A 114,017-nucleotide genomic window follows, 5' to 3' on the forward strand; every position below is an offset into this window, starting at 1 on the left:
GCGGATAACTGCAAGCGCTGAAACATCGCCGTCTCAGGCGTCAGTGCACTGAAATTTATTTACATAATCCCTATTATAAAATTATTTCGATAGTCTGCAGTCCGTGGTGTTCCTCAAGCTCGATTTCGGCAACACACAAAAGATGTCATCCAAAAGCTGACAACAGGCAAGCCTGAAGCTTGCTTCTGTCAGGATCCGGGTCACCGGTGGTTCCGCGACAATTACGACGGTGTATCGGCGCACTGACTCATGGCCGGCGTTCGGTACTGGGAACATGTGTACGCTGCGCCGTTTCCTGCTGTACTTTACAGGCAACGTTATCCTGCCTACGTAGGAGGTTCTTCTGTATCAGGGCGCTGTCCAAATGATCGACCGTTTTCAGGGTAATATCAATTCTGACATGCTGCGACGACTGCTGCGTGAGAACCTGAAATTTCAGGCGCTCAACTACGGTATCGCAATGGCCGCAATGATTGTCATCGCGATCACAACCGCACTTACGGCCTGGATCATGAAGGACATAATCGACTCTCTTGTCCAGTCCGGGGATCGTGGCAGAGTTCTGGCGGTTGCAGCCGGTGTCGCGACGATCTTCACTCTGAAAGGTGCTGCAACCTACACACAAGTGGTTTTCCTCAGCCGCGCCGGCAACCGGATTGTCGCCAACCAGCAACGCAATCTCTACGACCGGCTGCTCGAGCACGGCGTGTCATTTTTCAATTCGCTGGATTCATCAAACATTCTGATGCGGGTAACGAGCTCCGCTCAGGCAGCACGGGCTGTCATTGATACCCTGATCATGGGCTTTGTGCGTGATCTGCTGACACTGATCGGGCTGATCATCGTGATGGTATACCAGCAGCCTACCCTTTCGCTTTTCTCTTTGATCTTCGGCCCGGTGGCCATCCTTGGCGTTCGCCTCATCCTGAAACGGGTTCGTGGCATCGTCGAAGCAAACATGATGTCGTCCGCAGAAATCATAAAGGTCATCCAGGAGACATCCTCCGGCATTCGCGTCGTAAAAGCTTTTGCCCTTGAAAAACATATGGCCGAAAGAATGAATTCAGCGATCTCCAAAGTGGAGGACCGCTCGAATGCAATGGCCCGATTGAACGGGGCCACAAGCCCTCTGATGGAGACACTGTCGGGTTTTGCTATCGCCGGCATTGTTGCGCTCAGCGCAGTGGGCGTTTTCGGAAGCAATGCTACATCACCTGGCGAGCTGATGTCCTTTATTACCGCCTTGCTGATGGCCTACGAACCCGCAAAACGTCTTGCCCGCATGCGTGTGAGCATCGAGGCGGGGCTTGTCGGCGTAAGCTTCATGTATCAGATCCTCGATACTCCGATCTCCGTAAGAGAATCCCCGAACGCGCGGCCTTTGCCGGACGGGGCTGGCCAGATAGAATTCAGGGCTGTCGATTTCCGTTACACCGACAAAGAACCGCTGCTGCGCGGCCTGACCGTCACTTTCGAGGCAGGGAAAACAACTGCACTGGTGGGCCCTTCAGGAGGCGGTAAATCCACAATAATCAATCTCATCCTCAGGCTGTATGATCCCGAAAAAGGAGCCATTGAGATAGACGGGCTGGATATCCGCGAGACGACTTTCGGGTCCCTGCGCGATAAGATCGGCTTTGTAGGACAGGAGACTTTCCTGTTCGATGGCACACTCAGACAGAATATCGCCCTGGGTCGCGAAGACGCATCTGATGAAGAGATATATGCGGCGGCCAAAGCGGCAAATGCCCATGATTTTATTCAGAAAATGCCTGAAAAATATGATACTGACGTCGGTGAAAACGGCGGAAACCTGTCTGGCGGCCAACGGCAGCGGATCGCAATCGCGCGGGCTATTCTGCGAGACAGCCCTGTTCTGATCATGGATGAGGCAACAAGCGCGCTGGACTCAGAATCCGAACACCTTGTGACCGAGGCCCTGCAGACCCTGTCCAAAGGTCGCACTACCATCGTGATCGCACACAGGCTTTCAACGATCCTGAGCGCCGACAAAATCGTGGTTATTAAAGACGGAGAAGCGATTGAACAGGGTACTCAGGGCGAATTGCTGTCTCAGAATGGCGTGTTCCGGTCGCTGTACGACCGTCAGTTCAGCACTGCAGCGCCGCATGAATGAATGTCAAGATTCACAGTAACAGATAGTCATACGCGCTGGTGCAGGACAAATGTTCCTGCAACAGAAGACCAGCGATCTGTGCCAACGCCCCTGCGATGAGCCGGACTGGATTGCAAAACACTCCGGCGGACAGCGCGACATTGAATACAGCAACACTCAAAAACGGCTTCCAGACAGATTGGAAACCATTCCTCGCTTTCGCAGGAATGGAACACGTGGAGGTTATCGAAAATGGCAGTGTTTCTCGTGCGGTTGGTCCAGCAGGCCCTGCCCCTTTTGTCACCCAGAGCCCGGCTATTTGCAGGTGGTGCTTTCACAAAGCCTTTGGTACCGATGGGGAACCATCTCAACGATAGCGCGAGGAGCCCGAAGTGAGTGGATTCGAAGACAGACTGAAGCAAATGCATGATCTTTATGCAACCAGAACGGTCTGGGATGTGCCCGAGGATTATTTCAGCTGGGGTCGGGACAAACGTCACTTGCTCGACGATAGTGAGGCTCTTGCTGAAGAGCCTGTCCACAACGAAAAAAAACCGATGATAAAGCGTCTGGCCCGGACAGTACGATACGCTCTGAGGAAACTGAGAGGCAGTAACATTCAAGACAGGGATCCTCAGGGCTTTGAGGATTTGCTGCGTATCCGATACGCCAGTTTTGCTAGCACATACGATCTGATGAGCAATGAAGCCTCGAAAACGCTTTTCGCTGAGCTGATCTATATGAAGATTGTTGGCCCGGAGAATATGCGTCTGAGCACCTTTACCAACGAATTCGTAGAGACTTATGAAAAAGCATCTGACAGTATTCTGAATGCGACCGGGGAACGGCTGATCTATGGCTGGAAACTGAAAAAAGTCAAATTCGACTCTCCGTCGATCGAGCTTTTTACCGCACCAACGGTAGTAAACAATCATCTTGCAGGTCGGTTATACGAATATAATCACGGTGATGTTCACATCAGTGTTTGCCCGGGTGATATTGTAATAGACGGGGGCGTAGGCTGGGGCGACACCACCACATATCTGGCCGCCAAGGCCAGTGATGGAAAAGCCGGAAAGGTATTTGCCTTCGACATTCTGGAAGATGGCCTGACGGTCTTGAAAGAGCAGGTCGCTCTGAATCCTGGCGTAAATGTTGAACCTGTCTTTCTTGCACTGACCGACGTTAATGATGAACTTCTGAGCGTCGCCAATCCTGGTCCGGGCGCCTATTTGTCTGATCAGAAAGGTGCAACAACCGTCAAAACATGCAGGATTGACACTTTCGTTTCGAACCGGAACCTGGAAACTGTCAATTTCATCAAAATGGATATCGAAGGAGCCGAAATCCCTGCACTGACAGGTGCGTCAGATACAATTCGCAATTTCAAACCGAAACTGGCAATCAGCGCGTACCACAAGTGGGATGACTTGCTGGCAATTCCCACACTGATTCACTCAATTCGTAATGACTACGAATTCTATCTGGACTGCACGACCGGGTTTGGAGGAGAAATCGTTCTGTATTGCAGGTAAAGCAGTTTCCAGGCCACCATGGCCCCGATACTTCGTGATTGCGCAGTTAAACCGATGCAGAAAGCTGCGGCAGAAAATCGAGCTGATCTACATCCAGAACCGGGATCTCACAGTTCTTCCGGACATCATGACGCTCGGCGAATTCGTTGTCGATAAAAATCGATCGCTTACCGATGTATGAAGACTTTAGTTGGGTCTTCTTTACTGGAATGATTTTTCGGAAGTAGGTTGGATCAACACCAATAGACGCCAACGTATCGGCGATGGGCTTTGTGTGTCGGGTAATGAGAGTCAAAGATACGCCGGCACTGTACAGCTTCCGCAGCGCACTAATCCCGTCAACAAGCGGCCCGCCAAGCCAGGTCAGTGTTTCATCCAGATCAAAATAGGCATGGTCAAAATCAAACCCATACCTGGGAAAATCGTCTTGCCGACACCAGGTGACATCCCTCGGCGACACAAAATAGTGCGTAACAACCTTTCGACGCAGAAAATTCTGCACGATAATCAAAGGTATGTTTATGCCTACCGCCCGCAGCATCGTCCAGCTGTCACTGTTATGACAGGCCAGAAGGGACACATCGGGTTTCCCGCCCGATCCGTCATCAGTTATGGACAATGAAAAAATGCTGTTTTCTGAACCGACGAACCGCAAAGCTCCAAATTCCGCGCTTTGAATATCGGAATGCAACTCTGGCGAAAACAGATTCAGAGACGTTCGGCTGCCATCGATACCAGCCCACATGCCTCCCAGAAACCGGGGTACGCCTTCATAGTCCAGCATCAATACAACATCGGCGCGCCACGCTTCGCCCGACCCTGCAAGGTGTGTACTGATACAGCGGGCAACGATGGCGCCCAGGGATCCGGATTGATCGACTGGCACAGCTGGGTTTTTACGACTGGCAGTCTGCAAAGGCTGTCGGTTTTTAAGGTCCCACACACACTCACTCAGATATCCACCCAGATTTACCGGATCATCAAAGTGTTCGATTACTACCTCTCCGCCGAGGCAAAAGATGACGAGTACCGGTTCATCCGCGGGAAAGGTCGCATCCGTAAGACTGTCGAGGCAACACCAACTCATGTGGACATGACCAGATGTATCGAATGGTGCCCTCTCCGACGCTATCAGGAATGTGCAATGCGTCGAGAACCGCAGGCTGCGGCAGATATTGACGAACTGCCGGGTGACGTCACCGATCAGGATACACGGCGGATACTGCTGTCTCATCTGAACCCGAAATATCCAAGTGACGAAAGGTCGTACCCTGTACCTAGATACGCCTGAAGCTTCCTGTTGTCCTCATCGAACGCCTCAAGAATCTCGTTTTTTTGTTCAGAATTCAGGTTCGGTATGAAAGTCTTTTCATCCTTGGCAAAATAACCCTCAGCCGACTTCTTTTTCTTGTTGAAATGACTGCCCTCCAGGTTCTGTCGCACCCCTTCCAGGTCTGCCCCCAGTAAATCCGCCATCGCCTTACTTGCAGCGCTAAGATCACTCCGCCACTCTTCGAAAAGGAATACTCTGGGTACGCCAGCCCCAAAGACGTTTTCAAGAATCTGAATGTAGGTATAGAAGCGATAAATTTCGAAGCCACTGGGGTCAATGTTGCCTGCCTCATCAAACAGCAGGTCCACGTTTTTATATTTTTTCAGATTATATTCTTCGACGTATTGCGAAAAAATCAGATCAGCCTGATTTCGGATCACAATCAAAGGAATGAACTCGATACCCTCTCCATATACCGCCTCAATCTGCTCTTTCACTGCACGCGGAAAGTTGGACGGATCCTCAATATCATCACCGTAATTATTGCGTCTGAGCTTGTAGGGTGCAGTAAAGCTCTCATCACTCAGGATGTTGAGCATGCCTTCTTTGAACTCGAGAGAGTGTGGCAGTATATCCTGACGGTTGAACAATCTGCTGCTCGGTCTCAGGTCCAGGTGCTCAGCCGGGTCGTTAAGGCGCCAGGTTTTGAGATTGACCAGCCCCTGCTCGTGCAACGGCTGAAACAATCCGAACTGCAGCGTGGACGACATGGCTTTCGGAAAGCCAAAGTGAAGTAGGACTCGCATCTGTTTCCCTTACGTTTTACACCACTCACCGAGTGCCCCGGGTCCGATCCACATAAGTGTGTCAATCACCGACAAATCCGGTACAAATTCAAACCCGGGCGTCTCATACAAAAGTTCACAGGGCTCGTAAAATTCAAGTTCGATACCTGCACGGCGATAGACTTCAGGATCAAACAAAGAGCGTCCGCCCGGAGCGTTGGAGTAAATACGGGCCCCTATCTCTTTGCTGATGTGGCAGGCCCATTCACCCGGAGCCATTGCATCAGGCAACTCCACGGGCATTTGCGACAGAACGTCAATCCTCGTATCGATATTCAGAAGTACACACAGAGATGACAGACAGAAAGTGTTCAGATCCGCTATCGTTTCATGATCATCCGCAATACAGGTCTGAACAAATTCAATCGTTACTCTGTAGTAAGGAGCGGAGTGCTCATAGATTCTGAGGGCATCCAAAAGATCTGCGCGCCAGCCGACCGACCCTAACCCGGCATCCTTGATACTGCCACGGGATGCGCCTTTGGCGACTGGCACATTGATGTAGCTCCAGCCCGACTGCTTGTTCAGGATTCTGTTTCGGGTGACGTAGGACTTACGCGAGAACTTCGGAGTGTCGAAAACTATCCATCTGTCGCATTGCGCAATATGGCGGAGTTGCTGCGCATAAGGAAAAAAGTAGGGCTGCATAATCCCAAGCCTTCCAGCACCCTCGGGCCAAAGCTTGCTCACAGAGACATCTCAGTTACCATCCCCATTTGCGGACACAGTCGCCGTCTTCCAGCGCCTGCTTAAGGCGCCTCAGCATGCCGTCCAGCAAAACAGGTTCGTACCCAAGTTTCTCTTTCTGTTCGTCGACGTTGTAGATAGCGCACTTGTAAGTTCTTTTATCCGGAAAATATTCATAGACGACGTTGTTCGGGTCCGGCGAAAATACAGTGCCGATGCTGCGTACAAAATTTTCCGTAGTCACAGCTTCGCCGGTGCCAACATTGAACGTTCCACCATTTAGATCGCTCTCGTAACACAGCTCAATCAGGGACATCAGATTATCAATGTGAACGTAATCCCGGACCATATCCTTGTCGCCCCAGATCTGCAGTGGTCGCCCTGCCATCGCTTCACGAATAATCTGAAGAAATGGCATCATGGCCGGTTTGCCGTGGCTCAGATAAAAGGGCGTTTCCGGGATCAGAAAAATCATGGGCAGTCGCAGATTGAAGACCCTTACACCGAAGGCATTTCCATAATAATCACCGATCATCTTGGCACTGGTCTTCGTGATCGCATACATAACGTGATCGCCGCTGTAGTTGATCGCTGGCGGAAGATCGTTTTCCAGAAATCTGTCATTGCGCCAGTACTCTTCGTAGTCGCGATGAGAGGTCGTGTAGACATACGCCGGAATCTGGTTCGTTCTGACAAATTCCAGAACATTGAAAACACCTGAGATGTTCACATCAACATAGGACTGCAAGGTCGCGTCAAGATCGGTCTTTTCTGACGTTGGCAGGATGCTGGGCTGAACACCGGCAAAATTGATCACCAGATCAACATCGCGCGGCAGCAGTTCATACAGCGTTTTGTCTCTGATGTCGCCGCGGACAAATGTCATCTTCGGATGTGACAGAGAAAAATCTGAACGACCAACCCCAAAAACAGTCCAGCCGTTGTCCAGAAACCGTTTTGCGCAGTACCGCCCACAGTTTCCGGTCGCTCCGAAAATAAGTACTCTCATAGTCTGATCAGTCCTTCTAACCGGGTTCCGGCATACAGGTCACGACCCCACAAGGCAACGCGTTCCTTACAAGCCAAAGTTGTTTCCGCTGCGAGGTTGAGCAGAATGCTGCGCACCCCCGAATGACCCATTTCACACAATGCTTCAGGCATTCCGGCATGACTTGACCGTTCCAAACACATAGCATACCGATGGACGAAACGGCATGCGTGGGAACACCTTTGCGTTGAAAACTGACGCCGCGCCCGCCGTCCCGATGAGGGGTTTCACGGAAAAAGCAGAGAGCAGTTGACCTGATGCCACAAGCGAAAAGCCTGACTTGTATCGTCAACAACTACAATCGCTGCCATTTCATTCCAAAATGTCTCGAAAGCATACTCGCGCAGAAAGTCGACTTCCCGGTCGATATCGTAGTTGTCGACGATTTTTCGACTGACCGATCGAAGGAAACTGTCGCGGAGATAAAACGTGCGCATCCCGACGCCAGCATTCACTTTCTTTCCACCACGGCCAATACCGGCCTGGGAAAAAGGGCGATCATCGAACTTGATGCGGCTCTGAAGCCTTTCATGCAAGCACGCTATTACTACAGGATCGACTCAGACGACTATATTACCGACCCGACCAAGTTTGCAAAACAGGTCGCCGCCCTGGAGGCGCATCCGGAGTGCGTAGCAGCCTGTCATCGATACAACATTCTGGAAGATGCCACAGGTCGGGAGCATGTCGAGAAAGGTTTGCCGGCTGGCATTTATTCAACGTCAGATCTGATCGACCTGTGGGGCTCTGTTGTGCTCTATTCTCATGCTTCAACTTACCTCTACCGCAACATTCATCAGGCCGTGATGCCACCGCTCTTTCGAGACCAGTCGTGGGCCGTGGGAGATGTGATATATAACTGGATAATGCTGCGGGACGGCAAAATCTTCGTTTCCGAAGACGTTATGTCCACGTACCGAGTGCATTCTGGTGGCGTCTGGAATTCTCTGACTGAGCAGGAAAAAAACCGTGCCAACAGTGCACTGAACTACAAAGTTTTCCGGGCGTTCACGCCAGCCAACAAACTTCGGTTTGCCACAAGGAAGCTCAGAAGGCGGTCTCTCCGCATATGGAACAGGATTTCCACGTCAGGAACGAAGGTCAGCTGATGGTGCATTTACTACGGTGCCCCCGGGTATCGCTGCCCAATATAACCAAATATCTTGAAACGGCTGACGCCGCTCAGACATATTCAAATTTTGGACCCTGCAGTCGGCTTTTACAGAAACGACTGGCAGAACAGCTATCTGTGCCGGTTGAATCGACATGCCTGGGATCAAATGCAACAGCCCTCTTGTCGGCGGCCTGCGAAGTGGTTTCCAGCGAAAACGGCCCGCGGTGCCGTGGGTTTTTCCCGGTATTTTCCTTTTTTGCGACGTTTTCAGTCGCAAAAATGCTGGATCGGGAATGCCTGTGGTATGATCTCGACGAAGCTCTTTTGCCTGTGATAGACGACTGTCCTGCCCCTCAGGATTTAGTTTACCTGACCGCAACATTCGGTACGAGCAGCCTCGAAAGGCTGTTTGATTTTGCAGCCAGCGTTCCATGCCCTGTCATTATTGACGCAGCGGCCTGCCTTCCCGCCCTGCTCTACAACAGGCAAAAGCTGAGCAACATACCGCCCAATGTGATCGTAGTGTTTTCGCTGCATGCAACGAAGTTACTGAGCGCAGGCGAAGGTGGATTCTGCGTTTTCGGGAACAACATCCCGGATCACATAGAGAAACTCACGAACTTTGGAATTGATACCAAAAGGTCGCAAAAATGGGAGCGATCGTTCAATGCGAAAATGTCCGAGTTCAACGCTGCCGTCGGCCTCAGCAGTCTTGATGACTTCGAGACCAATGTGCAGACAATTATGCAGGCAAAAGAACAGGCCAGCAGTGTGGCGCAAGGCTATGGTCTGAACCTCTATCATGACTTCAGGACCCCTACTCTGACGCTGAATCTGCGCGTCAACGACGCTGCCGGCCTTATATCTGAAATGGTTGAAAACGGTTTTGAACTGCGCCAGTGGTGGTCACTCTCTCCGGAGGCCGACAGGACGATTCACCCGAATTCGTTTGCGCTTCATTCCGGTCTTCTGGGCCTTCCGTTCGACTGGACCTGCGTGAATACGTATTTTGAGCCTATGTGCGAAATGCTGACATCAACACCCAGGGCACGCCAGATGTTGAGCTGGTCTGATTGTTGACTGGCGACCCGAACACAGCTGCATTTTCGATTTCATCATGTCGATGGTCACGAAATCTGTGACAACTCCACCCGGAAATACCCACCTTTGCAAACACTCTGCAAGGCTGACGATCGCCAGGCTTTGCGACAGCTTCCGGGCTCTCTCCAGAAGCGCGATCCCCCGGCGGTTTTTGACAGCCATTCAGTGCACCCCATGACGTCCGGTGCCCAGAACTGAACCTCACAGAATGTGGTAGCCACTTTCTCTCAGATGTACCGGGGGGCTGACCGGGTCGAATATGCGCATAAAAACCTGAACCCGTTCGTTGTCTCCTGTCTGGAAACCTTGAATTATTTCTGAAAAGTGGGTCATCTGAACGACGGTTCACTCTGAACCGCTCTTACTGTTCATTCTGGCTCCGCTCAATGATGTGGCAGTATCCGGGTGACTTATCTGCTAGGGTTGATTGCATGGTTCTGGAGTCAGAAGCATACGAGCGAATGACTAAATCAAAGACGGGAATAAACACTTTGCCACTACCTGAGCTTTTCCAATGACAGCAACCGGTCTGGACAGAATTGACGGCTCGCGCCTGTCCTTGCGTTTGGCTATGCCCTCTGACGCCACTTACATTCACTCGTTACGCGTTAACCCCAGATACAACACTTTTCTTTCCACAGTGTCCGGCACTGCAGAAGATCAGCGTGCGTGGATTGAGCGTTATAAGACCCGCGAAGCTCTGGGCACTGAGTACTACTATGTGATTGAGCGGTGCTCTGACGCAACTCCTTGTGGGTTAGTACGCCTCTACAACATTGAAAATAAACAGTTTACCTGGGGCAGCTGGATCCTGGACGAGAACAAGCCGGCAAAAGCTGCACTTGAGAGTGCGGTGCTGATTTACAGGATAGGTTTTGAGCACCTTGGGCTAAGTATTTCCAGATTTGACGTCCGCGCCGACAATCAACGAACTTTGGCGTTTCATGATCGTTTCGGAGCCAGAAAAACCGGAAGCAACGAACAGGATGTTTTCTTTGAGTACAGCAAAACACAATTCATGCGTGATCGTGCGAAACATGAAAAAGCATACATGTCAGGTTGACCAGACCTGTTCGAACGGCGATTAAAGGATTAAATATCTGATTCTGCAGGAGAAAACTCACCCTGTAAGTGCGTCTACGTGCGCGACAAAAGAGTCCACGGGAAGTGTGTAAGCCGTTTTTGCGGTATCACGCGTGCCAGAAATCTTGTCACTGGAATCAACTGGCAAATACGTAAGCTGGCTTCCAGATGCACATGTCAGGTTCGAGAAAAAACTGCCCCCCATGTATTCCCTGTGTACCCAGATCAGACCTTTTGTCCCGGGGCGCATGAAAAGCGAGCCCGCCCAGGCCGCGCCTGAGGGTCCGACCACAATATCGGCATCATGCAGTATCTGAACCTGCTCGCGAAAACTGAGCTTTTCAAGATAGACAATGTGAAAGTCTTTTTTCCTGGCAGCGGCAATGATGTCATCCTGATTATACTGACGTACATCGGAAGGACGCGCGAGAAAGACACGCCTTGGCCCGTCCTGTCGCGCTGTTACTGCCAGTTTTTCCAGTACCGCGGAGCGAAAAGACTTCATCACTTCCAGGTTCTGGCTGTAATCTGATGGCTCCGGCCAATGCCCGCGTTGCATGTTGAACGGGCCGAAGACGGGTGGTGGACAAAAAAGCAATTCTCCGATCCGGTATTGATGAGTTTTTCGCAGCGCCACAACTTCCCTGTTTCCTCGGAAGAGATCCAGAGTTTCGCGAAATGTCGCGTTACCGAAGGCTTCTTCAGGCACCAGTAGCGGCCAGTCTGCATACTCGGCACCAAGATCCCCGGCCACCATGATCATTGGCAAAATTTCAATCAGCCAGTGATACCAGTTATATGACGCCTCAGCGAAACCGCAGATCCCTCTGACAATCTGTTCTTGTGGTCGGTTTTCGAAAACAAGACGGCCATCGGCATCAAAGGCACAACTTCGCCCGTTTTCCCAGGAAACACGGTGTTTGTTTTTAAATGCCAGTGAAGGCATCAACCCATACCCGTCCTGGCATAAGACAGAACTGTCAGAACGCACCACTACATCGGAAAAGATCAATGGGCTGATCGGGGGCAGTTCTTCACGGATGATCTTTTGCTCAGCCCCGAGTTCCTGTGGCGCCGTAACCTGCGAAACAGAGACGCCCGTAATCGCCGGCAGTTGCACCGACGCGCCGTTTTGATAAGGAGCAGCATCGACGGTCGTATAGCCCAAGAGCCTCAATGCTCCGGACGCGCTGTTTTTCAGCAAACCTTCCCTGAATGTCAGACGGATCAGCCTTTTCATCAGGCTTCGGCGAAAATTCATGCGTATCCTTCTGAGATAATAACCCAAGCCCTGTCCGCGTTGGTCGCGCATTCTGTTGGTATATTTAGCATCATAAATCCAGCCATAATACTGACGATCGGAAAGCGGGCCGACAGCCACTTTTCGTCAAATCTGACCGCTCCGGAGCTCAAAACGTTCTGACAGAGGCTAGCACAATGGCCGTCGTTTTTCTTCCCGGCAGGGTCATGCGCAATTCCGGCTTCTTCCCTTAAAATGGTTTTTTCATCCACCGCATTGTCAGTGCCTGCCAGCAAACGCACAACGCTTTCACCGGACTCACAAGTTACCGGAAGGGAAATATCAGAGTACATAAAGTTGGCTGGAGTCCTGGCAGTCGTCCCCAGATAACGTCCCGCTTACGGGCCAACAACCATCAAGTTGGCGAACTTGGGCGATGGTTTTCACAATAGGCTGAGCATCACGGACCTGGCTTTCGCTATCGGGTAACACGGTGTTTTTTGCCGTGGGGACTATAAAAACTGGTGCACAGGGTGCTGCAACTTCGCAAAAAACCGGTTCCGGAGATTCTGTTTCACCGCTTCGGGTTTTTCTGCGTCAAACGGCCGAACAGCCGGCATTCAAACCTGACCTGAACGTGACAGGCGCGAAGGGATTATGCGATCTTGAATTCAGTACAGGTTCCAGTTCAGCTCGTTCAGCAAGCATTTCCTTTCATACACTCACCCGGGGTCGCGGACGGTTGTGGACGCCAAGCGGCGTCTGACTGTTGTCTGCGCTTCGTTCAGAGCTTCTTCAGAAGCGGGTGTGGTCAGTCTTCTCAGTATTTCAAGCGTTTTCCTGGATGTATCGGGGTCAAGCCAAAGTGGAGATTTCTTGAGAAATGGAAACCCACAGTCAAAGATGTTAAATTCTGCGGTGGCATAGCTGACACCCTTGCGGGCGGCGGCGGTCAAAATGAAACTTATAACGTCGTCCCTGGGCAGATCGGGCAGAATTACGTCGACGCGCTGCTGAACCTCTCGCATTCTGCGGTCATCCATAATGATCAGCATGCTGGCAATGCGGCGCAACCGGATGTCGTCCAGCTGGGTCAGCTTCTGCTTCATTCGCCCGACATCAAATGTGGCACCATGCGAAAACCCGTTTTTCAGCGCCCACTGGGTCAGACCGATCTCTCCACGACGCACGGTCCGCTTTTTGCTGTTGCTCAAAGGAAAACGCTTCCAGAAATTCAGGAAACCCGGATGGCCGAGCATTTTGTTCGAAAAACTCAGCGCAAAAGAACAATAGTGGAAATTCGGGTGATCCACGCGATAGTCAAACTCGATATCCGCAAATGCCTCAGGCTCTGGTCTGGGCAAACCATAGTTGGATGCGGCAGCCGCGAAATCCACACCCAGAGCTTCGACATCCTCCAGCCAGTCGGTGGTATCCTGAATAGGAAACCACGTAGAGTCGTTCAGCAAAATGAGTTGCTCAAGCGCAGGAATGTCAGCACCAAGCGACAGAACGCCTTCACGATAACCCCCAAAATCATATCCGAAATTCGGGCGCTCGATATAATGATGACACAGGTTCAGAATGCGCTTCTTGTCATCTGAGGACAGAGGGACGTTGGAAACCACCGTTGTGGCGACGCCCTTTTCAGTCAGATAACGCAGGCTCCGCTCATGGGACGCAAGTACACCTTCCGATGGAAAAATCAGATATACGGCCCGACGCGGGCTCGCCGGTTGCGCGCCGGGTTCCTGCCGGACGCTTCCTGACAAAACCACATCATAGTATCGGGCGCCAAAGAACCATGTGAGCAGCCCTTCCGGAAAATTGATCACACTACGCATCAAACGCTTGAATTCACGCCTGATTTTCCACGATGATATCATTTCGCGCCTTTACCTGTACATCTGGGGACGACGACGTATCCCTGAATCATCGGATAATTTCAATGCACATACCACGGTCGGCACAACGTGGCCCCGCTCAACCAAACCACGCGGGAACCAGCGAAACTGCCGCATGCGCGCGTTGCCTGAATGTAAGATAGTTCATTGACGCAAACGCCAGTAAAGCGTTCCTGTCCCTGCGCCGGCGCGCCGCCTTTATCGATGCATTTGCAAATCTCCGGGTGATTTGGGGTGCGTGTTCGGCGCCAAACAATTCCGCAGTCTTCTGCCGTGCCCATTCCCAGTCTTGCAGACTATCCATCCCCATCGTATCCCATCTGAAAGCGCGCCATCTGTCAGCCGGGACATACTTTGCGACCACTTCTGCGACCAGTGTGAACTGCCGGCGTGTGACCCTGTGCACGTTGGCACCATGTAAGCGGTACAGCCACAGAGCATCAGGATCAAAACAGAACCGCATGCCCGTCGAAACCATTTCCCCGAAAACACGCATAAAGAATGCATAGTCATCGGCAATCAAGTCGGTATCAAACCCACCCATGCGTTCTGTAACAGTCCGGCGCACAACCATTCCCTGCAGGTTCAGTCGCGACACCTGAACATAGAGGTGTTGTTCCAGTAACTGGCGCGCGTCTCCTGCGTTCAGAAGCTGCAGCAGGTCGGGTCGGTAAATGTTCTGCATCCGCATTGTGGGGTCAGCGGCAAAGGGAACAGCCCGCGCGAGCATAAGTGCAATCCGGGGATCACCTTCCAACGCCCGAACTGTTTTCTCCAATGGAAAAGCCGGACCCAGCATATCGTCCCCGGACATAAACAGGATGTACTCCCCTTCTGAGGACTCCAGAAGCGTTTGCAGATTGCCAGAAATGTGACCACCGCTGTTATCCTGTTCGATCAGATGAATTTCCTTTGGAGCAGTCCTTGCAAATTCCCGCGCCCTGGCGGCTGTTGCATCTGTTGATCCATCATCGAGTACCCAGATTTTCAGCGCTGCATAGTTCAGTGCGACCAGACTCTCCAGGCAGGGTTGGATAAAGTCTTCCTGGTTATAAGTCAGAACCAGTACTGCGACAGACGGCACATCCGTTTCGTCATTCAATGCCGCCAGTGACGTCTGTTTTGCCATGCGGTTGTTCTACCTTCTCAGGATGGAGCACTCAGCGCATCAAGAAGGCTCCGGGCTTCCGCAAAAACCCAGGCCGGAAACCTTAATGCACTGCAGAAAACTAACTCTTGCGCAACATGCTGTCATCCGAAAAACCGTCGGTTATTCCGCGTCCAAACCACTTTGAAAGCATGCCAAAGCAACTGCAGAGGGCGAGAAAAAAACCTTCTTAAAGCTTCGAAATCTTCCAGGGCCAACATCGTCATCCTGCCACGTCTTTTGAAACCCATGCGCCCCTCAGTCTCTTCCTGTCCGGCCAAAACAGCTCTTTTCTGCGCCGTGCAACGTGGGCGCGCCTCCAGCGGACAAATCCCGGACCATTCCAAAGAACAACAGGACATCCATCATTGGTGACGTTTAACTTTCCGGCGAAACGGCGCTGACCTCAGCAGCCGTCACTCTGAGACCGGTGTCGGCACCTGACGGCTTTACCCGGCTGGTCCATGATCACCGTCAACAAAAACTGAATATCTGGAAAGATGGCGAATGACCAAAGCGAGAGAATTCGACGCAATAACAGGCATCTAATCACCTTGTACTTTCCAAGAAAGAAAAGATCACAGTTTTGCCGAACCGACTGTGTCACAAAGACATTTCCGGGTACGAGGGCCAGTCTGGTGCAAAGATTCAGATTCTGGCGGCAATCCGGTTTACGGCATCAATGACAACGTCCTGATCCGCGTGTGTCAGTTGCGGGCCGATCGGCAGGCTCAACATGTCCCCGGCCATATTCTCCGAAAGAGGAAAATCGCCTTTGCTGAACCCCTGATCCGCGTAGGCTTGCTGCAAATGAGGCGGCACAGGATAGTGGATTGCGGTACCGACGCCGAGTTCCGTAAGCTCTGACTGCAGCTGATCCCGCTTGGGGTGGCGGATAACGAACAGATGCCAGACCGGGTCCGCCCAGTTGGGCACATAAGGCAGGCCAACACCTGTCAGACCATCAAGATAACGTCTGGCCAGGACGCGGCGACGTGCATTCCACTTTTTCAGGTGGTCCAGTTTCACACTCAGCACTGCAGCCTGAACAGGATCCAGACGACTGTTCGGACCCTGGACTTCGTTAATGTATTTTTCACGCGAACCATAGTTGCGCAAAACGCGCAGACGATCAGCAACGTCGTCGCGGTTCGTTGTAACGCCGCCACCGTCACCCATGGCACCAAGGTTCTTGCCCGGATAAAAACTCCAGCACACCGCATCACTGTGAGCGCCGATCTGCCGGTTCCGGTATACGGCACCGTGGGCCTGTGCAGCGTCTTCGACAATGGCCAGCCCGTGTTTCTGACCCATTGCGAGAATCGGATCAATGTCAGCCGGCTGACCGTAAAGATGCACCGCAATAATGGCCCGCGTCCGTGTCGTGACTGCCGCACCGATAAGTGCCGGGTCAATGTTACAGGTCCGCGGATCGGGCTCAACAGGAACGGGCGCCGCACCCACAGCCGACACAGCAAGCCAGGTAGCGATGAATGTATTGGCAGGCACAATCACTTCATCACCTGGCCCGATATTCAGTGCGCGCAGGCTCAGTACAAGGGCATCCAGGCCATTCGCGACAGTCACGCAGTGCTTCGCCTCGCAGAATTCCGCGTACCGCTTTTCAAACTCTTCGACCTCCGGCCCCAGGATGTACCACCCGCTTTCCACAACTCGTGAAACAGCCGCATCAATGTCTGGTTTGAGTTCCAGATATCCTTCTTTCAGATCCAGAAAGGGAACCGGTGGCATAGGATGGATTCTCCAAAAGATTCAGGTTTCGCAGGCAGGCGATGCATCCCTGTTTACACCGGTTTATCCTGACTTTGACAGGCCCTGGAAACAACTTGCTGCCTTGTGACGACGGCGGCATTCAAATATGGTTTTGTCAGCTAACTGAGTGACCTTGACATGCCCCTTTCTGACTGTCGCCAAATCGACCTGCCCAGGATTACAGATCAACGCGGCAACCTTACTTTTGTTGAAGCGGGCAACCATATCCCGTTTGATATAAAGCGGGTCTACTACCTGTATGACGTCCCGGGCGGTTCCGATCGCGGAGAACACGCACACCGGAACCTGCATCAGTTCGTCATCTGCATGTCCGGCAGCTTTGATCTGCTTCTCAAAGACGGGACGAACGAACGCAGATTTCATCTGAACAGATCTTACTATGGCATCTATGTCTGCCCGATGATGTGGCGGTATCTCGACAATTTCTCATCGGGCGCGGTCTGCATGGTACTGGCCTCAGAGAAATATGACGAGAGCGACTATATACGAGACTGGGATGAGTACCTCGCCGCAGTGTGATCTACAGAACTGAGACTTCTTCCCTTCAAGCTGACATCAGTAGTCTGATCTGGAATTGACCCATGCCGTCATTAACCGGCGCAGAGTCGTCTTGCTCCAGCCTTTCAGACAATGCTCTGGTTAACCGCGCACATCCTCCGCGAGGGCACCGAATATCGTGCCCGCATGATCGCGCAGATAAATCCGCAACCAGGGGGTGTAGCGTTCGGGTCGCTGCTGTGCATCCTGGATCAGGTCGGGGAAACGGACCCATTCCACGGCCATAACTTCTTCGGGGCTGGGCTTGATAACCAGACTCTCGTCGGCCTCTGCAACGTAGACATCGACCACTTCATGCTCCGTCAGCCCGCCCCCCACTTCCGCGCGATACTCCAGATGATGCCGGTGCTCCGGCGCAAGACCTGTGATGCCCAGTTCGTCGTCCAGTCGCCGGTTCGCACAGTCGAGCGGCGCCTCATCCCATTGCGGGTGTGTGCAGCAGGTGTTCGTCCACAACCCCGGCGTATGATATTTGCACATGGCGCGCTGCTGCATCAGCACCGCATCGCCCTTCAGCACGAAAACCGAAACGGCCTTGTGGCGCAGCCCTTTGACGTGCGCTTCCAGCTTTTCAACAGGCGTCAGCGTGCCGTTCACCCAGGCCGGGATCATGATCGTCATACGCGCGTCGTTGCCACAAGCCCGGTCAGATGCGCAAGGTTCTTGATCCCGATTTTCAGATGCGCCATGGGCCGGGCGCGCACCAGCTTCTTGTTCATGTACGCCTCGAATGTCAGCCGCTGCACGTCGATGTCGTGACACAGCGATACAAAGCGTTCGCGTCTCTCATCACTGCGGTAATAGGCGTTCTGCATCGACCCAAGCACACGGAAAACCATTTTGTGCTCGCGCATGAACAACTGCCGTGCAAGCCGCAGGTCCTTTACCCGGCCCGAGGCCAGGGTCGCAGCACAGGCTGTGGCCGCCACACGTCCACCGACCATTGCGTAATAGATCCCTTCGCCCGAAGACGGCGCAACCACGCCCGCCGCATCCCCGGCCAGCAGGACATCTTTCCCGTTGTCCCAGCGGTCCAGCGGTCGCAGCGGAATGGGCGCGCCCTCTTTGCGGATTGTCTCGCAGTCTGTAAGACCGGAGGCTTCGCGCAGAGCGGCCGTCGCCTGCTTGAGGTTAACCGACGACAGCTCTGTGCCCATGCCGACACTGGCGCTGTCACCATGCGGGAAAACCCAGCCGTAGAAATCCGGTGAAATAGATCCGTCATAGATCACGTCACAGCGCTTCGGGTCATAGATTTCGGACTTTGGCGGTGCTTTGATGATCTCGTGATAGGCAAAAACCAGCGGTACCTTGTCCGCGTCCTTTACTTCGGCCAGACCTACACGGGATTTGGCACCATCCGCACCGATTACCAGTTTGCAGGGCAGCTCACGCTCTTCCTGCGTGGCCTTGTCGCGATAGACCACCACCGGCGTTCCCTCCGGGCGTTTGATGCGCACAAAGGTACCGGTGAAATAATCGGCGCCGGCCTCTGCGGCGCGGGCGCGCAGAAACGGGTCAAAATCCTTGCGGTCCACCATTCCCACGAAACCGTTTTCGATGGGGATATCCACCATCCGCCCGGTGGGCGAGATCATGCGTGCGGTATTCACTTTGGCCAGCAACTGGTCATCGGTGATACCAAAATCCTGCATCAGCCGCGGAGGTATGGCCCCACCACAGGGTTTGATCCGGCCCTCTCTGTCAAGCAGCGCAACCCGATGACCGGAATTCACAAGGTCCAGTGCTGCGGTCGCCCCGGACGGGCCGCCACCTACGACGACTACATCATACTGCATATCATTCTCCCGGCATCATTGCGGCGCGACCCTCAGTGGTGGCGCCCGGTGAGGTCAGCCGCAACGCAAGAGCGGCGGCAATCAGAAAGACGAGGCCCTCAAAGGTAAAGACCACGCCGTAAGCGGTTGCATCATTGCTGGTGACGTGGCGCATCGTGTCGACCATGGCCGTGCCGATGAAGGACCCTGCCCCGAAGGCGATGGCCTGAGCTGCGCCGAACAGACCCATGCGCAGGCCTTCGCGGCCATCATTGCCTTCACGCGACAACCGCATCATTGCGCCAATGGCCGCCACGGCAAATGCACCGTTGGCCAGACCCAGCAGGAAAATATTGGGCCCCAACGGCCAGTCCGGCGCGCGTCCTCCGCCCCAGGCCAGGCCTGTCAGCGCGACACCTGACAGGACACAGCCGCCGACAACCCAGATGCGGATCGGCACATGCACCCAGCGACTGAGCAGTGTTCCGGAGAGCAGCACGAGCAGCATACCCGACAGGGCACCGGCGTGGTGCATGCCACCAAGCTGTGTGCTCTGACCGACGGTCAGGCCAAAGACATGGCCTGCATAGGGCTCGAGGATCAGGTCCTGCAGGTTGTAGGCCAGCATGGAGGCGAAGACGAAAAGCGTGAAATTGCGCATGCGGGGGGTCGCCCAGAACTCCCGCGCTACTTCGGCAAACGCGGCCCGGTCCCGGGCGGGTGCTGTTGCTCCCTGCCCTTCCTGGCCCCAGACCCCGACGAATGTCAGCATCAGCGCCACCGCTGATACGCCTGTCGTCACTGCCACCAGCCGGCTGTGGCTGTAGGGATCCAGCAGGATACCCGCTGTAATGCCGGTCGCCGCAAGGCCGAAAATCATCATGATCCAGACGAGGCTGCCAGCCGGCGCCTGACGTTTCTCGTCAACACGCGCTGCCAGCAGGGCCAGCAGGTTGGTTCCGGCAGAGCCGATGCCAAGACCGATCAGCAGAAAGGACGGCACCGCAGCCGCAATCCCCAGCCAGGCCGACCGCTCCATCAGACCAACCGACAGAGCCGCACAGATCGCGCCAAGCGCCAGCAACACGACACCGCACAGAATCCATGGCGTACGGCGACCACCCTGATCCGCGCCATGCCCGAACCGGGGGCGCAGGAACTGAGTGCCGTAATAAAGAGAGACCAGGAGGCCCGGCAGAATGGCCGGCAGCGCCAGCTCTACCACCATAACCCGGTTCATTGTCGCGGTGGTCAGAACCACGACCGATCCCAGTGCCATCTGCACCAGGCCAAGACGCGCAATTCCTGCCCATCCAAGCGGCGTCATGTCAGCCCCCGTATGGCAACGGCGGTGATCATCATGCCGATGATATAAAGAAGCACGCCTGTTCCGTTATACCAGGGTGCTTTGCCTTTCGGGTCGCGGAACATCACCGTCATCGCCCAGAACTGCACCAGCAGCACCAGCGCAACGCCGATGGCATAGAGCGGACGCCCCCAGGCGAACAACAGGGCCACCACGACCAGTTGCGGGGCTGCCATCACCGCACAGGCGACACGCGCCGCGCGGTCAGGTCCCAGCGTAACAGGCAGTGAATTGACACCTGTCTGGCGGTCGCCCTCAAGTGCCTTGAAATCGTTGAGTGTCATGATCCCGTGCGCGCCGATGCCGTAGAGCAGTGCCACCACGACAACCGGCAAAGCAGGTGCACCGGCACTCAGCACAGCTGCACCGGTAAACCATGGCAGTGTTTCATAGCTGAGCCCAACAAGGCCCGGCCCCCACCAGCCAGACCTTTTCAGGCGCACCGGTTCGGCAGAATAGGCCCACGCGGCAAGCACACCCAGAACGGTTGCGCCAAAGCCCCAGGGGCCCAGCTGCCAGCCGACAAACAGCGACAGCACAGACATGGCAAGTGCAATCCAAAGACCCCAGCGTCCGGGTATCCGGCCTGACGGGATCGGACGGTCGGGTTCGTTGATGGCGTCCACGTGCCGGTCGCACCAGTCGTTCGCGGCCTGGCTCATCCCGCAGACAACCGGACCGGCCAGAAGCACGCCCAGAAAGACCAGACCCCACTGCCCTGACGGCGACACACCTGATGAAACAACACCGCACAGATACGCCCACATAGGCGGGAACCACGTGATCGGTTTGATCAGACGCAGTGCTGCGGCGGGTTCAGGAAAACGGCGCGACTGTATGACCTGACTGACAGACATGTGTCAACTATGACTGACACATTGAGTCGGTGCAAGAGCGGTAAACCGGCAGCTTCAGCTGTTTTTGGCGAGCAGGCCGTACTTGCGCAGCTTTACATAGAGGCTCTGGCGCGACAGGCCCAGCATCTCGGCCGCGGCAACGCGGTTGTTGTTGGTCAGCTCCACCGCGGTCTCGATGCACATCTTCTCAACAACATCCGTGGTTTCGGCCACAATATCCTTGAGCGAGGCGGACCCGACCAGGTCCATGACCTTGCGCGCGGGTTCGGGCGGCATCTGACCCGGTGCAGCACCACTGCTGCCGCTGCGCGAGGCTTCGGTCCGGCTGACATCACGGATGATACAGCCCACAACCGGGTTTTCGGGGTCATCAAGCTGTGTTGCCGAAATTTCGACCGCAACACGCGCGCCGAGGTCATTTACCAGACGTGTCGCATAGAAACGCATCTGCCCGGACCGCTGTGGCTGGTCCGTCAGTACGCCAAGATCGATCTGTCCACGCCCGAGGAAATCCGCAAAGCTGCGCCCGATCACATCCGACATGTGCGGCGCACCGACCAGATCGAGGAAACTCTCGTTCACAGACAGCAGCACACCCTTGGGCGACATAAAGAGCATCGCGTCAACACCCGTGCGGAACAGCGAAATCATCTGCTCCGCCCCCGCCTCGGCCGGTTTCGCTGCATCGCCGCCGGTGCTCATGCGGCACATCAGTATCCTCTGTCCCGCTGCCCGGAACACAACCGGCTGCAGCACAACCTGCTGACTGGTGCGTGTCGCCTTCAGCGTCACCTGCCCGCCCTCGTCCGCAAGGGTGGCATTCATCAGCGCCTCGGTCAGCTCGACACTGGACCGGTCTGCAAAATGCTGTGCAAACGCACTGCCCCGCAGCGCGTCGGTACTCAGCCCCAGCACAGCCGCGGCTGCGTCATTGGCATCTTCTATCCGCCCGGTCAGAACAGAAACAAAAGCCACCGCCTGCGACGTGTTGGACATCAGAACCCGGTAGCGGGCGTCAAATTCACGGCGGGCCTCATAACCCTGCTCCAGCGCGATCTGCGCCTGGACCAGCTGTTGCTGGGTCTCAGCAATCGGCCGCAGGTCCCGGCCAAGAAGCAGTACGGCGTTCTCGTGACCAAACCGGTGGAATGTATAGCGCACCGGATACTGCCAGACGGCATTGTCGCTGTGGTTCAGTTCCAGCGGTTTCGAGGGGACTTCACCGTCCAGATAAATATTGTGCGCCTGCTCAAACTTCGGAACGGAATCCACCGTGAGAAACTTCACGATCGGCCGCCCCTCCCAGTGTTTGAGATTGCCAAAGGACTCGCTGTGAGAATTCAGAACCACCGACAGGATGATGCCTTCGGCAGAAACGACAAGCGCAATATCAGAGGCCGCACCAATGATGCTGCTCAGGAATTCCGGTTCTATGAGTGGGACTGCGCCGCTGCTCCAGAAGGTCTTGCCACCCGAAGTCATAAACGCAGTGAGGCAGCAGGTTTAGCTGTGCAATGGGAGACAGCCTCTGCTACGCGCCTTGTCACAATGTCCACGCCCGTCTTTTCTCTCAGTTCTCTGTTGTCGCCGTTCACTGCGCCACCCATGGCAATGACGACGTCATCTCCAACAGCGCTCCTGATGGTCTGCACCGTACGGCGCACACTTTCAAGTGTTTCGGTTCTGGCACATGTAATCAAAATCAGGTCGGGTGGATCCTGCATCAGCCGGAATGTCAGGGATCCCGCATCCTCATCATAGGAACTGCTGACCTCACAGCCCATCCGGTGCAGCTGTGCGTCAAGCACGCTGGCCCCCAGAAAATGCTGCTCGCCCGGCGGCACCAGAACGAGCACATGCAATCGTCCCTGGTCTGTCTTGTGATCGAAATGCATCGTCCGCGATGCTTCCCCGACAAGGGCCTGCAGCCGCAGTGTCGCAACAGTCACCTGGGCAAATGAAATCTCGTCCGCAGACCAGGCATAGCCCATCTCACGCGCCACACAGGGTACATAATTGTCTATAATGTCGTCTTTGGTAACCCGGTGGCCGCGCAGCTCTTCCAGCAGATCGTCAGCGCGGTACATACCGGGGTTCAGCACCGCACGGGTCAGATGATCCAGGACAAAGCGGCGCAGGCCGTCTACGGACACAGCCTGCCTGTCACTCAGCACCGATATTACCCGCGTCGCGAGCGCGTCGACATGAACCGGTCGGTTGCGCAGGGCGCCACGCGGGTCAGTATGATCTTCCGTCGACATGGCTTTTCCCAGTGTATTCCGGGCATCCTCTTCCCGGACTCGCTTTGCGCGTCAAGCGTCTGCCCTTCACCCCGAAATGTCAAATCAAATTGACATATTTGCGGAGAAACGGGCAGATTCCCCGACGCGATATCTTTCCTTTCCTTATATTTTGGCCAAATTCGTTAATTTCAGCTTAAAAAACTGTCATGAAAGCCTGTCATGCGCGAATCCGACCTGTGTAAGTTATAGTTGACACTTTTCTTCAAAAGTCGCACCTTTCCGGGTAACCGCCGGCAGAAAAGGTCACCACCGGATGCACACGGACAAGTCACGACACAGCGTCCCGCCGGGCCTCTATTCGCCCGAGGAACGCGCGCGCCGTGATGCAACGGTCTGGACCACAATCCAGGGCATTCTGGCACCCCTGCAGTTCGTCATCTTTCTTGTCTCTCTTGTCCTTGTTCTCCGCTATCTTTCCACCGGCGAGGGCTATGCCGCGGCAACTGTCTCGATCCTGCTTAAAACACTGGCGCTCTACGTCATAATGGTCACCGGCGCGATCTGGGAAAAAATCGTTTTTGGTCAGTACCTTTTCGCACCTGCCTTCTTCTGGGAAGATGTGTTTTCCTTTGCCGTCATCGCGCTGCACACGCTCTATCTCTGGGGTCTGTTTTCGGGCGCAATGGATGCGCAGACACAGATGACCGTGGCTCTTGCGGCCTATGCGGCATACGTGGTCAACGCCGTCCAGTTTCTGCTCAAGCTGCGGGCCGCCCGTCTGCAGGCCTCTGCCCTCTCTGAGGGCCGCCCGGAGGTGACCGCATGAACGACCTGCCCCGCATCAGCGCAACCGGTGGATGCCGCGACGAGCCGATTCTCAAGCAGCGCGGGCAACGCGAGGTTTTCTGCGGACTGACGGGAATCATCTGGCTGCACCGCAAAATGCAGGATGCATTCTTTCTCGTGATCGGCAGCCGCACCTGCGCGCACCTTCTGCAGTCCGCCGCCGGCGTGATGATTTTCGCCGAACCACGTTTCGGTACGGCAATCCTCGAGGAGACCGATCTCGCCGGCCTTGCAGATGCACAGGCCGAGCTCGACAAGGTCGTCGACCAGCTTCTGGCCCGGCGGACTGACATCCGGCAGCTGTTTCTGGTGGGCTCCTGCCCGTCGGAGGTCATCAAGCTGGATCTGTCCCGCGCTGCCGAGCGTATGACCGAGAAATACGCACCGTCGGTCCGGGTGCTGAACTTTTCCGGCTCCGGCATCGAAACTACTTTTACACAGGGCGAAGACGCCTGCCTTGCCTCGATGGTGCCGGTTCTGCCGAAAACAGATGAACGGCAACTGCTGCTTGTGGGCGCGCTGCCCGACGTGGTCGAGGAACAGGCGGTATCGCTGCTGACAGACATGGGCGTCGGCCCGATCCGGGTGCTCCCGGCACCGCGCGCTGATACGGACCTCGGGGTAGGTGACAACACCGTCTTTGCCCTGACCCAGCCTTTCCTCGGTGACACCCACGCAGCACTTGAACGGCGCGGTGCCCGTCATCTGGCCGCCCCCTTCCCCTTTGGTGAGGAAGGCACAACGGCCTGGTTGCGCACAATCGCACAGGAATTCGGTGTAGACGTCGAAACCTTTGACCGCGTCACGGCAGCGCCCCGCGCCCGGGCGCGCAAAGCGATTGCACAGGCCTCCGAAAGCCTGCGTGACAAATCCGTTTTCTTCTTTCCCGACAGCCAGCTTGAAATCCCGCTTGCACGTTTTCTGACCCGTGAATGCGGCATGCGGGCCATCGAAGTCGGCGCTCCCTTCATTCACAAGGGCATCGTCGGTCCGGACCTCGACATGCTGGCGCAGGGGCCCACCCTGTCAGAGGGCCAGGACGTCGATCTGCAGCTGGACCGCTGCCGCGAAGCCCGCCCTGACCTGACGGTCTGTGGCCTTGGCCTGGCCAACCCGCTGGAGGCCGAAGGTCTCGCGACGAAATGGGCCATCGAACTGGTCTTCACGCCGGTGCATTTCTACGAACAGGCGGGCGATCTCGCGGGCCTCTTCTCGCGTCCGATCCGCCGCGCAGAGCTTCTGGAGCTGGAGGCCACCCCATGAAGCTTCACCCTTCCAGAAATACTCAAATCCGGCGCGTGCCATGAAGCTCACCGTCTGGACATACGAAGGCCCGCCCCATGTCGGCGCTATGCGTGTCGCAACCGGCATGAAAGACATGCACTATGTGCTGCACGCCCCGCAGGGCGACACATACGCCGATCTGCTTTTCACGATGATTGAGCGTCGCAACCACCGCCCGCCGGTTACCTATACCACGTTCCAGGCCCGCGATCTGGGATCTGACACCGCGAACCTTTTCAAAACCTCTCTGCAGGACGCCTATGAGCGCTTCCGGCCCGAAGCGATGATCGTTGGCGCCTCCTGCACCGCCGAGCTGATCCAGGATGACCCCGGCGGCATGTCCGAAACGATGGATATCCCCGTGCCGGTGATCCCGCTGGAACTCCCCAGCTACCAGCGCAAAGAGAACTATGGCGCGGATGAAACCTTTTTTCAGATCGTGCGCACGCTGGCCCGGCCCATGGAACGCACGGCACAGATCTCATGCAATCTGATTGGTCCGACCGCGCTCGGTTTTCGCCACAGAGACGACATTACGGAAATCACCTCGCTGCTGTCCGATATGGGCATCAGCGTTAATGTGGTGGCTCCCATGACGGCTTCTCCCGCTGATATTGCCCGCATGGGTGCCGCCCATTTCAACGTCCTGATGTACCCCGAAACGGCCGAAACCGCCGCACGCTGGATGGAACGCGAGCTGGACCAGCCCTGGACGAAAACCGTGCCGATCGGCGTCGGGGCGACACGCGACTTCGTGCATGAGGTTGCCGGGATTACGGGGCTGGAGCCACGTCTGGATGAAGAGCGGTTGCGCCTGCCCTGGTACTCCAGATCCGTGGACAGCACCTATCTGACCGGCAAACGCGTCTTTATTTTCGGCGACGGCACCCATGTCATGGCCGCCGCACGCGTGGCCCGCGACGAAATGGGTTTCGAAGTTGTGGGGATGGGCTGTTACAACCGCGAAATGGCCCGCGGCGTGCGCGCTCTGGCACGGGACTTTGGCATCGAGGCCACCATCACCGACGACTATCTGGAAGTTGAGCGGGTTATCGAAACGCTGCAGCCGGAAATGATCCTCGGTACGCAGATGGAACGGCACATCGGCAAACGCCTGGGCATTCCCTGCGCGGTCATCTCGGCCCCGGTGCATGTTCAGGATTTCCCGGCACGCTATTCCCCGCAGATGGGGATCGAGGGCGCGAATGTGCTCTTTGATACCTGGGTGCATCCGCTGGTCATGGGGCTCGAGGAACACCTGCTGCACATGTTCCGTGATGATTTCGAGTTCCACGATGCAGCAGGGCCATCGCATCACGGCGGGCATGCGCCGAAGCCGGAAACACCCGGGACGACAGTGCCTCTGGCAGCGCCTTCGCCACGGAATAATCCGGACCAGAACAAAGAGCATGCCGGCGGCGATGTTATCTGGCTGGAGGATGCAGAACGCGAGCTGCGCAAGATACCCTTTTTCGTGCGTGGCAAGGCGCGGCGCAACACCGAAACGTTTGCAAGCGAACGCGGTGTTGCCGAGATCAGCATAGACACGCTTTACGAAGCAAAGGCCCATTATGCGCGATGACAGCGGCATAAGAGCGGGCCGCCTGCCCGGCTATCGCGTGGTGATCCTGACGCTGGACAGTCACGCGGCCGGACCGGCACTGCGGGCGATGGACAGGCTGAGCCTGGATTATCCGGGACTGTCTATTTCCGTTCACGCCGCCGCTGAATGGGGTGAGACGCCCGGCGCTTTTGAAGCGGCCCGCGAAGCGGTCGAAACGGGTGACATCATCGTTGCGAACCTGCTTTTTCTGGAAGAGCATATCTCGCGCATTCTGCCCAGCCTTACAGCACGCCGGGATAACTGCGATGCCATGATCGGCATTATCGCCGATGCGTCGATCGTAAAACTGACACGGATGGGCAGTCTGGACATGCAGGCGCCCGAATCCGGTGCCCGCAGGCTGATGAAAAAACTGCGGGGTTCCTCGAAACCGTCCAGTTCCTCGGGTGCGGACAAGATGGCCCTGCTGCGCCGTCTGCCAAAGATTCTGAGGTTCATTCCCGGCAAGAGCCAGGATCTGCGCGCCTGGTTCCTGACCATGCAATACTGGCTGGGCGGGTCTGACGATAATGTCGAGGCGATGATCCGTTTTCTGGTGAACCGCTATGCCACCGGCACCAGCTGGGGAGCCGCGCCCGAAGCCGCAGCACCTGTCGAATATCCCGATGCGGGGCTCTATCATCCGGACCTGCCCGGTCGGATTACCACTGATCCCTCGGTTCTGCCTGTGCCGGACGGCGCCACCCTGACTGTCGGGCTGCTGATGATGCGGTCCTATGTGCTGTCGTCAGACACTGCGCATTATGATGCTGTCATACGGGCATTCGAGGCCCGCGGTATCCGTGTTCTGGCAGCTTTTGCCGGCGGACTGGACGGCCGCCCGGCGATCGACGCATATTTCCGCGATGCGGATGCCGTGCATATCGACGCGATGGTGTCGCTGACCGGGTTCTCGCTGGTCGGTGGACCAGCCTACAATGACAACGCCTCGGCCATCGAGGTGCTGGAAGGCCTGGATGTTCCCTATGTTGCGGCCCATCCGCTGGAATTCCAGACCCTCGATCAGTGGTCCGCAAGCGCGCAGGGCCTCGGTCCGATCGAGACAACCATGCTGATCGCGCTGCCTGAACTGGACGGCGCAACCAATCCGACGGTTTTTGCCGGTCGTCACGGCGAAAGCGGATGCCAGGGCTGCTCTCATCAATGCGCGAACCAGTCCGATGCCAAAGCCATGGCCCCCTGCCCCGAGCGGATCGACAGCCTGGTGGAGAAAACAGTGCGGCTGGCCACCCTGCGGCGCGGAGAACGTGCTGACCGTAAAGTCGGCATCGTACTTTTCGGCTTTCCGCCAAATGCAGGTGCGGTTGGAACGGCGGCGTATCTGAACGTTTTCCAGAGCCTCTTCAACACGTTAAACCGTTTGAAATCCGATGGTTACTCGGTAGACGTGCCCGGATCAGTGGACGAGTTGCGCGCCGCAGTGCTAGAGGGCAATGCCGCGCAATTCGGTCAGGAGGCCAATGTCGCGGATCACGTCAGCGCCGACACGATTGTCCGTACAACGCCCCCGCTGGCCGCGGTAGAAGCCGTCTGGGGGCCGGCGCCCGGGCGCATCCAGTCGGACGGCCGCGGTGTTTTCGTGCTGGGCCAGCACTTTGGCAATGTCTTTGTCGGCGTGCAGCCTGCCTTTGGCTACGAGGGCGACCCGATGCGGTTGCTGTTTGAAAAAGGCTTTGCCCCGACCCACGCCTTTGTCACGTTTTACCTCTGGCTGAGGAACACCCTGAAGGCGGACGTGATCCTCCATTTTGGCATGCACGGTGCGCTGGAATTCATGCCCGGCAAACAGGCCGGCCTCGGCGCACGGGACTGGCCCGACCGCCTGATCGGTGAGATGCCGAACGTTTATCTCTATGCCTCCAACAATCCGTCCGAAGCGACACTGGCCAAACGGCGCTCGGGCGCGGTGACGGTGACGCACATGACGCCACCCCTGGCCCAGTCCGGCCTCTACAAGGGCCTGTCCGAACTCAAGGACAGCCTGACCCGCTGGCGCGCGCTTGATCCCGGTGCCTATGAGCGCCAGGAGCTGGAAACCCTGATCGCCGATCAGGCCGGGGCCGTAGACATGGCCGGCACGCCACCCGATGCGCTCTGGCTGAAGCTGCTGGAGACAGAGGATGCGCTGATCCCCGACGGGCTGCACATCATCGGCGAAAAAATCAGCGATGCGGCGCGCGCCGAATACATCAGCATCATGCAGGATGCCGACGACGACACACGCGCCCGGGTCGACCGCCTGCTGCAGGAAGAAACCGAGCTGGACGCGATCTGTCGCGCGCTCGGGGGGCACTATATCTCGCCTGTGCCCGGCGGTGACCTCATCCGGTCACCTGATGTTCTGCCCACCGGGCGCAACATCCATGCCTTTGATCCGTTCCGTATGCCCACCGCCTTCGCCTGCCAGGATGGCGCAAAACAGGCGCAACTGCTGCTTGATACCCATGATACTCTGCCCCGGACCGTCGCACTGGTGCTCTGGGGCAGCGACAACATCAAATCCGACGGCGGGCCGATTGGTCAGGCGCTCGCCCTGATGGGCTGCACACCCCGGTTTGACAGTTTCGGCCGGCTCGCAGGCGCTGATCTGGTGCCGCTCGAGGAACTGGGCCGACCCCGGATTGATGTGATCATGACGCTGTCGGGCATTTTCCGCGATCTGCTGCCGCTGCAGACCCGGATGCTGGCAGAAGCCGCCCTGAACTGTGCTGCGGCCGACGAACCGCTGGAACAGAATTTCATCCGCGCCCATGCGCTGGCCTATATGGAAAAGTCCGGCTGCACGCTCGAAGAGGCCGCATTGCGCGTCTTTTCCAACGCCGAAGGGGCATATGGCTCGAATGTGAACCAGCTCGTGGACAGTTCGGCCTTCGGGGATGAGGACGAACTGGCGGATGCCTATGAGGCCCGCAAGAGTTTCGCCTACGGCACGGACGGCAAGGCATCAGCCAATGCAGATCTGTTGCAGGCACAGCTGGCAGAGGTCGACGTCGCCTATCAGAACCTTGAATCGGTCGAGCTGGGTGTGACAACGGTAGATCACTACTTTGACACCCTGGGCGGCATCGCCCGCGCGGTCAAACGGGCAAAAGGCACCGAGGCGGCGGTCTATATCGGCGATCAGACCCGCGGCGCGGGCAAGGTCCGCACGCTGCGCGATCAGGTCGCGCTTGAGACCCGCGCGCGCAGCCTGAACCCCAGGTTCTACGAAGGTCTGCTGAAACACGGATCCGAAGGTGTGCGCCAGATCGAGGCGCATGTGACCAATACACTCGGCTGGTCGGCGACCACCGGGCAGGTCGACCCCTGGGTGTACCAGCGGATTTCCGAGACGTTTGTGCTGGACGCCGAGATGCGCCAGCGGCTGGCAGACCTGAACCCCACGGCGTCCAGCCGGATGGCAAACCGCCTGCTGGAAGCACACGACAGAAACTACTGGTCCCCGGACGCAGAAACGCTGGCAGCTCTTCAGGATGCTGCCGATGCGCTTGAGGATCAGCTCGAAGGGATCGCTGCACAATGATCCCTGCGCCATCTTTTGCCTGCGGGAACATCCGGCGGGGATATTTTAAGCCAGAAGAAGCGGGGGTGCGCGCCCCCTTTGAAAGGAAACCAACATGAGCCCACTCGACAGAACACCCCCCTCTCTGCGGGGACAGGACGGCGAAGGCTCCGTTCAGGTCCATCAGGATGACAGCGCCAAAATCGAAGGCGCCAAGGTCTTTTCGGTCTACGGCAAAGGCGGGATCGGCAAATCGACGACGTCATCAAACCTCTCTGCTGCCTTTTCCATGCTGGGCAAACGCGTTCTGCAGATCGGCTGTGATCCCAAACATGACAGTACGTTCACGCTGACCGGGACACTGCAGCCAACAGTGATCGACATTCTCAAGGAGGTGGATTTCCACCCCGAAGAGCTGCGCGCCGATGACTTTGTTTTCGAGGGCTTCAACGGCGTTAAATGCGTTGAGGCCGGTGGGCCGCCTGCCGGCACCGGCTGTGGAGGCTATGTGGTTGGCCAGACGGTCAAGTTGCTGAAACAGCACCACTTGCTGGAGGACACCGATGTGGTGATCTTTGACGTGCTGGGCGATGTGGTCTGCGGTGGCTTTGCGGCCCCCCTGCAGCACGCGGACCGCGCCCTGATCGTCACGGCCAATGATTTCGACAGCATCTATGCGATGAACCGGATCATCGCCGCCGTGCAGGCCAAATCGGCCAACTACAAGGTGCGGCTGGCGGGCTGTGTGGCCAACCGGTCGCGCGAGACAGACGAGGTGGACCGCTATTGCAAAACCGTGGGCTTTAACCGCATTGCACATATGCCCGATCTTGATGCCATCCGCCGGTCGCGTCTCAAGAAGAAAACCCTTTTTGAGATGCCCGATGATGAAGAGATCGTCCAGGTGCGCAAGGAATACATCCGCCTGGCAGAAACCCTGTGGAACGGGACCGAGCCCCTGGCCCCTGCCCCGCTGCCGGACCGCGAAATATTTGAACTGCTTGGATTTGACTGATGCGCGATGACGTAACCTTTGCGGATGCGGGAAATATCCCGGCAACGGGCAGAAAGCCGGCGCCGGGATATGACGCGACTCTGGAAAGGGTTGAGACCTATTTTGACCGTACGGCCACCCGCACCTGGGAACGGCTGACATCGGACGCGCCGGTCTCAAAAATCCGCCAGACCGTGCGCGAAGGCCGTGACCGGATGCGCGCGCTGCTGCTCAGCCGTCTGCCTGCCGATCTGAGCGGAGCGCGGGTGCTCGACGCGGGATGCGGTGCCGGTCAGATGACCATCGAGCTGGCAAAACGCGGCGCGGATGTGCTGGCCATCGATATCTCGCCCCAGCTGGTCGAGATCGCAGAACAACGGCTGCCCGCCGACCTGCGCAAACGGGTCAGCTTTGCATCCGGCGACATGCTGCGCCCGGCACTGGGTCGGTTTGACCACGTGATCGCCATGGACAGCCTGATCTACTACACCGCCGACGATATCGGCCGCGCGCTGGCCGCACTGGAAAAGCGCACATCGCGCACCATCGCCTTTACCGTGGCACCGCGCACCCGCCTGCTGATGGCGATGTGGTATGCCGGCAAACTCTTTCCGCGCAGCGACCGCAGCCCGGTGATGATCCCCCATGCGCACCAGCCGCTGGCTCAGGCCGCGCGCGCGCAGGGTGTGAACGGCATGCTGCGCCCTGTCGATCGCGTGACATCCGGTTTCTACATTTCAGAAGCGATGGAGCTGCGCGCATGAAGGCACGGCTGCAGCATATGTCCCTCAAGGCGATGCCATTCGCCGACGCAGCCAGCGACGGGCTGCCGATGGACCAGTTGCTGCGGCTCTCGCTCTTTCAGGTCTCTGTTGGAATGGCATCGGTCATGCTGCTTGGCACGCTGAACCGGGTCATGATCGTCGAGCTGTCCGTACCTGCGATGATCGTGGCGCTGATGATCGCGCTGCCGGTGCTGATCGCACCTTTCCGTGCGCTGCTCGGTTTCCGGTCCGATACGCATAAATCGGCCATCGGCTGGAAACGGGTGCCCTACATCTGGTTCGGCTCGCTCTGGCAGTTCGGCGGCCTTGCCGTCATGCCCTTTGCGCTGCTGGTGCTGGGCGGTGATGTAGTGCATGAGATCCCCTTTGCAGGCGAAGTTCTGGCGGCTCTGGCCTTTCTGATGACGGGCCTTGGGCTGCATATGACGCAGACCGCCGGGCTGGCACTCGCATCGGACCGGGCCGACGACGAAACCCGCCCGCGCGTGGTGGCGTTGCTCTATGTGATGTTCCTGCTTGGCATGGGCCTGTCTGCGGTAATCGTCGGCCTGCTGCTGCGCGATTTCACGTCGCTCAAACTCATCCGGGTGATCCAGGGCGCGGCCGTGGTCGGCATCGCGCTCAATCTCGTGGCCCTGTGGAAGCAGGAACACGTCCGCCCGATGAGCAAAGCCGAACGCGCAGCACCCCGTCCGAAGTTTGCGGATGCGTGGTCTGATTTTATGAACGGTGGGCAGGCCGGACGCCTGCTTGTGTGCGTTTTTGTGGGAACAATGGCGTTCAACATGCAGGACGTGCTGCTCGAACCTTATGGCGGCGAAATCCTCGGCCTGTCTGTGTCTGCGACCACGCTGCTGACCGCACTCTGGGCCATCGGCGCACTGACAGGCTTTGGCCTCGCTGGCGCGCGTCTTGCGCGCGGTTCGAACTCTTTCCGCCTCGCCGGTGGCGGCATTCTTGCCGGTATCTGGGCCTTTTCACTGGTGATCTTTGCTGCGCCCATGGGCTCAGAGGTGCTTTTCTTCGCCGGCGCGGGCCTTATCGGCTTTGGCGGCGGACTTTTCGCGGTGTCGACGCTGACGGCTGCGATGACCATGCCCGCAACCGGGACAGCGGGCCGCGGGCTGGCACTTGGGGCCTGGGGTGCTGCACAGGCGACCGCCGCGGGCGTCTCAATTGCCCTTGGCGGCGGGCTGCGCGACTGGGTCGGGCATGCGGCCACAACCGGCCAGCTGGGCGAGGCGCTGAACAGCCCCGCCACCGGCTATTCATTCGTTTACCACACCGAGATCGGCCTTTTGTTTGTCACTCTCGTGATCCTCGGACCGCTCGTGCGCCAAAGCGGTCCTTACTCCCCGATGGAAGCCGGACAGCGCCCGATGGGCCTGGCCGATTTCCCAACATGACCCCGTTTCAGGAGGAAACCATATGACTGGAACATTCTTTGGCGAAGTAGATCTGGCGAGCGTAACGCTCTGGCTTTTCTACATATTTTTTGCAGCGCTGATCATTTACATCCAGCGGGAGAACATGCGGGAGGGCTACCCGCTCGAGGACGATGAGGGCAATCCGTCATCGAACCCCGGCATGTGGCCACTGCCGTCGGACAAGACGTTCAAACTGCCCCATGGCCGCGGAGAAGTGACCGTGCCCAGTGGCCAGACGCCCGAACGGGCAGATATTGCACTCAAACGGTCCGGCCCCGGCAACGGCTACCCGCTGGAGCCCACCGGTGACCCGATGCTCGACGGTGTTGGCCCCGCGTCCTGGGCGCCGCGCCGCGACGCACCGGAGCTGGACGGCCACGGTCACCCGAAAATCGTCCCGATGTCCGGTGCCGAAGGGTTCCGCGTTGCCGCAGGCCGCGATCCGCGCGGGCTGCCGGTGATCGCAGGTGACGGTGAAATCGTCGGCAAGATCACCGACATGTGGATCGACGAACCGGAACAGATGGTGCGCTATCTGGAAATGGAACTGGACAGCAAATGGGGCTCGGGCACACGTCTGATGCCGCTGACCTTTGCCCGCATCTGGTCTGACCGGGTCAACGTGCACGCGCTGCACGGCAAGCATTTCGCGACCATCCCGACAATCGCGAGCCCGCGCCAGGTCACGCTTCTCGAAGAGGACAAGATCTCGGGCTACTACGGTGGCGGCAAGCTCTATGCCGGCAACCGCGCGGACCCGAAGATCTGAGGCGGTGATGCCTTCTGCGTCATACCACTCACCCGGTACGGGCCCGCAGGGGTCCGGCACCGGTGGTATGCCGCGCCTGCCACAGACCACAGCCAGAGGAGATACTCGCCATGTCTCATGACGACTTTGAGATCGAGCCCGTTGAGGGGCTCCCCGAGAAACCGCCTGCAGGGGAAGAAATTCTCTGGCAGGGCCGCCCGGACTGGTGGGCGCTGGCCCGGGAAGCTCTCGGCGTGCGCTGGGTCGCGGGATACTTTGTTCTGCTGGCACTCTGGCGGTTCATCTCTGTGCTGGACATTCTGCCGGTCGGTCATGCCATCGGAGCGATGGTTCCCTATCTGATGCTGGGTTTCGTCGTCTGCGGTCTGCTGACCCTCGTGGCGGTGGCCCAGGCCCGTGCCACGGTCTACACCGTGACAGACGCACGGGTGGTCATGCGGATCGGGGCCGCGCTGACCATCACGCTGAACCTGCCCTACAAACAGGTGAGCAACGCGATGCTGGATCTGCGCCGGGGCGGAACGGGAACGATCGCGCTGGAGACCCTGGGCGAGACGCGCCTGAGCTATCTGACCTGCTGGCCGCATGCACGCCCCTGGTGCATCCGGCGCGCGCAGCCCGCGCTGCGCTGCATCCCCGAGGCCGAAAAGGTTGCGCGCCTGCTGGGCGAGGCCGCCGAGGCCCGGGTTTCTGTACCCGTCGTGACCAGAAGCGCTCCTGCACCTGCAACAGTGGCAGCGGAGTAAGACCATGAGCACCCGGACACAGCCCCGTATCCATGCAAAGCCCGAAGAGCTGGTGCCCCTGATCCTTGTACGGGTCATGTTCGGCCTCGTGGGGCTGATCCTTCTGATCGTCAGCATCGCAACCTTTGCCGGGCGCGAACCGGACAGCCAGCCGCCTGCCGGCAAACTGCTGGCCGAACGCGCCATCTATCTGTCGGGCGATGCCTCCGGTGCCGCCCGTGTGCTGGATGCAACCGGCACAGTGCTGGCGGATTTTCCTGCTGACAAAGGCGGCTTTGTCGCCGGCATCGAACGCGTGATCGCGCGCGAACGCGGCAAGTCAGGGGCTGATACCACTGCACCCGTGCTGCTGCAGCTGCGCGAAGGCAACCGCCTTTCCCTGAACGACCCCGTCACCGGATGGTCCGCCGAGCTTATGGGCTTTGGCGCATCCAACACCCGCACCTTCGCCAGGCTGCTGGGCCAACCCTGAACCATTGGAGGAAGCCACCATGGGACTACTGACAAAGGACATCGAACGTGCCCCCTGCACGGTTGAGATCAGTCATAAATTCGAAAGCCTGCACGCGCATGTGCGGTTCAACAACGGCGCCGTGATCTACCCCGGCGACGAGGTCCAGGTCCACGGGCCGGAGATCATGGCGCCCTTCGGAGAGATCGTCTCTGAAGACCGCGAGGCCACGATCATCCGCGCCAGCAAACTCGAACGGCTCTGGACCCGGCTGACGGGCGATTTCGAGATCATGGAACTCTGCGAGTTTTCCTTCTCAGAGGAGGTCACGCTGTGAACGTCCAGAACACACCCGAAAAGTACGAAGGCAAGCACACCGCCGATGCGACCACGGTCGAGGAAGGGCTCGCCATTCAGGAAGAGCAGGCGAAATATGACGATGATTTCGCCACGGAAACGGCAATGGCGAACACGCTGCTGACGCCACGTTTCTACACCACCGATTTCGACGAGCTGGACGCGATAGATGTCTCTCCGGTGCGCGACGAATGGGACGGGCTGATCGCACAGATGGTCGCAGATCCCAACAAGGGCCACTTCAAAAAGAATGAAGACTGGGACCACGTCGACTGGGACGGCATGGAGCCGCAGCTGAAAAAGGAGTTTATCGACTTTCTCATCAGCTCCTGCACGGCCGAGTTTTCGGGCTGCGTGCTCTACAAAGAGATGAAGCGCCGCGGCAACAACGATGACATCACGCAGCTCTTTCAGCTCATGGCGCGGGACGAAGCGAGGCACGCAGGCTTTATCAATGACGCCCTGCGCGAGGCCGGGCTGCGCGTGAACCTCGGGTTTCTGACGCAGAAGAAGAAATACACCTACTTCAGGCCCAAGTTCATCTACTACGCGACCTACCTGTCCGAAAAAATCGGCTATGCGCGCTACATCACGATCTTCCGGCACCTGCAGGAAAACCCCGAACACCGCTTCCACCCGATCTTCAAGTGGTTCGAAGAGTGGTGCAACGACGAGTTCAGCCACGGCGAGGCCTTTGCCCTGCTGATGAAAACGGACCCGAAACTGACATCCGGGCACAATGTCTGGTGGATCAAGTTTTTCCTCACAGCGGTCTATGCCACGATGTACGTCCGCGACCACCAGCGCCCGACGTTCCACAAAGCGCTCGGCGTGGATCCGGACTGGTACGCGCACGAGGTCTTTACCAAGACCAGCAAGCTCAGCGAACAGATCTTCCCGATCACGCTGGACATCGACCATCCGCGCTGGCAGCGGCAGCTTGAAAAGCTGCAAAAGGCAAATGCCGATCTGGCAGTGGCCACAGAGAACGGTCAGTTCATGCGTAAAATCGGCGCTCAGGCGCGCGCCGCCGCCGCATTTGTCGCGCTGTTCACGATCCCGGCGAAAAAGCACCGCGTACCGGCACAGACCCGGATGGAGCCTGCGTACTGATGAGCCTCTGGACCCCTGCCCTCTTCGCCCTCTTCGCCTGGTGGTTTTCCACCGGTGCGATCCTGTGGGTGGTCAGGTCTGCAGACCGGCAGGGCGCGCGTGCAAGACGCCGCGCCGTGCTCTTTGGTCTGCCGTTTCTGGCAGCAGGGGTCGCGGGCTTCTGGATCACACTGTGGACCAGCGACACGCTGAGCATCTATGTGGCTTTCGTCTCGGCACTGGCAATCTGGGGCTGGATCGAACTGGCCTTTCTGACCGGCATCATCACAGGCCCCAACGCCAGCCCGCTGCCTGAGGGTGTGCCCGAATGGGAACGTTTCATCCGCGCCTGGGGCACGCTGGCCTATCACGAAATGCTGCTGGTCGGTGCCCTGATTGCCATGTTCCTTGTGGGCTGGGATCACGTGAACCCCTTTGGCCTCTGGACCTTTGCGGTGCTTTTCTTTGCCCGCATTTCGGCCAAGCTGAACCTGTTTCTGGGCGTGCCGAAGATAAACGTCGACTTTCTGCCGGGCGCGCTCTCGCATCTGCCCAGCCACTTCCGCCACCGCGCAATGAACTGGCTGTTCCCGGTCTCGGTCACAGCCCTGACTTTTGCCGCCGCATGCTGGCTGGAACGGATCGCCGCGACAACGGCACCGGGCGCTGCGACAGGATTTACTTTACTGACGGCCATTACAGCACTCGCACTCTTTGAGCACTGGATGATGGTTCTGCCTATTCCGGACGAAAAACTCTGGCGCTGGATGATCCCGGCCGCCGGTCCGTCTGAATTTAACAAACCGCAAGACACGATACCTACAGGGAAAACAGAAGGGGGACATCATGGACTTTGATGCACTGTTCCAAACACAACTGGACGCACTGAAAGACGACGGCAACTACCGGATATTTGCCGAACTGGAACGCAAGGCAGGCGCCTTCCCCCGGGCGAAATGCCACGATGATGACAGCCCCGACCAGGTGACGGTCTGGTGTTCGAATGACTATCTGGGCATGGGCCAGCACCCGGATGTGATCGGTGCGATGAAAGACACCATCGACAACTGTGGCGCCGGTGCGGGCGGGACGCGGAACATCTCCGGCACGAACCACAATCACAAACTGCTCGAGGCCGAACTGGCCGACCTGCATGGCAAGGAAAGCGCACTGCTCTTTACCTCGGGCTATGTGTCCAACTGGGCAGCGCTGAGCACTCTTGGCAGCCGCATCCCTGACGCTGTCATCCTGTCTGATGAGCTGAACCACGCCTCGATGATCGAAGGTATCCGCCATTCGCGCGCGAACAAGGTGCTGTGGAAGCACAACGACCCCGAGGATCTGGACCGCAAACTCTCTGCCCTGCCCGCGAACGCCCCCAAGATCGTGGCTTTTGAGAGTGTCTATTCCATGGACGGCGACATCTGCCCGATGCAGGAGATCGTTGAGGTTGCCGAGAAACACGGCGCGCTGACCTACCTCGATGAGGTGCACGCGGTGGGCCTCTATGGCCCGCGTGGCGGCGGTGTGTCCGAGCGCGAGGGGCTTGCCGACCGCATCACCCTGATCGAGGGCACCCTGGGCAAGGCCTATGGCGTCATGGGCGGCTATATCACAGGCTCTGAGGCGCTCTGCGACTTTATCCGCTCCTTTGCCTCCGGGTTTATCTTTACAACCGCCCTGCCCCCGGCTGTGGCCGCGGCGGCCCAGACCTCGATCCGGCACCTCAAGAGCTCCTCGTCCGAGCGCAGACTGCAGCGCGAGCGCGTCGCCTATCTGCGCAAACGCCTCGACCAGGAAGGTATCCCGCATCTGGAAAACCCCAGCCATATCATCCCGGTGATGATCAAGGACCCGGTCAAATGCCGCATGATCGCGGACTATCTGATGCAGCAGTACGGCATCTATGTGCAGCCCATCAACTATCCCACAGTGCCCAAAGGCACCGAGCGCCTGCGCTTTACGCCGTCGCCCCTGCACAGCATCGATGACATCGAACATCTGGTGCGCGCGCTCAAGGAACTGTGGAAGCAGTGCGCGATTTCCCACGCGGTGGCATAATCGCTCAATTGTGACTGTTGACTCTCGTCAGTATCTCCTAGTTTGTATCTCAACAAACGTAGGAGATACCGATGACACGCACTTTTGCAGCACTGATCGCGCTGAGCTTCGCAGCGCCCGCTTTCGCGGACGGCCACTCGACAGGCGACGCCGCCGCCGGCGAGAAAGAGTTCAACAAATGCAAAGCCTGCCACATGATCGAATCCGATGCCGGCGAAACCATCGTCAAGGGCGGTAAAACCGGCCCCAATCTTTACGGTGTGATTGGTCGTACAGCGGGGACAGCTGATTTCCGCTATGGTGACGATCTGGTCGCCGCAGGCGAAGCCGGCCTTGTCTGGGACGAAGCAAATCTGGCGGAATACACCAAGGACCCCCGCGCCTTCCTGCGCGCCTTCCTTGATGACAGCAAAGCCAAGTCCAAAATGGCATTCAAACTGAAAAAGGGCGGCGAAGATGTCGCGGCCTATCTGGCGTCCGTCGGCCCACAGAGCTGATCGGCGTCCGATCTGAACAACAGGCCGCTGCCCCCCCGGGCGGTGGCCTTTTTTTTGTAACCTGAACATCCGGACTGCCCCATGCGACGAACCGTTCTGACCCTCATCGCCGTGCTGATCGCCGGGACAGGCGCGCTGGCCCACCAGGGGGTCACAAACCCCGCTGTTATGGCGCGTATGCACGGGATGACCCTCATTGCCGGGCATCTGGAGACCCTGGGCAGAATGACCAAAGGCCAACAACCTTTTGACGCAGCCGCCGCGCGCGCCGCAGCCGCGGGGATTGCCGAACACGCAGCAGCCGTCCCTGCCCTCTTTCAGGCGCCCGAGACCGACGCGAAGTCCGAAGCACTGCCGGTGATCTGGGAACGCTATGACGACTTCACCCGGCTGTCTGCAGAGCTCGAGACACTGTCTGCCGGTCTGGCGCAGACAATAACAGACCCCGCTGACCTGGGCCCTGCCATGAGCGCGCTGGCAGCAGGTTGCAGGGCCTGTCACCGCGACTATCGCCAGTGACAGGCACTCACGTCCGCGTGTGATGGCTTGCGATTTTCAGACCCGGTGCCAGATTCGGTAAAACCGCGATCCTGAGGAGAGACCTTATGCCCCTGTCACGCCGCGCCTTCCTGATCACCTCGGCCGGCCTGCCGGTCGCCGCCGCGACCGCAACCGCGACCCGGGTGCTGGCCGCAACGCCACCAGTCTACATGGACCGCAGAGGTGTCGCGATCGACGGCTCGGATGCTGTCGCCTATTTCACCGATGGAAAACCCGTCCGCGGTACGGCAGCCTTTACACACAGCTGGAAAGGCGCGACATGGCGCTTCGCCTCTGCTGCCAACCGCGACACCTTTGCCGCCAACCCCGAAGCCTGGGCCCCTCAGTACGGCGGCTACTGCGCATGGGCCGTCAGCGAGGGCTATACCGCCTCGACCGTACCGGAAGCCTGGAAGATCGTGGACGGCCGCCTGTTCCTGAATTACTCGCGACGCTTCCAGCGCAGATGGGAGCGTGACCAGGATGCGCGGATACGGGCCGGCGATGCAAACTGGCCCTCTGTTCTTTCTGGCTGAGGCAACTGCACGTCCGGCGTGGCCACCTGGCAACAGCACTGATGCGCCAGGATTGTTTGCACCGGAACGATTTCATGCAGAACGGGAAAATTTGTAGCCCTGTGCGAAACAATTCGCAGGTCTTATTCTGACTGTTCCCAAACACAGATTTTTGGACATGTTTTTGTCAAAGTGTTTGAAAGCCGCCCCGCGAATTGCGATTATCTGCCTGCCGTTCGGGGGGAACTCCGGCTGTTGTGATCTGTGCAGCGCCGGACCGGCCGGTGTTTAATGATCTGTTGCGGGATACAGGGCTGACCGCCCCCGCACTGGTACCAGGGGTGAAGCAAAATGAAAATCATGACGATCGCGGCGGTCCTGACCGCCCTGAGCGTATCCGCAGTCTCGGCTGCGACGACAAAAATCGACTTCACAGATCCGGCGACAAAAGGCTGGACGTGGGGAGCAGATTTCCTGTCTGAGGACGAACAGGTTTCTGCCGATGTCACAGCACACCGGTACGACAGCGACACAAAAACTGTCGGTTCGCGTATCTGGCTGGGCCAGTGGAAAGGCTATGGTCTCGGGGCCTGCAGTTCCGCCGGGCGCCATGGCTGCACGGATGATCACCGCGCTGACGGCTATATCTACAACGATCTGATCAAGCTGAGTTTTGGCGAAGACGTTACGCTCAGGGAGATCGAGTTCGGGTCCTTCAGCTCGAAAACCATCCGCACCGGTGAAGTTATCGGTACAGAACGCGTTTGCCGCTGGCGCTGGGGCCGTCTGCGCTGCTCGACCCGCAGTGTCTATGGCACCGAGACGCTCTATGACGACTTCGACCTCTTTGCAGGCGAACCGCTGGAGTTTCTGTTCGTTTCAGATGTCGCGGGCAGCGTAGATCTGGGCGCTGACGCGGCCAGGGCGTCTGTGTTCGGTATTGGCGCGCCGCAATGGGACGACTCGTTCAAGATACGTTCGGTAACTGTCGAATATGGCTCTGTACCACTTCCGGCGACCGGGCTGATGCTTCTGGCTGCTGTTGGCGGACTCGCCGCGCGGAAAACCCGCAGAAAAGCCTGAACGCATATCATGCTGACACAAACGGGCGGTCCTCAGGGGCCGCCCTTTTTTCCGGGCCTTACCCGCATTCACAAAGAACAGAACAGTGCCGAGCGCATGTGCACCAGTGCCGCAAGCCAGCTGGTCAGAATTACCGCAATCAGGATGGTGGTTCCGCCCATGGCCTCAAGCCTGGGCCGGGCGAATAACAGCAGCAGAACCAGAGCCGCCACACCGATCAGAAACAACCCGGCATTTGCAGCCATACCCACGGCACCTGTCATGCAGGCCGCCCGGCCCGTCTGATCAACCGACGTCAGCACCAGCGCACCAGCCGCTGCTGCAAGCTGCACCAGCGCCAGACCCGCCGGTATGCGCGCAGCCCGAGGCCGGCTGCGCACCGCGGACACCAGCCAGCCCGCCATCCAGACCAGTGCCAGGCCCCAGACCAGAGCGGGCAGTGTCAGAACAAGCAGAGACATCAGGTGACAATCCTTATCTCGGACACATCACCATCCACATCCCGGCAGGCCTTCAGCACGCGCCGCTCCAGGTGGGTCTGAACATATGCCGCATGAAACCGCGACGGCGCCCGGAGCGTCAGCCGCCCCCCTGCCCTCTCGGTCCGTTCCAGCGCGGCGATCCAGGACGCATAGGTGCCCGGGTCCTCGCCGTGCAGGACCGCGCGCGCCAGCGCCCATTCCGTGCCCCCCGAGACGTCCGGCGCGGGCACATCGCCCCGCACGGGCAGCGCGACAACCGCAGGCGTTTCCGGCTGCGCCATACGCAGCTCAAAGTCCGGGCCCACGGTGCCCCAGGCCGGTGCTGTATCGGCAAGGATCTTTTCTGTGCCCAGACCGTATTCGGTCACCCTGCCCCGTGCGCCCTGACGGCGCACACACAACCATCCGCGCGCGCGCAACAGCGACATCTCGCGTTTGACGGTTCGTTCGTCCACAGACCACAGACGGGCAATTTCCCGCTGGCCCACGGCGAGTTCATCGCGGGCCCAGTTGTATCGTGCAGTGATCAGGGTCATCAGCCTCAGCACGCGCCGCTGATCATGCTTTCCCTGCGACAGCGCATAAGCGCCCATCGCTGTCAGAAGATCATACTTGCGTGCAGATGCCCCACGACCCACAGGTCTCCGGGAAAGCATATACTGCCCTCATTTTCAGTGATGCATGGTTCCTTGAGCGGACCGTGCTGCCTCGGGATACGGGCTGATTGGCCAGCCTCTTTGCCAGATCATGCCTGATCTCGCCGTTTTTCGCAATCGATGTCTGATTTGCGTCCGAAGAAGCGATTCTGTCAAGACTTTGCTCACAAACCGCGGGTTGTGACCCCGATCAAAACGAAAAGAATCTGGTTAAAAGGTATTGGGGGACATACAGGCTGTCCCCCAATCAAAGTCTTTTGTCCCCCAATCAGCAGCAGGAGGTGATCCGGTGTCCCCCAATATCCAGGTCTCTCCCCTGGCCTGTTCGCCCTTCACACAATGCGCATCCGGGAATCACTTTCCGACTGAAACCCCTGCCCTGCCTGCTGTTTCTGCACCCAGATGCCGGTGCATCGTTTTACGATATTCCCTTTTGCATTTTTCGCCAAATCCGCGTAAATCTGGAAAAAACAAGAATTAGCGTCCCCGCGGGGACAGTAACAGCAGACAGGCCGCGCATGTTTACGCACAAAGACCTCGCACATCTGCAGGCACAGTCCCTCCGTATGCAGGGATTTATCCGCCAGCAGACCTACAGCCCGCAAAACGAAAAGACCCTGCGCCGGTTCTCCAGCTGGGAGGTGGCAGAGCTGATCTTTCGCGTGAACCAGTCGACGATGCGCGGGCGGCTGGCCGCTGATCCCACCCTGCCCCAGGGCACGGTCGAGGCGGATGGTCGACAGCACTGGTACAGCCTCGAAGAGATCAACGAGCTGCGCCGCCGGCTGAAAGTGAACCGCAAATCGCTGATGCCCCACCGGCCCGCCGGAAAACGCGCGATGCGCGCCGCTATTGCCAATTTCAAGGGCGGCGCGGGCAAGTCCACCGTGGCGCTGCATTTCGCCCATGCCGCCGCCCTTGATGGCTACCGGGTGCTCTGTGTGGATTTTGATCCGCAGGCAACGCTCAGCCATTCGATGGGCCTGTCGGATGTGGCCGAAGAATACACCGTCTGGGGCATCATGGCCCGTGACCTCGCCGCCGAAACCGAACGCATGAACCGCAGCGCGCAGGGCGCCGAAAGCGGCGCCGCCCTGCCCCATCGCCGCCTGCCTTCCAGCATCACCGACATGGGGCTGGCGGATCTGCGTACCACGGACTTCATCAAACCCACCAACTGGCCCACAATCGACATCGTGCCGTCCTGTGCCAATGCGGCCTTTGTGGAATTTGCCTCTGCACAGTACCGGCACCTCAATCCCGAATGGTCATTCTTTGCCGCCGTGTCGCGCTTTCTCGATCAGCTGCCCGCGGACGCCTATGACCTGGTGCTCTTCGACTGCCCGCCGGCCATCGGCTATCAGTCGATGAACGCGGTCTTTGCCGCGGACATGCTCTATATTCCCTCCGGCCCCGGCTACTGGGAATATGATTCGACGACCTCCTTTATCGGTCAGCTGGCCGAAGCGCTGGAGGACCTCAGCCGGTTTTCCGGGCTTGTCCCCGCGGGGACGATGAACCTGCCCAAGGCGTTTCTGGACCTGCGGTTCCTGCTGACGCGTTTTGAACCGAACAACGATCTGCACCGCGCGATGCAGCAGGCCTTTGTCAAAGTCTGGGGAGATAGAGTGGCCGAGCATCCCATCGAAATGACCCGCGCGGTGGAACAGTCGGGGCGGTTCCTGTCGTCAATCTACGAGATCGACTACCGCGATATGACCCGGGAAACCTGGCGGCGCGCCCGCACCTCTTTCGACCAGGCCTATGCAGAATTCCGAACCCACCTGTGCACAGCGTGGGACCAGCTGGAGGATGAGCAATGAGTAAGCGGCGTGTCTTTGACATCGACTTTGACGAGACATCTGTCCCCGCGGGGACAGACGACAGTGCCGCGTCACGGCGCGGCCCGATGGCGGCGGCCATCACCGAAAACGCCGAGGCCCTGAGCGCACGGCAGAGTGCCGAGGCAGAAATCCGTGCCGAGAATGACCGCCTTGCCCACGAGTATGTGGCGCTGAGGAAAAACGGGCAGATTGTCGGTCTGGTAGATCCCGCACAGATCAGCGCGTCAAAGCTTGTGCGTGACCGGGTTGCCGGGCGGGATCCGGAACTCGAAGAACTCAAGGCGTCGATCCGTGCGGTGGGTCTGTCGAACCCGATCCACGTCGAGGAGGTTGAGGGCGGATATGAGCTGATCCAGGGGTTCAGGCGTCTCAGCGCATGGCGCGAACTGCATGCCGAGACCGGTGATGCAAAATATGCGCGTATTCCTGCATCACTGCAGGCGCGTGGCGCGCAACTCGACCACCTTTACCGGCGCATGGTCGATGAGAATCTGGTGCGACGCGATATTTCCTTTGCCGAGATGGCGCAGCTGGCCATGTCATATGCAGAACGTGGCGGGCACACGGTCACGGATGCGATCGAGACGCTTTATGCGTCTGCCGGGCGCCAGAAGCGCAACTACATCGGTCATTTTGTACGGCTTCTGGCGGCACTGGGCGATGACCTGAAGCATCCCGAGGCCATTCCACGCGCCACAGGCCTCAGTCTGGTAAAACTGCTTGAGGCCGGCCCCCGGTTCGCGGGTCAGGTCCGTGCCGTTCTGAACAGTCAGCCCGGCAGGGATGCCGCCACCGAGGTCAGCCTGCTGCGTGGGGCTGTGACTGGCGCCTCAAAGGCAAAGCCAGGGCCTGGCACGGCTGTCGCGCCAAGGTCGTCCGCCCGCACGACCATCAAGCTGAACCGGCCAGAGGGTGTGGCGCGCTGTACTGCGTCTGCGGGTAAATTCGAAGTGCTGCTTGACCACGACTTCGGCACGGTCGATCCGCGCCGTCTTGAGCTTGCCGCAAGGGCCTTTCTGGACAGCCTGAAAGATCAGACGCCCAGATGATCAAGGATGAGCCTGGCAACAGTGTCAGGGTCTTCCTCGTGCGCCAGATGGCCGACATTCTCAAGCTGCACAAACTGTGCGTCCGGCATCCGTTCTGCGGCTTTCTGCGACACCCGAGAGGGAACCGTTTTGTCCCGCGCACCCGCGATCAGCAGTGTTCGTGCGGTGATCTCGGGCAGGGCCTGCAGTAATTCGTCCAGCTCCCATTGCGCCATCATCAGCAATGTGGCGTCTGCATGGTTCCTGTCAGCCACCAGCCGGCGGTACAGATCAAGGCCAACAGAGTCTAATTCAGAGCCTGTACCGCGTATCAGAGCCTTGACGCGCGAGGGCGTGCCAGAGGTTGCCGAGAAGACCTGTGCCGTGAAGGGAACGGCCGCCAGCATCCTGGCCAGGACCGGAAAAAGCACGCCGGCGAGACCCTGAAAGGTATCCAGCGCGGCATTGATCCCGACAACCTGCGGCGGCTGTCCCCGCGGGGACACAAGCTGCGATGACAGTCGCAGCGCCAGCGCCCCACCGGCTGAATGTCCGATGACAGCATTGGGCTGCCATCCCTCGTGGTCGCAGAGCGCGGTCACATCGTCGGCCATCGCGTCCAGTCCGCAGCGATGGCGTGCGCCCAGTTGCGTATAGCCCTGACCAGGCAGATCAATGGCCACGACACGGAAAGCCCCGGAGAGACGCGGGATCAGGTCGCGGTAACTGTGGGTGCTGCCACCGGCACCGTGCAGCATCAGGACAAGCGGGCCGGAACCGGTCTCCTGGACGTGCCACCGGTGCGGCCGCGACAGGACCTGGCGGGAGCAATCCGCATGCGGCCAGTCAGGTGGCGGCGGCCAGTTCATCGGCTCAGCCGCCCAGAGCGGCGCTCACAGCGCCGGAGAGGCGCTGAGCGTCCGCACGGGGCAGTGCGAGGTACGGTGCGCCCAGGCGCGCTGAGAGCTCTCTGAGGGCCTCCTGTGGGCGGGCAGACATGTCGATGACCAGGGCGCTGACGCCCTCGGCACGGAGGACGTCTGCAAACCGGTCTGCATCCTGTGCGGCGGTTGCGCGGTCCGGCGTGCCGTCGAGTGCAACATTCGCGCGCCCGTCTGTCAGAATAACCACAGTTGGTGTCAGACCACGGGCGCGGCTCTGGGTGGCCAGCGTCGCGGCCTGCTCCAGACCAGCCGCCAGAGGCGTGCCGCCGCCACCCGGCAGACTGGCGAGACGGCGCTTGGTCTGGACAAGGGAGCGGGTCGGGGGCAGCAAAAGCTCGGCACCGGTTCCGCGAAAGGCAATCAGCGCGACATGGTCCCTGGCGGCATAGGCCTGCGCCAGCAGCATTTCAACCGCACCTTTTGCTTCATTCAGGCGCGACATGGCGGCGGAACCCGATGCATCCACGGTAAAGATCAGCAGACGGTCGGATTGTTCTTCGTAGCGCTTCAGGCGGATATCGGCAGGTCGGATCAGCAGCCCGGACTGGTCGGGTTGCGCTTTGCGGCGCAGGGGTTGCCAGGGCGCGGCAGCGCGGAGCGTCGCCACAAGGTCGATGCGGGACGTGCCGTCCAGCCTGCCGGGGCGCGAGGGCAGGGGGCGCCCGCGCCGGTTCCCTTTTCGTTTTTTACCGGCACCCGCACCGCCCGAGCGGGCAGCTGTCCCCGCGGGGACAAGCCCGGCCAGCAGGTCAGCCGGCAACAGCGCCCGCACCGCATCGACCAGGATGTCACCGTCGGGCAGAGTGCTGGTCTCGCCCTGATCGCCGCCTGTGTCTTCGTCCTGGTCCGGTGGTGGCGGGGGAGGGGGCTCTGATGTGTCGCCGGGCTCTTCGGGCAGACGGGTTGCACGGTGGGGAAAAACCAGTGCGGCGGCGACTTCGACATCGGCGGCCGTTACTTCTGCGCGGCCGTTGAAACCGGCATGGACCCGCGCCACCCTGAGTGCGGCCAGAGGGACGCGCAGGCTGTCGATCCCGAAATGTGCTGCCAGTAATGTCAGGGTCTCGCCGACCTCTGGAGAGGCTGTTACGCTGGCAGGTTCGCGTGTATCTGTCCCCGCGGGGACAAGGCCCCAGTCAGCGGGCATCCGGCCGTCCGGCGAAATGAACAGCGGCAGCCGCTCTGCGAGGGCGGCAGGCAGTGTTTCGTCGGGTTCTGCCCCCTCGTCCAGTGCGAGGATGCAATGACCCGCATCCCGGTCCAGCTGTTGCGCCAGGCGTGCCGCCAGTCCCGCAGGGCAGCGTTCCGCCATAGTCAGTAAAGCATTGACTTTGCTTTGAAAAAATCCTGAATTTTCAACAACTTGCCCGGCCTCAAGGGTCTGCGCGAGGTCAATGCCACCAAACAGCTGCTCGTCGGTGATCCCGGGATGTATGCGACGCAGGTTCATTGGCCTGATGCTGGCCAGCACGCGGTCGCGCGCCGGGCCGGCACGCATGCGGATATGTGCCCCGCCCAGGTGTCGGGGGTCAAAGAGCAGCAGGCTGAGGCCAAGGGCGGCGCGCTGCCAGCTGTCGGATGGGACGCTCACCCCAGCACTTCGTCAACGATGCGCCTGACCCGTGCGCCTGACCCTGCCTCGTCCAGCGGATCGCGCCGCAGCCGGTGCGACAGGGCGGAGGGTGCGATTTCGCGCAGGTGTTCGCGTCTGAGCTTGCGCGCGCCCTGCCAGGCGGCCAGCGCCCGCGCTGTGCGCAGCAGTGTCAGCTCGCCCCGCAGCCCGTCCGAGCCAAGTGCAATGCACAGTTCGGCGCAATCCGTCAGAATCGCATCCGGGGTCTGGATCTTTGGCAGTTTCCGCCGCGCTTTCAGGATGGTGTCGCGGACCTCTTCATCGCGGGGCATCCACGTCTGCATGAAACCTTCGGGGTCGGTCTCGAACGCATCCCGCCTGCGGATCACCTCGACGCGTTCGGCGGCATCGTTCGGCGAACGGACCTCGACCGACAGACCAAAACGGTCCAGCAGCTGCGGGCGCAGCTCGCCTTCTTCGGGGTTGCCGGAACCAACCAGAACAAACCGCGCGGGGTGGCGGATCGACAGGCCTTCGCGCTCGACCACGTTTTCGCCGGACTGGGCCACATCAAGCAGCAGATCGACGATGTGATCCTCCAGCAGATTGACCTCGTCGATGTAGAGATATCCGCGGTTTGCACGGGCCAGCAGGCCGGGTTCAAAAGCCTTTTCCCCACGTGTCAGCGCGCGTTCGATGTCCAGAGCGCCGACGACACGGTCCTCGGTTGCGCCGAGCGGCAGATCAATTACCGGGGTCGGCCGTGTCACCAGCTTTTTCGAGCCTAATTCGGCCCAGTCGGGGCAATCAGCGACCTTTGGCGCGTTGACAGGGCAGCTTTCGACGGCGCGGATCGGCGGCAGCAGGGCGGCCAGCGCGCGCACGGCTGTCGATTTGCCGGTTCCGCGATCCCCAAAGACAAGCACGCCGCCGATGCCCGGATCGACGGCTGTGAGGATCATCGCCTGTTTCATCTCGTGCTGGCCAACAATGGCCGAAAAAGGGAAGGGGGTCTTCATGCGGGCAGTTCCAGGTGTTTGAGGGGGCTTGTGCCGCCCCAGGTGCCGGTGTCGCCGAGGATGGCGAAGCGGGCATAGAGTTCTTCGGAAAACCAGTTGCCGTCACGCACCGCCCGGATGGCGGCGGCATGCGGGCCATTGGTGCGGGCGAAAGCGGCCATGCTGGCGCTGTCGGGCCAGATGGAAAAAGTCACCTGATGGAAAAGCGGCACCTCACCGATACCGATCTTGAAGGCGACGTTGCGGTCGGCACCGATCATCCGGCTGATGTCGGGGACACGCTGCCAGAATTTCATTGCGATGGAGGGGCGGATCGTCGCGCGTGTCAGCGCAGCCAGAGGCCCGTCCGGTGCGCGGCCGGTCGGAGAAAAGGGCTCCTGTCCGGACCACTGCCCGCGTGACGTGCTGGTTTCAAGAATGACTGTCCAGCATTCCCCGGCCTTTGCGCGGTACCTTTGGAAAATGCCCGCTGTTTCTGTCTGGCGCCGCGCGGTTTCAGCGTCGGGCCAGCTGGCGAGTATGGCGTAAACCGCCGTGTTGGGAACCGGTGTAAAGCCCTCGCCAGTCCCTGAGCCGCAGAGCTTCCAGAAGCCGATATCTGGGACGCGGGGCAGGGCAAAGCGCGCCGCGCCCATCATGCCGAGCGCCCAGGCGCGCGCAACCGGTCCGGCAAAGCGGAAAAAGCTCAGTGTGACGATCGGAGTGTCTTTCATAGCGCGCGCTGTACTCAAAACTGTCAACTAAGTCTGACACGCAATCGCGCAAATGGGAAGAACACAATTGTAAATCAAACTGGACACATTTAGTGTACCTGAATAATGACACGTGTTGACCCCATCGAATCTGCCGGCACCGGGGCCGGTCGCAAGGACCGCGCGATAGTGATCGGCGCAGGTCTTGGTGGTCTTGCGGCGGCGATGCGTCTTGGCGCGCGGGGATACCGCGTTACCGTTATCGACAGGCTGGATGTTCCGGGCGGGCGCGGATCTGCGATCTGGCAGGACGGGCACCGGTTTGATCTGGGACCCACGATCGTGACAGTCCCGCAGCTTTACCGGGAGCTCTGGGCGGCCTGCGGACGCGACTTTGATGCAGATGTGACGCTGAAACCTCTGGACCCGTTTTACGAGATCCGCTGGCCTGACGGGACAAAATTCACGGCTTCTCAGGATACCGACAGAATGCGCGCCGAAGTGGCCCGCCTGTCGCCGGGGGATGTCGCAGGCTTTGACCGGTTTCTGGAGGACAGCGCGCGGCGGTACTGGTTCGGGTTCGAGGACCTGGGGCGGCGGTCGATGCACCAGCTCTGGGAGCTGATCAAAGTGCTGCCGACCTTTGCTCGGCTGCGCGCGGACCGCTCTGTCTATGCCCATGCCGCATCACGCGTGAAAGATGAAAAGCTGCGCATGGCGCTGAGTTTTCATCCGCTGTTCATCGGAGGCGATCCGCTGCATGTGACGTCGATGTATATCCTCGTGGCCTATCTGGAAAAGGAATTCGGGGTTCATTACGCGATGGGCGGCCTGGCCGGTATGGCACGCGCGATGGCTGACGTGATCGAAGAGCAGGGCGGTACGCTGCTCATGGACACCGAAGTCGATGAGATTGTGGTGCATGATGGTGCTGTAACCGGTGTGCGGCTGGGCAGCGGGCTTGAGATGGGCGCGGACATCGTGGTCTCGAATGCCGATTCCGGGCACACCTACAATCACCTCCTGCGCAGTCACAAACGCCGCCGCTGGACGCCGAAACGGCTGGCCCGTACCCGTTATTCCATGTCGCTTTTTGTCTGGTATTTCGGGACGAAGGGCACGCGGCATGACTGGCCGGATGTGGGGCATCACACCATTCTGAACGGGCCGCGTTACACCGGTCTGCTCCGTGATATTTTCATCCGCGGCAAGCTCTGCGATGATATGAGCCTCTATATTCACCGGCCCTCTGTCACTGATCCGTCGGTAGCGCCGGAGGGCGACGATTCGTTCTATGTGCTGAGCCCCGTGCCGCATCTGGGCCACGACAACGGTGTGGACTGGAGTGTCGAGGAGCCGAAGTATCGTGAAAAGATGCTGAAAGTGCTCGAAGACCAGATGATGCCGGGTCTGCGCGACCGGATCAGCACCGAGGTGATTTTCACGCCAGAGACCTTCCGTGACCGGTATCTGAGCCCCTTTGGTGCCGGGTTCTCGATAGAGCCGCGGATTCTGCAAAGCGCGTGGTTCCGGCCGCACAACGTGTCCGAAGAGGCAAAGGGTCTTTACCTGGTGGGTGCCGGTACGCATCCGGGCGCGGGTGTGCCTGGTGTGATTTCGACCGCCGAAGTCCTGGACCGGCTGGTACCGGACCCGCAGGGGGTATCGCGATGAACCGCCGGTCAGCGCAGAGCGGGATTGCCCCTGAGGACATGGAGCACTGCCGCGAGGCGATCCGGCATGGCTCGCTGTCATTTCATGCGGCGTCAAAGCTGTTGCCTGCACAGGTACGCGACCCGGCACTGGCGCTCTATGCTTTCTGCCGGCTTGCCGATGACGAGGTGGATCTGAAGGCTGACAAGGTCGGATCGGTTCTGCGGCTGCGCGACCGGCTGGATGCGGTTTATGCCGGGCGACCGGAGAACGCACCGACAGACCGCGCCTTTGCCGCCATGGTTGAGCAGTTCGAGATGCCGCGCGCGCTGCCGGATGCCCTGCTTGAAGGACTGGCATGGGATGCGGAGGCGCGACGTTACGAGACCCTGTCCGGCGTGATGGACTATTCTGCCCGCGTGGCGTCGGCCGTGGGTGCGATGATGTGCGTGCTGATGAGGGTACGTGACGCCGATGCGCTGGCGCGTGCCTGCGATCTGGGCGTGGCGATGCAGCTGACCAACATCGCCCGGGATGTCGGCGAGGATGCGCTGGAGCGGCGTATCTATCTGCCGCTGGAATGGCTTGATGAGGCGGGTATCGACCCGGAGGCGTTCTGTGATGATCCGCGTCCCACCAAGGCGGTGCGCATGATGGTGCGCCGGCTGGTGATGCAGGCCAATCGCCTCTACATGCGATCCGAGGCAGGGGTCGGCGCACTGCCGCGCCGTTGCCGTCCGGGCATTTATGCCGCGCGGTTCATCTATGCCGGGATCGGCGGACAGCTGCAGCAGATGGAATATGATTCCCTGTCGGCGCGGGCACGGACATCGAGGGTGCAGAAGATCGGCTGGCTCGGTCAGTCGCTGCTGCTGACCGGTGTAGGCATGGTTATGCCGCTCTCGCCGGTGCTCTATGCAAGACCGCTGCCGGAAGTGCAGTTCCTGGTGGATGCCGCAGCCCGGGGCGAGCGGGAAACTTCGCGCAGTGACGCGCTGATCTCGGTGCTGAGCACACTGGAAAGCCACAGCAGGCAGGAGCGTGCACGTTTAACCAGCCGCCGCACCGGCCTGACGTGACCGGGATGTTCTGGCTGCTTTTCTGTGTTTTCTTTGCGGCCTGCCTCGGGGCAGGCGTTACGGGTGGGCTGTTCCCGCCCGGACCCTGGTACCGCGGTCTGAACAAGCCGTGGTTCACACCGCCCGACTGGGTTTTTCCGGTGACGTGGATGGTGCTTTACGTCTGTATCGCGACAGCCGGTGCGCGGGTGGCGATGCTCGAAGGCTCGGGACTTGCGCTGGCTTTCTGGGCACTGCAGATTGCGTTCAACGGGCTTTGGACGCCGGTGTTCTTTGGCCTGCGCAACATCCGGCTCGGGATGGCTGTTGTGGGCTTTCTGTGGCTGGTGGTACTCTGCGGGATGCTTGCACTGTGGCAGGTGGACAGGATCGCCGGTCTGCTGTTTGTGCCCTATCTGGTCTGGGTCACGATCGCCTCGGCGCTGAATGCGGGCGTGTGGTGGCTGAACCCGGAAGCCGCACGTAACCCGCCACCTGCCGGTCCATAACGATCGCAGGTCCGTCAGAAGTCACGGCGGGCGGTGGAGAGCAGATCTTTACCCGAAGAGCTCATAACAATTGGCCTCAGGCTCTTGCCTATCCTGCAGCAAACTTTTTAATGGTGTCTTCAGCAAATAACACAGTCTTTTCGCACGATGAATATTTCCGAACCTGAAGCGCATACCATGCGCGGTATCCTTGCCGTCATCATTACGTTCCTGGCGACCAGCGGCATTATCTATGCGGATGTCCTGTTGTTGCAGAGCACAATGGGCGAGGCATCGCTGGTTCAGATTGCGCAGGTTCTGATGATCGGTGTGGCGGGGGCTTTCTTTGCCGCCGGAGCCTGGTCATATCCGGCGCAACGTGGGTATCTGGTACTTATTGCCACGCTCTTTTCCTGTATGTTCATCCGTGAAAACGACGGTGTTCTGGATATGATCACCCACGGCTTCTGGTTCTGGCCGGCCTGTGCCACGGCGCTGGCGGGCGGGCTGCTGTTTTTTCTCAACCGCACTACGGTCGCAGGGCCGTTCCGGGCGCATGCGGACACCGGGCCGTTCTGGATTGTGCTGGTCGGGTTTTTCCAGCTGATACTGTTCAGCCGCCTGTTTGGCAGCGGTCAGCTCTGGGATCATGTCCCCGGCGGTGCGCATCCCGATGTCATCAAGTCTGTCGTGCAGGAAGGCAGCGAGCTGGTTTGCTACGCGCTCATCCTGCTCGGATCCTATCAGTCTCTGAAAAACCGTTTTGGTGCCGCACGCCGCCATGCCCCGGACGGCTCCTGAGCCGGCGGATCCGCGCCAAAGCCGGGGATCTCAGTCGTAGTGCCAGCGCTTGCGACGCGGTACGCGAACAGCCAGCATCGGTTTGATGAGCGGCGAGCGGAAACGTCTGAGGTCCAGCGCTTCATGCACGCCTACGGTCGTTTCTCCGTCCAGTACAGTTTCCACGGCCGAGCGGGAATAGAAGGGCGCATCCAGCATATTCAGTGTCTGTCTTGCGCGCGCGCCTGCGTCGGCGCGGGTTTCGCGTGCCACGGCCCAGAGGCTGCGGCGCAGGCGCGTTTTGGGGGGCAGGGGGATCGGATAGGCCTGGCCGTCATGGCCAAACCGGAACCCTGCTGCCAGCTCGGATCCGTCCAGCCGGGTGGCGTCGTAAAAACAGGTAGCGCCCCGCGAGGTGGGGTAGCGGCCCCAGGTCCAGTAGCTGAAGTCATCCTCCAGTGCGCGGGTGCCGAAGTTGGCATCAAAGTAGCCCTCGCCCTGCCATTGCCAGCCGGGTCGGTCGATGTTGACGTCGATGCGCGAACAGGGTGCGAAGGGCCGCCAGATATGCGCGCCATCCGGAGTCAGCGGCAGTTCCACAGAAGTTACTGCCGAGGGCGTGACGGTGATGGTCCCGCGGATGCGGCTGATAATGGGTGGGCCGGAGACCTCGTCGATGTCGATGACCAGCTGCCCGTTTTCCCAGCGCATCATCGAGGGGCCGACCTCGAACCGGCTGCTGGTCTGGCGCAGTGCACTTTCGCCCCGGTCGGTCATGGTGAACCGTCCGCCGGGTCCGTAGGTCGCGACATTGATGCAGACGTGGTTCTGCGGGTTCCTGCGTCCTGACCAGCGGTACCACGGCGAGAAGACGGAACCGATGAACCCGATCACCGAGACTGCGCGTGTGCCACAGTCGCTCAGGCCGTCGACGTACCACCATGCATAGCCGTCCGGGCCGACAGGGATGTCAAAGTTCGGTCGCCTGAGATCGCCTCGGCCGCGTGCCGGGCGGAGAGTGTCGCCATCGGCACACCGGCACCCGGGTGCGTGCCGCCCCCCGCCAGCCAGAGTCCCGGGACAGATGTCCGCGCGGTTGGCCGTTTCAGTGCGGCGGTCATCCCGTGCGGTGTCTGTCCGTAAAGCGCGCCCTGCGTGTCCGGAAACAGGTTTGCGAACATCCGGGGCGTCGTGATTGCTGTCACTGGTGGCAGTGGACTGAAAGTCACGCCCATATCCGCCATCTTCTGCATGATCTGATGATGCCATTGGTCCAGGTCCTCTGGGGTCGTCTTTGTGTCGGTGGCAGTGGCATTCGCGATGATCTCAAAGCGTTCCACCTGCGGGGGTTGAGTGTTCTGGCCGCGGTCTTCGGCGCAGAGGTACAGCGTAGGGGTGCGCGGGATGCGTCCCGCCATAAGGTCGTGGAATTCCGCGTCCGGGTCCGCGTCGAAAAAGACATTGTGGTGTTGCAGCGGACGGCCACCCGGTGTGGCGGCGAAACTGTGCACGCGCGCGGAGAAGGATCGTGGCAGACGCGCCGTCTGCGGCGCCACGCCGGTCAGGGCGGGGCCAAGACTGCCCACGGCCAGCGAGCGGGGATCGCCTGCATAGACAACGGCACCGGCCTCAAGAGTGGTGCCGTTTTCCAGAACCACGCCGGTTGCACGACCGTCTGTCAGGCGAATTTCCTGCACATGGGTGTTGAGGCGGATGTCGACGCCGTGGCGCTCGGCGAGACCGGCGATGGCCTGGGCCAGGCGGTGCATGCCGCCGCCGACAACCCAGACACCTGCCGCCTCTGCCTGCCAGATCAGCGACAGGATCGCGGGGCTGAGATGTGGCGCACCGCCGACATAGGTCGCATAGCGCCCGAAAAGCTGTGCAAGACGCGGGTCCGAGAACTGGCGGGCAAGAACGCTGCGCAGGCTCGACAATGGCGCCATGTCCCGGATCAGCGAAGGCTGGCGCAATACATGCGGCACCAGGTCTGCCATGCGCGGCGCGGGGGCCTGCATCATCGGTGCGTCAAAGGCGTCAAACAGCCGGGCGGTGCGGGCATTGAACCTGCGGAATTCATCGGCTGATGCGGGGCCAGCGAAATCGGAGATGGCCTCGGCGCTGGTCTCTGCGTCATCGAAAAGATCCAGCGTGCTGCCATCCGGCCAGAAGTGCCGGGCGAGTGTAGTCTGGCGGAACAGGGTCACATGATCTTCGAGCTGCGCGCCGGCACAGGCGAAAAGCTCATCAAAAACGTGGCGCATGGTCAGGACGGTCGGCCCGGCATCCACCGGGCCCGCTGCACTTGGCAGCGTCCGTATTTTACCACCCGCATGCCCGTGCCGTTCCAGCAGGGTCACGGCCATCCCGCTGGTTGCCAGGCGCAGGGCCGTCGCCAGCCCGGCGATACCGGCGCCGATCACGATCACCCTTGGGCGGTCGGGCAGCAGAGGGGCGGTTTGGATATGCATAGGGGATTGTTGACTCACTGAAGCAAACTGTCCAGTATGATTTACACTTTAGTGTCGTAATAAAATGACACTTTGGGCCAAAAGGAGTTTCCGATGGGCATGAAGGCGCGGATCGAGGCGGCAATCGCACAGTCAGTTGCCGTGGGTCAGGGCAGGGGGGCCGTACCGCCCCGGCTGGCATCTGCACTGGGGTATGCGACCGAACCCGGTGGTGCGCGCATCCGGCCCACGATATGCATGTCCGTTGCGATGGCCTGTGGCGATGACCGGCCCGCGGTTTCAGATGCGGCAGCATCGGCACTGGAACTGATTCACTGCGCCAGCCTCGTGCATGATGATCTGCCCTGTTTCGATGACGCGGATATCCGGCGGGGTAAACCCTCGGTGCACAAAGCCTATTCCGAGCCGCTGGCTGTTCTCACCGGTGACAGTCTGATCGTGCTTGCCTTTGAAATTCTTGCGCGCCAGTCCGGGGTCGCCCCGGACCGTGTGGCACAGCTCATTATGACGCTGGCACAGCGCACCGGCATGCCGGGCGGCATCTGTGCGGGCCAGGGCTGGGAAAGCGAGGCGGAGATTGACCTGTCCGCCTATCACCAGGCCAAAACCGGCGCGCTCTTTATTGCGGCGACGCAGATGGGCGCGATCTCGGCCGGTCAGGAGGCGGAACCCTGGTTCGAGCTGGGCGCCCGGATCGGGGAGGCGTTTCAGGTCGCTGACGACCTGCGCGACGCGCTCTATGATGCGGAGACGCTGGGCAAGCCAGCCGGTCAGGATGATCTGCACGGCCGTCCCAATGCGGTGACGCTGCTGGGGGTACAGGGCGCGATTTCGCGTCTGCGTGATATTCTTGGCGGAGCGATCGCGTCGATCCCGTCCTGCCCTGGCGAAGCACAGCTTGCCGAAATGGTGCGGATGTATGCCGAGAGGCTGACCCCGGTCGCTCCCGCTGCAGCGACGGCCCGTTCGGGAAATGTCTGATCTCAGCGCGCAGCTTCCGGGCTGGCGCGGGGGCTGGCTCAACCGGCTCGTGGCAAAGCCCGGCTTCCAGAGCTGGGCGAGCCGCTTTCCGCTGACACGTGGCCAGGCGCGCCGTGACGGAGCGGTTCTGTTTGATATCGTGCAGGGGTTCGTCCAGAGTCAGGTCCTGATGGCCGTGGTCGAGCTTGATCTGCTGCGGCGTCTGCGTGGTGGCCCGCTGACCGCCACACGCCTGAGCACCGCGACAGATGTTCCGGCGGACCGGCTGGAAATCCTGCTGCGTGCGGCATCCGCGCTGAAACTGCTGCGCCGCGACCGGTCCGGGCGATACCATCTGGCGCGCAAAGGTGCGGCACTGATGGGTGTGCCGGGGCTTGAGGCGATGATACGCCACCACAAAGCATTCTATGCAGACCTCGCCGATCCGGTTGCCCTGCTGCGCGGACCGGACCAGACCGAGCTTTCAGAATTCTGGCCTTATGTATTCGGTGCGCGGGGTGAGATTGATCCCGGTGTTGCCGAGACCTATTCCGACCTGATGGCGCAGAGCCAGCGGCTGGTGGCCGAGGACACGCTGCGGGCGGTCTCGCTGAAAGGTGTGACGCGGCTTCTCGATATCGGTGGCGGAACCGGCGCGTTTCTCGAAGCTGCGGGCGCTGCCTGGCCGGACCTGCATCTCGCTCTGTTTGATCTGCCGCAGGTCACACCGGGAGCCGTTGCCCGCTTTGACGCGGCTGGGCTGACAGGCCGGGTCACACTCCACCCGGGTTCCTTCCGGGATGATCCGCTGCCACGGGGCGCGGATGCGATCTCGCTGATACGGGTGCTGTACGATCATGCGGATGAAACGGTCGAGGCCCTGTTGCGCGCAGTTTTTGCGGCGCTGCCGCCCGGGGGCCGCCTGATCATTTCCGAACCAATGGGCGGTAATACTGCGCCGGACCGGGCAGGTGATGTTTACTTCGCCTTTTACACACTGGCGATGCAGACCGGCCGCACACGGACGCCCGGCGAAATCCGCGCGCTCTGCGAAGCGGCGGGGTTCGCCGGTATTCAGAGCCCCGCTCCGGCACGGGCCTATGTCACCCGGACACTGACGGCGGTCCGGCCGGCCGACTGATCACATCGATGTGTCCATTTTAATTGACAGTCTGTTATGTAAGTCTAAACTGACAAATAAGAACGGGGCCGTTCGTGAGTCTTTGATTCAGATCAGGTCGTCCGGAAAAGACAACGGAGAGAACATTGGAAACCACCGCCGTCCTCCTGAAAGGTCCACGCGATCTGGATGTTGACTGCCTGGCGCTGACAACGCCCGGGGCGGATGATCTGGTGGTTGATATCTCGCATTCCGGCATTTCGACCGGCACGGAAAAACTCTTCTGGTCGGGGCAGATGCCGCCATTTCCCGGTATGGGGTATCCGCTGGTGCCGGGCTATGAGGCGGTCGGCGAGGTCGTCGAAGCTTCTGCAACTTCGGGCTACCGGGTCGGGGACCGCGTCTTTGTCCCTGGCGCAAACTGTTACGACGGTGCCTTCGGCCTTTTCGGCGGCGCCGCAGCGCGTGTTGTCACAGCGCCCGACCGTGTGACGCGAATCGATTCGACGCTGGGTGCAGCCGGTGCGCTTCTGGCGCTGGCCGCAACAGCGCGCCACGCGATGGCCGGTCTGAACAAATCTGTGCCGGACCTCATTGTGGGTCACGGTGTGCTGGGTCGTCTGCTGGCCCGTTTGACGATTGCAGCGGGCGCCCCTGCGCCGATGGTCTGGGAAACTGATCCCGACCGTCGCAGCGGCGCGCAGGGCTATGAGGTCATTGATCCGGCGGATGATCCGCGCCGCGACTACATGTCTGTCTATGATGCCTCCGGCAGTGTTGAGGTGCTCAACGAGCTGGTGGCCCGCGTGGGCAAAGGGGGCGAGATCGTTCTCGCCGGTTTCTACACAGATCCGATCAGCTTTGCCTTTCCACCTGCCTTTATGAAAGAGGCCAGGTTCCGCGTGGCGGCCGAGTGGACGCACGACGATCTCGCGGCAACACGTGCGCTGGTCGAAAGCGGCGCGCTGAGCCTTGAAGGGCTGATCACACATACGAGCCGTGCTGCGGATGCGCCGGCGGCATACAAGCGGGCGTTCTCTGATCCGTCCTGCCTGAAAATGATACTCAACTGGAAGGACGCGGCATGAAGGATGAAGTCCCTAACCTTAAGGACTATGACGCGCGCCTGAAAGACGAGGCGGGCGAAGCGACGCTGGAAGTGCCGCAGTCCGAGCCGACGTCCAAAACCCAGATCATCGCGATTTACGGCAAAGGCGGTATCGGGAAATCTTTCACGCTGGCCAATCTAAGTCACATGATGGCCGAGCAGGGCAAGCGCGTTCTGCTGATCGGCTGTGATCCGAAATCCGATACAACGTCGCTGCTGTTCGGTGGCAAGGCCTGCCCGACGATCATCGAGACCTCGACCCGCAAGAAGCTGGCGGGCGAAGAGGTGAAGATCGGTGACGTCTGTTTCAAGCGCGGTGGTGTGTTCGCGATGGAGCTGGGCGGTCCCGAAGTGGGCCGTGGCTGTGGTGGACGCGGGATCATCCACGGATTTGAGCTGCTGGAAAAGCTGGGGTTCCATGACTGGGACTTTGACTATGTTCTGCTCGATTTCCTCGGTGATGTCGTCTGCGGTGGCTTTGGTCTGCCGATTGCCCGCGATATGGCGCAGAAAGTTATTCTGGTCGCTTCGAACGATCTGCAGTCTCTGTACGTGGCAAACAACGTCTGCTCGGCCGTTGAGTATTTCCGCAAGCTTGGTGGCAACGTTGGTGTTGCCGGTCTGGTGATCAATAAGGATGATGGCTCCGGCGAGGCAGCGGCTTTTGCCGAAGCGGTGGATATCCCGATCCTGGCTGCGATCCCGCAGGACGATGACCTGCGCAAGAAATCCGCAAACTATCAGATTGTCGGCACGGCGCAGTCCCCCTGGGGCAGCCTGTTCGCAGAGCTGGGTGACAACGTTGCCGAGGCACCGCCGATGCGTCCGAACCCGCTGGATCAGGACGGGTTGCTGGGGCTTTTTGATGCCTCGGAAACGGGTGGCGATTTTGTCCTGGAGCCGGCAACCGACGAAGACATGCGCGGCAAGAACGCGGCACCGAAACCATCGCTGGAAGTTGTTTATGACGAAGCCTGAACTGTTTGCGGCCGCAAAGCAGCTGATCGAGCGCAGCCACTGGCTGGGCCAGCAGTCCATGCAGGTCAGTGAAAACGGCCACAACGCTATCGAGAAAACAAGAAAGCTGCTGAACGAGATCAGCAGTCTGAGCGCGCCGCAGCGGAAAGAAGACACGTGAAATCAGAAGTCACATATGACGATGCATCCGAGGTGGAGGTCATCAAGGGCCATCCGCATGGCGACGTGTCACGTGTGACAGGGCAGGAGCCTGCCGATGCGATGGGCTGCCATTCCGGTGCGGACATGGCAGAGGCTGCACGTGCCGCCGGCCAGTCCGAGCTGCTGGACAAGTTCCGCGAAGACTATCCGGTAGGACCACATGACAAGCCGCAATCCATGTGCCCGGCATTCGGGTCGCTGCGCGTCGGTCTGCGGATGAAACGGGTGGCAACGATCCTGAGCGGGTCTGCCTGCTGTGTCTATGGTCTGACCTTCGTGTCGCATTTCTACGGCGCGCGGCGGTCGGTCGGGTATGTGCCGTTCAACTCTGAGAGCCTGGTGACGGGCAAACTCTATGAAGACATCCGCGATTCCGTGCATGAACTGGCCGACCCGGACCGCTATGACGCGATAGTCGTGACGAACCTCTGTGTGCCGACGGCGAGCGGTGTGCCGCTGCGGTTGCTGCCGGATGAGATCAACGGCGTCCGCATTGTCGGTATCGATGTACCGGGCTTTGGTGTCCCCACCCATGCCGAGGCCAAGGACGTTCTGGCCGGAGCCATGCTGAAATACGCCCGTGCCGAGGTTGAGGCCGGGCCTGTGGCGGCACCTGTGGGCGGGAAATCGACGCGGCCCACCGTGGCGCTGCTGGGCGAGATGTTCCCGGCGGACCCGATGATGATCGGGCAGATGCTGGCGCCGATGGGCCTGGCTGCGGGTCCTGTGCTGCCCTGCCGTGAGTGGCGCGAGCTTTATGCAGCGCTCGACTGTTCTGTCGTGGCTGCTATCCATCCGTTCTATGTGGACACTGTGCGGGAATTCAAAGCGGCCGGGCGACCTGTCGTTGGCTCGGCACCGGTTGGCTATGACGGGACGGCTGCCTGGCTGAAGGCTATTGGCGAAACCTATGGTGTTTCTGCTGAACAGATTGCAGCTGCCGAGAATGCCGTGCTGCCCGCCATTCAGGGAGCGCTGGCGGCGACCCCGATCAACGGAACGATTACGCTTTCGGGTTATGAGGGGTCAGAGCTTCTGGTGGCACGCCTGCTGATCGAAAGCGGCGCAAAGGTCCCTTACGTTGGTACGGCCTGTGCAAACTCGCCCTGGTCGGCAGATGATGCCGCCTGGCTTGAGGCGAAGGGCACGACAGTGAAATACCGCGCCTCGCTCGAAGATGACTGTGCGGCGATGGAAGCGATCCGGCCTGATCTGGCCATAGGCACGACGCCCGTAGTGCAGAAAGCCAAGGAGCTTGGCATTCCGGGTCTCTATTTCACCAACCTGATTTCCGCGCGTCCCCTGATGGGTGTGGCAGGTGCAGGATCGCTGGCCGAGGTGATCAATGCGGCCATCGCCAACAAAGGCCGCATGGACCGGATGAAAGAATTTTTCGAAGGCGTCGGACACGAAGACACGTCGGGTGTCTGGGAAGGCGCGCCGAACCTGCGCCCGGATTTCCGCGCCCAGCATCAGAAGAAGCTGGACAAACAGGCGAGGGCGGCTAAGGCCGCACAGATGATTTAATGCGCGCTTATGATCATAAGCACGCACGGCGCAGTCCCGCGTCTGAGGGCTCTGCCCTCGCGCTGCGCGCTCACCCGGAGTATTTCCGGAAGGGTGAAGGTGTGGGAGGGCGCGCATGCTGATCACCGACCATGATCGCGCGGGCGGCTATTGGGGCGCAGTTTACGCTTTTTGTGCTGTTAAGGGTCTGCAGGTTGTCATTGACGGACCTGTGGGCTGCGAGAACCTGCCGGTGACTTCTGTGCTGCATTATACCGATGCGCTGCCGCCGCACGAATTGCCGATTGTTGTGACCGGTCTGGGCGAAGGTGAGATGGGTGCGGGGACCGAAGAGTCCATGAAGCGCGCCTGGGATACCCTGGATCCGGCGCTGCCCGCTGTGGTGGTCACCGGTTCAATTGCCGAGATGATCGGCGGTGGTGTAACGCCACAGGGCACAAACATTCAGAGATTCCTGCCGCGCACCATTGATGAGGATCAGTGGGAAGCGGCGGATCGGGCGATGACCTGGATTTTTACCGAGTTCGGTATGACCAAGGGTCGGATGCCGCCCGAGAAGAAACGCGAGGAAGGTGCGCGTCCTCGCGTTAACATTCTCGGCCCGATGTATGGCACGTTCAACATGCCATCTGATCTGGCCGAGATCCGCAGGCTGGTCGAAGGGATCGGCTGCGAGGTCAACATGGTGATGCCTCTGGGCGCGCATGTGGCTGAAATGAGAGATCTGGTAAATGCGGATGTGAACATCTGCATGTACCGCGAGTTCGGGCGCGGGTTGAGCGAGCTTCTTGCCAAGCCGTATCTACAAGCCCCGATAGGGGTCGAGAGCACGACCAGGTTCCTGCGCGCACTGGGGAACCTGGTGGGCCTCGACCCCGAACCTTTTATCACCCGCGAGAAGCATTCCACGATCAAGCCGGTCTGGGATCTGTGGCGGTCGGTGACGCAGGATTTCTTTGCCACGGCGAGTTTCGCCATTGTGGCCAATGAAACCTATGCACGCGGCATCCGTCTGTTTCTTGAGGACGACATGGGTCTGCCCTGTGCCTTTGCGGTGGCGCGGACGGCGGGCAAGAAAACCAACAACGAAGAGGTGCGCGCCCTCATGGGGCAGAGGCGGCCTCTGATCGTGATGGGGTCGATCAACGAAAAAATGTACCTTGCCGAGCTGAAGGGTGGACATGGGCCAAGCCCTGCGTTCATCCCTGCGAGCTTTCCAGGGGCGGCGATCCGCCGGCACACGGGCACGCCGTTTATGGGCTATGCCGGGGCGACGTACCTTATTCAGGAAATCTGCAACGGGCTGTTTGATGCGCTGTTCCATATTCTGCCGCTGGGTACGGAGATGGACGCCACGGATGCCACGCTGACACCGCTGCGGCGGGATTTCCCCTGGGATCCGGATGCCCAGGCGATGCTGGACCGCATTGTCGAGACGCATCCCATTCTGACACGTATTTCCGCCGCCAAGACATTGCGCGACGCGGCAGAGGCGGCGGCACTGGCCGCCGGAGACGAACGCGTGGTGCTCGACACCGTGCGCGCGCTGGACCCGGCATCAGCCGGCATTGATCGGGAGGATCAGACATGAGTGACATGACATCTGACATGATGGAGACCGCAGGCAGCCAGGAGGCCCCCCGCGAGACGTCGCGACGCAGGCACAGTGTCGAATTCACCGTCTACTTTGCGATCATCTTTGTTGCGACCCTGCCGCTGGCGACGCTCACCTGGGCGATGCAGGCCCTGCGGTCGCGCAGCTTTACCGACAAGGGGCCGATGGCACGCGCCTGGACCCAGGCACAGATCATCACACCGATGATTTTCTCTGCCGGACTGTGAACCGTTTTTCGCACATAAGCGGGGGCCCGTTCCGCAGTGCGACCCGAATTCCTGGTGTGTGTGCGCCTGCCGGGAACACTGACTGGGGACCTGGTAACAGGACCCCAGAGACCCCGAGGGGACATGTCCCCAAAGGACCCGGCCGCGGGGAACGCGGCGTCAGCATATCGTTCCGGAGGAATTTTTATGGCTGATAATAACCTGTCTTTCACAGGTCTAACCGACGAGCAGGCGCAAGAATTGCACGCTGTCTATATGAGCGGGCTCTGGCTGTTTTCAGCCGTAGCCGTTGTCGCTCACCTGGCAACGTTCATCTGGCGTCCGTGGTTTTAAGGGGAATAGGAAATGGCAAAGTTCTACAAGATCTGGCTCATCTTCGATCCGCGTCGTGTGTTTGTCGCACAGGGCGTTTTCCTCTTTCTGCTGGCAGCGATGATTCACCTCGTCCTGCTGAGCACAGAACACTTCAACTGGTTCGAACTGGCAGCTCAGTCTGCTCAGTAACGGCAGTGTCCGGCAAGGGACTGTCTGAACCGGTGCGAAAGTACCCAGAGAATGCTGCGGGCGGGCAAATGTGCGCCGACTGCCCGCAGCGAACAACAAGATGACGCAATAACACGACGGCCTCCGCCTGACAGCGGACCGGCGTGCGCCCCGGACCCGATCCGGGCCTCTGCTCTGATGGGGTAGAGCGCTGCACACCGGCCCCGACATGACAAGGCGCGCCGCACACACGCGGAGAATGAAGATGGCTTTGCTCAGCTTCGAAAGAAAATATCGCGTCCGCGGAGGGACGCTGATCGGCGGCGATCTGTTCGACTTCTGGGTGGGCCCTTTCTATGTGGGCTTCTTCGGGGTCACGACGGCCTTTTTTGCCCTTCTGGGCACCATCCTGATTTTCTGGGGCGCATCACAGCAGGGCACATTCAACCCCTGGCTGATCAATATCGCGCCACCTGATCTCAGCTATGGGCTGGGGATGGCACCGCTGATGGAGGGCGGTCTGTGGCAGATCATCACCTTCTGTGCGACGGGCGCCTTTATCAGCTGGGCGCTGCGCGAGGTGGAAATCTGCCGCAAGCTCGGGATGGGATATCACGTTCCGTTCGGTTTTTCCTTTGCGATCCTGGCCTATGTTACGCTGGTGATTTTCCGGCCGCTGCTGATGGGCGCCTGGGGGCACGGCTTTCCCTATGGCATTTTCAGCCACCTCGACTGGGTGAGCAACACCGGCTACGCCTATCTGCATTTCCACTACAACCCGGCGCACATGCTGGCGGTGACGCTCTTTTTCACCACTACACTGGCGCTGGCGCTGCACGGCGGTCTGATCCTGTCGGCCTGTAACCCGGAGAAGGGTGAGGAGGCCAAGACACCGGACCACGAAGATACGTTCTTTCGCGATTTCATCGGCTATTCGGTCGGCACTCTGGGCATCCACCGCGTGGGATACCTGCTGGCGATCAATGCGGTGTTCTTCTCGGCGGTCTGTATCGTGATCTCGGGACCCGTCTGGACGGCCGGCTGGCCGGAATGGTGGAACTGGTGGCTTGATCTGCCGATCTGGGGCGAACCCATTGCAGCGGGAGGGATGTGATCATGATGTTCCCTGACTATCAGAATATTTTCACGCAGGTGCAGGTCCAGGGCAAACCCGAAATGGGCATGGACGACCAGGGCAACAACATGATGGAGGAGCGGGTCGGCAAGCCGCGCTTCAACACCCTCGTCGGCCTCTTCGGCAATGCCCAGCTCGGGCCATACTATGTCGGCTGGACGACGCTTGTTGCCTTTGCCACAGGTATCGCCTGGTTTGTGATCGTCGGCTTTAACATGCTGGCACAGGTCGGCTACTCGATCCCGCAGTTCCTGCGGCAGCTGTTCTGGCTGGCGCTTGAGCCGCCCTCGCCGGAATACGGGCTGTCGATGCCGCCACTCGATGAGGGGGGCTGGTACATCATTGCCAGCTTCTTCCTGCTGGTCTCTGTGATGACATGGCTGCTCCGGGCGTACCTGCTGGCGCAACAGCACAAGATGGGTAAGCACATCTTCTGGGGTTTTGCAGCTGCGGTGTGGCTGTTCCTGGTGCTGGGTCTTTTCCGCCCCGTTCTGATGGGGTCCTGGAGCGAGGCCGTACCTTACGGTATCTTCCCGCACCTCGACTGGACGACGGCCTTTTCGATCCGCTACGGCAACCTCTATTACAACCCGTTCCACTGTCTCTCGATCGTGTTCCTTTATGGCTCTGTTCTGCTCTTCTGCATGCACGGCGGCACCATTCTGGCGGTCACCCGCTATGGCGGCGACCGCGAGCTGGAGCAGATCTATGACCGCGGAACAGCCACGGAACGTGCGGCTCTCTTCTGGCGCTGGACCATGGGCTTTAACGCCACGATGGAAGGTATCCACCGCTGGGCCTGGTGGTTTGCGGTTCTGACCCCCATCACGGGCGGTATCGGGATCCTGCTGACCGGCACGGTTGTCGACAACTGGTTCATCTGGGCGCAGGAGCACAATTTCGCGCCGATGTATGACGGCTCCTACGGATACGCCGACTACGGCTCCTACGAAGCCTTTATCGGGAAGGAGAACTGATCATGCTGCCCAAGTGGTTTGACAAATGGAACCAGGACAACCCGACAAATGTGTTCGGCCCGGCGATCCTGGTTGGCGTTCTTGGCGGGGCTGTCTTTGCAGCCATCATGGTGGTGAGCTTTGGCAACCCGGCCCAGACAGCAAGCATGCAGACCGGCCCACGGGGTACCGGCATGTCGGTGCCCGAGTTTAACGTGGCCCGGCTGGCGCCCGATCCCACGATCGAGGACTACTACACCGAAGAGCCCTATGTGCCCGAAGGTGGAGAGGATCTTGCAAAGGACATCTACGAGAATGTTCAGGTGCTTGGCGATCTGACCGAAGACAACTTCAACCGGTTGATGACTGCCATGACCCAGTGGGTTTCGCCCGAAGAGGGGTGTGCCTACTGCCACGGTGACGGCGATCTGGAAACCTATGGATCGGATGACCTGTACACCAAGGTTGTTTCGCGCCGGATGATCCAGATGACGCAGAACATCAACGAGAACTGGTCGGGCCACGTCAATGCAGTCGAGGAGGTTGGTGTGAACTGCTACACCTGCCACCGCGGCGAGAACGTGCCATCTGAGATCTGGTTCAACATCAACCCCGTCAACGAGGCGGCAGGCGGATGGGCGTCGGTGCAGAACCGTGCCACGTCGCTCAGCCAGTCGACCTCACTGCCATCGAACGCGCTCGAGGTGTACCTGACCGATTATGAACCGGTGAACGTGCATGACCTGGAAAGCCGCGTCGAGGGCGTGCCCAATGACGAGGATGTGGCTTCGATCCAGAAGACGGAACAGACCTATTCGCTGATGAACTACTTTGCGAACAGCCTCGGTGTGAACTGTGTTTTCTGTCACTCCAGCCGCGCTTTCTATGACCCCGAACAGCATACGCCCCAATGGGCCACTGCGCTGCTGGGCCGTCAGATGGTTATCGAACTGAACCAGGAATACCTCATCCCGCTCGAAGCGGAGTACCCCGACGACCGTCTGGGTCCGATCTATGGTGATGCACCCAAAGCGGCGTGCAAAACCTGTCACAAAGGCTATCAGCGCCCGTTGCAGGGCATCAATGTGATTGCCGACTGGCCCGAGCTCGCGACCAGCGAGGCGCCGGTTTACGAATGAGCGGTCGGGCGGCCCCTCCCGGCCCGCCCACGCTTGAGCCAGGCACGGATCAGTGGCTTCCCTGATCCGGGCACGGGGTCTCAACACCCCGGTTCCCTTCCTGTTGGCTACAGGAACCTGGGGTCGCAGCGGCTTTGTCCGGTGCGGCCCCTTTTTTCAGAGCGGCGGGAGAATGGCCCCGGCAAAGGCCACCCGCAGCTGACCAAAGGAGACGTGCGCATGACTAACCCTGATACGCCAACACTGGACCGGGTTGCAGGACCCGCCGACCTGCGAAACATGACCGGCAGAGAACTGCGTGACGTGGCGGATGAGCTGCGCTCCGAAGTGGTTGCAGCCGTCAGCCGGACCGGCGGGCATCTTGGCTCATCACTGGGTGTCGTGGAACTGACTGTGGCGATCCATGCGGTGTTCGACACACCGCGCGACAAGCTGATCTGGGACGTGGGTCACCAGTGTTATCCGCATAAAATCCTGACCGGCCGGCGCGACCGGATGCACACCCTGCGCCAGGGCGGGGGCATCAGTGGCTTCACCAAACGCAGCGAATCCGACTACGACCCCTTTGGCGCGGCCCATTCCAGCACATCTATTTCCGCCGCTCTGGGCTTTACCGTCGGGCGGGACATGGGCCAGCCTACAGGTGACGCGGTCGCCGTCATCGGCGACGGGTCGATCAGCGCCGGCATGGCCTATGAAGCGCTGAACAATGCGGGCGCCGAGGGCCGGCGGATGTTCGTGATCCTGAATGACAACGAGATGAGCATTGCGCCGCCTGTGGGAGCGATGTCGTCCTATCTGTCCAGCCTGTCTGATCTTGGCAGGGCAGGGCCGTTCGGTGGGCTGGTGGCCATGGCCGAGGGCATGGAACAGCTGGCGCCGCGGCCGGTCCGCGAGGGTGCCCGCCGGGCGCGCGAACTGGTCACCGGACTGGAAAGCCGTGGCACCTTCTTTGAAGAACTGGGATTTGATTATGTCGGCCCCATCGACGGGCATGATATGGGCCAGCTGCTCAGCGTACTGCGGGCTGCCAAAGCGCGCGCGACCGGGCCGGTTCTGATCCACTGCTGCACGGTCAAAGGAAAGGGCTATGCCCCTGCCGAAGGCTCGGCAGACAAATACCACGGGGTCAGCAAATTCGACGTCGGCACCGGCGTCCAGGCCAAGGCGCGGGCCAATGCGCCATCCTATACGGCCGTCTTCGGCGACGCGCTGACCGAAGAGGCAGCGCGCGACCCGTCAGTTGTTGCGATCACTGCGGCCATGCCGGGTGGTACGGGCGTTGACCGCATGGCCAGACGTTTTCCGGCGCGCGTTTTCGATGTGGGCATCGCCGAGCAGCACGGGGTGACCTTTGCTGCCGGGATGGCGGCGGCGGGCCTCAAGCCTTTCTGTGCGATCTATTCGACATTCCTGCAACGCGGCTACGATCAGGTGGTTCATGACGTGGCGCTTCAGGGTCTGCCGGTTCGGTTTGCCATTGACCGGGCGGGCCTTGTCGGTGCGGATGGCGCGACCCATGCCGGGGCCTTTGACATCGGGTATCTGGGTGCGTTGCCGGGCATGGTTGTGATGGCGGCGGCGGATGAGGCCGAGCTGAAACACATGGTGGCAACGGCGGTTGCCTATGATGACGGGCCGATTGCGTTCCGGTATCCGCGCGGCAATGGCACGGGGGCAGAACTCCCTGAGCGCGGCCAGGTTCTGGAGATCGGCAAGGGGCGGATGATCCGCGAAGGTATGGGCGATGTGGCCCTCCTGTCACTTGGGACCCATCTGGCGGAGTGCGAGGCTGCGGCCACCGAACTGCAGGCCAGTGGCATCAGCGCGTCCGTCGCGGATGCGCGGTTCGCCAAACCGCTGGATATGGAACTGATTGCACGCCTCGCACGGTCGCATGATGCCCTGATCACCGTCGAACAGGGCGGTTTGGGTGGTTTCGGGGCAATGGTGCTGCAGGCGATGGCGGATCAGAGCCTGCTGGATCATGGCTGCCGCGTGCGGACGATGTGCCTGCCGGACCGTTTCATTGATCAGGCGTCGCCTGACGAGATGTACCGGGATGCCGGTCTGGATGCGCGCGGGATCACCGAAACGGTGCTGCGTACACTGGGGCGCGATGCCAAAGTTGTCGATCTGAACAGCCAGCGCGGCTAGGCGTTTTTGTCCCGCCAGCACGGCAGCAGATCGCCGGTTGCTGGCGTCGCCTCAAACACGGCGCGGGCAATTGCGCGTGACAGGCACAGGGAGGCCGCATGGCCGATCATGGCCAGATCCTGCGTTGGTTGCCGGAGTGGTTGTGCACCGGTGGAAACGGCAAACACCAGATCGCCATCTGATGGCGTATGTGCCGGCACAACGGCACGGCCAATCCCGTCATGCGCGGCAATCGCGACCCGTTCGCAGTCTGCCTTGTTCAGCGAGGCATCGGTGGCGACGATCGCAATCGTCGTATTGGCATGTTCGCGGAACGCGGCAAGTGACAGACCGGGCAGATCACGACCCAGGCCGCTGGCACTGTCCGTACCCAGCCCGCCGAATTCCTGACCAATCTCAAAGGGTGCTGCATAGAAGAACCGGTCGCCCGGCGTTGTAACGGCCCCCATCGGGTTGGCCGCGACGAGCGCGCCGACTGTGATCCCGTTGTCGAGCACCAGAGAGGCCGAGCCCAGTCCGCCTTTGAGCGTGGCGGAGGTGGCACCGGTTCCGGCACCTGTTGTTCCCACGTCGAAATCAGCGCCGCAGGCGTCAAAAGCTTTGCGGCCGAGGTCCGGATAGGGGTTGGTTTGCCATTCCTTACTGCCGCCATTCAGCAGATCAAACAGGATCGCACCAGGCACAATTGGCACGCGGGCCGGGCCCACACTGAAACCCCGGCCTGCCGCGCGCAGCCCGCTGACCACGCCCTGGCAGGCATCCAGCCCAAAGGCGGAGCCCCCCGATAGAACCAGCGCGTCTATGTCTGCCACGGATTTGTCCGGTGCCAGCAGATCCGTTTCCCGCGTGCCCGGCGCGCCGCCCATCACATGAACAGAGGCACAGAAGGGCGCATCAGCGGTCAGAACGGTGACGCCTGATTTCAGGGCATCGTCCTGTGCGTTTCCGACGCAGAGGCCGGAGACATCGGTGATCAGATTGCGTGCACCCGGTTGCATCCGCGCGCCCTCAGATACGGGGTTTGGCGGCGGCTGTCGCCGGATCGCCGGTGTTCGGCTCGCCCCTGGGTTCGATCAGCAGCACCTTGCATTCGGCATCCGCACGGGGCCGGTGAGTGACACCCTTTGGCACGATAAACAGCTCTCCGGCGCGGACGGGATGCGCGCTGTCCTCCAGATCCATCACCATCTCCCCCTCAAGCACGAGAAAGAAATCGTCCGTGTTTTCATGCAGATGAAAGGGGAACTCGCCCTGAAACCGCACAACCATGACCTCGTTGTCATTGTAGTCGGCGATTACATGCGGATCCCAGTGGCTGGTAAACTGCCCCAGTTTTTCCTGCAGGTTGATGGTCTTCATATACAGCGTCCTCCGTCGACTTCGAGCGCTGTTCCGGTGATCATCGTGGCCTCGTCCGAGCACAGAAAGCACGCAGCATTGCCCATGTCCTGCGGTGTCGAAAAACGCCCGATGGGTATCGTTGACAGAAACTTTGCGCGCATTTCGGGTGTGTCCTCGCCCATAAATGACCTGAGCAAAGGTGTCTCGCCAGCCACCGGGCAGAGCGCGTTCACCCGTACCCCGTCAGGGGCCAGTTCCACGGCCATGGTTTTCGTCGCGGTGATCATCCAGCCCTTGGAAGCGTTGTACCAGTTCAGGCGTGGACGTGGCGACAGGCCGGCGGTTGAGGCGATGTTCAGAACAGCTCCGGCACCACGCGATTTCATGTGGGGTATCAGCGCGCGCGCTGTCAGGTAGACCGATTTCATGTTCACAGCGGTCACCCGGTCGAAATCTTCCTCGGTAATGTCCTCAAGCGGCCCGGGCAGGTGCGTGACACCGGCATTATTGACCAGAATGTCCACATGCTCCCAGGCGCCGATGGCCTGGTCTGCCATCGTGCTGACCGACGCACCATCGGCGACATCGACCTCGCAGGCCAGCGCGTGATCACCCATCTGGTCGGCCAGGCCGGCTGCGGCTCCGCCGTTGATGTCGGCGATCATGACACGCGCACCCTCTGAGGTGAATTTCCGTACAATCCCGGCGCCGAAACCCGACGCGCCGCCTGTCACGATTGCCGTTTTACCTGTCAGTCTCATGGCCGACCTCCTCTGTGTCGATCCGGAACGACAGCACGATCCGGTCGTGGCCGTCGCTGTCCGGGGTTGCCGGCGCCAGTCTGTGCAGGTCAAAACCCTCTCGTGCCCAGAACATCTTGGCGCGGATGTTCGTATCCAGTACCGCCAGCTTCACGGCCTGCCGCCCCGCAGCAGCGGCCCGTGCTTTTATCAGGTCCAGCGCCTGTTTTCCGATCCCACGTCCGCGGTACGCCGGATCGAGCAGCACAAGTCCAAGCCACCAGTCCTCAGGAAACTCGTACCCATCGGCGATACAGATCACACCGGCAATCGCGCTGTCCTGCATGACAGCAAAATGCATCAGACATTCCGGGCCAAGATCCGGTGGGGTCGCTTCAAAAAACTGCTGTACATAGGTGCGGTCCGGCGCGTGCCCTACCTCCAGAAGCACATAATCGCGTGCGCGCTCCGCAAGATCCAGTACATCCTCAAAGTCATTTTCGGCGCTGATGGTCTTCAGGGTAATCTCAGACACGCAATTCACTTTCTGCTGGGGGCAGGTTCAGTACCGGGGCCGCAGCGAGCAGTTCTTTTGTACAGGAATGCGAAGGGTTTCTGAATACGGTTTCTGTGGGCCCCTGTTCGACTATTTCGCCTGCCTGCATGACCAGAACGCGGTCAGCCACCGTGCGGACAACGCTGAGGTCATGCGAGATAAAAAGCCAGGTCAGCTCATAAGTCCGGCACAGGTCCGCCAGCAGATCCAGAATTCGGGCGCGCACTGATACATCAAGCGCCGAGACGGCCTCATCAAAGATGATCAGATCGGGTCGCAGGATCAGGGCGCGCGCGATGGCGATGCGCTGGCGCTGGCCGCCGGAAAACTCGTGGATATAGCGCTCTGCGTCCCCGGGCTGCAGCCCGACATCTGTCAGTGCAGCAGCGGTCGCCTCACGCCTGCGGGCCGCACTCATCTGGGTTTCCTGCAGAAAACAGGGTTCGGTAATCAGCCGGCCTACCGTGTGACGTGGGTTGAAACTGCCAAAGGGATCCTGAAACACAACCTGCAGTCGCCGCCGGATCGCGCGGTCCGGCCGGCCATCATGCAAAACCGGGGTGCCGTCCAGTGTTATGGTGCCGCTGTCCACCCGGTCGAGACCGAGGATTGCGCGGGTGAGTGTCGATTTCCCGCAGCCGCTTTCGCCAACGAGACCAACCCGTTCGCCCCGTCGAATGTCGAGGCTGACGTTCCTCACTGCACGTGTAGGGGCCGCCCGCGCAAACAGGCCCTGCCGCGCACCGGCATAGCTGCGGGACACCTCGCTGATGCGCAGCAGAGGGGGCCCGGGGGGCACGTCGGGCAGGCTGACGCGGTGGGCCGACGCAGCAAAAAGCATCCGGGTATAGGGGTGTTTTCGTTCAGCCAGCAGCTGCGGCGTCGGGGCAGTTTCCACAATCTGGCCGTCCTTCATCACTGCAATGCGGTCTGCTATCTGAGACACAACTGCGAGGTCATGTGTGATCATGATCAGCCCGGTATCGTATTCACGGGCCAGCCCTTTCAGGAGGTCCAGAATCTGCGCCTGTGTTGTGACGTCCAGTGCTGTTGTCGGTTCGTCCGCAATCAGCAGTTTCGGACGCAGGGCAATCGCCATGGCAATGACTACGCGCTGGCGCTGGCCGCCCGAGAGCTCGTGCGGATATCGTGTCAGCGGGAATTTTTCCGCGGGCAGGCCCACACGGTCCAGCAGGTGGGCGGCGCGGCGGGCTGCTTCGGCAGGACCTGTGCCTTCATGCAGGCGGATGCTTTCCGCGACCTGTGCGCCGATTGTCTGCACCGGGTTCAGCGCTGTCATCGGTTCCTGAAATACCATGCCGATGTCGCGCCCGCGCAGTCTGCACAATGCGGCCTCGTCCATGCCTGTCAGCTTTTCACCGCTGAGTGTGATCTCACCGGATATCCCGGCGCCCTGCGGCAGAAGCTGCATCACTGCGAGCGCTGTCATGGATTTGCCAGAACCGCTTTCTCCGGTCAGCGCGAGGATTTCACCGGGTGCGACCTGCAGGGAAATCCGGTCGAGCACCAGGGTGTCACCGATACGAACCGTCAGGTCACGGATCTGCAGAAGGCTCATGTGCGCAGCCTCCGCAGCCTTGGGTCGAGCTGGTCGCGCAGCCCGTCGCCGGCAAGATTCAGCCCCAGGACGATCAGGATGATGGCGACGCCGGGGACGATCGCCAGATGCGGGGCCAGCGTCACCAGTGTCTGTGCATCGGCGAGCATACGGCCCAGTGACGGGGTGGGGGGCTGGACACCAAGACCCACAAACGACAGCGCGGCCTCGACCTGGATCCCCAGAGCGAACTGAATTGTGCCCTGAACGATGAGCATGTTCGAAACATTCGGCAGAATGTGCTCGACCGAGATGCGCGCTGTGCCTTTGCCCGCGACCTGGGCGGCAAGAATGAATTCCCGCTCCCATAGGGGCAGTGCGGCCCCGCGCGTCACCCGCGCAAAGACGGGGATGTTGAAAATCCCGAATGCGATGATGGCATTCACGGCAGAAGGACCGAAAACAGCTGTGATCAGGATCGCCATGACCAGAAGCGGAAAGGCAAAGACGATGTCATTGCCACGCATGATAAATTCGTCCAGCCAGCTGCCACGTCTGGCGGCGGCTGCAAGGCCAAGCGGCACGCCAAGGATAAGCCCGATCGCAAGTGCCAGAAGCGCAACCGCGACCGAGGTACGCGCACCGACCATCACCATGCTGAGGATATCCCGGCCCAGATGGTCAGTCCCCAGCAGATGTACCCCCCCCGGAGGCTTCAGCTTGTCGGGGATGTTCAGAGCGGTGTGATCAAAAGGGGTCCAGACCAGGGATAAAACAGCCAGCAGGATGAAAAAGCCTGACAGGCAAAGCCCGGATACCAGCTGACGGTTCATGTGCGCGACCTCAGACGCGGATCTACAGCAGCATAGGCCAGATCGACGATAAAGTTGATCATGATCACCGCAAAAACCACCAGCATCACAACGCTTTCGACAACGATCAGGTCACGCGCTGATATGGACTGAAAAATCAGGCGACCCAGCCCGGGCAGATAGAAAACCTGTTCGATAATGATGGTGCCAGCGAACAGAAATGAGAACTGCAGACCAATGATGGTCAGCACCGGAATAAAGGCATTGCGCAGACCATGGCGCCAGATGGTCTGGCGGCGGCTGAGACCCTTGGCGCGGGCGGTACGCATGAAATCCTCGCCCATGACCTCCAGCAGAGACGACCGCATCACCCGCGTCAGGATCGCGGCCTGGGGCAGGGCGAGAGCAATGGCTGGCAGTGTCAGCGCGTGAACCGCGGCACCCAGCCCCTTGTCCCAGCCGGGAAACCCGCCTGCGGGAAACCACCGCCACTGGATGGCAAAGACCAGCACCAGCATCATGGCAAACCAGAAATTCGGGACGGCAACGCCAAGCTGGGTTGCGCCCATCACCCCGGTGTCCGCCACCCGCCCGTGTCGGCCGGCGGCGAAAACACCGGCGGGAATGGCGATCACGATTGCCAGTGCCAGCGCATAGAGCGCCAGCGGCAGTGACACGCCGATACGGTCTGCAACCATCTGCGAGACGGGTGTGCGGTAGGTGTAGGAAGTGCCGAAATCGCCGGTCAGCATGCCACCAGTCCATGCAAGGTACCGCTGGACTTTGGGGACATCGAGGCCCAGTTCACTGCGCAGTGCGGCCAGGGTTTCGGGCTGGGCGTTCAGGCCGAGCATGAAGGATGCGGGATCACCCGGTGCTATCTCGATGACCGTAAAAATAATCAGCGACGCGACTGCGAGGCTGAGGACCAGCGATCCGGTGCGTTTGATGAAATAGCGCAGCATTGCCGACAGGTTAGGCTGCAGCCTCTGCCTGGTCCAGAGGGGTTGTTGCCGCCGCTACTGGCGTTATCTCTCGGGCATGGACAGTCCCCGCTTTATCGGCGCAGAAATATTCCGCCACTCCAGTTACGGCCGCTGGCATCCGCTGAGGGTGCCGCGGGTTTCAACGGTTATGGATCTGTCCCGGGCGCTTGGATGGCTGCCACGGGAACAGTTCATCACGGCACCGCGCGCCCGTCAGAAGGCGCTGGAGGTCTGGCATACGCCTGAGTACCTGCAGGCGCTGCAACGCGTGGAAGCGACCCAGCAGGCCACCCCCGAGGATACCCGCCGACATGACATCGGCTCGGTTACCAACCCGGTTTACCCGGAGATTTTCCGCAGGCCTGCGACCGCCGCCGGAGGGTCATTGCTGGCCGGTGAATTGCTGAGGAACGGGGGCATCATTTACAATCCGCCGGGTGGCACGCACCACGGGATGCCGGACCGTGCCAATGGCTTCTGTTATCTCAATGATCCTGTGCTGGCGATGATCAGTCTGCGGCGCAACGGAGCGCAGCGGATTGCTTATGTGGATATCGACGCACATCACTGTGATGGCGTCGCCGCGGGCTTTCACGGAGATCCCGACTGTCTGATGATATCGGTGCACGAAGAGCGCCTCTGGCCGCGGACGGGCCCGCTCGAAGATGATGCCGGCGGATCGGCGCTCAACCTGCCGGTACCGCGGGGGCTGAATGACAGCGAGATGGCTTTCATCCGCTACGAACTGATCCTGCCCGGGGTCGCTGCCTTCAGGCCGGATGCGGTTGTTCTGCTCTGTGGTGCCGACGGCGTCGAAGAGGACCCTCTTGCGCATCTTTCACTCAGTAACAATGCACACTGGGAGGTGGTCGCGGCGCTGATGGGCATGGCACCGCGCTTTCTGGTACTGGGCGGCGGGGGCTATAACCCCTGGTCTGTCGGTCGGCTGTGGTCGGGTGTCTGGGCGACACTGAACGGGCACGAGGTGCCTGACCGCCTGCCGCGGGAGGCCGAAGAGGTATTGCGCGGGTTGTCCTTTGAAGGCAACCGGCGGGGCAAAAACCCACCCGAGCACTGGTTTACCACCCTGCGCGATTCACCCCGGGAAGGGCCGGTACGACAGGAGATACGGGACCGGGTCGCTGTTCTGCGACAGCGTCTGCATTGACGCGGAGCCGATCCGTGTCAATGCTGGCCGGATGACCACAGAACTTTCTGAACAGCAGTGCCGCACAAGATATGAAGCGCGTCTGCACGATGAGCTGCGCGCGATTTCCCAGGCGGGCGACCAGACCGGTGCGGACCGCCGCCCGGTGATGCTCGACCAGCAAAGCGTGGGTCGGCTTTCCCGTATGGACGCCCTGCAGGGTCAGGCGATGGCTCTGGCGATGCAGGGGCGTCGGGATAACCGCGCCCGCGCCATTACCACAGCGCTGGAGCGTCTGGCCAGCGGCGCGTTCGGGTGGTGTGATGAATGTGGTGAGTTTATCGGCGTGAAACGGCTGGATCTGGCCCCAACCGTTCTGTGTTGTGTCGGGTGTGCCCGTTAGACCGGCATGTTGTCGAACATGTCGTCCTGGGCTTCTTCCATCAGCGTGTGGTTAATGCGCCGCATGTGGGCCGGTACCGCGCGACCGCGCGATGTCATGGTCGCAACCACGCGCGCCACCTGCGGCTGCAGACGCAGACGTTCTGTTGCATCAGCCTTCTCAACCTGTTTCTGGAGTCTGATCATGCGCACTTCGAGATCGTCCATTCCTTCCTCCTCCGGGAAAAGAGTATTGCCATGTACCGACAATACACCCTGAGGTAGAAGGAGTCACCCGAAGTCGGGCGATTCCGCCTGTTTTTCAGTCAACACAGTCAACCTGCGCGATTATTGAGCAGGAGCGTCCCATGTTATCGCTATCCTGTGCAGAACATTAACATTTCCATACGCCTGCGTCTGTCATTCTGACCAGCTTACGGCTGTCAGATCGGTCGCCTGAGTCGGTGCATTGGCCCACAGACCCTGCAGTTCGGCCCGGGCAACAGAGGTGTTTGCCAGCTGGAAAAGATAACCGTTTACGTAGTCATCAGCGATCATCTTCTGGGCGTCCTGCATCATCCGGGTCCGCGTGTCGGGATCGGTTGTGCTGTTCAGATCGGCAATCAGTGTCTGAAAGCCGGGGTTATCATACTGAAAGTAATAGTCAGGGTTTGCATAGATACCGATGTCCATCGGTTCGGTGTGGCTGACGATTGTCAGGCCGAAATTCTTGCCCCGGAAGACGGATTCAAGCCACTGGGCCCATTCCACGTTGTTGATTTCAGCCGTAATACCAACCTGGGCCAGCTGTGCAGCAATGATCTCTCCACCCCGTCGCGCATAGGACGGCGGCGGCAGATACAGGGTCGTCTCAAAACCGTCAGCAAAGCCCGCTTCGGCCAACAGCGCCTTTGCCTTTTCAGGGTCGTACGCTGATTGTTCCGTCAGGTCGACATAAGCGGGATTGTGCGGGGCAAAATGTGTGCCGATCGGTGTGCCATAGCCAAACATTGCACCATCAATGATTGCCTGACGGTCGATTGCATGGGCCACGGCCTGCCGCACCAGAGGGTTATCAAGGGGCGGCATCTTGTTGTTGGTGCTCAGGATTGTCTCGCCTTCGGTCGAGCCGACAAGCACCTGAAAGCGCGGATCCGCCTCAAACTGGGGCAGATTTTCGGGTGCGGGAAAGGCAGAGAAATAGTCCACGTCCTCGGCCATGACAGCGGCAAAGGCAGCGGTCGGGTCCGAGATGAATTTGAATGTCGCGGCTTCAAGAACGGCGGGGGTACCCCAGTAGTCGTCATTGCGCACCAGCTCGATACGATCTGACTGTACCCACTCCACGAAACGGAATGCCCCGGTGCCGACAGGTTGTTGTTTAATGTTGTCGATGGACTCGGGCGCTACGATGACCGCATCACCCCAGGCAAGATTGAACAGCATATTCCCGTTGGGTTCCGACAGCGTCAGCCGGACGGTCAGGGGATCGACAACCTCGACAGATGAGATCGCCGCATAAAGGGCCTTTTGGGCATTGGCGCTGTCTTCGGCCAGAATCCGGTCCAGCGAGAATTTGACATCGTCGGCGTCCATGGTGCTGCCATCGTGGAAGGTGACACCCTCCTGCAGTGCAAATGTATATGTCAGACCGTCGTCAGAAATTTCCCAGGATTTCGCGAGGCCCGGTACAACCGAGCCATCTGCCATAAAGCGGGTGAGGCCCTCAAATACGTTGGAATACAGGACGGAATCGATCGCGCCGGCAGCAGCAGAAGTCGGATCGAGATGCGGGGGTTCCAGCTGCAGGGCGACGGTGATGTCGGTCTGTGCCTGGGCGCTGAAAGCTGCGGTCGCTAGAGCAAGGCTGATAAGGCCGCGTTGAAACATCTGCATGTGGGTCCCCCATTTGCTGTGACAGCTTTCAGTGTTCCAACAAACATCACGTCAATCAAGGGCAGGTTTGTGTGGTCAGGCGTGGATTCCCGGCGCATCCGTGGTATCCCCCGCGCGGAACGGGACGGACGGAGACCGGATGATGAGTGCAACTGCCCGCAAAAAGGCGCCGATGCCAACAGATATCAGAGCCCGCAAGGGCGGCACGCCACTGGTCAGCCTGACTGCCTATACGACGCCCATGGCACAGATGATGGACGCCCACTGTGACTTTGTTCTGGTGGGCGACAGCGTGGGTATGGTGCTGCACGGCCTGCCTTCGACGCTGGAGGTCACAATGGACATGATGATCATGCACGGCCGTGCCGTCGCGCGGGGTCTGAGTGCTGCGATGATGGTCATCGACATGCCGTTCGGCAGCTATGAGGAAAGCCCGGAACAGGCCTTTGCAAGTGCTGCGCGTCTGATGCGCGAAACCGGCGCGGGCGCTGTAAAACTTGAGGGCGGCCGGCATATGGCGCCGACGATCGAATTCCTGGTGCACCGGGGCATTCCGGTCATGGCCCATATCGGGCTGACACCACAGTCGATCAACACGCTGGGCGGCTACACAGTGCAGGGTCGCGGGCCGCAGGCCGAAGCCATCATGGCGGACGCCCGGGCGATCGCCGCAGCCGGTGCCTTTGCCGTGGTCCTCGAGAAGGTCACGCAAACGCTTGCCGACAGGGTCACCTCAGAGGTGGACATCCCGACCATAGGCATCGGCGCTTCGGTCGGTTGCGACGGACAGATCCTGGTCGTTGATGACATGCTGGGGCTTTTCACTGCGTTCAAAGCGAAATTCGTCAGACGCTATGCGCACCTGGGCGAGGCGGGCGAGGCTGCCATTGCCGCTTATGCTGATGACGTCCGGATGCGCCGTTTCCCCGGACCTGAACATGTTTTTGCAGACGAAGCGCCGGCAAAAGGGTCAGCCCGGTGACAACGCCGGTCCTGCGAACCCTGACCGCGCTGCGCGCTGCGACCCGCAGCTGGCACATGAGCGGTGAGACGATCGGTGTCGTTCCGACAATGGGCGCTTTGCATGATGGTCATCTGAGCCTCGTGGCAGCAGCAAAGGCTGCCTGCGACCGCGTGATCGTGACTATTTTTGTGAACCCGAAACAGTTCAATCAGTCGTCTGATCTCGATAATTATCCACGCACTGAGGCGGAAGATGCGCGCAAGCTTGAACGTTTTGCTGTCGATGCGCTTTATGTGCCGGAAGTGGATCAGATTTACCCTGAAGGCTTTGCGACAAATGTGTCTGTTGGTGGTATGACGGATGTTCTGTGTGGCGCGCACCGTCCCGGTCATTTCGACGGTGTCGCCACTGTGGTCGCCAAACTTTTCACGCAGACCGCTGCGGACAAAGCCTTTTTCGGTGAAAAGGATTTCCAGCAACTGATGGTCGTCCGGCGGATGGCGCGGGACCTGGATATTCCCGTCGACGTGATCGGGTGTCCGACAATCCGCGAGGAAGACGGTCTGGCAATGTCGTCCCGCAACCTGCTGCTGAGCGACAGGGCGCGGACAAAAGCGCCCCGTCTTGCCATGGAAATGGAAGCGGTCGTCCGGGAGCTTGGGCAGGGTGCCGCGTTTCAGGCGCTGCAGAGCCGGGCCATCGCAGGACTGGAGGCAGCCGGGTTTACCGGCGTCGATTATTTTGAGCTCCGCTCATGCGCGGATCTGCGGTTGCTCGAAAGGCCCGCCGAGCCCGCCCGGCTTTTCGCGGCGGCCTGGCTGGCAGGTGTGCGGCTGATCGACAATATCGACGTCCCGGTGTTCAGCGGCTGACTTTTCTTTGAAAGGTTACGATGCCCGGCTATAGTTACGGCACATTTTTCAGAGGTTTTGCTATGTTTCGCTGGATTTTCGCAGTTTTTGTTCTTTTCGGTACGGTTGCGCTCGCAGATTCCGACAACCGGATTCCCTTTCATAAATCCGTCGATATGAAGGTCGGCGAGTCCATGATTGTGCACGGTTACAGAGGCGAATGCGGCAAGCGCCCGGCTAATGTCGACAAGAACCGCACCCGCGACACCAAACTTGGCGTGCTCAGCAACGGCAGGTGGGGGGTTACAAAAAGCCGGACCTGCGGCGGCTGGACGCCCGCGGTGGAAATCGTGTTCACCGCCCGCAAAAAGGGTCGTGAGACCATCAAGGTCGCCGGCGAGAGTATCAGTGTAAGAGTGCGCTGAAAAACCTGCTTTATCCGGTCAGCAGGGTTTCCAGTGTCCGGCCCATGACGCAGGCGCTGTCGATCATATCGTCTATTCCAACCCATTCATCGGGTTTGTGCGCCAGCTCAAGGATACCGGGTCCGTAAGCGATGCAGTTCCTGAGCCGTCCGATACGGTCAATGTGCTTCTGATCGTATGTACCGGGTGAGGCCACATATTCCGGTGGCCTGCCCATGACATCCTCAATGGCCTGCGCGACGGTCTGCACAACAGGTGCATCCCGGTCTGTCATGCTTGGCAGCACGGCATTCAGCTCTGTCAGCTCATAGTCGAACTTTGCGCGCGTGGCCTTCAGGCCTTCGAGCAGGGCAGTGACCTCTTCGCGTACCTGATCCAGCGTTTCCTCTACCAGAAAGCGGCGATCGATAACGATCCGGCAGCTGTCCGGGACACAATGCGCCGGCAGGCCGGTAAAATCCGGGTCCTGCTCGGGCTGGCCGCCGTGCACCGAGTTGATGTTCATCGTCGACTGGCGCGCGCCTTCGGGCACGACCGGCATATCGGTATGCCGGCTGGCCATTGCCGGAAAGAGCTTGTTCTCAAACTCGGACAGAACCGCACCCATATGCCGGACAGCGCAATCGCCGAGAAAGGGCATGGAACCATGCGCAATCTCACCCTTTGTCTCGATTTCGGCCCACCAGCCGCCGCGGTGACCAAGACAGATCCGGTCCTTGTTCAGCGGTTCAGGGATCAGCACGTGCTGGACGCGTGCGGGATCAAAATACCCCTGTTCCGCCAGCCAGGCGACGCCGCCATAACCGCCGGATTCCTCATCTGCCGTACCCGAGATCTCGATGTGCCCGCTGAAATCAGGATGCACCTCAATGAACGCCTCTGCTGCGATGATGGAGGCCGCCAGTCCCCCCTTCATATCGCAGGCGCCCCGCCCGTAAATCCGGCCCTGCGATACCTCGCCGCCAAACGGATCAAAGGTCCAGCCCCGGCCGACCTCTACAACGTCGGTGTGGCTGTTGAAATGCACGCAGTCCCCCGGACGCCTGCCCGACCTGCGCGCAACGATGTTCCAGCGGGGGTACCTGTCGCTGTCGCCCGGCGTGCCGGTTGCGCGCAGCAGTTCAGTCTCAAAGCCGCTCTTCTTCAGGCGCGCGTCGAGAAATTCGCAGATCAGGCGATAATCCCGGCCCGGCGGGTTGAGCGTGGGAATGCGGATCAGGCGCTGTGTCAGATCAATGAGATCATCGCGGCGGGCGGCGATGGCGCTGGCAAGAGGTGTGGTCATTCCCGCAGTTTTGGAGGACCGGTGCGGAAAGGCAAGGGCGGGCAGGTCAGGAAGCCCGCTGCAGACGATCATCTTCCTGAAAGAGTGTGCATCTTTCCGGTGATCTGTCGGGCAGTGCACAGGAATATGCGGTCTTTGAAACCTGCAGGGGATGAGCCGGCAAAAGGCCTGTATGCAGGTGTTCAGTCCACGGGCGACAGCGCCTGAGCGCGTGTTGTTTCAGCCAGTTCCGGAACTCTTTTTGACCCTGGCACGTTGGTGCCTGACAGCGTCGCGACCTGCGCGACGCAAAAGGAGTGACTGATGACGACCGCAATGACCGAACGGGACGAAGAAAAAGCAGATGAAAATACGGTGCAGGAGGCGAGCCCGATTGCGCCGAAACTTATCTGGGAGATCATCCGGCGTGATGGCGAGGAAGAGATGGCGCGGCCCTGGCGGTCGCTTGTCTGGTCGGGAATTGCCGCAGGTGTTCTGATCAGTCTCTCTGTACTGGGCGAGGCGATATTCCGCACGTATCTGCCCGATGCACCGTCGTCTTATCTGATTGAAAATATGGGTTATTCTCTCGGATTCATGGCGGTGATTCTCGGCCGCATGCAGCTTTTCACCGAAAACACGATTACAACGGTTCTGCCGGTTATGGTGTCCCGCAGCTGGGGCAGTTTCGCGTCCATGATGCGCCTCTGGGCCATTGTGCTGGCCGCCAACGTCATTGGTGCCTTCGCGGTGGCATCACTGTTCGTTTTCACACCGGCTCTTCCGGCCGACATTATGGTATCGGTCGTTGACCTGTCGCATCATGCCACCGGTATGGGCGCGTCAACAGGCTTCTGGCGCGCCATTCCGGCGGGCCTGATCGTGGCGCTGCTGGTCTGGATGCTGCCACAGGCGGATGGTCAGGGGTTTCTGCTCATTCTTGCGTTTACCTGGCTGATCGCAGCGGGAGACTTTACGCACATCGTCGCCGGGTCGGTTGAGATGGCGGTTCTGATGCTGATGGGCGAGTTGCCAGCTGTCCAGGCGCTGACCGGCTTTTTCCTGCCGGTGCTTGCAGGCAATATCATCGGCGGCACAGCGATTTTCAGCCTTATGGCGTGGGGTCAGGTCCGCGACGAACTTCCCGACAGTTAAGAGCCGCGCATCAGGTGACGGCCCGGATAACCGCGGTGCTCGACAGGATGCAGACCGGAGAAACGGAGAAACAGGATGGAATGTGCAGGTATTGGCAGCTTTGTTCTTCTCGGCCCTGATGTTTGGGCTATCATGTCTGTCATCGGATCAACCACCACGACGGGGAGCATCGTAATCTGGACCCTTCTGGTTCTTCTTTTGCCGATTGCAGGCTTCCTTGTCCGGTTCTTTTGCGGGCCGCGCGCTGCGGCCGCCTGTATCTGATATGATTGCGCCGCTGATCTATCCCCTCGCAACTTACCGCACAGCAGCTGTGGCGGCATTTCGCCAGATCGGCAGGAACAACCTCGGCCTCATCGCGGCCGGGGTCGCGTTTTTTTCGATGCTCTCGCTCTTTCCTGCTCTTGCGGCGCTGATTGCTGTGCTGAGCCTTATTGCGGATCCGGCGGTTGTTATTGTTCAGCTCGAACGGTTCAGCGGCCTGATGCCTGCGGATGTCTATCAGATCCTGAACACGCAGATTGTCGGACTCGTGAGTGCCAGTTCTGACACCCTGGGGTGGGCAGGCGGCGTGTCGCTGTTTCTTGCGCTCTGGTCTGCGCGCGCGGGTGTCGGTGCCGTGATGCAGGGGCTCAACGCCGTTTACGGTATGCAGGGCAGAGCGACGTGGCGGCATTACCTGCGGGCGCTCTTTCTTACGGTGAGCCTGGTTCTGGTGGGTGTTACGGCGCTTCTGATGGTGGTTGTCGTGCCCGTTGTCCTTGCCTTTCTTCCACTGGGTACGGTTGCGGGTATCGCGCTGGAGGTGCTGCGCTGGACGATTGCGATAACGGTGATATTTGCCGGTATCGGGCTTTTGTACCGGTTCGGCCCGAACCGGTCCGGTATTCCGATAGGCTGGGTCACTCCGGGCGCAGTGTTCTCGGTCATGTCGTGGGCCGCGGTCTCTGTCGCTTTTTCCTTCTATGTCTCGCATTTTGGAAACTACAACGAGGTCTATGGCTCGATTGGTGCGGTTGTTGCGATGCTGGTCTGGCTCTGGATCAGCACGTTTCTGGTGCTGTTGGGTGCTGCGCTCAACGCAGAGCTGGAACTGCGCCGTAACCTGCCCGGATCAGAGGCGGTTCCGGCCGATGTGACAGAATAGCGCGCGTTTTCTTTGAATTATGCGGAACCCTGGCGGCCCCGACCGGGTTGGTCCGGTGAAGCAGAAAGAAGGAGAACGATATGACAAGCGCACTGAACGTTGTGCCCGGCACAAGCGAAATAAGCACTGGTGTCCGTGACACCGAGGCGATGGCGCAGGGCCTGGAGAATATGCTTGCCGACACGTACCGGCTCGTTTTCAAAACGCATGCTGTGCACTGGAATGTCGAAGGTCCGATGTTTTTTGCGGTGCACAATCTGACCGAAGAGCAATACGAAGACATGTTCAAGGCAGCCGACGAGATCGCGGAACGCATCCGCTCGCTGGGTCAGCTGGCGCCGGCGTCTATGAATTCTATCGTGTCGAATTCGGTCATTCAGGACAACGAAGAGGAACAGTCAGCCGGAGATATGTGCCAGGATCTGGCAGCAGATCATGAACGGGTGGCACACCGTCTGCATGCGCTTATCCGCATCGCCGGTGAACATGGTGACCCGGTCACGGAAGATCTCGCGGTTGCAAGGGCGACCTTCCACGAGAAAGCCGCGTGGATGCTGCGATCTGTATCCAAAAGCTGATCTGATGGCTGACTGGCCTCGCCTGCGGGCGGGGCCTTTCTATGTCCGTCCGCAGTTCCCGCGGGGCTGCAATGAATAGATTATCCGGTGATCCCGCATAAGTGTACGTTTCGAGACACAGGCGACGCTGCCCGGTTCGAGCAGTGTTCCGGCATCGGCTGTACGCAGCCGGTGGTTCTGTCCGTCGATGCGAATAGTTATGAAACGATTGTGCGCGTTTTCGCCCGGAACCTGCGCTGCCCCGATGACCGGAGCGCTCTGATATTCCACTTTGTGGGCGGGAACCGAAGAGACAGCAGGCAGTACCGTTGCGACCGTCGCAAGCGCGGTTACGGACAGGATACGCCGGAAAAACCTTCTGATACGTGCTGCTGCCATGGTAATAACCCTCTGCACCACCACCCTGGCGGGCAGCCCTGAAGAAATGGTTAATCACCAGAAACAGGCTTAATTGTGGATAAATGATGGTGCGGCCCGGACCGGACCGGACCGCACAGATATCCTGCAAGGTCTCAGGAGTGCAGCGTTTCCGTGCTCGAGAAGAACATGGCCTGACTGACCGCCGAGACGACCTGATCTTCGGTATATGGTTTTGAGATCAGAAAAGCAGGTTCGTGTTTGTCACCTGTCAGCAGACGTTCCGGGAAGGCTGTGATGAAAATCACCGGCCGCTCGCCCAGACTGCCGATCAGATCGTTGACCGCGTCTATGCCCGACGAGTTATCTGCCAGCTGGATGTCGGCAAGGATCAGATCGGGTGTTTCCTGAGCGCCCAGGGATTTTGCCTCGTCGCGTGTGCGTGCGACGCCGGTGACCCGGTGACCCATGTCAGAAACGATGCTTTCAAGATCCATCGCGATGATGGCTTCATCCTCGATGATCATTACGGATCCGGACACCACGTCCGCCATTTCGCGCCGGGCGATACTGACCAGTTCCTCGGCTTCGGACTGTGTTACGTCGATGATCTGCGCGATCTCGCCAAAGCCAAACCCCTCGATGGTATGCAGCAGGAGCGCCTCGCGGCTGTCCTCCGTCAGCCGTGCGAGGTGTTTCTGCGCACGTGCTTTCAGGCCGTTTTCACCGGTTTCTACCGGCGCACCTGCCGAGGCCCAGATCCGGTAGAGAACACGGAACACGCCTGTCTTAACATCAAGCCCGCTCAGGACAGACCGATCTGCGAGAATGGCTTCGAGCGCTGCCGCCGCAAAGCGGTCCCCGCTGCTCTGGCTTCCGGTCATTGCGCGCGCAAAGCGTCGCAGGTAGGGTAAAATCTGCCCCAGTTGGTCGCTGATATCAGAGGGTACAGCAGCATCCGTCATGCCAGGAGATCCTTTTTTCAATATTTCCTGGAACCAAACGCCTGGTTGCGTGTTTTGTTCCAGACAAAATGCACTCTCGCGATTCACATTCGAGGAAAGTCACCCGTATATGACCCGGACAGGCCCCAGCCGTAAACGCGAAAGCGTCATCGATGAAAATCTAAGGCGTGTATATGACGAGGCACTCGAAGAAGGTGTGCCAGACCGGTTTACCGATCTGCTCAAAGCGCTCAAGGAACAGGATCAGGCAAAAGGCACTCAGAAATGAGCAGCCCAGACCCCCGGGACGAGCTGGTAGAACATCTGCCGGCCATGCGCGCCTTTGCGATCAGCCTGACACGCAATGGTGCGACGGCCGACGATATGGTTCAGGACACTGTCGTCAAAGCGTGGACAAACATCGACAAGTTTGAGCAGGGCACCAACATGCGCGCCTGGCTGTTCACAATTCTGCGCAACACTTATTACTCCTCCCGGCGCAAGGCACGGCGCGAGGTGGCGGATGTGGACGGTGTGCACACGGATGCGCTTGCAGAAAAACCGGCGCATGACGGGCGCCTGCAGATGACAGATTTCCGGGATGCTTTTGCGCAGCTCAGCGATGAACAGCGCGAGGCGCTGCTGCTGGTGGGAGCGTCCGGGTTTTCCTATGAGGACGCCGCAGAAATGTGCGGTGTAGCGGTAGGGACCATCAAAAGCCGGACCAACCGGGCAAGACAGAGGCTGGCAGAACTGATGCACCTGGATGACGATGACAGGCTTGAGCTGACGGATGAGGCAACGCTGTCGGTGCTCTCCGCGTCAAAGGCCGCTTCTTTCTGACGATGACCGGTGGTTTCCTGAGCGAGAATTTCTTCCGCGGGCTCGCATTCCGAATATTGCTGTTCCTGACCCTGGCACTGCTGCCGTTCGGCCTCATTGCTATTGTGCAGACGCAGGAAATCGCACGGCAGGCCGAGCGCAGTGCAGAGCTGTCTCTTCTGGGCCTTACAGAGCAATCGTCCGGTCCGGAACGCACAACCATTCAGCAGGCCTTTGGCACTGCCGAAGCTCTCGCGTCAGTGATCCGGGTTGCCATTGACGATCCGGATACCTGCAACCGGTTCTTACAGCGATATCAGCAGGTCGCGCCCCAGTTCTCACTGGTAGGGCTGCTGGCAGCTGATGGGGTGATGATGTGTTCTTCTTCAGGCGCGGGATACGATTTCAGAGGTGACCCGGTCTTTGAGGCGCTGCCGGATGCGCCTGCGCGAACAATCACCCGGCATGAGACGGGTCCGCTTTCCGGTGAGCCGGTCATTGTGCTGCTGGAGCCGTTTTATACCAACGACCGGTTCGTCGGGTATATAACGCTGTCCGTTCCGCGGTCGCGGATTGCGCGTGCGGTTGGCCCCCCCGTGCCGCTTTCGCCGTTTGATCTGGTGATTTTCAATGCTTCCGGCGAGGTGTTTCTGTCGGATCAGGGCGCGAAGTCATCGGCCCTGAACCTGCCGCGCAACCGGAGCCTCGCGGCCCTGGTGGGCGAGAAACCGACTGTTTTCTCGGATGTGAACCAGAACGGTACAAAAAGTGTCTATGCGGTTGTACCAATCATTCCCGGCGTCGCATATTCCATGAGTATCTGGCAACGCGACGATGTGTTGCAAAGCGCCAATCAGACCGGACGCCTCAGCCTGTTTCTGCCGGTGCTGATGTGGCTTTCAAGCCTGGTGGTTGCGTTCTGGTCGCTTAACCGGCTGGCCGTGCGCCATATCAGCAAGCTGGGGCGTCAGATGCGGCTGTTCGCATTCAACCGGGCCCTGCCACGCAAAACGATGGGCGACAACGTTCCGCTGGAACTTCAGGAAATACAGAGCACGTTTGTCACGATGGCTGAGTCAATTATCCGCGACGAGGCCGCGCTCGAGGACAACATCCGCGACAAGAATATTCTGCTGAAAGAAGTTCACCACCGGGTAAAAAACAATCTTCAGCTCATTTCATCGATCATGAACCTGCAGATACGCCGCGCTCAGTCCGAAGATGCACGCAACGTACTACGGCGTCTGCAGGACCGCATTCTCAGCCTCGCAACGGTGCACAAGAACCTTTATCAGAGCGACGCGCTTGACAGAGCCGATGCCGGTCAGCTGTTGCGCGAGATTGTGAGCCAGTTGCTGGTGGTTGGTCTGCCTGCCGGATCAGGGGTCGAGGTGACCCAGGAATTTGACACCGTTCACATGGATGCAGATGACGCGGCACCTCTGACGCTGCTGGTGTCCGAGGCTGTGACCAACGCGCTCAAGTACATCGGATCACCCGAGGCCGGCGAACGCGCACGCCTGGCGGTCTCGCTGAAGCACACGGACAGTGACACGGCTCTGTTCCGTATTGCCAACAGTACGTCGGGCGCACACGGTTCCGAAGGCACGGGCCTCGGGTCACAGCTGATCAACGCGTTTGCGCGACAGCTCAACGGGCATGTCGAGGTTTCCTTCGAGGACAACACGCACGTTCTGGAGCTGAGTTTTCCGGTCCGACACCGGGAACTGGTTGTACGGGATTATTAACCTTGCTGCGGTAAGCCTTGTACAGCGCGGAACTCTCGCGCTGCCTTTGCGTTGGGTATGTGAACGCAACAGTAAAAGGAGACCGTGATATGGCCGAAGTTCCGTTTCTTTACGGGCTCGCTTTTCTGACGGTGGTCGCACTTTTTGTTTTTCTGACGACCCGCCGGCGTAATTCCGAGCAGAGCGACGACGACTGAGCCATTCTCAGAAACTTGGCGGTGTGCAGGCGCTTATGATCTCGCAGACTTCTTTGCCATTGTTCCGGAACCGGTGGGGCAGGCGGCTGTTGAACTGATAGCCGTCGCCCGGGCCCAGCGTGCTGACCTCGCCGTCCACTGTGATCTCAATGGTTCCGCGGATCACCACACCGGCCTCCTCTGCCTCATGGCTGAGAAGTTCCGGCCCGGTATCCGCGCCGGGCTCATAGCGCTCGTGCAGCACCTGAAGCGCGGTGTCCTGCGTGTGACCCAACATTCTTAAAGACAAAAGCCGGGGGCCCGCCTCGTCTGTGTCGCCCGGTGCCAGCTCGGTAAACTCATCAGCCCGATAAAAATACTTGCTCTGACCATTATCCTCAATCGTCGCGAAAAATTCCGCCATCGAGATGGGAATCGCATCCAGCAGACTTTTCAGAGAGGCGACTGACGGACTGGTGCGGTTCTTTTCAATGAGAGAAATAGTGCCGTTTGTCAGTCCCGCCCGGGCAGCCAGCTCTCGCTGGGACAGACCGCGCTGTTTGCGGATAGCCCTGAGTCGATGCCCGATGTCCATCGATAAAACCCTCTGTTTACAGCGCCCAGGCACTGACCGTGCGGCAATGAATATCTGCCGGGCGCAGGCTTGTCACACCAATTCTGCAGGACCGGCAGGCCAGAGCCCGCGCAGCCGGTCAGTTGACGATTGACAACTAAATTAAACGGAGTATCGATATTTTAAACACCCAGAAACCAAAGGATGCGCCAATGGCCACGACTGCAAAGACCCCCGCTAAAAAGCCGCGCAAGTCCCGCGCCGCGAAAAAACCCCGGATCGAGGTTGTTGCAACTTCACCCGAGAGCCCGACAAATGCCGATCTGCTCGCACGTCGTGAAGCTGCTGTGCCGCGCGGCGTTGCCTCTGCCGCCCCGATATTTGCCGACCGGGCCGAAAATACAGAGCTGTGGGACGTTGAGGGTAATCGTTATATCGACTTTGCCGGTGGTATCGCTGTTCTGAATACCGGACACCGCCATCCGGCTGTGGTTGCTGCGGCAAAAGCCCAGGAGGACCGGTTTACCCATACTTCGTTCCAGGTGGTCCCATACGAAACCTATGTGGCGCTGGCCGAAAAGCTGAATGCCCTGGCGCCCGGCGGGCACGCGAAAAAGTCGCTCCTGGTTACGACCGGTGCAGAGGCTGTCGAAAATGCCGTTAAAATCGCGCGGGCCGCAACAGGGCGCCCCGGGGTCATCGCATTCACCGGCGGATATCACGGGCGCACGCTTCTGACGCTCGGCATGACCGGCAAAATCAGCCCGTACAAAAAGGATGTTGGTCCGTTCCCGGCCGATGTATTCCGCGCGCCATTCCCATCGGCACGTGACGGGATTACGGTTGAAGATGCCATAACGGGCCTGAAAAATCTGTTCCTGACAGATGCACAACCCGATCGCGTTGCGGCAATCATCATCGAACCTGTTCTTGGCGAAGGCGGGTACACACCCGTACCGTTTGAAATGCTGCGCGCGTTGCGGGCGATCTGTGATGAACATGGTATTCTGCTGATTGCAGATGAAATTCAGGCGGGTTTCGGCCGCACTGGAACGATGTTCGCGATCGAGCATTCGGGCGTCGTGCCGGATCTGATCACTGTGGCAAAATCGATGGCCGGTGGCTATCCGATTGCAGGCGTCATCGGCCGGGCAGACATTATGGATGCAATGGATCCGGGTGGTCTGGGCGGCACCTATGGCGGCAACCCTGTGGCCTGCGCCGCGGCACTTGCGGCTATTGAGGCTCTGGAAACCGAAGGGCTGCTGGCCCGTTCGCTGGAGCTCGGCGCTCATTTCCGAACGCGTTTTGCCGAAATCGGTGCGCGTACGGCGCCCTACCGCATGTGGGATATCCGCGGTCTGGGGGCCATGCTGGCTGTTGAGTTTGTCACTGACTTTGACACGGCGCAGCCGGACCCGGGTCTGGTAAAATCTGTCTGTGCGCATGCGCTGAAACGCGGGTTGATCCTGCTGTCGTGTGGCATGCACGGAAATGCGCTGCGCATTATGGTTCCGCTGACAGCTTCGGACGAGATCATCGAGGAAGGTCTTGCGATCTTTGAGGCGGCTCTGGCCGATGCGGTTGCAGAAACCGCAGGCTGATCCGGTCGCCACTACCGAAACAGAGGGGCGCCGGTCAGGCGCCCCTTTTTTTATCAGCAGGGCGGCGGCGCGAAACTGGCCGGATCGGCGCGGCGCCAGCGCTTTCGGTAGTCTGCCAGCACGGGGTCGTCACCTTTGTCGGTGAGCAGAAATCCCTCTGGCAGATACGGATAAGCCTCATTGCCCTCGGCCATCTCCTTGTCGCCCAGACGGACCATGAGGTGTTGGGGCATGAATTCGCCAGGGTGCCTGAGCCCCGCTGCGCCGGTCATTTCACCCAGCGCCTTGAGCGTGTTTGCATGAAACCGTGCCACGCGTTCGGATTTTGATCCGACATCAAGCGCCCGCGACCGCATCGGATCCTGGGTCGCAACGCCAACGGGGCAGTGGTTGGTATGGCAGGCCTGTGCCTGGATACAGCCAATAGCAAACATGAAACCCCTTGCCGAGTTGCACCAGTCTGCCCCCAGCGCCAGGCACCGGGCGATGTCAAAAGATGAAACCACTTTGCCCGCTGCGCCGATTTTTACCTGATCGCGCAGGCCCGCACCACGCAGTGTGTTGTGTACAAAGGTCAGGCCTTCGACGAGGGGCATTCCGATGTGATTGGAAAACTCCACCGGCGCCGCACCTGTCCCGCCTTCGGTGCCATCGACGACAATAAAGTCCGGTACAATTCCCGTCTCGAGCATCGCCTTGACCATACACATAAATTCGCGCCGGTGCCCGATACACAGTTTGAATCCCACCGGTTTTCCGTCTGAAAGGTCGCGCATCCGGCCGATAAACTGCATCATCTCCACCGGCGTGGAAAACGCGGAATGCGCCGCAGGTGAAACGCAGTCCTCACCCATAGGTATGCCGCGCGCTTCGGCAATCTCAGGCGTGATTTTTGATGCCGGCAGCATGCCACCGTGACCGGGTTTCGCGCCCTGGCTGAGCTTGAGTTCGATCATCCTGATCTGTTTCTGGGTGGCCGTGGCACGGAACTTGTCCGGATCAAAGGTGCCGTCTGCGGCACGTGCGCCAAAATACCCGGACGCCACCTGATAAATCAGATCGCCGCCGCCTTCTCTGTGATACCGGCTGACGGACCCTTCGCCAGTGTCATGTGCGAACCCACCCAGCTTCGCGCCGGTGTTCAGCGCGTGGATCGCATTGCCGGACAGGGACCCGAAACTCATAGCCGAGATATTCAGGACAGATGCGCTGTAGGGCTGTTTGCAGTCCCTGCCGCCGATCTGCACGCGAAAATCCGTGTTCTCGATTTCCACAGGGGCGACAGAATGGGTGACCCAGGCATAGCCGGCGTCATAGACCCGCATGCGCGTGCCGAAAGGTCTTTTGTCCTCCTGACCTTTTGCGCGCTGATAGACGAGACTGCGGGCGTCGCGGCTGAAAGGCTCTTCGTCCTGGTCGCTTTCGATCAGATACTGGCGGATTTCCGGGCGTATCCCCTCAAAAAGAAACCGCATATGTCCCAGCACCGGATAGTTGCGCAGGATGGAGTGCCCGGTCTGGCGGACGTCGTGGACACCCAGAACCGACAGCCACACGAAAAAGGCCAGAGGGATCAGCATCCACCAGGTCCAGGCAAGTGCCAGAACGAGACAGATTACGCTCAGGGCGACAACCCCGGCGAATGGTGCAAATCGGGTCATGGAACCTGGGTCTGTCATGGGTACTCCGGCTTTTGAAATCCTGAAGCCCCGGGCGCGGCTGCCGCGATGCAGGACCCGGGTATTGCAGAAATATTAAACGTACGGGGATGATCCGGCATATGGTGACGACGCGCAAGAAAACTCTGTCGTGGACACAACTTCCTCGGGACTTGCACTGTCATGAGAACCTGCTTACCCTCTGCATAACGGCCTGAAACGGAGCGATGCAACGCGTTTTCCGACCGGGCGGCAGGCGGAATCGCAGTCGATACCGCAGGTCTGTTGTCACGGAGTACAGAAAGGCGTCGTCGCTGGTGTTTAATTTACTAACCACTCTGCTCCCGACTCAGGCCACCGGCAGAGGTGCGCTGTGACCATTATCCGCACATATCGGGAAAATAACGCGGAATATCCGGCGTCGGATGCGGATCGCGTGTTTTCTCCTGGCCTGGATGGGCGTAAGGCAGTCAGTCTGAACACCCACACAGCGGTTGCAGTGCAACCCTGGTCCCGACGGAGAAACCACCGATGACCCCATTCGCCATCGCGGGCGTGCAGATGTACGTCAACGCACTGCAGTCCAACGTAGAAGGCATGATCCAGCGCCTCGATGTTCTCATGGCGCGCTTTCCATGGACACAGATGGTACTGTTTTCCGAGCTGGCGCCCTATGGTCCGCTGGACCGGTTTGCCCAGCCCCCCGAGAATGAGGCTCTGGACCAGTTCTGCACCGCAGCCCGCAAACACCGGGTCTGGCTGATTCCGGGGTCGATGTTCCTGCGTGATCCCGAAACCGGGCTTGTCTATAACACATCCGTGGTCATCAACCCCGAGGGCGAGATTATCCGGCGCTATGCCAAGATGTTCCCGTTCCGGCCATATGAGACCGGTATTGCGGCAGGCGAGGACTTCTGTGTGTTCGATGTGCCGGACGTCGGGCGCTTTGGTCTGTCGATCTGCTATGACATCTGGTTTCCTGAAACGACACGGCAGCTGACGGCCCAGGGCGTCGAGGTTCTGCTGCACCCCGTGCTGACGGGGACGACCGACCGGGACGCAGAACTGGCCATTGCGCGCGCGACCGCAGCACAGTTCCAGTGTTATGTGATCGACGTCAACGGCCTTGGGGCCGGCGGTGTCGGACGTTCGCTGGTAGTGGACCCCTCGGCGCATGTTCTTCACCAGTCCGCCGGTCAGGAAGACATGTTCCCGATCGAGGTGGATCTGAGCGCGGTGCGCCGGCAGCGCGAAACAGGCATGAAAGGCCTGGGCCAGGTGCTCAAGAGTTTCCGGGACCGGTCGGTGGACTTTTCGGTCTATGACAGAAACAGTGGAACCGATGCGTTTCTCAAAACGTTGGGCCCACTGGAGATACCGCAGCAGGGCACGCGGGCGGGCATTCATGTCGACGTTCCGGGGGAAAATAAACAGGAGGCTCCGGCCTACAAGGGCGCAGGGCTGGAACCGGCGAATTTGCCGGGTGCACAGGAGGACGACCGCAGGGCCGTAACGCTCAGCCCGGTTGCGGATGACGAAAAGCAACAAACAAGCGGGTAATCCCGCAGCGGAAAAGGGTGGTGGAATCCGCCTGCTGCTGCATCAGGGAGGCCCGCGCAACGGGGAACACAGATGCAAGCGATCAATGACTATTCTTCGGCTATTCAACTCCGCTCTGACCGCTGGAGCGCGTTGCGCGAGGCAACCGGCGCGCTGACCCGCGCAACAAATGCGCGGCAGAGCACGGCCTTAACGAAGAAAATCGAAGAGCTGTTCAACAACCTCTCTGTGATTGAGCCATACTGGGCTTTCCCGGGCATGTCCGCCTTTGACTACATGCGGCGCCAGTTTGAACATGGAAACCATGAAGAGCTGGCGTTTGCCGTGGGCAGGGTCACACGCGCACTGACAACCGGCGCATACCGGCGCCGTCACATTCCGCTTGAGCGCGAAAGTCTGGACAGTGATGAGCTTGATGACGAGGCGATGCAGTCGCCCGAGGCACGTGCGCTCGCCAAGCCCTATTTCGAAGTGCTGATCGTAGACAACGTCAATGAGCATCAGGAGCGCTGGCTGCGCAGCAACGTCACGCAGATGCGCCGCCCTGAAGATCCGTTCATCTACGAGGCGCTGGTCGTGCCCAGCCTCGAGGACGCGCTGGTTGCGGTGCTCTTCAACCACAATATCCAGGCGATCGTTGTCCGCCCCGGACTGGTGCTCAAGTCACGCATGGACCAGCAGATCGTCCAGCGCTTTCTCAACCGGGCAGGGGGCCAGGAAGAGATCGACAATATGGAGCCCGACAACTACGGGCCCGAACTCTGCCGCCTTGTTGCAAAGGTCCGCCCGGAGCTTGATGCCTATCTCGTTACAGAGCGGTCGGTTGAGGATATCGCGGGGCTCGATCTGGGGATCTGCCGGCGCGTCTTCTACAATCAGGAAGACTTTATGGAGCTGCATCTGAACATCCTGCGAGGTGTCCAGGCGCGCAACAAAACCCCGTTCTTTACAGCGCTGGTCGAGTATTCAAGACAGCCCACCGGTGTCTTTCACGCGATGCCAATCAGCCGGGGCAAATCGATCAGCCGCAGCCACTGGATCCAGGACATGGGTGCGTTTTACGGCCCGAATATTTTCCTGGCGGAAACATCGGCGACATCCGGCGGGCTCGACAGTCTGCTGGAGCCGCACGGGCCCATCAAAGAGGCCCAGGAACTGGCCGCCCGCGCCTTTGGCTCAAAACAGACTTTCTTTGCAACGAACGGCACATCAACCTGCAACAAGATCGTCGTGCAAGCCCTTGTAAGACCAGGCGATATCGTCCTTGTGGACCGCGACTGTCACAAGTCTCATCACTATGGAATGGTGCTGGCCGGGGCGCAGGTGTGCTATCTCGACAGCTATCCGCTGAACGAATATTCAATGTATGGCGCTGTGCCGCTGCGTGAGATCAAGCACCAGCTGCTCAAACTGAAGGCGCAGGGCAAACTGCACAAAGTGCGGATGCTGCTGCTGACCAACTGCACCTTTGACGGGCTTGTCTATAACGTAGAGCGGGTCATGGAAGAGTGTCTGGCGATCAAACCGGACCTCATTTTCCTGTGGGACGAGGCGTGGTTTGCCTTTGCACGGTTCAACCCTACTTACCGGCAGCGCACGGCAATGACAGCAGCCAATACGCTGCGGGCGAGATTCCGCACCGATGCGCACAAGCGGATGTACGAGGCTCAGCAGAGCACGCTGGAAGACGCGGATGACGAAAAACTGCTGGAAACCCGGCTGATCCCGCCGCCGGGCGCGCGGGTCAGGGCCTATGCCACGCAGTCGACGCATAAAACCCTGACGTCTCTGCGGCAGGGCTCGATGATCCACGTAAACGATCAGGATTTCAAAGGAGAGGTCGAGCAGGCGTTTCACGAAGCCTATATGACCCATACCTCGACCTCGCCGAACTATCAGATCATCGCAAGCCTGGATGTGGGACGCCGCCAGGTCGAGCTGGAAGGCTATGAATTCGTGCAACGCCAGATCGAGGCCGCGCTGTCGATGCGCCGCGCGATCATGACCCATCCGCTGCTCAAAAAGTATTTCCGCGTGCTGACAGCAGGCGACATGATCCCGGATGAATTCCGCCAGTCTGGCATCACAAGTTATTATGACGCCGAACAGGGCTGGACCGACATGTGGGACAGCTGGGAGCAGGATGACTTTGTGCTGGATGCGACGCGCGTAACGCTTGCAGTTGGCGGGACCGGCTGGGATGGCGACACGTTCAAGACAGACATCCTGATGGACAAATACGGGATCCAGATCAACAAAACGTCCCGGAATACCGTTCTTTTCATGACCAACATCGGTACGACGCGGTCATCGGTCGCCTATCTGATCGAGGTGCTGGTAGAGATTGCGAAATCGCTGGACGAACGGATTGATGACGCCAGCAAGATGGAGCGTCTGTCGTTTGAGCGGCGGGTCAAGGCGCTGATGGAAGATCTGCCACCTTTGCCGGATTTCAGCCGCTTCCATGAAGCGTTCCGTGTGTGTCCGACGACCGGCGAAGGCGATATCCGGTCTGCATTCTTTCTGGCCTATGATGAAAACAAATGTGACTACCTGGACATCAACGGGTCACTGAAAGAAGCGCTTGAAGCCGGGCAGACCGTGGTTTCTGCCAGCTTTATCATCCCATACCCGCCAGGGTTTCCCATCCTGGTGCCCGGTCAGGTGATCAGCAAAGAAATCCTCGCGTTTATGCTGGCGCTGGATGTGACCGAAATCCACGGCTACCGGCCCGATCTGGGCCTGCGGGTCTTCACCGATGAAGCGCTCGGAGAAATTGTGAAAGCGCGCGCAGATGCGCCGGAAATTGCCCCTGCGGCAGAATAAAATCAACAGAGAGGACAGCAATTCATGTCTACGACGGTTCTGAAAAACATCTCGGAAATCCGCCGGTATTTTCACCGCAATGAAGACCCGGTTTATTTTGTTTCCGCCACGAATTTCAACCTGCTCGGCATCGACGAATGGGTGAAGAATTTCAAGTATATATGCTACATAGACTGTTACGATGGCCGGCACCCGAACGTCTTTTGCCCCTCCGAGCAGCCGCATGCGGAATTCCAGTCTATCGAAGACATCAACAACTACCTGCTGCAGCACAAAGAGGTCATCGACTTTATCAAGCGTCGCGGCGGCAAACCTAAGTTCGTATTCCTCATGTTTGACGAGGAAACGGAGCGTTTGGCAAAAGAACTCGGCGGGTCGGTCTGGTTCCCCAAAGCCAAGCTGCGCACTAATATGGACAACAAGATCGAAACCGTCCGCATCGGGAACAAAGCCGGTGTGCCGTCGGTGCCGAATGTGCTTGCGGAGGTCAAATCCTATGAGGATCTGAAAAAGACCTGTGACAAGGCCGGGATCGGGCACGATCTGGTGCTGCAGTCCGCCTTTGGCGACAGCGGGCATACAACGTTCTTTATCAAATCCGAGGCCGACTTCCGCCGTCACGAGCACGAGATCATTGGCGAGGGCGAGATCAAGATCATGAAGCGGATCGATTGTCGCGGCTCGGCGATCGAGGCCTGTGCCACGTCCGAAGGCACGATTGTTGGCCCGCTGATGACCGAGCTGGTCGGTTTCAAAGAGCTGACGCCTTATCGTGGCGGCTGGTGTGGTAACGAGATGCTGGCGACGGCGTTTCCACCCAAAGTGCGTGAGAAAGCGCGGGATCTGACGTTCAAATTCGGGGAACAGCTGCGCAAGGAGGGGTATCGCGGGTATTTTGAGCTCGATTTCCTGATCGACAAGAAAACCGGCGATATCTGGCTGGGCGAACTGAACCCCCGCATCACCGGTGCGTCATCCATGACCAATCATGCAGCCTTTGCCCATGCGGACGCGCCGCTGTTTCTGTTCCACCTGCTGGAGTTCTCAAAGAAGAAATTCAATCTGGATGTGGATGAGCTCAACGCCCGCTGGGCCGACAGCGCCAATATCGACAGCTGGTCGCAGATGGTGATCAAACATACGGACGACACGGTGGACATCTGCACAGCCGCGCCGGAAACAGGCATCTACAAAATGCTTGAGGACGGGCGGGTGGTCTATGACCGCTTCGACTATCACCGCCGTGCAGTAGAATCGGAGAATGAGGCATTCTTCCTGCGTATTCTGGGGCCGGGTGACTATCGTTATGAAGGTGCAGACATCGGTATCCTTGTGACGCGGGGTCGTTCAATGACCAAGAGTTTCCAGTTGAATGACCGGGCGAAAAAGTGGATCCACGGCATCAAGCAATGTGTGGCGGCCAAACCGCTGCCACAGGCAGAGGCGGGGCCCGCGCTGGCGGATCCTGCTTTCAAAATCCTCTGATCCGAAAGGACAGCGCACCCGATGCTGTGGCGTGCCTTTACCGAAGAGACGCCCGGGCCAAAATGGTCCGGGCTTTTCGCCGAATACTGGCCTGATTATCAGCGCTGGTGGCTGAAGGAGGGTGAGACAACCCGCCCGACCTATGCGGAATCGCGCCGGGCGCTGAAAGAGCATATGCCGGAAATCGTGCCGCTCTGGGAGGAGTTGTGCGAACTGGCAGGGGGTGGCGATCACGCGGCGCGCTTTCTGTCGTTTTACTGTCCACCGCCTTACCTGGCAGGATGCAGTCAGGCGATCTGGACCGGCAAAGAACCGGTTATTGTGCGCAATTACGACTATAACCCCAACGCTTTTGACAGCCTCGTGCTGCACACCAACTGGCAGGGTCGCAGGGTGCTGGGAACCTCGGACGGGCTGTTTGGTATGGTCGATGGCATGAATGACGCAGGTCTGGCCATCTCACTGACCTTCGGTGGCCGGCGTGTCGTGGGCGAAGGGTTTGGTGTTCCGCTGATCCTGCGATATGTCCTGCAGACCTGCGAGACGGCCGAACAAGCCGGCGCGGCGCTCGCGCGCATTCCCACACATATGAGCTATAATGTCACCGTACTGGACAAAAAGCGGCAATATCTGACCGCGATGATGGCCCCGGACCGGCAGACCGTCATTACCCATGCCGCTGTCGCAACGAACCATCAGGAAAATGTGGAATGGGTGAGCCATGCCCGGTTTACGGCAACCGTTGAACGCGAGAGATTTCTGTTGCAGCGCCTGACGCTGCACCGCGACCCGGAGGACAAATTCATCGGTGCGTTTCTGAAACCACCTCTCTATTCCACCGCCTTCAGTGCGGGCTTTGGCACGTTGTATACGGCCGTTTACCGTCCGCGCCTGCAGCAGATGGAACTGCGCTGGCCGGGCAGTGTCTGGTCGTTGCCGATGAACGGCTTTGAAGAAGGCAGCAGGATGATCCGCGTACCCGGCGCTGCCTGAAAAGCAGGCAGTATTGTTGGAGGATGCCAACGTAAAGTTGTGTCAGGGGCTTGCCAAACCGTCCGCTGTGCCAAACATTACGTTCAGAAAAACAAATACTGGGGAGACTCCGATGAAACTTGCAACCTCCGTAATTACGGCGGCCGTTCTGCTGTCGACGACCGCCACGCTGGCGAGTGCCGAAACGCTTCGCTGGGCACGGGCCGGCGATGCCCTGACCCTTGATCCGCATGCACAGAACGAAGGTCCGACCTCTGCTCTGGCTCACCAGATCATGGAAACTCTCGTGATGCGGGACCATTCCGGTGCGCTTGTCGCGTCGCTCGCGACCGAATGGGGGCCTTCCGAGGCAGACCCGAATGTGTGGGTGTTCACGCTGCGTGAGGGCGTGACATATCATGACGGATCGGCGTTCGATTCCGAGGATGTGAAGTTCAGCCTTGAACGGGCAATGACGGCTGATTCTGATTACAAAGAGCTTCTGGCCTCAGTCGTGGAGGTCCGCGCGCCTGACGCCTATACCATCGAGATTGTGACCGATGGTCCGAACCCGATCATGCCGAACAACCTGACCAACATGTTCATCATGGACAAGACCTGGGCCGAGGCCAACAACGCCGTAAAAGTCCAGGACTATGAGGGCGGCGAAGATACCTTTGCGGCGAAAAACGCAAACGGTACAGGCCCTTACAAACTGGTCAGCCGCGAACCGGATGTAAAAACCGTTCTTGTCGCCAACGAGAATTACTGGGGTATCGGAGAGTTTCCACTTGAGGTGACCGAGATCATCTATACGCCGATCCAGAACGCCGCGACGCGGGTCGCCGCGCTGCTCTCAGGCGAAGTTGATTTCATCCAGGACGTTCCGGTGCAGGACCTTGGACGTGTGGCGGCTGAAGACGGTCTGGATGTGCGGACTGCACCGCAGAACCGTGTGATTTTCTTTGGAATGAATTCCGGGGATGCCGACCTGAAAAACGACAATGTCGAGGGTGCTAACCCGCTGGCGGATGTACGTGTGCGTGAGGCGATGAACCTCGCGATCAACCGCGACGCCATCAAGCAGGTAGTGATGCGCGGGCAATCGGCACCTGCCGGGATGATCGCTCCACCCTTCGTGAACGGCTGGGACGCAGACATGGACGCATCCTCCAGCACCGATCTGGAGCGCGCCAGGGAACTGATGGCCGAAGCCGGATATGCAGACGGTTTCTCGATCCAGCTGGATTGTCCGAACGACCGCTATGTCAATGACGAGGCGATCTGCCAGGCCTCTGTTGGTATGCTGGCCCAGATCGGAATTACGGTGAACCTTGATGCCAAACCCAAGGCCCAGCATTTCCCGCTGCTCAGCAATCTGGAGACGGATTTCTACATGCTGGGTTGGGGGGTGCCGACCTACGATTCTGAGTACATCTTCAACTTCCTGGTCCACGGTCGGGATGACAAGTATGGTTCATGGAACGCCACGCGCTACACCAACGATGATCTGAATGCCAAGATCCAGGGACTGGCGTCGAACACCGATCTTGAAGCGCGCGATGCGGACATCGCTGCCATCTGGCAGGTTGTTCAGGACGAAAAGCTCTATATCCCGCTCCACCACCAGGTGCTGAACTGGGGCATGAAATCCGGTGTCGATACAGTTGTCGAAGCGGAAGATTCACCCAAGATCAAGTACTTCAGAATGAACTGATCCGCTCTGCGCAGCACCTGATCTGCTGCGCAGACGATCGCAGTCAAGCGGGCCGGCGGCATTGTCGCCGGTCTGACTGAAGAGAATGCGCCCCGGCAGGGGCGCGCCGCCGGATTACACCAGTGGTTTTCAGCGAAAGGACATCCTATGCGTTATGCACTCACCGCCGCCGCTTTTTCAGCCCTGTTGTCACAGGGTGTGCTGGCCGAAGACTTCAGCTGGGCCGCAACGACAGATCCCCAGACGCTTGATCCGCACGCCGTGAACTCGGCACCGGTTCTGGGCTTTCTGAACAACGTTTACGAAGGTCTTGTCCGCCGTGGCAAAGACATGACAGTCGAACCTGCGCTTGCCACGTCGTGGGAGCCGATCGGCAACGGCGAAGGCTGGCGGTTCACGCTGCGCGAGGGTGTGACCTTTCACGATGGCAGTACATTTGATGCATCCGATGTGCTTTTCTCATACCAGCGCGCCTCGGATGAGGTATCTGACACCCGCAGCTGGTTTGCGCCGGTCTCAGAGGTCAAAATCGTGGACGACTACACGGTTGATATCATGACCACAGCGCCGAACCCGATCTTTCCTGACAGCATTGCTAACTGGATGATCGTTGATCAGGGCTGGGCTGAATCCAACGATGCGGCACGTCCGGACAAGGACAATGGCAACTATGCTACGCTGAATGCCAACGGCACCGGCGCCTTCCGCGTCACAACGCGCGAGCCGGGCCTGCGCACAGTACTGGAGCCCTTCGGTGGGTGGTGGGACACAGCAGAGCACAATATAACCCGCGCCGAATTCACACCAATTCAGAACCCGGCGACTGCCGTTGCAGCTCTGTTGTCGGGTGATATTGATCTGATCAACCCTGTGCCGATCCAGGATGCTGCCCGCCTTGCCGCAAACCCGGATGTCCAGGTGATCCAGGGCATTGAGGCGCGCGTCATCATGCTCGGATTTCCGCATGAAGCCGACACCCTGAAGTACTCGTCAGAAACATCAGATGCCAACCCGTTCGCGGACGTGCGTGTCCGGCAGGCGGTGGCTCATGCGGTGAACGTACCGGCGATCCTGCAGACGATCATGCGCGGCAGTGCAGAGCCGGCAAGCCAGCTGGTCAGCCCGGCCATGCGCGGGTTCAGCCCGTCACTCGCTGAACGTCCTGCCTTTGACCCGGAAAAGGCGCGCGCGCTTCTGGCCGAGGCAGGGTATGCAGATGGCTTTTCCTTCGGCCTCAAGTGCCCGAACGACCGGTACCTGAACGACGAGTCCGTCTGCCAGGCGATCACAGGCATGCTGGCGCAGGTCGGTATCACCGCACAGCTCGATGCCATGCCTGTTCAGAACTACTGGCCTGAACTGCGGGCAGATAACTATGACATGTACCTTCTCGGCTGGTCCCCTGGCACTTTTGATGCAGAGCACCCTGTCCGCTTTCTCGCGTCGACACCAGATGAGGAGAAAAAGCTCGGATCCTGGAACTTTGGCGGCTTCTCAAACGCCCGCGTCGACGAATTGCTGCCGATGATCCAGTCTGAAATCGATGACGCAAAACGCCAGGCCATGCTGGATGAAACCACGAAAATTCTTCAGGATGAGGTCGCCTATGTTCCGCTCTATGTGCAGCCACTGGTCTGGGGTGCCAGTGCAGGTATTGAGCTGACACAACGCCCGGACAACTTCTTTATTCTGCGCTGGGTTACAGTGAACTGAAGCTTCACCCGCCGAAGCGGGTGAAGCCTTCTCGTTGATCAAAGAGCGGGTTTCCTGCCGGCGCCCACGCCGCGCAGCCGCTCGATCAGTGCGACAAACATCAGTGCGTGGGTTACCAGCAGAACCGGCACGATGAATGTGGGAATGTACCAGGCCGACCGGAAAAAGGGTATCGCGTTGGTCTGCGGCAGTGCGTTCAGCAGATCGACCGTACCGACAATATTGAACAGCCACACCAGCGGCAGCGCGACAGCCAGGCGGTAGTGCAGCGCAGGCAAAGCAATCAGCGCAATGATGCCAGCCGCGAGGTCTCCGTAACCGGCCTCCAGTGCAAAATCCTGTGGCATATCTGCATGCACAACCGCGGGCACAAGAAACACCATCCCAAGGTGGCGCAGTGCGTGGGGCACAGTCAGCAAGAACAGCCCGTCATGAAAATCTGTGCGCGCCAGCCAGGGGCGCACCCACCAGACTCCGACCATTGCTGTTACGATCATGCTCAGGATGAACTGCATCTGAAATATCTGTTCGGTTCCCATCTTTTGTTCCTTTCCGGGGTTCTGATATTTACGTGTATATACACTCTTATAGTTGAAAAAATCAGTCCTGTTCGAGCAGAGCGAGGCGGCGTGTCAGTTCCTCGCGCCCGTCTTTGCCCAGCAAGTCTGAGGTTCTGGCCTGGATATCCTCCCACAGCGGCGCCGCTTCATCCAGCTTCTGTGTACCTGCTGTCGTCATCCTGACAACACGCACACGGCCATCGTCGCCACCACCGGTCTCAAGCCATCCCTGCCTGAGCAGTGGCTGCAGATTGCGGGTGAGGGTAGTGCGGTCCACCCCCATAATATCCGCCAGCCGTGTAACAGACAGCTCCGGGTGATAGGCAAAAACCGCAAGAAGGGTGAACTGCGTCGATTTGATACCAGCCGGTCGCAAAGCCGCGTCATATGCCTTGCCAACGGCACGCATAGACCTGCGCAACTGCGCGTTCAGGCATTCACGGTAGGGTCGCTGTGGCACGTCGTATCTCCTTTAGGTGCATATGCACTCTTTTGCACTCCAGCGCAATACTTCTGATCAAAAAAATGAAAACAGGGGGCTGCTGCAACATTATCCCGGGAAGCATCCCTTGACCCTCACGGGTGGCCTTGCGACAACAGTGTGATCACCGGAAAGGGTTCCATGCTCGCCTACGTCATCCAACGCGTATTTCAGTCTGCCATTGTGCTGCTGGTTGTTGGGCTTGTGGCATTTTCCATGTTCCGGTTTGTCGGCGACCCGGTAGACAATATGCTGGGACAGGAACGCACACAGGCGGACATTGAACGGCTGCGGACAACGCTTGGCCTCGATCAGCCCTTTCCAGTTCAGTACTACAAGTTCCTGACAAATGCGGCACAGGGTAATTTTGGGGTCAGCTACAGACAGGGGCGTCCCGTATCGGACATTCTGATGGAACGCGCACCCGCCACGCTGGAACTGGCCGCTGTTTCCGGGTTCCTTGCGATTTCGATCGGGATCGCTCTCGGTGTCTTCACGGCGATCCGTCGAAACGGATTTACCGCCAATGCGATCATGTCCATTTCGCTGATCGGGGTGTCACTCCCCACATTTCTGATCGGTATACTGCTGATATACCTGTTCTCGGTCGAACTGGGCTGGCTGCCGAGTTTCGGCCGCGGTGAGACCGTCGATCTGGGCGGCTGGAGTACAGGGTTTCTGACCAGCAGTGGCCTGCAGGCGCTGATCCTGCCCTCGATAACTCTGGGTCTCTATCAGATGACGCTCATCATGCGGCTTGTGCGTTCCGAAATGCTTGAAGTGCTGCGCCAGGACTATATCCGCTTTGCGCGCGCGCGGGGTCTGAAAGAACGCGCTGTGAACTTCCGGCATGCGCTGAAAAACACGCTTGTTCCCGTCATCACTGTCACCGGTCTCCAGCTGGGATCAATTATTGCCTTCGCGATCATTACAGAAACGGTCTTTCAGTGGCCCGGGGTGGGGCTGCTGTTTATCAATGCAATCCAGTTCGTCGATATCCCGGTCATGGCCGCGTATCTGATGCTTATTTCTGTGATGTTCGTCGGCATCAACCTGATCGTTGACCTGCTCTATTTTGCGATCGACCCGCGTCTGCGTGTTGACCGAACGGCGGCACACTGATGACGGAAACGACGCCCGCAAATACCAGTACCCCGGTCGAAAAGTCGCGTCTGCGCGTGGCGCTCGAGAGCGACTTTGCCTGGCAGTTCCGAAAATCCCCCGTAGCAGTCGTCTCTGCCGTTGTGGTGCTGATCATGGTCCTCGCGGCGGTATTCGCGCCACTGATCGCGCCCTATAATCCGTTTGACCCGGCCTCGCTGAACCTGATGAACGGTTTCTCGCGGCCCATGACCCCCAATGCCTTTACCGGGGATACATTCTGGCTGGGGACCGACGATCAGGGGCGTGATGTTTTTTCGACCATCCTGTATGGCATGCGGATATCGCTCTTTGTCGGCGCCGCAGCGGTGCTCTTTGCGATGGTGCTGGGCATCACGCTGGGCCTGTTGGCCGGCTATGTCGGGGGCTGGACAGAAACCATCATCATGCGTGTGGCGGATGTGCAGCTGACCTTTCCTGCAATTCTTGTCGCCATGCTGATCTTTGGCATCGCCAAGGGGATCACACCTGTCGAATACCGGGATCAGATGGCCATATGGGTGCTGATTATTGCGATTGGCCTGTCGGACTGGGTACAGTTTGCACGCGTTGTCCGCGGCGCGACGCTGGTTGAGAAAAACAAGGAATATGTTCAGGCTGCCCGGCTTATCGGACGCAGCCCGGGCGCCATTATGCTGCGGCATATTCTGCCAAACGTTCTGAGCCCGGTTCTGGTGATTGCAACGATTTCACTGGCGCTGGCCATCATTGCCGAAGCAACCCTGAGCTTTCTGGGGGTAGGGGCCCCACCAACCCAGCCCAGCCTGGGCACACTGATCCGCATCGGTCAGGGTTTTCTGTTTTCCGGCGAGTGGTGGATTCTGCTTTTCCCGGCCGCAACCCTTCTGGCCCTTGCTCTTTCTGTAAACCTGCTGGGCGACTGGCTGCGGGACGCACTGAATCCGCGTCTGCGATAGAGGACCTGTCATGAAATTTTTAGCAACTGTGATTTTCATACTCTGCACGGTCCCCGCGATGGCCCAGGACAACGCACAACTGGCTGCTGCCCGTTCGTTCGTGGAAAGCAGCGGCCAGCAGGCCGTTCTCGACAGAATGCTTTCTGTAGAGCGTGTTCTGCGTCAGACCGGGCTCAGCGAGGCGGGAATTCCGGACGGGAAGGAACCGGTGATCCGCGAAATCATCGCCGAAGAACTCGCGATCATCCGGCCCGGACTGGAAAAGGAAATGACCGAAAGCGCAGCTGAGGTTTTCAGTGCCGAGGAACTCGCGACACTTACGGCCTTTTATCAGTCCGAAGCCGGGGCTTCTGCAGTTGCCAAGATGGAACTCTTCGAGACAGTGACCCTGCGCTCTTTCGGCCCGACGTTTAACGAAGCCCGCGAACGCATGGCCGGGCGCCTGCAGAAAGAACTGACTGACTGAAAATGACTGACCCGGTCCTCTCCATCCGAGATCTGACGGTCGAGATTCCGACCCGGCACGGCGTGCTGCGTCCGGTAAACGGTGTCAGTTATGACATCGCGCCCGGAGAAGTCCTGGGCGTGGTCGGAGAATCCGGCGCCGGCAAATCAATGGCCGGTAATGCGGTCATCGGGCTGCTGAGCCCGCCCGCACATGTCTCAGGCGGCGAAATCCATGTAAACGGAGCACGGATTGATACCCTGACAGGTGAGGCGATGCGCAGGCTCCGGGGCAAAGAGATCGGCATGGTCTTTCAGGATCCGCTCACATCGCTGAATCCGCTGCTGCGCATCGGCGACCAGCTGACGGAAACGATGCTGGCACATCTCGATATTTCCCGGGCAGAGGCCTCGAAACGCGCCGTAGCAGCGCTTGAAGAAGTCGGCATCCCCGGTGCCTCGGAACGTGTCGACAGTTTCCCGCACGAATTTTCCGGCGGTATGCGTCAGCGGGTTGTGATTGCACTGGCACTCTGCGCCGAACCTTCGCTGATCATCGCGGACGAACCGACAACGGCACTGGACGTTTCTGTTCAGGCCCAGATCATCGCTCTGCTGAAAAAGCTGTGCCGGGAACGCGGGACAGCGGTCATGCTGATCACGCATGATATGGGCGTCATCGCCGAAGCCGCTGATCGGGTGGCCGTGATGTATGCCGGGCAACTCGCAGAGCTTGGTCCGGTTCGCGAGGTTCTGACGCGTCCGCATCACCCCTATACACACGGCCTGATGGGATCGACTCCACTTGCGTCACGCGGGCGTGACAGGCTGCATCAGATCCCCGGCGCTATGCCCCGGCTCGATGCTTTGCCCGAAGGTTGCGCCTTTCATCCGCGGTGTCCGAACAGCCAGAGCCGGTGCCAGACCAGTCCTGGCCCCCGGATCGCCGATGGTGACGGCCGTGCAGCATGCTGGTTCCCGCTGAAACAGGAGGCGGTTGCCTGATGGGCATGGTGAACATCCGCAATCTGACGCGCGTTTTCGACGTTTCAAAGCCCTGGCTCAACCGGGTTGTGGAGCGCCGCGAAAAAGCATTTCTGACAGCTGTCTCTGATGTCAGTTTTGAGATCGCCGAGCGCAGCGTCTATGCCCTGGTCGGCGAGAGCGGATCGGGCAAGTCAACAATCGGTAAGATGCTGGTTGGTCTGCTTGGTCCATCTGAAGGCTCAGTAGAAATACGCGGCACGGATCTGGCACGCGAGAAGGATGCGGCAAAGATTGACGCCGTACGCCGCGACATCCAGATGATTTTTCAGGACCCGTTTGCCTCGCTCAACCCGCGCTGGCGGGTGCGCGACATCATCGTGGAACCGGTTGCGTCGCGGGGTGGCAACACCGAAGGCATGGCCGAACGACTGCTGGAACAGGTGGGTCTCGCGGCCCGCGATGCCGGCAAATTTCCCCATGAATTTTCCGGTGGTCAGCGACAGCGCATCTGCATCGCGCGCGCGCTCGCCTCGGAGCCAAAGCTGATCGTCTGCGACGAGCCGACATCCGCGCTGGATGTATCAGTGCAGGCACAGGTGCTCAATCTGATGAGTGATCTCAAGGATGAATTCGGCCTGACCTATCTCTTTATCAGCCACGATCTGACGGTTGTGCAGCATATGGCTGACCGGATCGGCGTGCTGTATCTGGGTCGCCTTGTCGAAGAGGCTGATCCGGACGCGCTGTTTGACGATCCCAAACATCCCTATACGCAGATGCTGCTGGCGGCAGCACCGCAACTGGGCAACTTCGGGCGCGAGGTGCCACCGCCCACAGGGGAAATACCCGACCCGATAAATCCACCAACGGGCTGTGCCTATCACCCCCGCTGTCCGCTTGCGGCCGACATCTGCGCCCGGGACAGACCCGAGATGCGCACCGTGCGGGGAGCGCGCGTCGCCTGTCACATGGTGGAATGAGCGGCCCCCTGACATCGCTGCGGGTGGTAGAGTTCACGGGTCTTGGCCCGGCCCCACTGGCAGGTCAGCTGCTGGCTGACATGGGCGCCGAGGTCACGGTGATTGACCGCGCTTCCGGGGAACAGGATCCCACAGACATCAATCGGCGGGGTAAACGGTCTGTTGCGCTCAACCTGAAATCGGACGCAGGTCGCAGGGCCGCACAAAAAATCATCGCTGAGGCCGACATTCTGATCGAAGGCTTCCGCCCGGGCGTGATGGAGCGTCTTGGCCTCGGACCCGAAGACTGTCCGGAAAACCTGATCTACGCGCGGATGACGGGCTGGGGTCAGACCGGCCCTCTGGCACAAAGAGCAGGGCACGACATCAATTACCTCGCGCTGACCGGCGCGCTTCATGCAATCGGCCCGGCTGACCGTCCTCCGGTCGTGCCGCTCAATCTGATCGCTGATTTCGGGGGCGGTACCATGTTTCTGCTCTTTGGCATCCTGTCAGCCGTCATTGAGCGTACTGTGTCCGGCCGCGGCCAGGTTGTCGACGCTGCAATGTCTGATGGTGTGCCCGCCATGATGGGGCTTATTCACACAATGATTGCCCGCGGAACCTGGTCAGAGCAAAGGTCATCAAACTGGCTTGACGGCGCATCGCCGTTTTACCGGTGCTATGAATGCGCGGACGGCAGGTATATCTCGGTTGGCGCTCTTGAGCCGCAGTTTTACGCGGAACTGGTCCGTATCGCCGGTCTGGATGACAAGGGTGATCAGATGGATGTTGCCGCCTGGCCGGGCAGGGCCGCGGAATTTGCGGATACTTTCCGGACCAGAACACGGGATGAATGGGCAGATCTGTTTGCTGGCTCCGACGCCTGTGTCGCCCCGGTTCTGAGTTTTGCCGAAGCGACCCTTCACCCACAGAACTCTGATCGGGCAGTATTCAGCGCTCCCGGCGGTGTGACCCAGGCGGCCTGTGCGCCCCGGTTTTCCCGCAGCACTGTCCGTACCCCGGAAACGCCCGGCGCGCCAGGCGCCGATACCGAAGCCGTCCTTGGTGCACTCGGGTATTCGCGGGCAGCAATCGCAGCAATGCGGGCAGAAGGTGACATCACATGACAGTGCTGATCGCCGGTGCCGGAATCGCGGGTCTGACACTCGGGCTGACGCTGCATCAGATCGGCGTACCATTTCGCATCTTCGAGGCTGTCAGGCAGCTTCGGCCATTGGGTGTTGGGATCAACCTGCAGCCGAATGCAGTGCGTGAACTGATGGATCTTGGCCTCGGACCCGACCTGGAAAAGACAGGGGTTCAGACCCGGACACTCGGTTTCTACACGCGGACCGGGCGGCTGATCTGGCAGGAACCCCGCGGAGTGGACGCCGGGTACAGATGGCCACAGATGTCGGTGCACCGCGGACACCTGCAGATGATGCTTTATGATGCGCTGGTGAGACGTGCGGGAAAAGACGCCGTCGTCACAGGCCACCGGGCCACAGGCTATGTGAACACCCGCTCGGGGCCTGAACTTGTGCTTGATGGTCCCGGTGGTGTGATCCGGCAGACCGGCGACCTGCTGGTCGCTGCAGATGGCATTCACTCCGCGATCCGGGCACAGATGTACCCGGAAGAGGGCCCCCCGGTCTGGGGCGGTGCCATTCTCTGGCGCGGGACCACCTCTGCGCCGGGTTTCAGTGATGTGCCGGGGATGATCCTGGCCGGGCATGACACCCGGCGCTTTGTGGCCTATCCGATTTCAGCCGCTGATCCGGCAACCGGCAACACACTGATCAACTGGATTGCTGAACGGCGCGTCGATCCGGCAACGCAATGGCGGCGCGAAGACTGGAACCGGCCCGCCGACCTGAATGACTTTCTGCCGGAGTTCGAAAGCTGGAAGTTTGACTGGCTGGATGTGCCCGGTCTGATCCGCGGCGCGGAGGCAGTCTATGAGTACCCGATGGTCGACCGTGACCCGGTGAACAGCTGGACAGACGGCGCCGTGACACTGATGGGCGATGCCGCACATCCGACGTATCCGGTTGGATCAAACGGAGCGAGCCAGGCAATTGTCGATGCCCGTGTAATCGGGGCGAAGCTGGCGGAACACGGTGCCACACCAGGGGCGCTGCAGGAATATGAGGCGCAGATGAGGCCACGCGCAAACGCTGTTGTTCTGGCAAACAGGGGCAGCGGACCAGACGCCATTCTGCAGCGGGTCGAGGACCTGTGCGGGGGGGAATTTGACCAGATCGACGATGTGATCCCGACCGCAGAACTGGCAGCGCATTCCGCCAGATACAAAAAACTTGCCGGATTCGATCCCGAAACGCTGAACATCCAGCCACCTCTTGTTCCTGCCGCTCTGAGAAAGGTCACACCATGACGCGTATTGCCGTTGTCACCGGCGCAGCCGGGGGGCTTGGCCGTGCTATCAGCAACCAGCTGATGGATGACGGTCTGCATGTCTGCGGCCTCGATATCGATGCGCAGGGCCTTCGGCACATGGTGTGCGAAGGTTTTGATGCGATGCAGGTCGATCTGACAGACGCCAGTGCGATCGCATCGGTTTTTGAACAGATCAATGCAGAACACGGAGGAGTGGATGTCCTGGTGAACAATGCCGGTACCTGCTTTATGTCGGAATTTCCGGACATTCCGGCAGACGAGTTTGACCGGCAGATGGCGGTGAATTTCTCGAGCGCGTTTCATTGCTCTCAGGCCGCCGTGCGCCTTATGCAGGACCGAAATGGTGTACGCAAGATTGTGAATATCTCGTCGAATGGCGCCTATAATTTTGATGTGTTTGACCCGCCACATTACCGTGCCTCCAAAGCGGCGATGGACACTCTGACCAAAGATCTCGCGCGTCGGTTTGCACGTGACAGAATTGCTGTGAATTCCATCGCACCGGCCATGACCGAAACGCCCCTTTTTGGCGTGGTCAGCCAGGAGGTTCTGGACGCTGCAATCGCTCAGATGCCGCACGGGCGGGCAATGCAGCCTGATGAGGTCGCCGCCTGGGTGAGTTTTCTGGTTTCACCCGCCGGCGATATCTCCAGTGGGAATGTTATTATTCTCAACCAGGGGCGTGACGTGCGCTAGGTGTACCATTCCGGCGCTTTTTTCAGTGTCTTCCACTGGTCCGGGCAATGTCCGTAGATCACAAATGCATCGCGTTCCGCGGCTGTTTCCATCAATCGATCCGCGTTTTCAATGGCCAGCTTTTCATCCCATGAGCCGGCGAACTTTTCATCAATCTCTTCCGGTCGACTGATCGCGTCAGAGGTCAGCACCACTGCGCCGGTCTGCGGCAGATCAAGCACAAAAGCCAGCTGTCCGGGCGCATGCCCCGGCACGAGCAATACACGAAACCCGGGCCCGATGTCTGTGTCCTCTGAAATCTGCAGATAGTCAGCGACCGGCCACTCCATCGTTTGCTTCCCGGACCAGTACAGTGGCCGTGGCAGGGCGCGTTCGGCAGCGGCAATGAGGATCGGCGTGTTCGGGAAGGCGTGCATAAAACCGACGTGGTCGATATGCGTATGACTCTGGATCATCAGATCAATGTCACCCGGCGCAAGCTCCAGCCGCGCAAGTTGAGAGGGTGCCAGATTTTCATGGGTCAGCGACAGGACCTGGCCAAATCCACCCAGTTCATCCTCGGTCGTGGCGGCCAGTGGGTCGTCTGCGTATTTTGCCGGGAACCCGGTATCAATCAGAACCGATTCTCCTGCCGTGGTCTGTACCACATATCCGCAGATACCGATAATGCGGCCATTGGCGTGAACCTGAAACAATCCGTAGTCCAGAACCGCCAGCCACGCGGGACTGCCTTTCAGAAGGGGTTGCATAACTTCTCCGGGCGCTTTCTGATCCGAGCAGAGAGGGAGCCCCTTTGAAAGTCAAGATACACACGCTTTTTCAGTACCTGCTGGAGACAACAGACGCTGCACCAGAGGCCATTGTCGGTTTTTCCCTTT

At 59.4% G+C, this 114,017-nt stretch carries 114 protein-coding genes (1 of these 114 running past the window's edge); 74 read left to right on the plus strand and 40 right to left on the minus strand.

Annotated elements, in window-relative coordinates:
• The first annotated feature begins 364 nt into the window (after nt 1-364).
• Nucleotides 365-2,137 (plus strand): ABC transporter ATP-binding protein, encoded by a 1,773-nt coding sequence (locus Q0792_RS18575; protein WP_298844410.1) that lies wholly within the window; start codon nt 365-367, stop codon nt 2,135-2,137.
• A gap of 371 nt (nt 2,138-2,508) precedes the next feature.
• Nucleotides 2,509-3,651, plus strand: coding sequence for an FkbM family methyltransferase (locus Q0792_RS18580; RefSeq protein ID WP_298844413.1), 1,143 nt, complete (start codon nt 2,509-2,511; stop codon nt 3,649-3,651).
• Nucleotides 3,652-3,697: 46 nt separating this feature from the next.
• Here Q0792_RS18580 and Q0792_RS18585 read toward each other — a convergent pair whose 3' ends face one another.
• Genes Q0792_RS18585 through Q0792_RS18600 form a run of 4 tightly spaced genes read right to left on the minus strand, consistent with a single transcriptional unit; the run spans nt 3,698 to nt 7,465 of the window.
• Nucleotides 3,698-4,885, minus strand: a complete 1,188-nt coding sequence (locus Q0792_RS18585; protein WP_298844416.1) for a hypothetical protein — start codon at nt 4,883-4,885, stop codon at nt 3,698-3,700.
• A complete protein-coding gene (locus Q0792_RS18590; RefSeq protein ID WP_298844419.1) occupies nt 4,882-5,730 on the minus strand; it encodes a hypothetical protein in 849 nt (282 codons plus the stop codon). The genes Q0792_RS18585 and Q0792_RS18590 overlap by 4 nt, the downstream gene beginning before the upstream one ends.
• Before the next feature lie 9 nt (nt 5,731-5,739).
• Nucleotides 5,740-6,459 (minus strand): WbqC family protein, encoded by a 720-nt coding sequence (locus tag Q0792_RS18595; protein ID WP_298844422.1) that lies wholly within the window; start codon nt 6,457-6,459, stop codon nt 5,740-5,742.
• Between the two features lie 13 nt (nt 6,460-6,472).
• On the minus strand, nt 6,473-7,465 hold the full coding sequence (locus tag Q0792_RS18600; protein WP_298844425.1) for an NAD(P)-dependent oxidoreductase: 993 nt from the start codon (nt 7,463-7,465) through the stop codon (nt 6,473-6,475).
• A gap of 296 nt (nt 7,466-7,761) precedes the next feature.
• Here Q0792_RS18600 and Q0792_RS18605 point away from each other — a divergent pair, with 296 nt between their 5' ends.
• The 4 genes from Q0792_RS18605 to Q0792_RS18615 all read left to right on the plus strand — a co-directional run bounded on the left by Q0792_RS18605 (nt 7,762) and on the right by Q0792_RS18615 (nt 10,782).
• On the plus strand, nt 7,762-8,613 hold the full coding sequence (locus Q0792_RS18605) for a glycosyltransferase family 2 protein (protein WP_298844429.1): 852 nt from the start codon (nt 7,762-7,764) through the stop codon (nt 8,611-8,613).
• Nucleotides 8,613-9,698, plus strand: coding sequence for a DegT/DnrJ/EryC1/StrS family aminotransferase (locus Q0792_RS18610; RefSeq protein ID WP_298844782.1), 1,086 nt, complete (start codon nt 8,613-8,615; stop codon nt 9,696-9,698). Before Q0792_RS18605 ends, Q0792_RS18610 begins: the two co-directional genes overlap by 1 nt.
• Nucleotides 9,699-10,012: 314 nt before the next feature.
• Complete coding sequence (locus Q0792_RS20145) at nt 10,013-10,237, plus strand: WxcM-like domain-containing protein (RefSeq protein WP_367276792.1); 225 nt, start codon at nt 10,013-10,015, stop codon at nt 10,235-10,237.
• Nucleotides 10,234-10,782, plus strand: coding sequence for a GNAT family N-acetyltransferase (locus Q0792_RS18615; protein WP_298844432.1), 549 nt, complete (start codon nt 10,234-10,236; stop codon nt 10,780-10,782). Before Q0792_RS20145 ends, Q0792_RS18615 begins: the two co-directional genes overlap by 4 nt.
• Nucleotides 10,783-10,839: 57 nt before the next feature.
• Here the strand turns inward: Q0792_RS18615 and Q0792_RS18620 are convergent, their stop codons facing one another.
• The 5 genes from Q0792_RS18620 to Q0792_RS18640 form a co-directional block, all read right to left on the minus strand.
• Nucleotides 10,840-12,063: a DUF563 domain-containing protein gene (locus tag Q0792_RS18620; protein WP_298844434.1), complete on the minus strand. Its 1,224-nt coding sequence runs from the start codon at nt 12,061-12,063 to the stop codon at nt 10,840-10,842.
• Nucleotides 12,060-12,395 carry a hypothetical protein gene (locus tag Q0792_RS18625; RefSeq protein WP_298844437.1) on the minus strand — a complete coding sequence of 112 codons (336 nt, stop codon included), beginning with the start codon at nt 12,393-12,395 and terminating at the stop codon, nt 12,060-12,062. The genes Q0792_RS18620 and Q0792_RS18625 overlap by 4 nt, the downstream gene beginning before the upstream one ends.
• Nucleotides 12,396-12,764: 369 nt before the next feature.
• Nucleotides 12,765-13,877: a rhamnan synthesis F family protein gene (locus tag Q0792_RS18630; protein WP_298844440.1), complete on the minus strand. Its 1,113-nt coding sequence runs from the start codon at nt 13,875-13,877 to the stop codon at nt 12,765-12,767.
• A 148-nt stretch (nt 13,878-14,025) separates the two neighbouring features.
• The gene (locus tag Q0792_RS18635; RefSeq protein ID WP_298844443.1) at nt 14,026-15,075 is read right to left on the minus strand and encodes a glycosyltransferase family 2 protein; all 1,050 of its coding nucleotides are present in this window, start codon (nt 15,073-15,075) and stop codon (nt 14,026-14,028) included.
• 666 nt (nt 15,076-15,741) lie between these two features.
• On the minus strand, nt 15,742-16,845 hold the full coding sequence (locus Q0792_RS18640) for a DegT/DnrJ/EryC1/StrS aminotransferase family protein (RefSeq protein ID WP_298844446.1): 1,104 nt from the start codon (nt 16,843-16,845) through the stop codon (nt 15,742-15,744).
• A 159-nt stretch (nt 16,846-17,004) separates the two neighbouring features.
• On the opposite strand from Q0792_RS18640, the gene Q0792_RS18645 reads away from it, so the two are divergent.
• Nucleotides 17,005-17,406, plus strand: coding sequence for an FdtA/QdtA family cupin domain-containing protein (locus Q0792_RS18645; protein ID WP_298844449.1), 402 nt, complete (start codon nt 17,005-17,007; stop codon nt 17,404-17,406).
• A 120-nt stretch (nt 17,407-17,526) separates the two neighbouring features.
• On the opposite strand, the gene idi is transcribed toward Q0792_RS18645, so the two are convergent.
• Genes idi through Q0792_RS18675 form a run of 6 tightly spaced genes read right to left on the minus strand, consistent with a single transcriptional unit; the run spans nt 17,527 to nt 23,707 of the window.
• Entirely contained in the window at nt 17,527-18,066 is a 540-nt protein-coding gene (idi, locus tag Q0792_RS18650) for an isopentenyl-diphosphate delta-isomerase (protein ID WP_298844452.1), read from the minus strand.
• On the minus strand, nt 18,063-19,244 hold the full coding sequence (locus Q0792_RS18655) for a geranylgeranyl diphosphate reductase (protein WP_298844454.1): 1,182 nt from the start codon (nt 19,242-19,244) through the stop codon (nt 18,063-18,065). The genes idi and Q0792_RS18655 overlap by 4 nt, the downstream gene beginning before the upstream one ends.
• Nucleotide 19,245: 1 nt before the next feature.
• The gene (locus tag Q0792_RS18660) at nt 19,246-20,550 is read right to left on the minus strand and encodes a BCD family MFS transporter (protein ID WP_298844455.1); all 1,305 of its coding nucleotides are present in this window, start codon (nt 20,548-20,550) and stop codon (nt 19,246-19,248) included.
• Nucleotides 20,547-21,446 carry a chlorophyll synthase ChlG gene (chlG, locus tag Q0792_RS18665; RefSeq protein ID WP_298844457.1) on the minus strand — a complete coding sequence of 300 codons (900 nt, stop codon included), beginning with the start codon at nt 21,444-21,446 and terminating at the stop codon, nt 20,547-20,549. Before chlG ends, Q0792_RS18660 begins: the two co-directional genes overlap by 4 nt.
• Nucleotides 21,447-21,500: 54 nt before the next feature.
• Nucleotides 21,501-22,928, minus strand: a complete 1,428-nt coding sequence (ppsR, locus tag Q0792_RS18670) for a transcriptional regulator PpsR (protein WP_298844460.1) — start codon at nt 22,926-22,928, stop codon at nt 21,501-21,503.
• A complete protein-coding gene (locus Q0792_RS18675; protein ID WP_298844463.1) occupies nt 22,925-23,707 on the minus strand; it encodes a cobalamin-dependent protein in 783 nt (260 codons plus the stop codon). The genes ppsR and Q0792_RS18675 overlap by 4 nt, the downstream gene beginning before the upstream one ends.
• 295 nt (nt 23,708-24,002) lie before the next feature.
• On the opposite strand from Q0792_RS18675, the gene bchF reads away from it, so the two are divergent.
• The 18 genes from bchF (at nt 24,003) to Q0792_RS18765 (ending at nt 42,262) form a co-directional block, all read left to right on the plus strand.
• Nucleotides 24,003-24,515, plus strand: coding sequence for a 2-vinyl bacteriochlorophyllide hydratase (gene bchF, locus Q0792_RS18680; RefSeq protein ID WP_298844465.1), 513 nt, complete (start codon nt 24,003-24,005; stop codon nt 24,513-24,515).
• Nucleotides 24,512-25,798 (plus strand): ferredoxin:protochlorophyllide reductase (ATP-dependent) subunit N, encoded by a 1,287-nt coding sequence (locus Q0792_RS18685; RefSeq protein ID WP_298844468.1) that lies wholly within the window; start codon nt 24,512-24,514, stop codon nt 25,796-25,798. Before bchF ends, Q0792_RS18685 begins: the two co-directional genes overlap by 4 nt.
• Nucleotides 25,799-25,838: 40 nt before the next feature.
• Nucleotides 25,839-27,401, plus strand: coding sequence for a ferredoxin:protochlorophyllide reductase (ATP-dependent) subunit B (bchB, locus tag Q0792_RS18690; protein WP_298844471.1), 1,563 nt, complete (start codon nt 25,839-25,841; stop codon nt 27,399-27,401).
• Complete coding sequence (locus tag Q0792_RS18695) at nt 27,391-30,966, plus strand: magnesium chelatase subunit H (protein WP_298844474.1); 3,576 nt, start codon at nt 27,391-27,393, stop codon at nt 30,964-30,966. Before bchB ends, Q0792_RS18695 begins: the two co-directional genes overlap by 11 nt.
• A 94-nt stretch (nt 30,967-31,060) precedes the next feature.
• The gene (gene bchL, locus Q0792_RS18700; RefSeq protein WP_298844477.1) at nt 31,061-31,960 is read left to right on the plus strand and encodes a ferredoxin:protochlorophyllide reductase (ATP-dependent) iron-sulfur ATP-binding protein; all 900 of its coding nucleotides are present in this window, start codon (nt 31,061-31,063) and stop codon (nt 31,958-31,960) included.
• On the plus strand, nt 31,960-32,703 hold the full coding sequence (gene bchM, locus Q0792_RS18705) for a magnesium protoporphyrin IX methyltransferase (protein ID WP_298844525.1): 744 nt from the start codon (nt 31,960-31,962) through the stop codon (nt 32,701-32,703). Before bchL ends, bchM begins: the two co-directional genes overlap by 1 nt.
• On the plus strand, nt 32,700-34,130 hold the full coding sequence (locus Q0792_RS18710; protein WP_298844561.1) for a PucC family protein: 1,431 nt from the start codon (nt 32,700-32,702) through the stop codon (nt 34,128-34,130). Before bchM ends, Q0792_RS18710 begins: the two co-directional genes overlap by 4 nt.
• 22 nt (nt 34,131-34,152) lie before the next feature.
• Complete coding sequence (gene puhA, locus Q0792_RS18715; RefSeq protein WP_298844564.1) at nt 34,153-34,920, plus strand: photosynthetic reaction center subunit H; 768 nt, start codon at nt 34,153-34,155, stop codon at nt 34,918-34,920.
• 110 nt (nt 34,921-35,030) lie between these two features.
• Nucleotides 35,031-35,666, plus strand: a complete 636-nt coding sequence (gene puhB, locus Q0792_RS18720; RefSeq protein ID WP_298844567.1) for a photosynthetic complex putative assembly protein PuhB — start codon at nt 35,031-35,033, stop codon at nt 35,664-35,666.
• A gap of 4 nt (nt 35,667-35,670) precedes the next feature.
• Nucleotides 35,671-36,138 (plus strand): photosynthetic complex assembly protein PuhC, encoded by a 468-nt coding sequence (puhC, locus tag Q0792_RS18725; protein WP_298844570.1) that lies wholly within the window; start codon nt 35,671-35,673, stop codon nt 36,136-36,138.
• Nucleotides 36,139-36,157: 19 nt separating this feature from the next.
• A complete protein-coding gene (locus tag Q0792_RS18730) occupies nt 36,158-36,454 on the plus strand; it encodes a hypothetical protein (RefSeq protein WP_298844572.1) in 297 nt (98 codons plus the stop codon).
• Entirely contained in the window at nt 36,451-37,587 is a 1,137-nt protein-coding gene (gene acsF, locus Q0792_RS18735; protein ID WP_298844574.1) for a magnesium-protoporphyrin IX monomethyl ester (oxidative) cyclase, read from the plus strand. The genes Q0792_RS18730 and acsF overlap by 4 nt, the downstream gene beginning before the upstream one ends.
• Nucleotides 37,587-38,423, plus strand: a complete 837-nt coding sequence (gene puhE / locus Q0792_RS18740; RefSeq protein WP_298844576.1) for a putative photosynthetic complex assembly protein PuhE — start codon at nt 37,587-37,589, stop codon at nt 38,421-38,423. The genes acsF and puhE overlap by 1 nt, the downstream gene beginning before the upstream one ends.
• The gene (gene hemA / locus Q0792_RS18745; protein ID WP_298844578.1) at nt 38,413-39,627 is read left to right on the plus strand and encodes a 5-aminolevulinate synthase; all 1,215 of its coding nucleotides are present in this window, start codon (nt 38,413-38,415) and stop codon (nt 39,625-39,627) included. Before puhE ends, hemA begins: the two co-directional genes overlap by 11 nt.
• 71 nt (nt 39,628-39,698) lie before the next feature.
• The gene (locus Q0792_RS18750) at nt 39,699-40,124 is read left to right on the plus strand and encodes a cytochrome C (RefSeq protein ID WP_298844580.1); all 426 of its coding nucleotides are present in this window, start codon (nt 39,699-39,701) and stop codon (nt 40,122-40,124) included.
• An 81-nt stretch (nt 40,125-40,205) separates the two neighbouring features.
• Complete coding sequence (locus Q0792_RS18755) at nt 40,206-40,643, plus strand: cytochrome c (protein ID WP_298844582.1); 438 nt, start codon at nt 40,206-40,208, stop codon at nt 40,641-40,643.
• An 86-nt stretch (nt 40,644-40,729) separates the two neighbouring features.
• Nucleotides 40,730-41,200 (plus strand): YHS domain-containing (seleno)protein, encoded by a 471-nt coding sequence (locus Q0792_RS18760; RefSeq protein ID WP_298844583.1) that lies wholly within the window; start codon nt 40,730-40,732, stop codon nt 41,198-41,200.
• A gap of 330 nt (nt 41,201-41,530) precedes the next feature.
• Nucleotides 41,531-42,262, plus strand: a complete 732-nt coding sequence (locus tag Q0792_RS18765; RefSeq protein WP_298844585.1) for a VPLPA-CTERM sorting domain-containing protein — start codon at nt 41,531-41,533, stop codon at nt 42,260-42,262.
• A gap of 68 nt (nt 42,263-42,330) precedes the next feature.
• Here the strand turns inward: Q0792_RS18765 and Q0792_RS18770 are convergent, their stop codons facing one another.
• Both Q0792_RS18770 and Q0792_RS18775 read right to left on the minus strand, forming a co-directional pair.
• Complete coding sequence (locus Q0792_RS18770; RefSeq protein WP_298844588.1) at nt 42,331-42,723, minus strand: hypothetical protein; 393 nt, start codon at nt 42,721-42,723, stop codon at nt 42,331-42,333.
• Nucleotides 42,723-43,400: a hypothetical protein gene (locus Q0792_RS18775; protein ID WP_298844590.1), complete on the minus strand. Its 678-nt coding sequence runs from the start codon at nt 43,398-43,400 to the stop codon at nt 42,723-42,725. The genes Q0792_RS18770 and Q0792_RS18775 overlap by 1 nt, the downstream gene beginning before the upstream one ends.
• A gap of 518 nt (nt 43,401-43,918) precedes the next feature.
• On the opposite strand from Q0792_RS18775, the gene Q0792_RS18780 reads away from it, so the two are divergent.
• Nucleotides 43,919-45,223, plus strand: a complete 1,305-nt coding sequence (locus Q0792_RS18780) for an AAA family ATPase (RefSeq protein WP_298844592.1) — start codon at nt 43,919-43,921, stop codon at nt 45,221-45,223.
• Nucleotides 45,220-46,293, plus strand: coding sequence for a ParB N-terminal domain-containing protein (locus tag Q0792_RS18785; protein WP_298844594.1), 1,074 nt, complete (start codon nt 45,220-45,222; stop codon nt 46,291-46,293). Before Q0792_RS18780 ends, Q0792_RS18785 begins: the two co-directional genes overlap by 4 nt.
• On the opposite strand, the gene bchO is transcribed toward Q0792_RS18785, so the two are convergent.
• The 4 genes from bchO to crtA are packed head-to-tail and all read right to left on the minus strand — an operon-like array spanning nt 46,278 to nt 50,521.
• Nucleotides 46,278-47,141 (minus strand): alpha/beta fold hydrolase BchO, encoded by an 864-nt coding sequence (gene bchO, locus Q0792_RS18790; RefSeq protein ID WP_298844596.1) that lies wholly within the window; start codon nt 47,139-47,141, stop codon nt 46,278-46,280. The genes Q0792_RS18785 and bchO overlap by 16 nt on opposite strands.
• 4 nt (nt 47,142-47,145) lie before the next feature.
• Nucleotides 47,146-48,807 carry a magnesium chelatase subunit D gene (locus Q0792_RS18795; RefSeq protein WP_298844598.1) on the minus strand — a complete coding sequence of 554 codons (1,662 nt, stop codon included), beginning with the start codon at nt 48,805-48,807 and terminating at the stop codon, nt 47,146-47,148.
• Nucleotides 48,804-49,808 carry a magnesium chelatase ATPase subunit I gene (gene bchI, locus Q0792_RS18800; protein ID WP_298844600.1) on the minus strand — a complete coding sequence of 335 codons (1,005 nt, stop codon included), beginning with the start codon at nt 49,806-49,808 and terminating at the stop codon, nt 48,804-48,806. The genes Q0792_RS18795 and bchI overlap by 4 nt, the downstream gene beginning before the upstream one ends.
• On the minus strand, nt 49,805-50,521 hold the full coding sequence (gene crtA / locus Q0792_RS18805; RefSeq protein ID WP_298844602.1) for a spheroidene monooxygenase: 717 nt from the start codon (nt 50,519-50,521) through the stop codon (nt 49,805-49,807). Before crtA ends, bchI begins: the two co-directional genes overlap by 4 nt.
• Nucleotides 50,522-50,626: 105 nt before the next feature.
• On the opposite strand from crtA, the gene Q0792_RS18810 reads away from it, so the two are divergent.
• The 4 genes from Q0792_RS18810 (at nt 50,627) to Q0792_RS18825 (ending at nt 54,500) form a co-directional block, all read left to right on the plus strand.
• Nucleotides 50,627-52,174 carry a phytoene desaturase gene (locus Q0792_RS18810; protein ID WP_298844604.1) on the plus strand — a complete coding sequence of 516 codons (1,548 nt, stop codon included), beginning with the start codon at nt 50,627-50,629 and terminating at the stop codon, nt 52,172-52,174.
• Nucleotides 52,171-53,232 (plus strand): 15-cis-phytoene synthase, encoded by a 1,062-nt coding sequence (gene crtB / locus Q0792_RS18815; RefSeq protein WP_298844606.1) that lies wholly within the window; start codon nt 52,171-52,173, stop codon nt 53,230-53,232. Before Q0792_RS18810 ends, crtB begins: the two co-directional genes overlap by 4 nt.
• Nucleotides 53,233-53,237: 5 nt before the next feature.
• Entirely contained in the window at nt 53,238-53,720 is a 483-nt protein-coding gene (locus tag Q0792_RS18820; protein WP_298844608.1) for a TspO/MBR family protein, read from the plus strand.
• A 177-nt stretch (nt 53,721-53,897) separates the two neighbouring features.
• Nucleotides 53,898-54,500: a hypothetical protein gene (locus tag Q0792_RS18825; protein WP_298844610.1), complete on the plus strand. Its 603-nt coding sequence runs from the start codon at nt 53,898-53,900 to the stop codon at nt 54,498-54,500.
• Between the two features lie 30 nt (nt 54,501-54,530).
• Here Q0792_RS18825 and crtC read toward each other — a convergent pair whose 3' ends face one another.
• A complete protein-coding gene (crtC, locus tag Q0792_RS18830) occupies nt 54,531-55,403 on the minus strand; it encodes a carotenoid 1,2-hydratase (protein WP_298844785.1) in 873 nt (290 codons plus the stop codon).
• Nucleotides 55,400-56,950, minus strand: a complete 1,551-nt coding sequence (gene crtD / locus Q0792_RS18835; protein WP_298844611.1) for a 1-hydroxycarotenoid 3,4-desaturase CrtD — start codon at nt 56,948-56,950, stop codon at nt 55,400-55,402. Before crtD ends, crtC begins: the two co-directional genes overlap by 4 nt.
• 93 nt (nt 56,951-57,043) lie before the next feature.
• On the opposite strand from crtD, the gene Q0792_RS18840 reads away from it, so the two are divergent.
• The 14 genes from Q0792_RS18840 (at nt 57,044) to dxs (ending at nt 70,556) form a co-directional block, all read left to right on the plus strand.
• Nucleotides 57,044-57,931, plus strand: a complete 888-nt coding sequence (locus Q0792_RS18840) for a polyprenyl synthetase family protein (RefSeq protein ID WP_298844612.1) — start codon at nt 57,044-57,046, stop codon at nt 57,929-57,931.
• On the plus strand, nt 57,924-59,051 hold the full coding sequence (locus tag Q0792_RS18845; RefSeq protein ID WP_298844614.1) for a methyltransferase: 1,128 nt from the start codon (nt 57,924-57,926) through the stop codon (nt 59,049-59,051). Before Q0792_RS18840 ends, Q0792_RS18845 begins: the two co-directional genes overlap by 8 nt.
• 125 nt (nt 59,052-59,176) lie before the next feature.
• Nucleotides 59,177-60,118, plus strand: coding sequence for a chlorophyll synthesis pathway protein BchC (bchC, locus tag Q0792_RS18850; RefSeq protein ID WP_298844616.1), 942 nt, complete (start codon nt 59,177-59,179; stop codon nt 60,116-60,118).
• On the plus strand, nt 60,115-61,116 hold the full coding sequence (locus Q0792_RS18855) for a chlorophyllide a reductase iron protein subunit X (RefSeq protein ID WP_298844618.1): 1,002 nt from the start codon (nt 60,115-60,117) through the stop codon (nt 61,114-61,116). Before bchC ends, Q0792_RS18855 begins: the two co-directional genes overlap by 4 nt.
• Entirely contained in the window at nt 61,103-61,276 is a 174-nt protein-coding gene (locus Q0792_RS18860) for a hypothetical protein (protein ID WP_298844620.1), read from the plus strand. The genes Q0792_RS18855 and Q0792_RS18860 overlap by 14 nt, the downstream gene beginning before the upstream one ends.
• A complete protein-coding gene (bchY, locus tag Q0792_RS18865; protein WP_298844622.1) occupies nt 61,273-62,844 on the plus strand; it encodes a chlorophyllide a reductase subunit Y in 1,572 nt (523 codons plus the stop codon). The genes Q0792_RS18860 and bchY overlap by 4 nt, the downstream gene beginning before the upstream one ends.
• 115 nt (nt 62,845-62,959) lie before the next feature.
• Entirely contained in the window at nt 62,960-64,435 is a 1,476-nt protein-coding gene (gene bchZ, locus Q0792_RS18870) for a chlorophyllide a reductase subunit Z (protein ID WP_298844624.1), read from the plus strand.
• Complete coding sequence (gene pufQ, locus Q0792_RS18875) at nt 64,432-64,686, plus strand: cytochrome PufQ (protein WP_367276790.1); 255 nt, start codon at nt 64,432-64,434, stop codon at nt 64,684-64,686. Before bchZ ends, pufQ begins: the two co-directional genes overlap by 4 nt.
• A gap of 186 nt (nt 64,687-64,872) precedes the next feature.
• Nucleotides 64,873-65,019, plus strand: coding sequence for a light-harvesting antenna LH1, beta subunit (gene pufB, locus Q0792_RS18880; RefSeq protein WP_298844626.1), 147 nt, complete (start codon nt 64,873-64,875; stop codon nt 65,017-65,019).
• A 12-nt stretch (nt 65,020-65,031) separates the two neighbouring features.
• Nucleotides 65,032-65,190, plus strand: coding sequence for a light-harvesting antenna LH1, alpha subunit (pufA, locus tag Q0792_RS18885; RefSeq protein WP_187429532.1), 159 nt, complete (start codon nt 65,032-65,034; stop codon nt 65,188-65,190).
• Nucleotides 65,191-65,434: 244 nt separating this feature from the next.
• A complete protein-coding gene (gene pufL / locus Q0792_RS18890; protein ID WP_298844635.1) occupies nt 65,435-66,283 on the plus strand; it encodes a photosynthetic reaction center subunit L in 849 nt (282 codons plus the stop codon).
• A gap of 2 nt (nt 66,284-66,285) precedes the next feature.
• Nucleotides 66,286-67,281: a photosynthetic reaction center subunit M gene (gene pufM / locus Q0792_RS18895; RefSeq protein WP_298844638.1), complete on the plus strand. Its 996-nt coding sequence runs from the start codon at nt 66,286-66,288 to the stop codon at nt 67,279-67,281.
• A 2-nt stretch (nt 67,282-67,283) separates the two neighbouring features.
• Nucleotides 67,284-68,399: a photosynthetic reaction center cytochrome PufC gene (gene pufC / locus Q0792_RS18900; RefSeq protein WP_298844641.1), complete on the plus strand. Its 1,116-nt coding sequence runs from the start codon at nt 67,284-67,286 to the stop codon at nt 68,397-68,399.
• Nucleotides 68,400-68,618: 219 nt separating this feature from the next.
• Nucleotides 68,619-70,556 (plus strand): 1-deoxy-D-xylulose-5-phosphate synthase, encoded by a 1,938-nt coding sequence (dxs, locus tag Q0792_RS18905; protein ID WP_298844644.1) that lies wholly within the window; start codon nt 68,619-68,621, stop codon nt 70,554-70,556.
• Here the strand turns inward: dxs and Q0792_RS18910 are convergent.
• The 7 genes from Q0792_RS18910 to Q0792_RS18940 are packed head-to-tail and all read right to left on the minus strand — an operon-like array spanning nt 70,553 to nt 76,528.
• The gene (locus Q0792_RS18910) at nt 70,553-71,554 is read right to left on the minus strand and encodes a P1 family peptidase (protein ID WP_298844647.1); all 1,002 of its coding nucleotides are present in this window, start codon (nt 71,552-71,554) and stop codon (nt 70,553-70,555) included. The genes dxs and Q0792_RS18910 overlap by 4 nt on opposite strands.
• A gap of 10 nt (nt 71,555-71,564) precedes the next feature.
• Nucleotides 71,565-71,915, minus strand: a complete 351-nt coding sequence (locus Q0792_RS18915) for a cupin domain-containing protein (RefSeq protein ID WP_298844650.1) — start codon at nt 71,913-71,915, stop codon at nt 71,565-71,567.
• Nucleotides 71,912-72,658 carry an SDR family oxidoreductase gene (locus Q0792_RS18920; protein WP_298844653.1) on the minus strand — a complete coding sequence of 249 codons (747 nt, stop codon included), beginning with the start codon at nt 72,656-72,658 and terminating at the stop codon, nt 71,912-71,914. The genes Q0792_RS18915 and Q0792_RS18920 overlap by 4 nt, the downstream gene beginning before the upstream one ends.
• Complete coding sequence (locus Q0792_RS18925) at nt 72,642-73,172, minus strand: GNAT family N-acetyltransferase (RefSeq protein WP_298844655.1); 531 nt, start codon at nt 73,170-73,172, stop codon at nt 72,642-72,644. Before Q0792_RS18925 ends, Q0792_RS18920 begins: the two co-directional genes overlap by 17 nt.
• Complete coding sequence (locus tag Q0792_RS18930; RefSeq protein WP_298844658.1) at nt 73,165-74,772, minus strand: ABC transporter ATP-binding protein; 1,608 nt, start codon at nt 74,770-74,772, stop codon at nt 73,165-73,167. The genes Q0792_RS18925 and Q0792_RS18930 overlap by 8 nt, the downstream gene beginning before the upstream one ends.
• Nucleotides 74,769-75,584, minus strand: coding sequence for an ABC transporter permease (locus Q0792_RS18935; protein ID WP_298844662.1), 816 nt, complete (start codon nt 75,582-75,584; stop codon nt 74,769-74,771). Before Q0792_RS18935 ends, Q0792_RS18930 begins: the two co-directional genes overlap by 4 nt.
• Nucleotides 75,581-76,528: an ABC transporter permease gene (locus Q0792_RS18940; RefSeq protein ID WP_298844667.1), complete on the minus strand. Its 948-nt coding sequence runs from the start codon at nt 76,526-76,528 to the stop codon at nt 75,581-75,583. The genes Q0792_RS18935 and Q0792_RS18940 overlap by 4 nt, the downstream gene beginning before the upstream one ends.
• A gap of 76 nt (nt 76,529-76,604) precedes the next feature.
• On the opposite strand from Q0792_RS18940, the gene Q0792_RS18945 reads away from it, so the two are divergent.
• Complete coding sequence (locus Q0792_RS18945; protein WP_298844669.1) at nt 76,605-77,717, plus strand: acetoin utilization protein AcuC; 1,113 nt, start codon at nt 76,605-76,607, stop codon at nt 77,715-77,717.
• Between the two features lie 31 nt (nt 77,718-77,748).
• Nucleotides 77,749-78,099 (plus strand): TraR/DksA C4-type zinc finger protein, encoded by a 351-nt coding sequence (locus Q0792_RS18950; RefSeq protein WP_298844672.1) that lies wholly within the window; start codon nt 77,749-77,751, stop codon nt 78,097-78,099.
• On the opposite strand, the gene Q0792_RS18955 is transcribed toward Q0792_RS18950, so the two are convergent.
• Both Q0792_RS18955 and Q0792_RS18960 read right to left on the minus strand, forming a co-directional pair.
• The gene (locus Q0792_RS18955; protein WP_298844675.1) at nt 78,096-78,305 is read right to left on the minus strand and encodes a hypothetical protein; all 210 of its coding nucleotides are present in this window, start codon (nt 78,303-78,305) and stop codon (nt 78,096-78,098) included. The genes Q0792_RS18950 and Q0792_RS18955 overlap by 4 nt on opposite strands.
• 192 nt (nt 78,306-78,497) lie before the next feature.
• Nucleotides 78,498-79,967: an ABC transporter substrate-binding protein gene (locus Q0792_RS18960; protein WP_298844791.1), complete on the minus strand. Its 1,470-nt coding sequence runs from the start codon at nt 79,965-79,967 to the stop codon at nt 78,498-78,500.
• A 148-nt stretch (nt 79,968-80,115) separates the two neighbouring features.
• Between Q0792_RS18960 and panB the strand changes: the two genes are divergently transcribed.
• The 3 genes from panB to Q0792_RS18975 all read left to right on the plus strand — a co-directional run bounded on the left by panB (nt 80,116) and on the right by Q0792_RS18975 (nt 82,213).
• Entirely contained in the window at nt 80,116-80,955 is an 840-nt protein-coding gene (gene panB, locus Q0792_RS18965) for a 3-methyl-2-oxobutanoate hydroxymethyltransferase (protein WP_298844677.1), read from the plus strand.
• Entirely contained in the window at nt 80,952-81,809 is an 858-nt protein-coding gene (gene panC, locus Q0792_RS18970; protein ID WP_298844679.1) for a pantoate--beta-alanine ligase, read from the plus strand. Before panB ends, panC begins: the two co-directional genes overlap by 4 nt.
• A 62-nt stretch (nt 81,810-81,871) precedes the next feature.
• On the plus strand, nt 81,872-82,213 hold the full coding sequence (locus Q0792_RS18975) for a hypothetical protein (protein ID WP_298844682.1): 342 nt from the start codon (nt 81,872-81,874) through the stop codon (nt 82,211-82,213).
• 10 nt (nt 82,214-82,223) lie between these two features.
• On the opposite strand, the gene Q0792_RS18980 is transcribed toward Q0792_RS18975, so the two are convergent.
• On the minus strand, nt 82,224-83,498 hold the full coding sequence (locus Q0792_RS18980; RefSeq protein WP_298844685.1) for an acetylornithine deacetylase/succinyl-diaminopimelate desuccinylase family protein: 1,275 nt from the start codon (nt 83,496-83,498) through the stop codon (nt 82,224-82,226).
• Between the two features lie 303 nt (nt 83,499-83,801).
• Between Q0792_RS18980 and Q0792_RS18985 the strand changes: the two genes are divergently transcribed.
• From Q0792_RS18985 to Q0792_RS19000, 4 genes are all read left to right on the plus strand, one after another.
• Complete coding sequence (locus tag Q0792_RS18985) at nt 83,802-84,632, plus strand: formate/nitrite transporter family protein (RefSeq protein WP_298844688.1); 831 nt, start codon at nt 83,802-83,804, stop codon at nt 84,630-84,632.
• Nucleotides 84,633-84,764: 132 nt separating this feature from the next.
• Nucleotides 84,765-84,896 (plus strand): hypothetical protein, encoded by a 132-nt coding sequence (locus Q0792_RS18990; protein WP_367276793.1) that lies wholly within the window; start codon nt 84,765-84,767, stop codon nt 84,894-84,896.
• The gene (locus Q0792_RS18995; RefSeq protein ID WP_298844693.1) at nt 84,850-85,779 is read left to right on the plus strand and encodes a YihY/virulence factor BrkB family protein; all 930 of its coding nucleotides are present in this window, start codon (nt 84,850-84,852) and stop codon (nt 85,777-85,779) included. Before Q0792_RS18990 ends, Q0792_RS18995 begins: the two co-directional genes overlap by 47 nt.
• A gap of 80 nt (nt 85,780-85,859) precedes the next feature.
• Nucleotides 85,860-86,357, plus strand: coding sequence for a DNA starvation/stationary phase protection protein (locus Q0792_RS19000; RefSeq protein ID WP_298844696.1), 498 nt, complete (start codon nt 85,860-85,862; stop codon nt 86,355-86,357).
• Between the two features lie 39 nt (nt 86,358-86,396).
• On the opposite strand, the gene Q0792_RS19005 is transcribed toward Q0792_RS19000, so the two are convergent.
• Nucleotides 86,397-86,735 (minus strand): hypothetical protein, encoded by a 339-nt coding sequence (locus tag Q0792_RS19005; protein ID WP_298844698.1) that lies wholly within the window; start codon nt 86,733-86,735, stop codon nt 86,397-86,399.
• Nucleotides 86,736-86,869: 134 nt separating this feature from the next.
• Nucleotides 86,870-87,679, minus strand: coding sequence for a response regulator (locus Q0792_RS19010; RefSeq protein ID WP_298844700.1), 810 nt, complete (start codon nt 87,677-87,679; stop codon nt 86,870-86,872).
• A 109-nt stretch (nt 87,680-87,788) separates the two neighbouring features.
• Here Q0792_RS19010 and Q0792_RS19015 point away from each other — a divergent pair, with 109 nt between their 5' ends.
• From Q0792_RS19015 to Q0792_RS19030, 4 genes are all read left to right on the plus strand, one after another.
• Nucleotides 87,789-87,947 (plus strand): NepR family anti-sigma factor, encoded by a 159-nt coding sequence (locus Q0792_RS19015; protein WP_298844702.1) that lies wholly within the window; start codon nt 87,789-87,791, stop codon nt 87,945-87,947.
• Nucleotides 87,944-88,501 carry an RNA polymerase sigma factor gene (locus Q0792_RS19020; protein WP_298844705.1) on the plus strand — a complete coding sequence of 186 codons (558 nt, stop codon included), beginning with the start codon at nt 87,944-87,946 and terminating at the stop codon, nt 88,499-88,501. Before Q0792_RS19015 ends, Q0792_RS19020 begins: the two co-directional genes overlap by 4 nt.
• Nucleotides 88,502-88,503: 2 nt before the next feature.
• Nucleotides 88,504-90,228, plus strand: a complete 1,725-nt coding sequence (locus Q0792_RS19025) for a sensor histidine kinase (protein WP_298844708.1) — start codon at nt 88,504-88,506, stop codon at nt 90,226-90,228.
• A gap of 89 nt (nt 90,229-90,317) precedes the next feature.
• A complete protein-coding gene (locus Q0792_RS19030) occupies nt 90,318-90,425 on the plus strand; it encodes a transmembrane domain-containing protein (RefSeq protein ID WP_298844711.1) in 108 nt (35 codons plus the stop codon).
• A 7-nt stretch (nt 90,426-90,432) separates the two neighbouring features.
• Here Q0792_RS19030 and Q0792_RS19035 read toward each other — a convergent pair whose 3' ends face one another.
• Nucleotides 90,433-90,999 carry a cupin domain-containing protein gene (locus tag Q0792_RS19035; protein ID WP_298844714.1) on the minus strand — a complete coding sequence of 189 codons (567 nt, stop codon included), beginning with the start codon at nt 90,997-90,999 and terminating at the stop codon, nt 90,433-90,435.
• A gap of 191 nt (nt 91,000-91,190) precedes the next feature.
• Between Q0792_RS19035 and gabT the strand changes: the two genes are divergently transcribed.
• Entirely contained in the window at nt 91,191-92,582 is a 1,392-nt protein-coding gene (gene gabT, locus Q0792_RS19040) for a 4-aminobutyrate--2-oxoglutarate transaminase (RefSeq protein WP_298844716.1), read from the plus strand.
• A gap of 53 nt (nt 92,583-92,635) precedes the next feature.
• On the opposite strand, the gene Q0792_RS19045 is transcribed toward gabT, so the two are convergent.
• Nucleotides 92,636-94,261, minus strand: a complete 1,626-nt coding sequence (locus tag Q0792_RS19045) for an FMN-binding glutamate synthase family protein (RefSeq protein ID WP_298844719.1) — start codon at nt 94,259-94,261, stop codon at nt 92,636-92,638.
• Nucleotides 94,262-94,771: 510 nt separating this feature from the next.
• Between Q0792_RS19045 and Q0792_RS19050 the strand changes: the two genes are divergently transcribed.
• From Q0792_RS19050 to Q0792_RS19075, 6 genes are all read left to right on the plus strand, one after another.
• Nucleotides 94,772-95,800 (plus strand): carbon-nitrogen hydrolase family protein, encoded by a 1,029-nt coding sequence (locus Q0792_RS19050; protein WP_298844722.1) that lies wholly within the window; start codon nt 94,772-94,774, stop codon nt 95,798-95,800.
• Between the two features lie 72 nt (nt 95,801-95,872).
• On the plus strand, nt 95,873-98,626 hold the full coding sequence (locus tag Q0792_RS19055; RefSeq protein WP_298844725.1) for an aminotransferase class I/II-fold pyridoxal phosphate-dependent enzyme: 2,754 nt from the start codon (nt 95,873-95,875) through the stop codon (nt 98,624-98,626).
• A 24-nt stretch (nt 98,627-98,650) separates the two neighbouring features.
• Nucleotides 98,651-100,111: a biotin carboxylase gene (locus tag Q0792_RS19060; RefSeq protein WP_298844728.1), complete on the plus strand. Its 1,461-nt coding sequence runs from the start codon at nt 98,651-98,653 to the stop codon at nt 100,109-100,111.
• Nucleotides 100,112-100,132: 21 nt separating this feature from the next.
• Nucleotides 100,133-101,104: a C45 family peptidase gene (locus tag Q0792_RS19065; protein ID WP_298844731.1), complete on the plus strand. Its 972-nt coding sequence runs from the start codon at nt 100,133-100,135 to the stop codon at nt 101,102-101,104.
• A gap of 112 nt (nt 101,105-101,216) precedes the next feature.
• Nucleotides 101,217-102,800, plus strand: coding sequence for an ABC transporter substrate-binding protein (locus Q0792_RS19070; protein WP_298844733.1), 1,584 nt, complete (start codon nt 101,217-101,219; stop codon nt 102,798-102,800).
• 147 nt (nt 102,801-102,947) lie between these two features.
• Nucleotides 102,948-104,513 carry an ABC transporter substrate-binding protein gene (locus Q0792_RS19075; protein ID WP_298844736.1) on the plus strand — a complete coding sequence of 522 codons (1,566 nt, stop codon included), beginning with the start codon at nt 102,948-102,950 and terminating at the stop codon, nt 104,511-104,513.
• A gap of 38 nt (nt 104,514-104,551) precedes the next feature.
• On the opposite strand, the gene Q0792_RS19080 is transcribed toward Q0792_RS19075, so the two are convergent.
• Together Q0792_RS19080 and Q0792_RS19085 are read right to left on the minus strand one after the other, a co-directional pair.
• Nucleotides 104,552-105,052 carry a hypothetical protein gene (locus tag Q0792_RS19080; RefSeq protein WP_298844739.1) on the minus strand — a complete coding sequence of 167 codons (501 nt, stop codon included), beginning with the start codon at nt 105,050-105,052 and terminating at the stop codon, nt 104,552-104,554.
• Nucleotides 105,053-105,113: 61 nt separating this feature from the next.
• Nucleotides 105,114-105,533: a MarR family winged helix-turn-helix transcriptional regulator gene (locus Q0792_RS19085; protein WP_298844742.1), complete on the minus strand. Its 420-nt coding sequence runs from the start codon at nt 105,531-105,533 to the stop codon at nt 105,114-105,116.
• A gap of 162 nt (nt 105,534-105,695) precedes the next feature.
• Between Q0792_RS19085 and Q0792_RS19090 the strand changes: the two genes are divergently transcribed.
• From Q0792_RS19090 to Q0792_RS19125, 8 genes are read left to right on the plus strand one after another with little or no spacing between them, the layout of a single operon-like run.
• Nucleotides 105,696-106,676: an ABC transporter permease gene (locus Q0792_RS19090; protein WP_298844745.1), complete on the plus strand. Its 981-nt coding sequence runs from the start codon at nt 105,696-105,698 to the stop codon at nt 106,674-106,676.
• Complete coding sequence (locus Q0792_RS19095) at nt 106,676-107,632, plus strand: ABC transporter permease (RefSeq protein ID WP_298844748.1); 957 nt, start codon at nt 106,676-106,678, stop codon at nt 107,630-107,632. Before Q0792_RS19090 ends, Q0792_RS19095 begins: the two co-directional genes overlap by 1 nt.
• A gap of 10 nt (nt 107,633-107,642) precedes the next feature.
• Nucleotides 107,643-108,098: a DUF2059 domain-containing protein gene (locus Q0792_RS19100; protein WP_298844750.1), complete on the plus strand. Its 456-nt coding sequence runs from the start codon at nt 107,643-107,645 to the stop codon at nt 108,096-108,098.
• A gap of 2 nt (nt 108,099-108,100) precedes the next feature.
• Nucleotides 108,101-109,081, plus strand: a complete 981-nt coding sequence (locus tag Q0792_RS19105; protein WP_298844752.1) for an ABC transporter ATP-binding protein — start codon at nt 108,101-108,103, stop codon at nt 109,079-109,081.
• Nucleotides 109,081-110,043 carry an ABC transporter ATP-binding protein gene (locus Q0792_RS19110; protein ID WP_298844754.1) on the plus strand — a complete coding sequence of 321 codons (963 nt, stop codon included), beginning with the start codon at nt 109,081-109,083 and terminating at the stop codon, nt 110,041-110,043. The genes Q0792_RS19105 and Q0792_RS19110 overlap by 1 nt, the downstream gene beginning before the upstream one ends.
• Nucleotides 110,040-111,152, plus strand: coding sequence for a CaiB/BaiF CoA-transferase family protein (locus tag Q0792_RS19115; RefSeq protein ID WP_298844759.1), 1,113 nt, complete (start codon nt 110,040-110,042; stop codon nt 111,150-111,152). The genes Q0792_RS19110 and Q0792_RS19115 overlap by 4 nt, the downstream gene beginning before the upstream one ends.
• On the plus strand, nt 111,149-112,420 hold the full coding sequence (locus tag Q0792_RS19120; RefSeq protein WP_298844762.1) for a flavin-dependent oxidoreductase: 1,272 nt from the start codon (nt 111,149-111,151) through the stop codon (nt 112,418-112,420). The genes Q0792_RS19115 and Q0792_RS19120 overlap by 4 nt, the downstream gene beginning before the upstream one ends.
• Nucleotides 112,417-113,139 carry an SDR family NAD(P)-dependent oxidoreductase gene (locus tag Q0792_RS19125; RefSeq protein WP_298844765.1) on the plus strand — a complete coding sequence of 241 codons (723 nt, stop codon included), beginning with the start codon at nt 112,417-112,419 and terminating at the stop codon, nt 113,137-113,139. The genes Q0792_RS19120 and Q0792_RS19125 overlap by 4 nt, the downstream gene beginning before the upstream one ends.
• On the opposite strand, the gene Q0792_RS19130 is transcribed toward Q0792_RS19125, so the two are convergent.
• On the minus strand, nt 113,136-113,888 hold the full coding sequence (locus Q0792_RS19130) for an MBL fold metallo-hydrolase (protein ID WP_298844768.1): 753 nt from the start codon (nt 113,886-113,888) through the stop codon (nt 113,136-113,138). The genes Q0792_RS19125 and Q0792_RS19130 overlap by 4 nt on opposite strands.
• Before the next feature lie 44 nt (nt 113,889-113,932).
• Between Q0792_RS19130 and Q0792_RS19135 the strand changes: the two genes are divergently transcribed.
• Nucleotides 113,933-114,017, plus strand: partial view of a pyridoxal phosphate-dependent aminotransferase gene (locus Q0792_RS19135; protein WP_298844770.1) — the beginning only. Its footprint extends 1,043 nt past the window's final position; only the first 85 of its 1,128 coding nucleotides appear in the window; the start codon lies at nt 113,933-113,935; its stop codon lies off the right edge, out of view.

The organism is uncultured Roseobacter sp., from assembly GCF_947495025.1.
Taxonomy (GTDB): Bacteria; Pseudomonadota; Alphaproteobacteria; order Rhodobacterales; family Rhodobacteraceae; genus Roseobacter.

Coding starts and splice junctions, on each gene's coding strand:
- Q0792_RS18575 (WP_298844410.1), top strand. CDS start 365: ATGATCGACCGTTTTCAGGGTAATATCAATTCTGACATGCTGCGACGA.
- Q0792_RS18585 (WP_298844416.1), bottom strand. CDS start 4,885: ATGAGACAGCAGTATCCGCCGTGTATCCTGATCGGTGACGTCACCCGG.
- Q0792_RS18590 (WP_298844419.1), bottom strand. CDS start 5,730: ATGCGAGTCCTACTTCACTTTGGCTTTCCGAAAGCCATGTCGTCCACG.
- Q0792_RS18600 (WP_298844425.1), bottom strand. CDS start 7,465: ATGAGAGTACTTATTTTCGGAGCGACCGGAAACTGTGGGCGGTACTGC.
- Q0792_RS18605 (WP_298844429.1), top strand. CDS start 7,762: ATGCCACAAGCGAAAAGCCTGACTTGTATCGTCAACAACTACAATCGC.
- Q0792_RS18610 (WP_298844782.1), top strand. CDS start 8,613: ATGGTGCATTTACTACGGTGCCCCCGGGTATCGCTGCCCAATATAACC.
- Q0792_RS18615 (WP_298844432.1), top strand. CDS start 10,234: ATGACAGCAACCGGTCTGGACAGAATTGACGGCTCGCGCCTGTCCTTG.
- Q0792_RS18620 (WP_298844434.1), bottom strand. CDS start 12,063: ATGAATTTTCGCCGAAGCCTGATGAAAAGGCTGATCCGTCTGACATTC.
- Q0792_RS18625 (WP_298844437.1), bottom strand. CDS start 12,395: ATGTACTCTGATATTTCCCTTCCGGTAACTTGTGAGTCCGGTGAAAGC.
- Q0792_RS18635 (WP_298844443.1), bottom strand. CDS start 15,075: ATGGCAAAACAGACGTCACTGGCGGCATTGAATGACGAAACGGATGTG.
- Q0792_RS18640 (WP_298844446.1), bottom strand. CDS start 16,845: ATGCCACCGGTTCCCTTTCTGGATCTGAAAGAAGGATATCTGGAACTC.
- Q0792_RS18645 (WP_298844449.1), top strand. CDS start 17,005: ATGCCCCTTTCTGACTGTCGCCAAATCGACCTGCCCAGGATTACAGAT.
- idi (WP_298844452.1), bottom strand. CDS start 18,066: ATGACGATCATGATCCCGGCCTGGGTGAACGGCACGCTGACGCCTGTT.
- Q0792_RS18655 (WP_298844454.1), bottom strand. CDS start 19,244: ATGCAGTATGATGTAGTCGTCGTAGGTGGCGGCCCGTCCGGGGCGACC.
- Q0792_RS18660 (WP_298844455.1), bottom strand. CDS start 20,550: ATGACGCCGCTTGGATGGGCAGGAATTGCGCGTCTTGGCCTGGTGCAG.
- chlG (WP_298844457.1), bottom strand. CDS start 21,446: ATGTCTGTCAGTCAGGTCATACAGTCGCGCCGTTTTCCTGAACCCGCC.
- ppsR (WP_298844460.1), bottom strand. CDS start 22,928: ATGACTTCGGGTGGCAAGACCTTCTGGAGCAGCGGCGCAGTCCCACTC.
- Q0792_RS18675 (WP_298844463.1), bottom strand. CDS start 23,707: ATGTCGACGGAAGATCATACTGACCCGCGTGGCGCCCTGCGCAACCGA.
- bchF (WP_298844465.1), top strand. CDS start 24,003: ATGCACACGGACAAGTCACGACACAGCGTCCCGCCGGGCCTCTATTCG.
- Q0792_RS18685 (WP_298844468.1), top strand. CDS start 24,512: ATGAACGACCTGCCCCGCATCAGCGCAACCGGTGGATGCCGCGACGAG.
- bchB (WP_298844471.1), top strand. CDS start 25,839: ATGAAGCTCACCGTCTGGACATACGAAGGCCCGCCCCATGTCGGCGCT.
- Q0792_RS18695 (WP_298844474.1), top strand. CDS start 27,391: ATGCGCGATGACAGCGGCATAAGAGCGGGCCGCCTGCCCGGCTATCGC.
- bchL (WP_298844477.1), top strand. CDS start 31,061: ATGAGCCCACTCGACAGAACACCCCCCTCTCTGCGGGGACAGGACGGC.
- bchM (WP_298844525.1), top strand. CDS start 31,960: ATGCGCGATGACGTAACCTTTGCGGATGCGGGAAATATCCCGGCAACG.
- Q0792_RS18710 (WP_298844561.1), top strand. CDS start 32,700: ATGAAGGCACGGCTGCAGCATATGTCCCTCAAGGCGATGCCATTCGCC.
- puhA (WP_298844564.1), top strand. CDS start 34,153: ATGACTGGAACATTCTTTGGCGAAGTAGATCTGGCGAGCGTAACGCTC.
- puhB (WP_298844567.1), top strand. CDS start 35,031: ATGTCTCATGACGACTTTGAGATCGAGCCCGTTGAGGGGCTCCCCGAG.
- puhC (WP_298844570.1), top strand. CDS start 35,671: ATGAGCACCCGGACACAGCCCCGTATCCATGCAAAGCCCGAAGAGCTG.
- Q0792_RS18730 (WP_298844572.1), top strand. CDS start 36,158: ATGGGACTACTGACAAAGGACATCGAACGTGCCCCCTGCACGGTTGAG.
- puhE (WP_298844576.1), top strand. CDS start 37,587: ATGAGCCTCTGGACCCCTGCCCTCTTCGCCCTCTTCGCCTGGTGGTTT.
- hemA (WP_298844578.1), top strand. CDS start 38,413: ATGGACTTTGATGCACTGTTCCAAACACAACTGGACGCACTGAAAGAC.
- Q0792_RS18750 (WP_298844580.1), top strand. CDS start 39,699: ATGACACGCACTTTTGCAGCACTGATCGCGCTGAGCTTCGCAGCGCCC.
- Q0792_RS18755 (WP_298844582.1), top strand. CDS start 40,206: ATGCGACGAACCGTTCTGACCCTCATCGCCGTGCTGATCGCCGGGACA.
- Q0792_RS18760 (WP_298844583.1), top strand. CDS start 40,730: ATGCCCCTGTCACGCCGCGCCTTCCTGATCACCTCGGCCGGCCTGCCG.
- Q0792_RS18765 (WP_298844585.1), top strand. CDS start 41,531: ATGAAAATCATGACGATCGCGGCGGTCCTGACCGCCCTGAGCGTATCC.
- Q0792_RS18770 (WP_298844588.1), bottom strand. CDS start 42,723: ATGTCTCTGCTTGTTCTGACACTGCCCGCTCTGGTCTGGGGCCTGGCA.
- Q0792_RS18775 (WP_298844590.1), bottom strand. CDS start 43,400: ATGCTTTCCCGGAGACCTGTGGGTCGTGGGGCATCTGCACGCAAGTAT.
- Q0792_RS18780 (WP_298844592.1), top strand. CDS start 43,919: ATGTTTACGCACAAAGACCTCGCACATCTGCAGGCACAGTCCCTCCGT.
- Q0792_RS18785 (WP_298844594.1), top strand. CDS start 45,220: ATGAGTAAGCGGCGTGTCTTTGACATCGACTTTGACGAGACATCTGTC.
- bchO (WP_298844596.1), bottom strand. CDS start 47,141: ATGAACTGGCCGCCGCCACCTGACTGGCCGCATGCGGATTGCTCCCGC.
- bchI (WP_298844600.1), bottom strand. CDS start 49,808: ATGAAGACCCCCTTCCCTTTTTCGGCCATTGTTGGCCAGCACGAGATG.
- crtA (WP_298844602.1), bottom strand. CDS start 50,521: ATGAAAGACACTCCGATCGTCACACTGAGCTTTTTCCGCTTTGCCGGA.
- Q0792_RS18810 (WP_298844604.1), top strand. CDS start 50,627: ATGACACGTGTTGACCCCATCGAATCTGCCGGCACCGGGGCCGGTCGC.
- crtB (WP_298844606.1), top strand. CDS start 52,171: ATGAACCGCCGGTCAGCGCAGAGCGGGATTGCCCCTGAGGACATGGAG.
- Q0792_RS18820 (WP_298844608.1), top strand. CDS start 53,238: ATGTTCTGGCTGCTTTTCTGTGTTTTCTTTGCGGCCTGCCTCGGGGCA.
- Q0792_RS18825 (WP_298844610.1), top strand. CDS start 53,898: ATGCGCGGTATCCTTGCCGTCATCATTACGTTCCTGGCGACCAGCGGC.
- crtD (WP_298844611.1), bottom strand. CDS start 56,950: ATGCATATCCAAACCGCCCCTCTGCTGCCCGACCGCCCAAGGGTGATC.
- Q0792_RS18840 (WP_298844612.1), top strand. CDS start 57,044: ATGGGCATGAAGGCGCGGATCGAGGCGGCAATCGCACAGTCAGTTGCC.
- Q0792_RS18845 (WP_298844614.1), top strand. CDS start 57,924: ATGTCTGATCTCAGCGCGCAGCTTCCGGGCTGGCGCGGGGGCTGGCTC.
- Q0792_RS18855 (WP_298844618.1), top strand. CDS start 60,115: ATGAAGGATGAAGTCCCTAACCTTAAGGACTATGACGCGCGCCTGAAA.
- Q0792_RS18860 (WP_298844620.1), top strand. CDS start 61,103: ATGACGAAGCCTGAACTGTTTGCGGCCGCAAAGCAGCTGATCGAGCGC.
- bchZ (WP_298844624.1), top strand. CDS start 62,960: ATGCTGATCACCGACCATGATCGCGCGGGCGGCTATTGGGGCGCAGTT.
- pufQ (WP_367276790.1), top strand. CDS start 64,432: ATGAGTGACATGACATCTGACATGATGGAGACCGCAGGCAGCCAGGAG.
- pufB (WP_298844626.1), top strand. CDS start 64,873: ATGGCTGATAATAACCTGTCTTTCACAGGTCTAACCGACGAGCAGGCG.
- pufA (WP_187429532.1), top strand. CDS start 65,032: ATGGCAAAGTTCTACAAGATCTGGCTCATCTTCGATCCGCGTCGTGTG.
- pufL (WP_298844635.1), top strand. CDS start 65,435: ATGGCTTTGCTCAGCTTCGAAAGAAAATATCGCGTCCGCGGAGGGACG.
- pufM (WP_298844638.1), top strand. CDS start 66,286: ATGATGTTCCCTGACTATCAGAATATTTTCACGCAGGTGCAGGTCCAG.
- pufC (WP_298844641.1), top strand. CDS start 67,284: ATGCTGCCCAAGTGGTTTGACAAATGGAACCAGGACAACCCGACAAAT.
- dxs (WP_298844644.1), top strand. CDS start 68,619: ATGACTAACCCTGATACGCCAACACTGGACCGGGTTGCAGGACCCGCC.
- Q0792_RS18910 (WP_298844647.1), bottom strand. CDS start 71,554: ATGCAACCGGGTGCACGCAATCTGATCACCGATGTCTCCGGCCTCTGC.
- Q0792_RS18915 (WP_298844650.1), bottom strand. CDS start 71,915: ATGAAGACCATCAACCTGCAGGAAAAACTGGGGCAGTTTACCAGCCAC.
- Q0792_RS18920 (WP_298844653.1), bottom strand. CDS start 72,658: ATGAGACTGACAGGTAAAACGGCAATCGTGACAGGCGGCGCGTCGGGT.
- Q0792_RS18930 (WP_298844658.1), bottom strand. CDS start 74,772: ATGAGCCTTCTGCAGATCCGTGACCTGACGGTTCGTATCGGTGACACC.
- Q0792_RS18935 (WP_298844662.1), bottom strand. CDS start 75,584: ATGAACCGTCAGCTGGTATCCGGGCTTTGCCTGTCAGGCTTTTTCATC.
- Q0792_RS18940 (WP_298844667.1), bottom strand. CDS start 76,528: ATGCTGCGCTATTTCATCAAACGCACCGGATCGCTGGTCCTCAGCCTC.
- Q0792_RS18945 (WP_298844669.1), top strand. CDS start 76,605: ATGGACAGTCCCCGCTTTATCGGCGCAGAAATATTCCGCCACTCCAGT.
- Q0792_RS18950 (WP_298844672.1), top strand. CDS start 77,749: ATGACCACAGAACTTTCTGAACAGCAGTGCCGCACAAGATATGAAGCG.
- Q0792_RS18955 (WP_298844675.1), bottom strand. CDS start 78,305: ATGGACGATCTCGAAGTGCGCATGATCAGACTCCAGAAACAGGTTGAG.
- Q0792_RS18960 (WP_298844791.1), bottom strand. CDS start 79,967: ATGTTTCAACGCGGCCTTATCAGCCTTGCTCTAGCGACCGCAGCTTTC.
- panB (WP_298844677.1), top strand. CDS start 80,116: ATGAGTGCAACTGCCCGCAAAAAGGCGCCGATGCCAACAGATATCAGA.
- Q0792_RS18975 (WP_298844682.1), top strand. CDS start 81,872: ATGTTTCGCTGGATTTTCGCAGTTTTTGTTCTTTTCGGTACGGTTGCG.
- Q0792_RS18980 (WP_298844685.1), bottom strand. CDS start 83,498: ATGACCACACCTCTTGCCAGCGCCATCGCCGCCCGCCGCGATGATCTC.
- Q0792_RS18985 (WP_298844688.1), top strand. CDS start 83,802: ATGACGACCGCAATGACCGAACGGGACGAAGAAAAAGCAGATGAAAAT.
- Q0792_RS18990 (WP_367276793.1), top strand. CDS start 84,765: ATGTCTGTCATCGGATCAACCACCACGACGGGGAGCATCGTAATCTGG.
- Q0792_RS19000 (WP_298844696.1), top strand. CDS start 85,860: ATGACAAGCGCACTGAACGTTGTGCCCGGCACAAGCGAAATAAGCACT.
- Q0792_RS19005 (WP_298844698.1), bottom strand. CDS start 86,735: ATGGCAGCAGCACGTATCAGAAGGTTTTTCCGGCGTATCCTGTCCGTA.
- Q0792_RS19010 (WP_298844700.1), bottom strand. CDS start 87,679: ATGACGGATGCTGCTGTACCCTCTGATATCAGCGACCAACTGGGGCAG.
- Q0792_RS19015 (WP_298844702.1), top strand. CDS start 87,789: ATGACCCGGACAGGCCCCAGCCGTAAACGCGAAAGCGTCATCGATGAA.
- Q0792_RS19020 (WP_298844705.1), top strand. CDS start 87,944: ATGAGCAGCCCAGACCCCCGGGACGAGCTGGTAGAACATCTGCCGGCC.
- Q0792_RS19025 (WP_298844708.1), top strand. CDS start 88,504: ATGACCGGTGGTTTCCTGAGCGAGAATTTCTTCCGCGGGCTCGCATTC.
- Q0792_RS19030 (WP_298844711.1), top strand. CDS start 90,318: ATGGCCGAAGTTCCGTTTCTTTACGGGCTCGCTTTTCTGACGGTGGTC.
- Q0792_RS19035 (WP_298844714.1), bottom strand. CDS start 90,999: ATGGACATCGGGCATCGACTCAGGGCTATCCGCAAACAGCGCGGTCTG.
- gabT (WP_298844716.1), top strand. CDS start 91,191: ATGGCCACGACTGCAAAGACCCCCGCTAAAAAGCCGCGCAAGTCCCGC.
- Q0792_RS19045 (WP_298844719.1), bottom strand. CDS start 94,261: ATGACAGACCCAGGTTCCATGACCCGATTTGCACCATTCGCCGGGGTT.
- Q0792_RS19050 (WP_298844722.1), top strand. CDS start 94,772: ATGACCCCATTCGCCATCGCGGGCGTGCAGATGTACGTCAACGCACTG.
- Q0792_RS19055 (WP_298844725.1), top strand. CDS start 95,873: ATGCAAGCGATCAATGACTATTCTTCGGCTATTCAACTCCGCTCTGAC.
- Q0792_RS19060 (WP_298844728.1), top strand. CDS start 98,651: ATGTCTACGACGGTTCTGAAAAACATCTCGGAAATCCGCCGGTATTTT.
- Q0792_RS19065 (WP_298844731.1), top strand. CDS start 100,133: ATGCTGTGGCGTGCCTTTACCGAAGAGACGCCCGGGCCAAAATGGTCC.
- Q0792_RS19070 (WP_298844733.1), top strand. CDS start 101,217: ATGAAACTTGCAACCTCCGTAATTACGGCGGCCGTTCTGCTGTCGACG.
- Q0792_RS19075 (WP_298844736.1), top strand. CDS start 102,948: ATGCGTTATGCACTCACCGCCGCCGCTTTTTCAGCCCTGTTGTCACAG.
- Q0792_RS19080 (WP_298844739.1), bottom strand. CDS start 105,052: ATGGGAACCGAACAGATATTTCAGATGCAGTTCATCCTGAGCATGATC.
- Q0792_RS19090 (WP_298844745.1), top strand. CDS start 105,696: ATGCTCGCCTACGTCATCCAACGCGTATTTCAGTCTGCCATTGTGCTG.
- Q0792_RS19095 (WP_298844748.1), top strand. CDS start 106,676: ATGACGGAAACGACGCCCGCAAATACCAGTACCCCGGTCGAAAAGTCG.
- Q0792_RS19100 (WP_298844750.1), top strand. CDS start 107,643: ATGAAATTTTTAGCAACTGTGATTTTCATACTCTGCACGGTCCCCGCG.
- Q0792_RS19105 (WP_298844752.1), top strand. CDS start 108,101: ATGACTGACCCGGTCCTCTCCATCCGAGATCTGACGGTCGAGATTCCG.
- Q0792_RS19110 (WP_298844754.1), top strand. CDS start 109,081: ATGGGCATGGTGAACATCCGCAATCTGACGCGCGTTTTCGACGTTTCA.
- Q0792_RS19115 (WP_298844759.1), top strand. CDS start 110,040: ATGAGCGGCCCCCTGACATCGCTGCGGGTGGTAGAGTTCACGGGTCTT.
- Q0792_RS19120 (WP_298844762.1), top strand. CDS start 111,149: ATGACAGTGCTGATCGCCGGTGCCGGAATCGCGGGTCTGACACTCGGG.
- Q0792_RS19125 (WP_298844765.1), top strand. CDS start 112,417: ATGACGCGTATTGCCGTTGTCACCGGCGCAGCCGGGGGGCTTGGCCGT.
- Q0792_RS19130 (WP_298844768.1), bottom strand. CDS start 113,888: ATGCAACCCCTTCTGAAAGGCAGTCCCGCGTGGCTGGCGGTTCTGGAC.